General features: G+C 72.6%; 90 protein-coding genes, 1 pseudogene and 2 riboswitches (2 of these 93 running past the window's edge). Of the genes and pseudogenes, 47 read left to right on the top strand and 44 right to left on the bottom strand.

Annotated elements, in window-relative coordinates; genetic code table 11:
- Nucleotides 1-180 carry the beginning of a sensor histidine kinase gene (locus JXZ78_RS04110; RefSeq protein WP_030023401.1) on the bottom strand. Its footprint begins 1,218 nt before the window's first position, so the window shows 180 of its 1,398 coding nt (coding positions 1-180); its start codon is at nucleotides 178-180; its stop codon lies beyond the left edge, outside the window.
- Nucleotides 177-959, bottom strand: a complete 783-nt coding sequence (locus JXZ78_RS04105) for a response regulator transcription factor (RefSeq protein ID WP_078624582.1) — start codon at nucleotides 957-959, stop codon at nucleotides 177-179. The genes JXZ78_RS04110 and JXZ78_RS04105 overlap by 4 nt, the downstream gene beginning before the upstream one ends.
- A 63-nt stretch (nucleotides 960-1,022) precedes the next feature.
- Here JXZ78_RS04105 and JXZ78_RS04100 point away from each other — a divergent pair, with 63 nt between their 5' ends.
- Together JXZ78_RS04100 and JXZ78_RS04095 are read left to right on the top strand one after the other, a co-directional pair.
- Entirely contained in the window at nucleotides 1,023-2,189 is a 1,167-nt protein-coding gene (locus JXZ78_RS04100; protein WP_033039389.1) for a UDP-N-acetylglucosamine--N-acetylmuramyl-(pentapeptide) pyrophosphoryl-undecaprenol N-acetylglucosamine transferase, read from the top strand.
- The gene (locus JXZ78_RS04095) at nucleotides 2,186-3,220 is read left to right on the top strand and encodes a GDP-mannose 4,6-dehydratase (protein WP_030023398.1); all 1,035 of its coding nucleotides are present in this window, start codon (nucleotides 2,186-2,188) and stop codon (nucleotides 3,218-3,220) included. The genes JXZ78_RS04100 and JXZ78_RS04095 overlap by 4 nt, the downstream gene beginning before the upstream one ends.
- A gap of 74 nt (nucleotides 3,221-3,294) precedes the next feature.
- Here JXZ78_RS04095 and JXZ78_RS04090 read toward each other — a convergent pair whose 3' ends face one another.
- Nucleotides 3,295-3,981: a TetR/AcrR family transcriptional regulator gene (locus JXZ78_RS04090; protein WP_106968894.1), complete on the bottom strand. Its 687-nt coding sequence runs from the start codon at nucleotides 3,979-3,981 to the stop codon at nucleotides 3,295-3,297.
- A gap of 358 nt (nucleotides 3,982-4,339) precedes the next feature.
- Between JXZ78_RS04090 and JXZ78_RS04085 the strand changes: the two genes are divergently transcribed.
- From JXZ78_RS04085 to JXZ78_RS04070, 4 genes are all read left to right on the top strand, one after another.
- Nucleotides 4,340-5,302, top strand: coding sequence for a tetratricopeptide repeat protein (locus tag JXZ78_RS04085; RefSeq protein ID WP_030023396.1), 963 nt, complete (start codon nucleotides 4,340-4,342; stop codon nucleotides 5,300-5,302).
- 638 nt (nucleotides 5,303-5,940) lie between these two features.
- A complete protein-coding gene (locus tag JXZ78_RS04080) occupies nucleotides 5,941-6,570 on the top strand; it encodes a DUF6230 family protein (RefSeq protein WP_030023395.1) in 630 nt (209 codons plus the stop codon).
- Between the two features lie 143 nt (nucleotides 6,571-6,713).
- Nucleotides 6,714-7,220, top strand: coding sequence for a DUF6114 domain-containing protein (locus JXZ78_RS04075; protein ID WP_030023394.1), 507 nt, complete (start codon nucleotides 6,714-6,716; stop codon nucleotides 7,218-7,220).
- Nucleotides 7,210-8,580: a hypothetical protein gene (locus tag JXZ78_RS04070; RefSeq protein WP_030023393.1), complete on the top strand. Its 1,371-nt coding sequence runs from the start codon at nucleotides 7,210-7,212 to the stop codon at nucleotides 8,578-8,580. The genes JXZ78_RS04075 and JXZ78_RS04070 overlap by 11 nt, the downstream gene beginning before the upstream one ends.
- Nucleotides 8,581-8,666: 86 nt before the next feature.
- Here the strand turns inward: JXZ78_RS04070 and pyk are convergent.
- The 3 genes and pseudogenes from pyk to pta all read right to left on the bottom strand — a co-directional run.
- A pseudogene (gene pyk, locus JXZ78_RS04065) lies at nucleotides 8,667-10,088 on the bottom strand (pyruvate kinase); the annotation flags it as partial.
- A 115-nt stretch (nucleotides 10,089-10,203) separates the two neighbouring features.
- Nucleotides 10,204-11,445, bottom strand: coding sequence for an acetate kinase (locus JXZ78_RS04060; protein WP_030023390.1), 1,242 nt, complete (start codon nucleotides 11,443-11,445; stop codon nucleotides 10,204-10,206).
- Nucleotides 11,446-11,489: 44 nt separating this feature from the next.
- Nucleotides 11,490-13,589, bottom strand: coding sequence for a phosphate acetyltransferase (gene pta / locus JXZ78_RS04055; RefSeq protein ID WP_030025263.1), 2,100 nt, complete (start codon nucleotides 13,587-13,589; stop codon nucleotides 11,490-11,492).
- A gap of 229 nt (nucleotides 13,590-13,818) precedes the next feature.
- Here pta and JXZ78_RS04050 point away from each other — a divergent pair, with 229 nt between their 5' ends.
- The 4 genes from JXZ78_RS04050 to JXZ78_RS04035 all read left to right on the top strand — a co-directional run bounded on the left by JXZ78_RS04050 (nucleotide 13,819) and on the right by JXZ78_RS04035 (nucleotide 16,094).
- The gene (locus tag JXZ78_RS04050) at nucleotides 13,819-14,844 is read left to right on the top strand and encodes an ATP-dependent 6-phosphofructokinase (RefSeq protein WP_030025262.1); all 1,026 of its coding nucleotides are present in this window, start codon (nucleotides 13,819-13,821) and stop codon (nucleotides 14,842-14,844) included.
- 145 nt (nucleotides 14,845-14,989) lie between these two features.
- The gene (locus tag JXZ78_RS04045; protein WP_030025260.1) at nucleotides 14,990-15,421 is read left to right on the top strand and encodes a phage holin family protein; all 432 of its coding nucleotides are present in this window, start codon (nucleotides 14,990-14,992) and stop codon (nucleotides 15,419-15,421) included.
- Nucleotides 15,418-15,834 (top strand): DUF3618 domain-containing protein, encoded by a 417-nt coding sequence (locus JXZ78_RS04040; RefSeq protein WP_050503118.1) that lies wholly within the window; start codon nucleotides 15,418-15,420, stop codon nucleotides 15,832-15,834. The genes JXZ78_RS04045 and JXZ78_RS04040 overlap by 4 nt, the downstream gene beginning before the upstream one ends.
- A complete protein-coding gene (locus tag JXZ78_RS04035; RefSeq protein ID WP_030025256.1) occupies nucleotides 15,834-16,094 on the top strand; it encodes a DUF4235 domain-containing protein in 261 nt (86 codons plus the stop codon). Before JXZ78_RS04040 ends, JXZ78_RS04035 begins: the two co-directional genes overlap by 1 nt.
- Nucleotides 16,095-16,234: 140 nt before the next feature.
- Here the strand turns inward: JXZ78_RS04035 and JXZ78_RS04030 are convergent, their stop codons facing one another.
- From JXZ78_RS04030 to JXZ78_RS04000, 7 genes are all read right to left on the bottom strand, one after another.
- On the bottom strand, nucleotides 16,235-16,540 hold the full coding sequence (locus JXZ78_RS04030; protein ID WP_030025254.1) for a hypothetical protein: 306 nt from the start codon (nucleotides 16,538-16,540) through the stop codon (nucleotides 16,235-16,237).
- A gap of 137 nt (nucleotides 16,541-16,677) precedes the next feature.
- Nucleotides 16,678-18,336, bottom strand: coding sequence for a catalase (locus tag JXZ78_RS04025; RefSeq protein ID WP_238782653.1), 1,659 nt, complete (start codon nucleotides 18,334-18,336; stop codon nucleotides 16,678-16,680).
- Between the two features lie 136 nt (nucleotides 18,337-18,472).
- Nucleotides 18,473-19,468 carry a YihY/virulence factor BrkB family protein gene (locus JXZ78_RS04020; RefSeq protein ID WP_033040454.1) on the bottom strand — a complete coding sequence of 332 codons (996 nt, stop codon included), beginning with the start codon at nucleotides 19,466-19,468 and terminating at the stop codon, nucleotides 18,473-18,475.
- A 136-nt stretch (nucleotides 19,469-19,604) separates the two neighbouring features.
- Entirely contained in the window at nucleotides 19,605-22,175 is a 2,571-nt protein-coding gene (locus JXZ78_RS04015) for an ABC transporter permease (protein WP_030025249.1), read from the bottom strand.
- Between the two features lie 42 nt (nucleotides 22,176-22,217).
- Nucleotides 22,218-23,000 carry an ABC transporter ATP-binding protein gene (locus JXZ78_RS04010; RefSeq protein ID WP_238782652.1) on the bottom strand — a complete coding sequence of 261 codons (783 nt, stop codon included), beginning with the start codon at nucleotides 22,998-23,000 and terminating at the stop codon, nucleotides 22,218-22,220.
- A gap of 199 nt (nucleotides 23,001-23,199) precedes the next feature.
- Nucleotides 23,200-23,934: a mycothiol-dependent nitroreductase Rv2466c family protein gene (locus tag JXZ78_RS04005; RefSeq protein ID WP_050503117.1), complete on the bottom strand. Its 735-nt coding sequence runs from the start codon at nucleotides 23,932-23,934 to the stop codon at nucleotides 23,200-23,202.
- A 35-nt stretch (nucleotides 23,935-23,969) separates the two neighbouring features.
- Nucleotides 23,970-24,677: a helix-turn-helix domain-containing protein gene (locus JXZ78_RS04000; protein WP_030025243.1), complete on the bottom strand. Its 708-nt coding sequence runs from the start codon at nucleotides 24,675-24,677 to the stop codon at nucleotides 23,970-23,972.
- Between the two features lie 266 nt (nucleotides 24,678-24,943).
- On the opposite strand from JXZ78_RS04000, the gene JXZ78_RS40120 reads away from it, so the two are divergent.
- Nucleotides 24,944-29,077, top strand: a complete 4,134-nt coding sequence (locus JXZ78_RS40120; protein WP_308280972.1) for an nSTAND1 domain-containing NTPase — start codon at nucleotides 24,944-24,946, stop codon at nucleotides 29,075-29,077.
- A gap of 27 nt (nucleotides 29,078-29,104) precedes the next feature.
- Here JXZ78_RS40120 and JXZ78_RS03990 read toward each other — a convergent pair whose 3' ends face one another.
- The 6 genes from JXZ78_RS03990 to JXZ78_RS03965 form a co-directional block, all read right to left on the bottom strand.
- Entirely contained in the window at nucleotides 29,105-29,782 is a 678-nt protein-coding gene (locus tag JXZ78_RS03990) for a S1 family peptidase (RefSeq protein WP_030018218.1), read from the bottom strand.
- 24 nt (nucleotides 29,783-29,806) lie between these two features.
- Complete coding sequence (locus tag JXZ78_RS03985) at nucleotides 29,807-30,658, bottom strand: carbohydrate ABC transporter permease (RefSeq protein ID WP_030018219.1); 852 nt, start codon at nucleotides 30,656-30,658, stop codon at nucleotides 29,807-29,809.
- Nucleotides 30,659-30,662: 4 nt separating this feature from the next.
- On the bottom strand, nucleotides 30,663-31,580 hold the full coding sequence (locus JXZ78_RS03980) for a carbohydrate ABC transporter permease (protein WP_030018220.1): 918 nt from the start codon (nucleotides 31,578-31,580) through the stop codon (nucleotides 30,663-30,665).
- Nucleotides 31,577-32,941, bottom strand: a complete 1,365-nt coding sequence (locus JXZ78_RS03975) for an extracellular solute-binding protein (RefSeq protein WP_030018221.1) — start codon at nucleotides 32,939-32,941, stop codon at nucleotides 31,577-31,579. The genes JXZ78_RS03980 and JXZ78_RS03975 overlap by 4 nt, the downstream gene beginning before the upstream one ends.
- A 63-nt stretch (nucleotides 32,942-33,004) precedes the next feature.
- Nucleotides 33,005-33,703, bottom strand: a complete 699-nt coding sequence (locus JXZ78_RS03970; protein ID WP_030018222.1) for a response regulator — start codon at nucleotides 33,701-33,703, stop codon at nucleotides 33,005-33,007.
- Complete coding sequence (locus tag JXZ78_RS03965) at nucleotides 33,700-35,382, bottom strand: sensor histidine kinase (protein WP_078623995.1); 1,683 nt, start codon at nucleotides 35,380-35,382, stop codon at nucleotides 33,700-33,702. Before JXZ78_RS03965 ends, JXZ78_RS03970 begins: the two co-directional genes overlap by 4 nt.
- Nucleotides 35,383-35,564: 182 nt before the next feature.
- On the opposite strand from JXZ78_RS03965, the gene JXZ78_RS03960 reads away from it, so the two are divergent.
- On the top strand, nucleotides 35,565-36,977 hold the full coding sequence (locus JXZ78_RS03960; RefSeq protein WP_030018224.1) for a cation:dicarboxylate symporter family transporter: 1,413 nt from the start codon (nucleotides 35,565-35,567) through the stop codon (nucleotides 36,975-36,977).
- A gap of 100 nt (nucleotides 36,978-37,077) precedes the next feature.
- On the opposite strand, the gene JXZ78_RS03955 is transcribed toward JXZ78_RS03960, so the two are convergent.
- Nucleotides 37,078-37,728, bottom strand: a complete 651-nt coding sequence (locus JXZ78_RS03955) for a TetR/AcrR family transcriptional regulator (protein ID WP_030018225.1) — start codon at nucleotides 37,726-37,728, stop codon at nucleotides 37,078-37,080.
- A 179-nt stretch (nucleotides 37,729-37,907) separates the two neighbouring features.
- Between JXZ78_RS03955 and JXZ78_RS03950 the strand changes: the two genes are divergently transcribed.
- Both JXZ78_RS03950 and JXZ78_RS03945 read left to right on the top strand, forming a co-directional pair.
- Nucleotides 37,908-39,608, top strand: coding sequence for an MFS transporter (locus JXZ78_RS03950; protein WP_033037164.1), 1,701 nt, complete (start codon nucleotides 37,908-37,910; stop codon nucleotides 39,606-39,608).
- A 136-nt stretch (nucleotides 39,609-39,744) separates the two neighbouring features.
- Nucleotides 39,745-40,218 (top strand): DUF4259 domain-containing protein, encoded by a 474-nt coding sequence (locus tag JXZ78_RS03945; protein WP_050502103.1) that lies wholly within the window; start codon nucleotides 39,745-39,747, stop codon nucleotides 40,216-40,218.
- Between the two features lie 232 nt (nucleotides 40,219-40,450).
- Here the strand turns inward: JXZ78_RS03945 and glgB are convergent, their stop codons facing one another.
- The 4 genes from glgB to JXZ78_RS03925 all read right to left on the bottom strand — a co-directional run bounded on the left by glgB (nucleotide 40,451) and on the right by JXZ78_RS03925 (nucleotide 48,794).
- Nucleotides 40,451-43,090 carry a 1,4-alpha-glucan branching enzyme gene (glgB, locus tag JXZ78_RS03940; RefSeq protein WP_372498392.1) on the bottom strand — a complete coding sequence of 880 codons (2,640 nt, stop codon included), beginning with the start codon at nucleotides 43,088-43,090 and terminating at the stop codon, nucleotides 40,451-40,453.
- Nucleotides 43,091-43,242: 152 nt separating this feature from the next.
- Nucleotides 43,243-44,811 carry a maltokinase N-terminal cap-like domain-containing protein gene (locus JXZ78_RS03935; protein ID WP_030018229.1) on the bottom strand — a complete coding sequence of 523 codons (1,569 nt, stop codon included), beginning with the start codon at nucleotides 44,809-44,811 and terminating at the stop codon, nucleotides 43,243-43,245.
- 282 nt (nucleotides 44,812-45,093) lie between these two features.
- Nucleotides 45,094-46,794, bottom strand: a complete 1,701-nt coding sequence (gene treS / locus JXZ78_RS03930; protein ID WP_030018230.1) for a maltose alpha-D-glucosyltransferase — start codon at nucleotides 46,792-46,794, stop codon at nucleotides 45,094-45,096.
- Nucleotides 46,791-48,794, bottom strand: coding sequence for an alpha-1,4-glucan--maltose-1-phosphate maltosyltransferase (locus tag JXZ78_RS03925; protein WP_030018231.1), 2,004 nt, complete (start codon nucleotides 48,792-48,794; stop codon nucleotides 46,791-46,793). The genes treS and JXZ78_RS03925 overlap by 4 nt, the downstream gene beginning before the upstream one ends.
- Nucleotides 48,795-49,691: 897 nt before the next feature.
- Here JXZ78_RS03925 and glgP point away from each other — a divergent pair.
- Nucleotides 49,692-52,409 carry an alpha-glucan family phosphorylase gene (gene glgP, locus JXZ78_RS03920; RefSeq protein ID WP_030018232.1) on the top strand — a complete coding sequence of 906 codons (2,718 nt, stop codon included), beginning with the start codon at nucleotides 49,692-49,694 and terminating at the stop codon, nucleotides 52,407-52,409.
- Between the two features lie 79 nt (nucleotides 52,410-52,488).
- On the opposite strand, the gene JXZ78_RS03915 is transcribed toward glgP, so the two are convergent.
- Together JXZ78_RS03915 and JXZ78_RS03910 are read right to left on the bottom strand one after the other, a co-directional pair.
- The gene (locus tag JXZ78_RS03915; protein ID WP_030018233.1) at nucleotides 52,489-52,776 is read right to left on the bottom strand and encodes an antibiotic biosynthesis monooxygenase family protein; all 288 of its coding nucleotides are present in this window, start codon (nucleotides 52,774-52,776) and stop codon (nucleotides 52,489-52,491) included.
- A 96-nt stretch (nucleotides 52,777-52,872) separates the two neighbouring features.
- The gene (locus tag JXZ78_RS03910) at nucleotides 52,873-53,850 is read right to left on the bottom strand and encodes a GlxA family transcriptional regulator (protein WP_050502104.1); all 978 of its coding nucleotides are present in this window, start codon (nucleotides 53,848-53,850) and stop codon (nucleotides 52,873-52,875) included.
- A gap of 85 nt (nucleotides 53,851-53,935) precedes the next feature.
- Here JXZ78_RS03910 and JXZ78_RS03905 point away from each other — a divergent pair, with 85 nt between their 5' ends.
- The gene (locus JXZ78_RS03905; RefSeq protein ID WP_030018235.1) at nucleotides 53,936-54,868 is read left to right on the top strand and encodes an NADP-dependent oxidoreductase; all 933 of its coding nucleotides are present in this window, start codon (nucleotides 53,936-53,938) and stop codon (nucleotides 54,866-54,868) included.
- 13 nt (nucleotides 54,869-54,881) lie between these two features.
- Here the strand turns inward: JXZ78_RS03905 and JXZ78_RS03900 are convergent, their stop codons facing one another.
- The 4 genes from JXZ78_RS03900 to JXZ78_RS03885 all read right to left on the bottom strand — a co-directional run bounded on the left by JXZ78_RS03900 (nucleotide 54,882) and on the right by JXZ78_RS03885 (nucleotide 61,595).
- A complete protein-coding gene (locus JXZ78_RS03900; protein ID WP_030018236.1) occupies nucleotides 54,882-56,498 on the bottom strand; it encodes a sensor histidine kinase in 1,617 nt (538 codons plus the stop codon).
- Nucleotides 56,499-56,579: 81 nt separating this feature from the next.
- Nucleotides 56,580-57,254, bottom strand: coding sequence for a response regulator (locus tag JXZ78_RS03895; RefSeq protein ID WP_030018237.1), 675 nt, complete (start codon nucleotides 57,252-57,254; stop codon nucleotides 56,580-56,582).
- 146 nt (nucleotides 57,255-57,400) lie between these two features.
- The gene (locus tag JXZ78_RS03890; protein WP_030018238.1) at nucleotides 57,401-59,044 is read right to left on the bottom strand and encodes a M4 family metallopeptidase; all 1,644 of its coding nucleotides are present in this window, start codon (nucleotides 59,042-59,044) and stop codon (nucleotides 57,401-57,403) included.
- 283 nt (nucleotides 59,045-59,327) lie between these two features.
- Entirely contained in the window at nucleotides 59,328-61,595 is a 2,268-nt protein-coding gene (locus JXZ78_RS03885) for a M4 family metallopeptidase (RefSeq protein WP_030018239.1), read from the bottom strand.
- A 587-nt stretch (nucleotides 61,596-62,182) separates the two neighbouring features.
- Between JXZ78_RS03885 and JXZ78_RS03880 the strand changes: the two genes are divergently transcribed.
- From JXZ78_RS03880 to JXZ78_RS03870, 3 genes are all read left to right on the top strand, one after another.
- Entirely contained in the window at nucleotides 62,183-62,689 is a 507-nt protein-coding gene (locus tag JXZ78_RS03880) for a DinB family protein (protein ID WP_030018240.1), read from the top strand.
- Nucleotides 62,690-62,779: 90 nt separating this feature from the next.
- The gene (locus JXZ78_RS03875) at nucleotides 62,780-63,667 is read left to right on the top strand and encodes an RNA polymerase sigma-70 factor (protein WP_030018241.1); all 888 of its coding nucleotides are present in this window, start codon (nucleotides 62,780-62,782) and stop codon (nucleotides 63,665-63,667) included.
- A 54-nt stretch (nucleotides 63,668-63,721) separates the two neighbouring features.
- Complete coding sequence (locus JXZ78_RS03870; RefSeq protein ID WP_030018242.1) at nucleotides 63,722-64,828, top strand: NAD(P)/FAD-dependent oxidoreductase; 1,107 nt, start codon at nucleotides 63,722-63,724, stop codon at nucleotides 64,826-64,828.
- Nucleotides 64,829-64,965: 137 nt separating this feature from the next.
- On the opposite strand, the gene JXZ78_RS03865 is transcribed toward JXZ78_RS03870, so the two are convergent.
- From JXZ78_RS03865 to glgX, 3 genes are all read right to left on the bottom strand, one after another.
- Nucleotides 64,966-66,954, bottom strand: a complete 1,989-nt coding sequence (locus JXZ78_RS03865) for an ABC transporter ATP-binding protein (RefSeq protein WP_030018243.1) — start codon at nucleotides 66,952-66,954, stop codon at nucleotides 64,966-64,968.
- Nucleotides 66,951-68,900, bottom strand: a complete 1,950-nt coding sequence (locus tag JXZ78_RS03860) for an ABC transporter ATP-binding protein (RefSeq protein WP_275127400.1) — start codon at nucleotides 68,898-68,900, stop codon at nucleotides 66,951-66,953. The genes JXZ78_RS03865 and JXZ78_RS03860 overlap by 4 nt, the downstream gene beginning before the upstream one ends.
- Before the next feature lie 103 nt (nucleotides 68,901-69,003).
- Nucleotides 69,004-71,169, bottom strand: coding sequence for a glycogen debranching protein GlgX (gene glgX / locus JXZ78_RS03855; RefSeq protein ID WP_238782670.1), 2,166 nt, complete (start codon nucleotides 71,167-71,169; stop codon nucleotides 69,004-69,006).
- Between the two features lie 620 nt (nucleotides 71,170-71,789).
- Here glgX and JXZ78_RS03850 point away from each other — a divergent pair.
- The 7 genes from JXZ78_RS03850 to JXZ78_RS03820 all read left to right on the top strand — a co-directional run bounded on the left by JXZ78_RS03850 (nucleotide 71,790) and on the right by JXZ78_RS03820 (nucleotide 78,715).
- Nucleotides 71,790-72,971 carry a L,D-transpeptidase gene (locus JXZ78_RS03850; protein WP_030018246.1) on the top strand — a complete coding sequence of 394 codons (1,182 nt, stop codon included), beginning with the start codon at nucleotides 71,790-71,792 and terminating at the stop codon, nucleotides 72,969-72,971.
- A 224-nt stretch (nucleotides 72,972-73,195) separates the two neighbouring features.
- Entirely contained in the window at nucleotides 73,196-74,422 is a 1,227-nt protein-coding gene (locus JXZ78_RS03845) for a L,D-transpeptidase (RefSeq protein ID WP_238782669.1), read from the top strand.
- A 115-nt stretch (nucleotides 74,423-74,537) separates the two neighbouring features.
- Nucleotides 74,538-75,305: an enoyl-CoA hydratase/isomerase family protein gene (locus JXZ78_RS03840; RefSeq protein WP_030018248.1), complete on the top strand. Its 768-nt coding sequence runs from the start codon at nucleotides 74,538-74,540 to the stop codon at nucleotides 75,303-75,305.
- A gap of 264 nt (nucleotides 75,306-75,569) precedes the next feature.
- Nucleotides 75,570-76,121: an ATP-binding protein gene (locus tag JXZ78_RS03835; RefSeq protein WP_030018249.1), complete on the top strand. Its 552-nt coding sequence runs from the start codon at nucleotides 75,570-75,572 to the stop codon at nucleotides 76,119-76,121.
- Between the two features lie 472 nt (nucleotides 76,122-76,593).
- A complete protein-coding gene (locus tag JXZ78_RS03830; protein WP_238782651.1) occupies nucleotides 76,594-77,010 on the top strand; it encodes a hypothetical protein in 417 nt (138 codons plus the stop codon).
- 59 nt (nucleotides 77,011-77,069) lie between these two features.
- Nucleotides 77,070-77,888: a DsbA family protein gene (locus JXZ78_RS03825; RefSeq protein WP_030018251.1), complete on the top strand. Its 819-nt coding sequence runs from the start codon at nucleotides 77,070-77,072 to the stop codon at nucleotides 77,886-77,888.
- Nucleotides 77,885-78,715 (top strand): cytochrome c biogenesis CcdA family protein, encoded by an 831-nt coding sequence (locus JXZ78_RS03820; RefSeq protein ID WP_030018252.1) that lies wholly within the window; start codon nucleotides 77,885-77,887, stop codon nucleotides 78,713-78,715. Before JXZ78_RS03825 ends, JXZ78_RS03820 begins: the two co-directional genes overlap by 4 nt.
- A 67-nt stretch (nucleotides 78,716-78,782) precedes the next feature.
- Here JXZ78_RS03820 and JXZ78_RS03815 read toward each other — a convergent pair whose 3' ends face one another.
- The 3 genes from JXZ78_RS03815 to JXZ78_RS03805 form a co-directional block, all read right to left on the bottom strand.
- Complete coding sequence (locus JXZ78_RS03815) at nucleotides 78,783-79,130, bottom strand: hypothetical protein (protein ID WP_030018253.1); 348 nt, start codon at nucleotides 79,128-79,130, stop codon at nucleotides 78,783-78,785.
- A gap of 246 nt (nucleotides 79,131-79,376) precedes the next feature.
- The gene (gene nadE, locus JXZ78_RS03810; RefSeq protein WP_030018254.1) at nucleotides 79,377-80,207 is read right to left on the bottom strand and encodes an NAD(+) synthase; all 831 of its coding nucleotides are present in this window, start codon (nucleotides 80,205-80,207) and stop codon (nucleotides 79,377-79,379) included.
- Between the two features lie 73 nt (nucleotides 80,208-80,280).
- Nucleotides 80,281-80,835, bottom strand: a complete 555-nt coding sequence (locus tag JXZ78_RS03805; RefSeq protein WP_030018255.1) for a GH25 family lysozyme — start codon at nucleotides 80,833-80,835, stop codon at nucleotides 80,281-80,283.
- A gap of 535 nt (nucleotides 80,836-81,370) precedes the next feature.
- Here JXZ78_RS03805 and JXZ78_RS40630 point away from each other — a divergent pair.
- From JXZ78_RS40630 to JXZ78_RS03785, 4 genes are all read left to right on the top strand, one after another.
- On the top strand, nucleotides 81,371-82,132 hold the full coding sequence (locus JXZ78_RS40630; protein WP_078623998.1) for a phosphatase PAP2 family protein: 762 nt from the start codon (nucleotides 81,371-81,373) through the stop codon (nucleotides 82,130-82,132).
- 125 nt (nucleotides 82,133-82,257) lie between these two features.
- Nucleotides 82,258-82,521, top strand: a complete 264-nt coding sequence (locus JXZ78_RS03795; protein ID WP_030018257.1) for a hypothetical protein — start codon at nucleotides 82,258-82,260, stop codon at nucleotides 82,519-82,521.
- Nucleotides 82,522-82,577: 56 nt separating this feature from the next.
- A complete protein-coding gene (locus JXZ78_RS03790) occupies nucleotides 82,578-83,261 on the top strand; it encodes a class I SAM-dependent methyltransferase (protein ID WP_167745388.1) in 684 nt (227 codons plus the stop codon).
- A complete protein-coding gene (locus JXZ78_RS03785; RefSeq protein ID WP_030018259.1) occupies nucleotides 83,258-84,268 on the top strand; it encodes an HNH endonuclease in 1,011 nt (336 codons plus the stop codon). The genes JXZ78_RS03790 and JXZ78_RS03785 overlap by 4 nt, the downstream gene beginning before the upstream one ends.
- Before the next feature lie 154 nt (nucleotides 84,269-84,422).
- On the opposite strand, the gene JXZ78_RS03780 is transcribed toward JXZ78_RS03785, so the two are convergent.
- The 5 genes from JXZ78_RS03780 to gcvT form a co-directional block, all read right to left on the bottom strand.
- Nucleotides 84,423-85,805, bottom strand: coding sequence for an L-serine ammonia-lyase (locus tag JXZ78_RS03780; protein ID WP_030018260.1), 1,383 nt, complete (start codon nucleotides 85,803-85,805; stop codon nucleotides 84,423-84,425).
- A gap of 123 nt (nucleotides 85,806-85,928) precedes the next feature.
- The gene (locus tag JXZ78_RS03775) at nucleotides 85,929-87,593 is read right to left on the bottom strand and encodes an APC family permease (RefSeq protein ID WP_030018261.1); all 1,665 of its coding nucleotides are present in this window, start codon (nucleotides 87,591-87,593) and stop codon (nucleotides 85,929-85,931) included.
- 328 nt (nucleotides 87,594-87,921) lie between these two features.
- Entirely contained in the window at nucleotides 87,922-89,181 is a 1,260-nt protein-coding gene (glyA, locus tag JXZ78_RS03770; protein ID WP_030018262.1) for a serine hydroxymethyltransferase, read from the bottom strand.
- A gap of 55 nt (nucleotides 89,182-89,236) precedes the next feature.
- Nucleotides 89,237-89,611, bottom strand: a complete 375-nt coding sequence (gene gcvH / locus JXZ78_RS03765) for a glycine cleavage system protein GcvH (RefSeq protein ID WP_030018263.1) — start codon at nucleotides 89,609-89,611, stop codon at nucleotides 89,237-89,239.
- An 88-nt stretch (nucleotides 89,612-89,699) separates the two neighbouring features.
- Nucleotides 89,700-90,827 carry a glycine cleavage system aminomethyltransferase GcvT gene (gcvT, locus tag JXZ78_RS03760; RefSeq protein ID WP_030018264.1) on the bottom strand — a complete coding sequence of 376 codons (1,128 nt, stop codon included), beginning with the start codon at nucleotides 90,825-90,827 and terminating at the stop codon, nucleotides 89,700-89,702.
- Nucleotides 90,828-90,858: 31 nt separating this feature from the next.
- A riboswitch (glycine riboswitch) is annotated at nucleotides 90,859-90,967 on the bottom strand.
- A riboswitch (glycine riboswitch) is annotated at nucleotides 90,968-91,063 on the bottom strand.
- Nucleotides 91,064-91,356: 293 nt separating this feature from the next.
- On the opposite strand from gcvT, the gene JXZ78_RS03755 reads away from it, so the two are divergent.
- Entirely contained in the window at nucleotides 91,357-92,070 is a 714-nt protein-coding gene (locus JXZ78_RS03755; RefSeq protein ID WP_033037165.1) for an AAA family ATPase, read from the top strand.
- A 233-nt stretch (nucleotides 92,071-92,303) separates the two neighbouring features.
- Here JXZ78_RS03755 and JXZ78_RS03750 read toward each other — a convergent pair whose 3' ends face one another.
- Nucleotides 92,304-93,095 carry a hypothetical protein gene (locus tag JXZ78_RS03750; RefSeq protein WP_050502106.1) on the bottom strand — a complete coding sequence of 264 codons (792 nt, stop codon included), beginning with the start codon at nucleotides 93,093-93,095 and terminating at the stop codon, nucleotides 92,304-92,306.
- Between the two features lie 196 nt (nucleotides 93,096-93,291).
- Here JXZ78_RS03750 and JXZ78_RS03745 point away from each other — a divergent pair, with 196 nt between their 5' ends.
- From JXZ78_RS03745 to JXZ78_RS03700, 10 genes are all read left to right on the top strand, one after another.
- On the top strand, nucleotides 93,292-94,089 hold the full coding sequence (locus JXZ78_RS03745; protein ID WP_030018266.1) for an enhanced serine sensitivity protein SseB: 798 nt from the start codon (nucleotides 93,292-93,294) through the stop codon (nucleotides 94,087-94,089).
- A 160-nt stretch (nucleotides 94,090-94,249) separates the two neighbouring features.
- Complete coding sequence (locus JXZ78_RS03740; RefSeq protein WP_030018267.1) at nucleotides 94,250-95,056, top strand: enhanced serine sensitivity protein SseB C-terminal domain-containing protein; 807 nt, start codon at nucleotides 94,250-94,252, stop codon at nucleotides 95,054-95,056.
- A gap of 974 nt (nucleotides 95,057-96,030) precedes the next feature.
- A complete protein-coding gene (locus JXZ78_RS03735) occupies nucleotides 96,031-97,032 on the top strand; it encodes an ABC transporter permease (RefSeq protein ID WP_030018268.1) in 1,002 nt (333 codons plus the stop codon).
- Nucleotides 97,033-97,102: 70 nt separating this feature from the next.
- A complete protein-coding gene (locus JXZ78_RS03730; protein WP_030018269.1) occupies nucleotides 97,103-98,851 on the top strand; it encodes an ABC transporter substrate-binding protein in 1,749 nt (582 codons plus the stop codon).
- Between the two features lie 77 nt (nucleotides 98,852-98,928).
- Nucleotides 98,929-99,939, top strand: coding sequence for an ABC transporter permease (locus tag JXZ78_RS03725; RefSeq protein ID WP_030018270.1), 1,011 nt, complete (start codon nucleotides 98,929-98,931; stop codon nucleotides 99,937-99,939).
- Nucleotides 99,936-101,135: an ABC transporter ATP-binding protein gene (locus JXZ78_RS03720; protein WP_372498391.1), complete on the top strand. Its 1,200-nt coding sequence runs from the start codon at nucleotides 99,936-99,938 to the stop codon at nucleotides 101,133-101,135. The genes JXZ78_RS03725 and JXZ78_RS03720 overlap by 4 nt, the downstream gene beginning before the upstream one ends.
- A complete protein-coding gene (locus tag JXZ78_RS03715; RefSeq protein ID WP_030018272.1) occupies nucleotides 101,132-102,223 on the top strand; it encodes an ABC transporter ATP-binding protein in 1,092 nt (363 codons plus the stop codon). Before JXZ78_RS03720 ends, JXZ78_RS03715 begins: the two co-directional genes overlap by 4 nt.
- Nucleotides 102,224-102,388: 165 nt before the next feature.
- Nucleotides 102,389-103,219: a class I SAM-dependent methyltransferase gene (locus JXZ78_RS03710; RefSeq protein WP_030018273.1), complete on the top strand. Its 831-nt coding sequence runs from the start codon at nucleotides 102,389-102,391 to the stop codon at nucleotides 103,217-103,219.
- Between the two features lie 121 nt (nucleotides 103,220-103,340).
- Nucleotides 103,341-104,744 (top strand): M1 family metallopeptidase, encoded by a 1,404-nt coding sequence (locus JXZ78_RS03705; protein ID WP_030018274.1) that lies wholly within the window; start codon nucleotides 103,341-103,343, stop codon nucleotides 104,742-104,744.
- A 114-nt stretch (nucleotides 104,745-104,858) separates the two neighbouring features.
- A complete protein-coding gene (locus JXZ78_RS03700; RefSeq protein ID WP_030018275.1) occupies nucleotides 104,859-105,920 on the top strand; it encodes an alpha/beta hydrolase in 1,062 nt (353 codons plus the stop codon).
- A gap of 7 nt (nucleotides 105,921-105,927) precedes the next feature.
- Here JXZ78_RS03700 and JXZ78_RS03695 read toward each other — a convergent pair whose 3' ends face one another.
- Both JXZ78_RS03695 and JXZ78_RS41295 read right to left on the bottom strand, forming a co-directional pair.
- Entirely contained in the window at nucleotides 105,928-106,221 is a 294-nt protein-coding gene (locus tag JXZ78_RS03695; protein ID WP_050502108.1) for a hypothetical protein, read from the bottom strand.
- Nucleotides 106,222-106,337: 116 nt separating this feature from the next.
- Nucleotides 106,338-106,664 (bottom strand): hypothetical protein, encoded by a 327-nt coding sequence (locus JXZ78_RS41295; RefSeq protein ID WP_157851479.1) that lies wholly within the window; start codon nucleotides 106,662-106,664, stop codon nucleotides 106,338-106,340.
- Between JXZ78_RS41295 and JXZ78_RS41290 the strand changes: the two genes are divergently transcribed.
- From JXZ78_RS41290 to JXZ78_RS03660, 6 genes are all read left to right on the top strand, one after another.
- Nucleotides 106,549-107,454, top strand: coding sequence for a DUF6191 domain-containing protein (locus JXZ78_RS41290; RefSeq protein ID WP_505016622.1), 906 nt, complete (start codon nucleotides 106,549-106,551; stop codon nucleotides 107,452-107,454). The genes JXZ78_RS41295 and JXZ78_RS41290 overlap by 116 nt on opposite strands.
- Nucleotides 107,455-107,511: 57 nt before the next feature.
- Complete coding sequence (locus JXZ78_RS03680) at nucleotides 107,512-108,372, top strand: thioesterase family protein (RefSeq protein WP_030018279.1); 861 nt, start codon at nucleotides 107,512-107,514, stop codon at nucleotides 108,370-108,372.
- 54 nt (nucleotides 108,373-108,426) lie between these two features.
- The gene (locus tag JXZ78_RS03675; RefSeq protein WP_030018280.1) at nucleotides 108,427-108,876 is read left to right on the top strand and encodes a CU044_2847 family protein; all 450 of its coding nucleotides are present in this window, start codon (nucleotides 108,427-108,429) and stop codon (nucleotides 108,874-108,876) included.
- Between the two features lie 7 nt (nucleotides 108,877-108,883).
- Nucleotides 108,884-111,280: a VMAP-C domain-containing protein gene (locus tag JXZ78_RS03670; RefSeq protein ID WP_030018281.1), complete on the top strand. Its 2,397-nt coding sequence runs from the start codon at nucleotides 108,884-108,886 to the stop codon at nucleotides 111,278-111,280.
- A gap of 68 nt (nucleotides 111,281-111,348) precedes the next feature.
- On the top strand, nucleotides 111,349-112,368 hold the full coding sequence (locus JXZ78_RS03665) for an AAA family ATPase (RefSeq protein ID WP_030018282.1): 1,020 nt from the start codon (nucleotides 111,349-111,351) through the stop codon (nucleotides 112,366-112,368).
- Nucleotides 112,365-115,343: the 5' portion of an AfsR/SARP family transcriptional regulator gene (locus JXZ78_RS03660; protein ID WP_238782648.1), read on the top strand. It continues 2,481 nt past the right edge of the window; the window shows 2,979 of its 5,460 coding nt (coding positions 1-2,979); it begins with the start codon at nucleotides 112,365-112,367; its stop codon lies beyond the right edge, outside the window. Before JXZ78_RS03665 ends, JXZ78_RS03660 begins: the two co-directional genes overlap by 4 nt.

Raw genomic sequence — 115,343 nt, 5'->3', positions numbered from 1 at the left:
TGCCGTCTGGGCCAGGTTCAGTTCCAGTTGCCGGGTCATCTGGTAGCGGATGATGAAGAACGCCGCCGTGCAGATGCCGACCGCCACCAGAGCCACTGCGGCGGACGCGGCGATCGCCAGCCGGGTCCGCAGCGGCCGGCGCCGCCGCCAGCGCGCGCCCAGGCCGCGCCGCCCGCTCACGCCCGTCCCGCTCTGCCGCCCCGGCCCGGCTGGTCCGGCTCGTCCAGCCGGTAGCCGACGCCGTGCACGGTGTGCACCAGCCGGGACTCGCCGTCCGCCTCCAGCTTCCGGCGCAGGTAACCGACGTACACCGCGAGGGAATTGGAGTCCGGGCCGAAGTCGCGGCCCCAGACCCGCTCCAGGATCACCTCGCGCGGCATCACCTGCCCGGGGTGCAGCAGGAGCAGCTCCAACAGGGCCCACTCCGTACGGCTGAACTCCAGCGGCCGCCCGCCCCGGTGGCCGGTGCGGGTCACCGGGTCGACGACCAGGTCGGCGAAGGCCAGCGAGGTGTCGTCGGCGGCGCCGGCCGACGCGCGGCGCAGCAGCGCCCGCACCCGCGCGACCAGCTCGTCCAGCGCGAACGGTTTGACGAGGTAGTCGTCGGCGCCCGCGTCCAGCCCGTCCACCCGCTCGCTGACCGAGTCCAGCGCGGTCAGCACGAGGATCGGCGTACGGTCGTCCAGCGCGCGCAGCCGCCGGCAGACCGCCAGGCCGTCCAGCACCGGCATCATCACGTCCAGCACGATCGCGTCCGGCTGCCAGGAGGCGACCTCGGAGAGCGCGGCCAGCCCGTCGGCGGCGCCGCGCACCGCGTACCCCTCCACGGTGAGGCCGTCCTCGACGGCGGCCCGCACCTCCGGTTCGTCGTCCACGACGAGGATCTTCGGCGGGGACGCGGCGGCGGGCTGCTGGGCGGCGCTCCGGGGCGCGGGGTGCGGTGCAGGCGAGGACGGCATGCACACAGGCTGCCAAACCTCCGTCTTAGAACCTTCTTAGGGCGCTTGACGAGCGTGGCGGCCATGCGCACACCACTCTCAGTCGTCATCGGTGCGGGCGGTACCGGCGGTCACATCTACCCCGGGCTCGCCCTCGCGGACGCCCTGCGCCGGGCCGTGCCCGACGCGGTGGTCTCCTTCGTCGGTACGGAGCGCGGGCTGGAGACGCGGCTCATCCCGCAGGCCGGATACCGCCTGCACACCGTGGACATGATTCCCTTCGACCCGTCGCTCGGCGCCAAGCGCTATCTGCTGCCCGCCGCGCTGCTGAAATCGGGCGCCCAGTGCCGCTCGATCCTGCGTCAGCAGGACGCCCAGGTCGCGGTGGGCATGGGCGGCTACCCGAGCGCGCCGGTCATCGTCGGGGCGCGGCTGGCCGGGCTGCCCAGCCTGGTCCACGAGTCCAACGCGGTGCCCGGCCGGGCCAACAAGTTCGCCGCCCGGCTCACCCCGCACATCGCGCTCGCCTTCGACCGCAGCCGCGCGCACCTGGCGGGCGGCGAGCGCGCCGAGACGGTCGGGATGCCGCTGGTCGGGCCGCTGGCGAACCTGGACCGTACGGCGCTGCGGGAGCGGGCACGCCGTGAACTGGGCATACCGGAGGACGTCCGGCTGCTGCTCGTCAACGGCGGCAGCCTGGGCGCGGCGCGGCTCACCGAGGCCGCGGTCGGCCTCGCGGCCCGGTACCGGACCCGTACGGATCTGCGGCTGCTGGTCAAGACCGGGCCCGCGGCCCTGGAGGAGACCCGGGAGCGGCTGGTCGCGACGGGCGGTGCGGCGGTCGCCGAGGCCGTCCCGTACCTGGACCGGATGGATCTGGCCTACGCCGCCGCCGACCTCGTGGTGTGCCGGGCCGGTTCGGCGACCGTCGCCGAGCTGGCGACGATCGGGATGCCGTCCGTCCTGGTCCCGTACCCGCACGCGCCCGGCGACCACCAGACCCACAACGCGCGGGTGCTGTCCGACGCGGGCGCCGCCGTCCTGCTGCCGGACGCCGAGACCACCGCGGAACGCCTGGACACGCTCGTCACCCCGCTGCTCGACCACCCCGCCCGGCTGGCGGCCATGGGCCAGGCCGCCGACCCGGGCACCCACGCGCGCGCCGCCGACCTGCTGGCCGCCAAGGTTCTGAAGCTGGCCGGCCACCCCGCAGCCCACCCCACCACCACCTACCTGAGGGAGACCGCATGAGCACCACCGACCACCCCGCCACCGGCCACGCCACCATGGAAGCCCGCTGGAAGGGCCGCACCGTCCTGGTCACCGGCGCCGAGGGCTTCATCGGCTCGACGCTGGTGGACCAGCTCGTCGGGTACGGCGCGAAGGTGCGCGCCTTCGTGCACTACAAGCCGTACGCCGAGAAGGGCCACCTGGCCCGCTACCTGGGCCCGGACAGCCCGGTCGAGATGATCGCGGGCGACGTGCGGGACGCCGGCCGGGTGGCGGACGCCGTCGCCGGCTGCGACACGGTCTTCCACCTCGCCGCCCTCATCGGCATCCCGTACAGCTACGACTCGCCCGGCGCCTACGTGCAGACCAACGTCGTGGGCACCGAGAACATCGCCGAGGCGTGCCGCCGGCACGCCGTGCGCCGCCTGGTGCACACCTCGACCAGCGAGGTGTACGGCACCGCCCTGACCGCGCCGATCAGCGAGGACCACCCGCTCCAGCCGCAGTCCCCGTACTCCGCCTCGAAGATCGGCGCGGACATGATGGCGCTCTCCCACTGGCACGCCTTCGAACTGCCGGTCACGGTCGTCCGCCCGTTCAACACCTACGGCCCGCGCCAGTCCGCGCGCGCCGTGATCCCCACCATCCTGGCGCAGCTGCACTCCGGCGCCCGGGAGATCAGGCTGGGCTCGCTCACCCCGACCCGCGACTTCACCTACGTCACCGACACCGCGGCCGGTTTCCTGGCGATGGCCGACTGCGACCGGGCGCTGGGCGAGGTCGTCAACCTCGGTACGGGACGGGAGATCTCCATCGGGGACCTGGCACGGTCCCTGATCGCCGCGTCCGGCCGGGACGCCGAGGTCGTGGTGGAGGGCTCCCGTCTGCGGCCCGCCGGGAGCGAGGTCCAGCGACTGCTTTCGGACAATTCGCGGGCGCGCGAATGGGCCGGGTGGACGCCGGAGGTGTCCCTGGAGGACGGGCTGAAGCGGACGTCGGAGTGGGTGGCGGAGCATGTGCACCTGTTCGCGGCGGACCGGTACCAGGTCTGAGGGACGGTACGGGTACGGGCGCCCGGCGCGAGTGGCGGCCCGTACCCGTACCCGTACGTGGCCGTCCGGGAGCCTCACGCCCCGGCCGGGCCCGCTTCCGCGAGTCCGGCCAGCCCGGTCAGCAGCAGCGCGCTGAACTGCTGCGCCCACAGTTCGTCCACCGGCTCCGCGCTGACCAGCGCCCGGTGCACGACGGCGCCCGCGATCACGTCGAAGATCAGCCCGACCGCCCGCCCGGCGGCCGCCGCGCCCTCCTCGCCGGCCGGGTCCGGCGGCAGTTCCCCGCGCGCCTGGGCCCGCTCGCGCCCGAGGATCACCAGCCGTTTCTGCCGCTCGACCACGGCGGAGCGGATACGGACCCGCAGCGCCTCGTCGGTGGTGGACTCGGCGACCACGGCCATCAGCGCGGTCTTGGTCTCCGGGCGGGCCAGCAGCGAGGCGAACTGCAGGACGACGCCCTCGATGTCGGCCTGGAGACAGCCCCGGTCGGGGAGTTCGAGTTCGTCGAAGAGGACCGCCACGGCGTCCAGGACCAGCTCGTTCTTGTTCGCCCAGCGGCGGTAGAGGGTCGTCTTGGCGACCTTGGCGCGGGCGGCCACGTCGCCCATCGTCAGCTTGCCCCAGCCCAGCTCGACCAGCGCGGCGCGGGTGGCGTCGAGGATCGCGCGGTCCGCCTCGGCGCTGCGCGGCCGGCCCGTACGGCTCCGGGGGCCCGCACGGCCCGCGGGGGAGCTGGTGCCGGTGAGGGGGCAGCGGTGCATGGGGGCGACCATACCGGCCAGTAGGCGCGGGTCGGCCCGCCCTCGTGAGGCAGATCACTCGTACGGTTCGCGGGAGGGGTTGCCGGGCCGGGGCGCCGGACAGTTACGCTACGGGTCGTAGCGAAAGGGTGTGGCCGGTACGGCCCGCCCCGGACGCGACAACCACAGGCCGCGGGTGGGGACCCGGGGCCACCGCAGCACCACGCCGGCCCCGGGCCGGTGCACACGCGGCACCTCCGTCCTGCGCCGGCACACCGGCGGGCCGCAGGGGCGGACCGGCACCGCGAGCTTTTTCGCGCACCGTGAATTTTCGGCACCGCTTTTCGCAACGGTCCGCGGAAGGGGGGAGGATAGGCCCATGCAGCCACGCAACATGTCCATGAGTGGAGTCGTCGACCTCGCCGCGGTGAAGGCGGCCGGGGAAGCGAAGCAGAAGGCGGAGCAGGCGCGCGCCGAGGCGGCCCGCACGGGCCGGCCCACAGGCGGCGCCCGTCTGGTGTTCGACGTCGACGAGGCGGGGTTCCAGCAGGACATCCTCCAGCGCTCCACCGAGGTGCCGGTCGTCATCGACTTCTGGGCCGAGTGGTGCGAGCCGTGCAAGCAGCTCGGCCCGCTGCTGGAGCGGCTGGCGGGGGAGTACGCCGGCAAGTTCGTCCTGGCCAAGATCGACGTCGACGCCAACCAGGCGCTGTTCCAGCAGTTCGGCGTGCAGGGCATCCCGGCGGTCTTCGCGGTCGTCGCGGGCCAGCCGATCCCGCTGTTCCAGGGCGCGGCCCCGGAGGCGCAGATCCGCCAGGTGCTGGACCAGCTCGTCCAGGCCGCCGAGCAGCAGTTCGGGATCGTCGGCGCGCCCGTCGACCCGGCGGACGCCCCGCCGCAGGAGGACGTCCCCGAGCCGGTGGGCCCGTACGACGCGATGCTGGAGGCCGCGAACCAGGCGCTGGACGCCGGTGACCTCGGCGGCGCCGTCCAGGCGTACAAGAACGTGCTCTCCGACGACCCGGCGAACCCGGAGGCCAAGCTCGGCCTGGCGCAGGCCGAACTGCTGCGCCGGGTGCGGGATCTGGACCCGCAGGAGGTGCGCAAGGCGGCGGCCGACGGCCCCGCCGACGTGCAGGCGCAGATCAAGGCGGCCGACCTGGACCTGGTCGGCGGTCATGTGGAGGACGCCTTCGGGCGGCTGGTGGACACCGTCCGGCGCACGGCGGGCGACGACCGCGAGGCCGCGCGGGTACGGCTGCTGGAGCTGTTCGAGGTCATCGGGACCGACGACCCGCGGGTGATCTCGGCCCGTACGGCCCTGGCGCGGGTGCTGTTCTGATCCTCCTCTGACCCCGTTTCGACCCCTCGGCGTCCGGTCACCCGCGTCTCCTGAGGCGCGCGGACCCCACCACACGGCAGCGGCCACGTTTTACCAAATCTTGGTAATCGTGGCCGCTGTTACTTGGAGTAAGAGGGGAGAGGGGTTTCGTCGGTGTTCATCCCTGATTTCCCCAAGTCTGCTCACCGTCGGCGACGACCCTGGGTGGCTGCCTGATTTCGCGCCGTTGTGCCCTGGCCAGCTCTGCGTTACTGGCAAGTAACGAACCCCTTGTGCGACGGCCGCCGATGCACCACGATCGGCCACGCTCGGTCCATTCCCGCCGCCCGGCAACCGGTCGGTGCCGCGGGGTCCATGGGTCCCCACCGAGTGGCCGGCGGCACCGCCACCGGTCCCGGACAGGGGGGTTCCTGCCCACCCGGCAGGGCCTGTCCGCCAAGCGCCGCGCGCGAGCGTGGCCAGTGGTTGTCGCTCGGGGGTGATCGCCGGTGCATCGGAACGCCGTACGCCTGTACGCCTTTTCGGTACGGGCGCTCTCCTTCCCGAGGACGTAGCACTTCTCCCATCCCAGGTACGGCCGCCGTCTCCCCCAGACCCGGGCCGCAACCGGAGATGTACGTCCGAGAAGGAGGAAAGTCATGGAGTCCCTGGCTCGTGGCGGGACCAGATGGAAGCGGTTCGCCGTTGTCATGGTGCCGAGCGTCGCGGCGACGGCTGCCATCGGAGTCGCCATCGCGCAGGGTGCGCTGGCAGCGTCGTTCAGCGTCTCCGGTCAGCAGTTCAAGGTCACCGCGAAGGAACTCGACGGTACCGGGTTCGTGCAGTACGGAGCCCTCGACAAGGGCAACGACGGCCAGCGCCCGGTCGCCGTGGTGGGGCTGAACTCCGCGAAGATCACCGCATTGTGCCAGTCGGTCGTCGTGCCGGTGCCGGTCTTCGGTGATGTCACGATGCGGCTGGAGGCGGGCGCCGGCAAGGACCCCGTCCTGGCGAAGAAGCTCTACATCGACGCCGACGATCTGCGGACCAACGCGACGTTCACCAACGTGGACATCGGCGTCTCGGTGGACAACACCACCAAGGGGCCGGGCCCGGCCAAGCCCGGCGAGGGTGGCCGGGGGACCTACCTCCCCGGCTCCTTCGCCCAGCAGGCCGAGCATGTCCTGTTCAAGGACGTCGAGCAGCGCGCCTGGGCCACCACGGCCGGCACGTTCCAGCTCAGTGGCCTGAACATGAGCGTCAAGCGCGGCAAGAACGAGTGCTACTGACGCACTGAGCGCACGGGGGCGGGGGCGTGCGCGGCGGAGCGGTCTCGCCGTCCGCGCGCCCCGCACCCGTACGCCGGTGGCCGCCGTGCCACGCACTCCAGCTCACGTACCACCGATTAGCCAGTCCCGAGGAGCTGTACGACATGAGCGCCGACACGCGACCACGGCTGAACGAGAAGACCGGCCGCACGCGCACTTCGTTCCGGGAGTGGCGAGGTCAGCGCCCGTTCTGGGGCGGGGTGCTGACGCTGCTGGCCGGATTTCCGATCATGTACATCCCCTACGCGAACCTCACGATCGGCTCCCTGACCGTCCGGATGGCGACGACCGCGGGCGCCGGCTCGCTGATCATCGGCGTACTCCTGGTCGTGCTCGGCCTGACCATGTGGTTCCAGCCCGCCTCCCGCGTCTTCGCGGGTGTCGCGGCGATCCTGCTGTCCCTGGTCTCCCTGGTGGTCTCCAACTTCGGCGCCTTCGTGGTCGGCTTCGCGCTGGGCCTGGTCGGCGGCGCGCTGGCGGTCTCCTGGGCGCCGGGCAAGCCCGTCGCCCCCGAGGGGGGCGAACCGGCCCGGCCCGTGGGCGGCGCACCGGACGACCTGTCAGGAGCGAGCCCGGTCACCGGGACGAACGGGAGGCACAGTGCCGGGTGACGAGCACGAGACGCGAGCGGCCACCCCGGCGGCGAGAACCGGGCCGCGCCACGCGGCCCCGCGCAAACCGCTGCTGACCCGGCTGCACGTACCCGCGGGCAAGGCGATCGCCCTCGCCGCGATGCCCACCGCGGTCCTGATGGGCATGGGCCTGACACCGCAGCTGGCGATGGCCAAGCCGCAGCCGCCGGAGAGCCCCTTCCGGAACGGCCCGTGCGTCAGCGCGCCCGACACGGCGGAGCAGCAGGCGAAGGAGAAGGCGGAGAAGGAGAAGGCCGAGAAGGAGAAGGCCGAGAAGGACAAGGCCGAGAAGGACAAGGCCGAGAAGGACAAGTCGGCCAACGACGGGTCCGGCAAGGGCCACGGCTCCGGCACCGGGGACTCCGGTACGGACGCCACCCCCACCCCCGGCGCCTCCTCCCCGTCCCCGGACAAGAAGGGCCCTCCCCAGGAGCCCGCCCCGACCCCGTCCGCGGGCAGGTCCACCACTCCGTCCCCCTCCGCCTCCCCGTCCCCCTCGGAGCAGAACCCCTGGTACGACCCGCTGGGCGTGGGCAAGAAGCTGCACGACGTCTTCCATCCCGGCGACGGCAAGCCCGGCACCCCGGGCACGTCTCCGTCGCCGTCCCCGTCCTCCTCCGCACCCGCGGGCAAGGACTCCGGCCCCGGCTCCGGCGACACGTCCGGCAAGCCCGGCGGCAAGGCCACCGACCGGCTCAAGGACACCACCGACAAGCTGGGCGCAGCGGCCGACGACGCCAAGGACAAGACAGGGAAGGCGCTGGAGGACGCGAAGGACACGGCGGACGACGCCTCCCCCTCGGCTTCCCCGTCCCCCAGCAGCAGCGCCGGCCCGAACACCCCTGACGCGGACGGCAAGAAACCCTTCCCCTGCGTCGAGGAGAAGAAGGTCGCCGGCACGGCCGAGCAGCCCCCGGCCACCGTCCCGAACCAGCCCTGGTACCTGGAGTCCAGCGGTCTGACCCTGCGCGGTCTGGACTACGAGGGTGTCGTCAACCTCACGATGCCCGACGGCCGCACCAAGCAGGCCCTGAAGTTCACCGCCGACAGCATCGACATCGGCGACCTCCACCAGATCGTGGACGGCCAGGCCGGGAAGAAGTACCACGTCCGGGCGGCCGCGGGGTCGACCTCGACGATCCGCGACGGCAAGGTCACCATGTACACCGAGCGTCTCCAGGGCAACCTCTTCGGCCTGATCCCGATCGTCTTCGACCCGGAGCACCCGCCGCCCCTCAACGTCCCCTTTGCGTACTTCACCAAGGTGAAGATCACCCAGGCGGGCCAGTTCGGCGGCACCCTGACGATTCCGGGGCTGCACCACTCGGTCTCGGACTGAGCCCGGCACGTACGTACGGCGGTGGGCCGCACCCCCGAGGGGATGCGGCCCACCGCCGTTCTCAGGGCACACGCCGCGCGGCAGCCGCGGTCGCCGCCCAGGTGGTGGACGCGGACCATGTTGGTGGTGCCGGGGACGCCGGGGGGCGAACCGGCGGTGATGATCATGGTGTCGCCGTCGTTGTAGCGCTGGAGCTTCAGCAGCTCGGCGTCGACCAGGTCGACCATCTCGTCGGTGTGCTCCACGTGCGGGACGACGAAGGTCTCCACGCCCCAGCTCAGCGCGAGCTGGTTGCGGGTGGCGGCGTCCGTGGTGAAGGCCAGGATCGGCTGCGCCGAGCGGTAGCGGGACAGCCGGCGGGCGGTGTCACCGGACTTGGTGAAGGCGATCAGCGCCTTGCCGTCGAGGAAGTCGGCCATCTCGGCGGCCGCGCGGGCCACCGCGCCGCCCTGGGTACGGGGCTTCTTGCCCGGGACCAGCGGCTGCAGGCCCTTGGCCAGCAGCTCCTCCTCGGCCGCCTCGACGATCTTCGACATCGTCTTGACGGTCTCGATCGGGTACTGGCCGACCGAGGACTCGGCGGAGAGCATGACCGCGTCGGCGCCGTCCAGGATCGCGTTGGCGACGTCGGACGCCTCGGCGCGGGTCGGCCGCGAGTTGGTGATCATCGACTCCATCATCTGGGTCGCCACGATCACCGGCTTGGCGTTCCGCCGGCACATCTCCACCAGGCGCTTCTGCACCATCGGGACCTTCTCCAGCGGGTACTCCACGGCGAGGTCGCCACGGGCCACCATCACGCCGTCGAAGGCCGCGACGACCTGCTCCATGTTGGCGACCGCCTGCGGCTTCTCCACCTTGGCGATCACCGGGACGCGCCGGCCGACCTCGTCCATGACGCGGTGCACGTCCTGGACGTCCTTGGCGTCCCGCACGAAGGACAGGGCGACCAGGTCGCAGCCCATGTTCAGGGCGAACTTCAGGTCCTCGATGTCCTTTTCGGACAGCGCCGGGACGTTGACCGCCGCGCCGGGCAGGTTGATGCCCTTGTGGTCGGAGATGACACCGCCCTCGATGACGATGCAGCGCACCCGCGGACCGTCGACCTCGACGACCTGGAGCGCCACGTTGCCGTCGTTGATCAGGACCGGGTCGCCCTTGGAGACGTCACCGGGCAGGCCCTTGTAGGTCGTGCCGCAGATGGTCTTGTCGCCGGGCACGTCCTCGGTGGTGATGACGAACTCGTCGCCGCGCACCAGCTCGACGGGGCCGTCGGCGAAGGTCTCCAGGCGGATCTTGGGGCCCTGGAGGTCGGCCAGCACGCCGATGGCGCGGCCGGTCTCCTCGGCGGCCTTGCGGACGCGGTGGTAGCGCTCCTCGTGCTCCGCGTGGGTGCCGTGGCTCATGTTGAATCGGGCCACGTTCATGCCGGCCTCGATCAGCGTCTTCAGCTGGTCGTAGGAGTCGACGGCGGGGCCCAGGGTGCAGACGATTTTGGAACGGCGCATGGCTCAATCCTATCGTTTGTTTCGGAGCGGAATTATTTGGGCTCGGGTGCCCGGGTGCGAGGTGTCGGCCAGGCGCCGCGCGGGTGCCGGCGGCGCCTGGCGGGTGTGCCGGAGGTCAGTTGCTGACCAGGGCATATGTCTGGCCGGCGATCTCCAGCTCCTCGTCCGTGGGGACGACGGCGACCGCGACCCGGGCGTACTCCGGCGATATCAGCCGCGCCTCGTCGGACCGTACGGCGTTCAGGTCGGCGTCCACCGCCAGCCCCAGCTCCTCCAGACCCAGGACCGCGGCCTCGCGCACCGGGGCGGCGTTCTCGCCGACGCCCGCGGTGAACGCCACCGCGTCCACCCGGCCCAGTACCGCGCTGTAGGCGCCGATGTACTTCTTCAGCCGGTGGATGTAGATGTCGAAGGCGAGCGCGGCCCGCTGGTCGCCCTCGTCGATCCGGCGGCGGATCTCCCGCATGTCGTTGTCGCCGCAGAGCCCGACCAGACCGCTCTTCTTGTTGAGCAGCTCGTCGACCTCGTCCGCGTCCATCCCGGCCACCCGCTTGAGGTGGAAGACCACGGCCGGGTCGATGTCACCGGAGCGGGTGCCCATGACCAGGCCCTCCAGCGGCGTCAGCCCCATGGAGGTGTCCACGCAGCGGCCGCCGGCCACCGCCGAGGCGGAGGCGCCGTTGCCCAGGTGCAGCACGATGACGTTGACGTCCTCGGGCGCCTTGCCGAGCAGCTCGGCGGTCTTGCGCGAGACGTACGCGTGCGAGGTGCCGTGGAAGCCGTACCGGCGGATGCGGTGCGCGTCGGCGGTCTCCACGTCGATGGCGTAGCGCGCCGCGTGCTCCGGCATCGTGGTGTGGAAGGCCGTGTCGAAGACCGCGACCTGCGGCAGGTCGGGGCGGAGCGCCTGGGCGGTCCGGATGCCGGTGATGTTCGCCGGGTTGTGCAGCGGCGCGACCGGCACCAGCCGCTCGATCTCCTTGAGCACCGCGTCGTCGATCACGGTCGGCTCGGTGAACTTCAGGCCACCGTGCACCACCCGGTGCCCGATCGCCGCCAGCTCGGGCGAGTCCAGGCCGAGCCCGTCGGCGGACAGCTCGTCGGCGACCGCCTTCAGCGCCTCCTCGTGGTCGGCTATCCGGGCCTCGCGCTCACGCCCTCCTCGCCCGCCTTCGGCGAGGAGGGGCCCATCCCCGCCCGCGGCCAGCGGGGTGTGGGACAGGCGCGAGGTCTCCTCACCGATGCGCTCGATCAGGCCCACGGCGAGCCGGGAGTTGTCCTTCATGTCGAGCAGCTGGTACTTCACCGACGAGGAGCCGGAGTTGAGGACGAGGACGCGGGTGGCGTTGGCAGTCATGAAGCAGCTTTCGGTCGGTGGTGGGGGGCGGGCGGCGCGGGGCCTCAGACGTCGGCGGCGGGCGAGCCGCCCGGTGCCGCACCCTGCGCCTGGATGGCCGTGATGGCCACGGTGTTGACGATGTCCTGGACGAGCGCGCCGCGCGACAGGTCGTTGACCGGCTTGCGCAGGCCCTGGAGCACCGGGCCGACGGCGACCGCGTTGGCCGAGCGCTGCACGGCCTTGTAGGTGTTGTTGCCGGTGTTCAGGTCCGGGAAGACCAGCACGGTGGCCCGGCCGGCCACCTCGGAGTCCGGCAGCTTCGTCCGGGCCACCGCGGCGTCCACGGCCGCGTCGTACTGGATCGGGCCCTCGACCAGCAGGTCGGGACGGCGCTCGCGGACCAGCTCGGTGGCCTTGCGCACCTTGTCGACGTCCGCGCCGGAGCCGGAGGTGCCGGTGGAGTACGACAGCATCGCGATCCGCGGCTCGACGCCGAACTGGGCGGCGGTGGCCGCCGACTGGATGGCGATGTCCGCGAGCTGTTCGGCGTCCGGGTCCGGGTTGACCGCGCAGTCGCCGTAGACCAGGACACGGTCGGCGAGGCACATGAAGAACACCGAGGAGACGATCTGCGCGCCCGGCCTGGTCTTGATGATCTCGAAGGCGGGGCGGATGGTGGCCGCGGTGGAGTGCACCGCGCCGGAGACCATGCCGTCGGCCAGGCCCTCCTGCACCATCAGGGTGCCGAAGTACGACACGTCCGCGACGACGTCGTACGCCAGCTCGTAGGTGACGCCCTTGTGGGCGCGGAGCTTGCCGTACAGCTCGGCGAAGCGCTCGCGCAGCGGGGAGACCTGCGGGTCGATGATCTGCGCGCCCGCCAGGTCGATGGCGAGGTCGGCGGCGCGCTTGCGGATCGCCTCCTCCTCGCCGAGCAGCGTCAGGTCGCACACGTCGCGGCGTAGCAGCACGTCGGCGGCGCGCAGCACCCGCTCCTCGTTGCCCTCCGGCAGGACGACCCGGCGGCGGCCCGCGCGGGAGCGCTCGATCAGCTCGTGTTCGAACATCATCGGCGTGACGCGGCCGGAGCGGGCGACGGAGATCCGGTTCGTCAGCTCGGCGGTGTCCACATGCCGCTCGAACAGGCCGAGCGCGGTCTCCGCCTTGCGCGGCGCCGCGGCGTTCAGCTTGCCCTCGACGGCGAACAGCTCCGCCGCGGTCGGGAAGGAGCCGCCGGAGACGGAGACGACCGGGGTGCCGGGCGCGAGGCGGTTGGCCAGCGCCATGATGTCGGGCCCGGGCCGCTCGTCCAGGGTCAGCAGCACACCCGCTATGGACGGGGCGCCGGCGCTGTGCGCGGCGAGCGAGCCGATGACCAGGTCGGCGCGGTCGCCGGGGGTCACGACCAGGCAGCCGGGGGTCAGCGCCTTCAGGAAGGTCGGCAGCATGGCGCCGCCGAAGACGAAGTCGCGGGCGTCGCGGGCCAGCCCCGAGTCGTCGCCGAGCAGCACCTCGGCGCCGAGCGCGTGCACGATCTGGCCGACGGTGGGCGCGGAGAGGGCGCCGTCCTCGGGGAGCGCGTAGCAGGGGACGGGCAGGTGGGCGGAGAGCTGCCCGGCGACGGCCGCGTGCTGCCCGGGCGCCACCCGGTTCACGATGAGGGCGACGACGTCGCAGCCCAGCGAGTGGTAGGCACGGTAGGCGTTGTGGGCCTCGGCGCGCACCGACTCGGCCTCCTGGCCCTGGCCGCCGACGACCGGCAGCACCGCGGCGCCGAACTCGTTCGCCAGCCGGGCGTTGAGGTTCAGCTCGGCCGGCAGGCTGGTGGCCGCGTAGTCGGAGCCGAGCACCAGGACGTACTCGTGGTCCTTGGCCACCCGGTGGAAACGCTCGACGAGCTGGGAGACCAGCTCGTCGGTGCCCTGCTCGGCCTGGAGGCGGGCGGCCTCCTCGTAGCCGAGACCGAAGACGGTCTCGGCGGGCTGGGAGAGCCGGTAACGGGCCCGCAGCAGTTCGAACAGGCGGTCGGGCCCGTCATGCACCAGCGGGCGGAAGACGCCCACCCGGTCCACGTGGCGGGTCAGGAGTTCCATGACTCCCAGCTCCACCACCTGACGGCCGTCGCCGCGGTCGATACCGGTCACGTACACGCTGCGCGTCACGCGTGCTCTCCGATCCATCCGTCGCTTCGCAAGGTCAAATTTCCCGTTATGGTGAGCTTGCCCCTCTTGACAATACCTGCGGCTGTGGTTAAGCCGCCCCTCCAGTTTTACGCATGTGTCAGCGGGCAGCCGCAGTGGTGCCCGACGCTGTGAGAGCAACGCCGGCCGGCCCGTGAAACAATCGGACCGGCTCACAAGAACCAACAGCGAGCACAGGAGACACAGCACCATGCGTATCGGAGTCCTCACCGCGGGCGGCGACTGCCCCGGCCTCAACGCTGTGATCCGTTCGGTGGTGCACCGGGCCCTCACCGGCCACGACGACGAGGTCATCGGCTTCGAGGACGGATTCAAGGGCCTGCTGGACGGCCGGTACCGCAAGCTGGACCTGGACGCCGTCAGCGGCATCCTGGCCCGCGGCGGCACCATCCTCGGCTCCGCCCGCCTGGAGCGCGCCCGGCTGCGCGAGGCGTGCGAGAACGGCAAGGACCTGGCCCGTGAGTACGGCATCGACGTGCTCATTCCCATCGGTGGCGAGGGCACGCTCACCGCGTCGACGATGCTCGCCGACGCCGGTCTGCCGATCGTCGGTGTGCCCAAGACCATCGACAACGACATCTCCGCCACCGACCGCACCTTCGGCTTCGACACCGCCGTCGGCGTCGCCACCGAGGCCATCGACCGCCTCAAGACGACCGCCGAGTCGCACCAGCGGGTCATGGTCGTCGAGGTCATGGGCCGGCACGCGGGCTGGATCGCGCTGGAGTCCGGCATGGCCGGCGGCGCCCACGGCATCTGCCTGCCGGAGCGCCCCTTCGACGTGAACGACCTGGTCGCCATGGTCGAGGAGCGCTTCGACCGGGGCAAGAAGTTCGCCGTGGTCTGCGTCGCCGAGGGCGCCCACCCCGCCGAGGGCACGATGGACTACGGCCACGGCGAGATCGACCAGTACGGCCACGAGCGCTTCCAGGGCATCGGCACCGCCCTCGCCCGCGAGCTGGAGCACCGCCTCGGCAAGGAGGCCCGCCCGGTCATCCTCGGCCACGTCCAGCGCGGCGGCACGCCCACCGCGTACGACCGCGTGCTGGCCACCCGCTTCGGCTGGCACGCCGTCGAGGCCGCGCACCGCGGCGACTTCGGCCAGATGACCGCCCTGCGCGGCACGGACATCGTGATGAGCCCGCTGGCCGACGCGGTCACCGAGCTGAAGACCGTGCCGGTGAGCCGGATGGACGAGACCGAGTCGGTCTTCTGACCCACCGCTTCCGCAGCTGTCGGCGCGCGTCCCCCTGCCGGGGGCGCGCGCCTTTCGTGTGCCCGGCACCCGTACGGGCCACGGATCCGGTTAACCGGCCCGTGAGGAGGTACCCGGCGCGCACGAGGAAGGAGGCGTGACCGGGATGAGCGATTTCGTGGATCACCGGACGGCCCGGCCGGACGGCAGGCCGGACAGCAGGCCGGTCAACGAGCTGGTCTCCCAGGCGTCGGAACAGCTGTCCAGCCTGGTGCGTGACGAGATGCGGCTGGCGCAGACGGAACTGGCCCGCAAGGGCAAGCGCTTCGGCGTGGGCGGCGGGCTGCTCGGCGGCGCCGGCACGGTGGCGTTCCTGGCGGCCCAGGCCCTGGTGGCGACCGCGATCATCGCGCTAGGGCTGGTGCTGCCGCTGTGGGCGGCGGGCCTGGTGGTCGTGGGCGCGCTGCTGGTGCTGGCGGCGGTCCTGGGACTGCTGGGACGGCAGCGGATCCGCCGCGCCACCCCGCCGGTGCCCGAGGAGGCCGTACGCAGCGTCCGGAAGGACGTCGAGACGATCAAGGAGAGGGCCCGGCGATGACCAGTGACCCCGGCAAGGACGGCACCGCGAGCCCGGCCGAACTGCGCGCCCGCATCGAGCGGACCCGGCAGGAACTCGGCGACACCGTCGCCGCGCTCGCCGACAAGGCCGACGTGAAGAGCCGGGCCCAGGAGAAGGCGGTCCGCGTCAAGGACCGGACCCTGCGCCGGACCGCGGCGGTCACGGACCGGGTGGCCGGTTCCCCGGCCGTCCGCACGGCCGCCGTCGCGGGCGGCGCACTGCTGGCCGGCGTCCTGGTGCTGCGCCGCCGCCGTACCCGGTCGCGGGTGCGTCCGTACCCGGTGCGTACGACACTGCGTAAGGAGCTGCGGACGAGGAAGAAGATCCAGCGCCCGCTCGCCAAGGCGGGCACCAAGGCCCGGCGGGCCTGCCGGAGCAAAGGACACCACTGATGATCAAACTTCTCTACAAGCCCCTGGGGATGGTGTTCGGCCTCCTCGGCGGCATGCTGGCCGGTGCCCTGTTCAAGCGCCTGTGGAAGCTGGTCGGTGGCGAACAGGACGCGCCGGACGCCACGGACGAGGAACGCCGCTGGCGCGAGGTGCTGTCCGCCGCCGCGCTCCAGGGCGCGACGCTCGCGGTGGTCAAGGCGGCCGTGGACCGCAGCGGCGCGGTGGCCGTCCGCAAGGCCACCGGCACCTGGCCGGGCTGAGCACCGGTTCCGGCCCCGTACGCCGCCGCCGGTGCCGCGGTACGGCGGCATGCCCTACGTCCGCATGCCCTACGTCCGCATGCCGTACGGCTGCACGGCGCCGCGCTGTGCACCCGCACGGCGGCAGGCGAGCGGCCCGGTCACGGCCGGGGATTGGTGCGGTGCCACCGGGGGCGGGCGTCACCGCCCCGGCGCCCGGCGACGGACGCGCAGCGGGGGCACACCCGCTGGACGCGGTCCGCGGCCCCGCCGGACTCGGGGAGGATGTCGGGCCAGACGATGTGCGGGAACCGCGCCAGCTGCGAGCGGCGGAGCGAGAGGCCGCACACCGTCTGGTTCAGCCCCTGCTCCCAGGCGTGCACCTCGCCCGCCGGCAGCCGTCGCCCGTCCTCGTCGTCCACCCACTGGCCCGATCCCGCGACCGCGTACCGCTTCGCCGCTGCCATGCCTGATCGTTCCTCCTCCCGTGGCGCCCCGCGCGCGGGAGGCGCGGGAGACCACCTCGGTGCACACACGGCACGGCCCCGCCGGATCGCCGGCAGGGCCGTGCCGCAGGGCGTCGTCCGTGCGTTCACCGTGCCCGTCAGGAGGCGACGGTATGCCGCTCGTCGGGTACGCAGTGGGTCATGGTCAGCCCGGAGACGTCCCGCGGCGGATTGTCGCCGAGGCGCGTCAGCCGCTTCCGGTCCTCGTCCGTCAGGTCCTGGCTCGCCAGCGGTTCCAGGTGGGCGACGTCCTTCGGACCGATGCCCAGCCCCTCGCCGACCCGCAGCCCGAGGTCGTTGTCGACCAGCAGGAAGTGCCACACCATCCGCTCCTGGACCGGACGGTCGGCCTGCGAGATCAGGTCGGTGAGGTTCTTCACCAGGTCGTCGCGCTCCCAGTCCTCCAGCAGGCAGTACCGCTGGCCCGCCTGGAGGTAGTCGTTGGTGCGCGGGATGCGCTTGCGGGTGAGCCGGCCGTGGATCTCCGGTCCCTGTTCGTCGTGGGTCGGGTAGGTGCCCTCCCGCAGGCCGCCGGTGATCGACGGCTCGTAGTTGACCTCCGGGTTCTGCCCGTGCTGATCCTGCTCGTACGCCATCAGGCCGTCGCGCTGGTTGGTGTGCACGGGGGCGTGCTTGGCGCGGTTGACCGGCAGCTGGAGGTAGTTCGGGCCGACGCGGTAGCGCTGGGTGTCGCTGTAGGAGAAGGTCCGTCCGATGAGCATCTTGTCGTCGGAGAAGTCCAGGCCGTCGACGAGGACGCCGGTGCCGAAGGAGATCTGCTCGTTCTCGGCGAAGTAGTTGTCCGGCATCCGGTCGAGCACCATCCGGCCCACCGGGCGGGGCGGGAAGTCCTGCTCCGGCCAGGTCTTGGTGTCGTCCAGCGGGTCGAAGTCCAGCTCCGGGTGGTCGTCGTCGCTCATCATCTGGACGACCAGCTCCCACTCGGGGTGGTCACCGCGCCGGACCGCGTCGTACAGGTCCTTCGTCGCGTGGCCCAGCTCCCCGGCCTGGACGGCGGCGGCGTCCGCCTCGGTCATGCTGCGCACGCCCTGCTTGGGCAGCCAGTGGTACTTGACCAGGACGGTGTCGCCCGCGTCGTTCACCCATTTGTAGGTGTTGACGCCGAAGCCCTGCATGTGCCGGTAGTCGGCCGGGATGCCGCGCGGGCTGAAGAGGTTGACCAGCATGTGCATCGACTCCGGCGTCTGCGACATGAAGTCGAAGATGCGGGCCGGCTTCTGCTCGTGCGAGACCGGGTCGGGCTTGAGGGCGTGGATGACGTCGGGGAACTTGATGGCGTCCCGGATGAAGAAGACGCCCAGGTTGTTGCCGACCAGGTCCCAGTTGCCGTCCTCGGTGTAGAACTTCACCGCGAAGCCGCGCGGGTCGCGGGCCGCCTCGGAGGAGTCCCGGCCGCCGATCACGGTGGAGAACCGTACGGCCACCTCGGTGCGCTTGCCGGCCTCCTGGAACAGCCTGGCCCGGGTGTACCGGCCGACGGGCTCGTCGCCCCACTTCCCGTAGCTCTCGAAGAAGCCGTACGCGGTCACCCCGCGGGCGTGCACGACCCGCTCCGGGATGCGCTCCCGGTCGAAGTGGCTGATTTTCTCGATGAACTGGTAGTTCTCCAGCGTGGCCGGTCCGCGCGCGCCGACCGTCCGCTGGTTCTGGTTGTCGTAGACCGGGTGGCCTTGCCGGTTGGTGAGCACCGGGCGGTCGTCGCCGGGTGCCGGTCCCTGGCTTGCTACGTCTGTCACTGCTCTCGGTTTCCTTCAGCACTCGAAAGGCGCTCGGGCCCGGACCGTGGGCAGGGCCCCGGAAGGTCAGAGGTACCCACTGGGGCGGCGGTGGTGCGGACGCTCACCTTTTTGGGGCAGTCCCGCCGGGCGGCTCTCAGTGGTCCGGCGACGGCTCCCGCTCCGTACGGTGGCGCCGGTGCGGCCGGCGCAGGCGGTCCGGCCAGGTACGGGTGTCCCGCGGCTCCACGTACGGCTCCTCCCGCGGCGGGTGCCCCTCGGTGATCGCCCGCTGCCGGGCCAGCTCGGCGTCGAACTCCAGACCCAGCAGGACCGCCAGGTTCGACAGCCACAGCCAGACCAGGAAGATCACGACGCCCGCCAGGGTGCCGTACGTCTTGTTGTACGAGCCGAAGTTCGCGACGTACAGCGCGAAGCCCGCCGAGGCGGCCAGCCACAGCGCCACGGCCAGGAAGCTGCCGGGGGTCAGCCACCGCAGCCCCTGGTCGCGTACGTTCGGCGTGGCGCGGTACAGGATGGTGATCATCAGCACCACGAGCAGGACCAGGACGGGCCACTTGGCGACCGACCAGACCGCCAGGCCGGTGTCACCGATGCCCAGGCCGCGGCCCGCCTGCCGGGCCAGCGAGCCGGTGAAGACCACGATCACCGCACTGGCGGCCAGCAGCACCATCAGCACGACCGTCACACCGAGCCGCAGCGGCAGGGTCTTCCACGCCGGCCGCCCCTCCGGCAGGTCGTAGACGGCGTTGGCGGCCCGGATGAAGGCCGCGATGTAGCTGGAGGCCGACCACAGCGCGGCCAGCAGGCCCAGCACGGCCAGCACACTGCCCGTACCGGGACCGTGCTGGAGCTGGCGCACCGCGCCGCTCAGGATCTGCTGCGCGGCGTCCGGCGTGATCTCCTCCAGCGTGCCGAGAACGGCGTCGGTCGCCGACTTCCCGATCACCCCGAGCATCGAGACCAGCACCAGCAGCGCGGGGAAGAGGGAGAGCACCCCGTAGTACGTGAGGCCGGCGGCGCGGTCGTGGAGCTCGTCGTCCACGAACTCCTTGGCCGTACGCCGCAGTACGGACCACCACGAGTGGGCGATCAGCGTGGTGGGTTTCCCGGACGAGGATTCGGCTGCCATGCCGCTGCGGGTTGCCCGTTCGGGGCGGCCGAACCCTCGGCGTCCGGTTCTCCCGCCGGAACCGCGAAAGCGTCCGCCCCGTCCCTGGGGGAAGAGGGACGGGGCGGACGGGCGGGAAGGGCAGGCGCCTTCGGGGTCACTGGGCGCCGATGGACTCCAGCATGTTCAGGCGGGCGGCGCGGCGGGCCGGCCAGGCGGCGGCGAGGACGCCGACCACCAGGGCGATCGCCAGGAAGATGCCCAGCCGGTCCCACGGCAGGATCATCTCGTACGTCGGCATCGCGCCGGCCGCCATCTTGCCGCCGGCCCAGGCGAGGAAGACGCCCACGCCGATGCCGAGCACCGCGCCGAACAGGGAGATGACGACGGATTCCAGCCGGACCATCTGCTTGATGCCGCCGCGGGCCAGGCCGATGGCGCGCAGCATCCCGATCTCACGGGTGCGTTCGAAGACCGACATGGCCAGGGTGTTGACGACACCGACCACCGCGATGATCACGGCCATGCCGAGCAGTCCGTAGACCATGTTCAGGACGGTGTCGATGCTGCCGGCGTTCTCCTTGCGCAGCGCGTCCTTGTCCTGGACCTTGAGCAGCGGGCTGTCGCCGAGGGCCTTGCGGATCTCCTTCTCCAGCCCCGCGTCGGGCCCGTTGGCCGTCTTGACCAGGACCTTCTCGTCCTTGACGGGCTTGTTGTGCGGGTCGACCAGCGCGGTGGAGCCGAACAGGTCGCCGACGGTGGCGTTGTCCTCGTAGACGCCGGCGACCTTCAGCCGGGCCTTCTCCTTCTTCTCCGTGCCGGTGAAGAAGCCGACCTCGTGGGTCTCGCCCGTCTTCCAGTGCAGCTTCTCCGCCCGGCTGCGGGAGACCGCGACCCCGCCGTCGCGCACCGCGTCCAGCGATCCGCTGACGAACTTCAGGGCGGTCACCTTGTCGAGGTTGGCGAGGTCGGTGCCGGTGATCGAGCCGTAACCGCTGCCGCCGTCCGTCTCGAAGGCGGCCGAGCGCAGGGGCACCGCCGCCTGCACGCCCGGCAGCTGCCCGGCTTTCTTTGTCAGTTCGGGGTCCAGGCCCCGGAAGTTGGCCGTGCTGACCTGGTAGTCGGCGGTCAGGCCCTGGGCGGCCATCTCGTCCGAGGCGCGCTGGCCGGAGACGCCGGCGACCGTCATGCCGGTGATCAGGGTGAGGCCGATCATCAGGGCGGAGGCGGTGGCCGCGGTACGGCGCGGGTTGCGCAGCGCGTTCTCCTTGGCCAGCTTGCCGCTGATGCCGAAGACCCGGGTGGTGACCTTGCCGACCAGCGAGACCAGCGGCCGGGACAGCAGCGGCGCGAGGATGATGACGCCGACCAGGGTGAGCGCCGAGCCCGCCATGGCGGGCGTGATGTCCTCGGCGTCCTTCAGGGTGGAGACGTAGAGCATGATCGCGACGCCGGCGGCGGTGACGACCGCGCCGATGGTGTTGCGCACGACCAGGCCGCGCAGCTTGGGCGCCGCGTCCACGGTGTTCAGCGCCTCGACCGGGGCGATCTTCGCGGCCTTGCGGGAGGGCAGCCAGGCGGCCAGTACGGTCACCAGCACGCCGACGCCGAGCGCGGACAGTACGGCGTTGGGGCTGATGACGAGCGGGCCGTCGGGGAAGCCGGCGCCGTTGGCGTTGAGCACGGCGCGCATGGTGACCGCGATGCCGGTGCCGAGGGCGAAGCCGACGACGGAGGAGACCAGGCCGAGCAGGCCCGCCTCGGCGAGCACCGAGCGCACCACCTGGCGGCGGGAGGCGCCGATCGCCCGCATCAGCGCGATCTCGCGGCTGCGCTGGGAGATGAGCATGGTGAAGGTGTTGGCGATGATGAAGATGCCGACGAACAGCGCGATACCGGCGAAGACCAGCAGCGTCTTGCTCATCGCCTGGTTGCTCTGCTCGACCATCTTGGCCTGGTCGGCGGCGAGCGCGGCGCCGCTGGTCGCCGTCGCGCGGTCCTTCGGCAGCAGCTTCTCGACCGCGGCGGTCAGCGCCTTCTCATCGGTGCCGGGCTTGGCGGCCACCACGAGTTCGTCGTACTGGCCGGGGTGCACGAACAGCTTCTGGGCGGTGGCGGTGTCGAACAGCGCGAGGCTGCCGCCCGCGGTGACCTGCGGGTCCTCGGAGTGGACGATGCCGACGAGCTTCTTGTGCAGGGCCGGTCCGTCGGTGGCGAAGCGCACGGTGTCGCCGAGCTTGAGGCCGCTCTTCTCGGCGGTGGCCTCGTCGAGGGCGATCTCGCCGGCCGAGGCCGGACCGTGGCCCTGGACGACCGGGTAGCGGCTGTCCTTGCCGCCCGCGCCCGGCTGGTAGTTGGTGGCCACGTTCTGCCAGTCGTTGCCGATCGGCTGGTTGTCCTTGTCGGCGACGGTGGCGCGGCCTTGGACGTTGGCGTGCACGGTGGCCACGCCCGGCAGCGAGCGGACCTGGTCGGCCAGCCGGTCGGTGAGCAGGGTGGTGCGGTTCTGCCCGTCCTCGGGGATGGGCGGCGCGTCGCCCGAGGTGGCCTGTACGGAGACGGCCACGTCCTGGAAGCTCTTGGCCGAAGCCTTCTTGACGGCCTCGCCGACCGTGTCGCTGAAGACCAGGGTGCCGGAGACGAAGGCCACGCCGAGGAGGACCGCGAGAGCGGTCATCATCAGGCGGGCTTTGTGCGCGAGCACGTTGCGCAGGGCGGTTCGGAACATGGTGGTGGTGTCAGTCCTGGGGTGAGAGGGCGGCGGCGGGCGTCAGCTCGTACGGTTCTTGGCGTCGAACAGCCGCATCCGGTCCAGGACGGCGTCGGCGGTCGGCTCGTACAGCTCCTCGACGATGCGGCCGTCGGCGAGGAAGATCACCCGGTCCGCGTAGGCGGCGGCGACCGGGTCGTGGGTGACCATGACGACGGTCTGCTGCATCGCCCGGACGGATTCGCGCAGGAAGCCCAGGACTTCGGCGCCGGAGCGGGAGTCGAGGTTGCCGGTCGGCTCGTCGGCGAAGATGATCTCGGGCTGGGAGGCCAGCGCGCGGGCCACCGCGACGCGCTGCTGCTGGCCGCCGGAGAGCTGCGCGGGCCGGTGCTTGAGCCGTCCGGACAGACCGACCGTCGAGACGATGCGGTCCAGCCAGTCCCGGTCGGGCTTGCGGCCCGCGATGTCCATCGGCAGCGTGATGTTCTCCAGCGCGGTCAGCGTCGGCAGCAGGTTGAACGCCTGGAAGATGAAGCCGATCTTGTCGCGGCGCAGCTGGGTCAGCTTCTTGTCGTTCAGACCGGTCAGCTCGGTGTCCCCGATCAGGGCCGAGCCGGACGATATGGAGTCCAGGCCCGCCATGCAGTGCATCAGTGTGGACTTGCCGGAACCGGACGGCCCCATGATCGCGGTGAAGCGGGCCCGGCCGAACTCGACGGACACCTGGTCCAGCGCGACCACCTGGGTCTCACCCTGTCCGTAGACCTTGCTCAGGTCCGTGGCGCGGGCGGCGACGGCCGCGGTGGCTCGGGCGGGGGCGGGGAAAGCGGCCGCGTGGGACACGGGTGAACTCCTGGGAAGGGGACGGGCGGGGCCGCCGGGGCGGTCGGGCCCCGGCGGGACACCGGGCTCCACGGGGCCGGGAAGGCCCTGGGAGGCAGGTGTGTGGTGCAGTCCCATTCTTCGTGGTCAGGGGCCCCGATGCCTCAGTCCGAAGTGGTGAAAGCGGTACCGGCCGGAAGTCCGACCTGGGCAGGGGCCGTCATCCCGTAGGGGGACATCCGTCCGACTTGTGGCCGACACGAGGAAAGGCCCCGGCGGCCGGTTCGGGCCCGAAGTCCGGTGCGGCGGCGGCCGGGCGGCGCAGCTCGTGGAAGCCCGGTACGGAAGCCAGCTTCAGGACACCGTCCCACAGCCGGCCCGCCGCCTCTCCCCGCGGAGCGGGCGAGACCACCGGCCCGAAGAAGGCCGCCCCGCCCACCGCGACGACCGGCGTGCCGACATCCGTTCCGACCAGGGCGACAGCGCGCGCGTGCGAGGACCGGATCACCGCGTCGTACTCCGTGGTCCACGCCGCCGCGGCCACCTCGCGCGGCAGCCCCGCGTCCGACAGCGCGCGCTCGATGCCGTCCCACTCGCCCCGGTGGTGCAGCCGGATGCCGAGCGCCCGGTAGAAGCGGCCCAACGCCGCGTGCCCGTACCGCTGTTGCACCGCCGCACAGGCCCGTACCGGCGCCCACAGATACGCGCCCCACTCGCCGCCCGGGTCCTCGGGGTTGACCTCCCGGCCCTCGTTGAGCACCTGGAGACTCATCAGGCGCAGCCGTACCCCGACCGGGCGGACCCGGGTCACCTCCCGGAGCCACTGCGCGGCGATCCAGGTGTACGGGCAGACCGGGTCGAACCAGAAGTCCGCGGTGACCTCCGCCGTGACCTCCGCCGTGCCCCCGGAGCCGTCGGCTGACCCGCCCGCTGTCCCCTCTGCCGCCCTGTCCACCGCGCCGCCCTCCCCGCCGTAGGGACCGGACGCGGTCAGCCACCGCCGGTGCGCGCCCAGAACGTCTCCAGGATGCCATCGAGGAACGTCTGCCCGGCCTGCCCCGACGCGTCGGCGCTTCCGCCGCCGCCCCAGTTCAGCGAGGCGGTCATCAGCCCCTGGTAGTCGCCGTGCAGCCCGCGGAGCGCCGCCTGCACCCGCGGCTTCGGCAGCGGGACGAGCTTGGCGACCGGCCGCGCGTACGCCTGCCATCGGGTCGTCGCGGCACTGCGCAGCAGTTCGGTGAGCCTGCCGTCGCGGCCGGTCAGCCGCGTCAGCGCGCGGGGCGGCAGCCGCAGGGCCTCGGCCAGCCCGGCCGCCTGCCGGTCGTTGCCGGACCAGGTACCGGCCGCCTCCATCCGTGCGTACGCGGCGGCGTCCATCCCGATACGCAGCGCCAGGTCGTCCGCCGCCATGCCACGCGCGAGCCGGTGATCGCGCAAGGTCCGTGGCGCCGCGAGCAGTTCGCCCGGCGCGCACCACAGGGCCCCGGCCAGCGCGGTCAGCTCGGCCTGCGAAGGGGACGCCTCGCCCCGCTCCCAGGCAGCCACGGCCGCGGGCGGCACCCGCAGCCCGTACGCCGCCCAGAGCCCGTACGCGACATGCGCGTGCGTCATGCCGAGCGCCTCGCGCAGCCGCCGCGCCGCCGCTGCGTCGAACGGCGGCCCGGACGGGCCGCCGGTGGGGTGCGTGGTCACCGGCACACGGTAGGGGCGGCGGCACCGGCGCACCTATGGTGCGGAGGTACAGGAAGCGAAGTCGTAGGAAGCTACGGCTGTCCGGGGGGCCGGGATCGCTTGCGATGCGAGGACGCGGGGTACTCGCACCACCCCCGTTCGCCACCCCGGCGGCCCCGGAGACCACGACTGTGCAACGCCGTGGAGTTGTCCGAAAGTGCAGCTCGTCCGGGACAAACAAGTCGGACAATGGGAGATCGGGCCGCGGGGGGCGGCCCCGGCGCAGGAAGAAGGTGGCGGGGATCGCAGGGGGAGGGCAGCACAAGCCCCGGCTGGGACGGCCCGAACGGCCGGTGGACCCGCAGGCCGGGCCGGTGGAGCGGCTGGCCTGGGAGCTCCGGCAACTGCGGCAGCGGGCCGGGACGCCGAGCTATCGCACGCTCGCCAAGACGGCGCACTATTCGGCCAGCACCCTGGCGGAGGCGGCCAAGGGGGAGCGGCTGGCGACGCTGGACGTCGTACTGGCCTACGCCCAGGCGTGCGGCGGGGAGCGTGCCGAGTGGGAGGCACGGTGGCGGGCGGCCGCCGGGGCCGGCGGCGACGAACCCACCGCACGGTGCCCGTACCCGGGGCTGGCCGCCTTCGAGGCCGCCAACGCCGCCGAGTACTTCGGCCGGGCGACCCTCACCAAGGAGCTGGCCGGGCGCGTCGAACAGCACACGCTCACCGTGGTCTTCGGCGCCTCCGGAAGCGGCAAGTCCTCCCTGCTGCGGGCCGGGCTGCTGCCCCACCTCGGCGCGCACTGGCACCCCGTACTGCTGACCCCCGGAGCGCGGCCGCTCACCGCCCTGGCGGCGGCGGTGGCCCGCCTGGTGGCGGAACCCGGCCCGCCGGGGGGCGGAAGTCCGGCCGCCGACACGGACGCTGCGGTGGGGCAGGCGGTGGGGGCTGTGGGGGAGGGGGAGGGTGAAGGGTCCGAAGGGGCCGGGGGGACGGCTGAGGCCGCGAGCACGGGCGGCTCCGCGCGTGCGGACGACGTCACGGGTACGGGCGGCTCCGCGCGTACGGACGCATCCCCGGGCACGGGCGAGGGCCAGAGCCCCGCGGGCACGGGCGAGGGCCAGGGCCCCGCGGGCACGGGCGAGAGCGACGCGGGCACGGACGAGCAGGCGCGTACGGACGACGGCCCCACCCCCACTTCCGAAGCCCCCACTTCCGAAGCCCCCACTTCCGAAGCCCCCACTTCCGAAGCCCCCGCCCCCGAAGCCCTCGCCCCTGAGAACCCCGCCCCCGAAACCCCCGCCACCCCCCTCCGCCGCAGCATGGACGACGACCCCGCCGCCCTCGACCTGGCCCTGCGCACCTGGCTCGCCGCGCGGCCCGACACCACCCGCGCGCTGCTGGTCGTCGACCAGTTCGAGGAGGCCTTCACGCTCTGCGCCGACGAGGCCGAGCGCACCGCCTTCCTCGGCGCGGTGGCCGGCCTGGCCTGCTCCGACGACCGGCGGATCCGGCTGGCCGTCGGCATCCGGGCCGACTTCTACGCGCGCTGCTTCGTCCACCCGGGGCTGGTCGCCGTGCTGCGTACGGCCGCCCAGCTGCCCGTCGGGCCGCCCAGCCGCGCCGAGTTGCGGGACATCATCGCCGAGCCCGCCGTCCGGTCCGGCGTCCAGGTGGACGCCGACCTGGTGGAGGCGGTACTGGCCGAGGCGGCCGGTCAGCCGGGCGCGCTGCCGCTGGTCGGGCACGCGATGCGCGAGGCGTGGCAGCGGCGGAGCGGCGACACCCTGCGGCTGGCCGACTACCGTGCCACCGGCGGGATGCGCGGCGCCGTCGCGCAGACCGCCGAGCGGATGTACGAGGAGGCCGCGCCCCGGCAGCGGGACGTGATGCGGGCGGTGTTCCTGCGGCTGACCGCGCTCGGCGAGGGGACCGAGGACACCCGGCGCCGGCTGGCCCGCCGCGAACTGGACGGCCTGGCCGAACCGCAGGAGCTCGACGGGTTGCTGCGCAAGCTGGCCGCCGCCCGGCTGGTGGTGCTGTCCGACGGGACGGTCGAGGTGGCCCACGAGGCCGTGATCCGGGCCTGGCCCCGGCTGCGGCACTGGCTCGACGAGGACCGGGAGGCGCTGCGGACCCACCGCAGACTCACCACCGCCGCCGAGGCGTGGCACGAACTGGGCCGGGACGCCGGCGCGCTGTACCGGGGCGCGCAGCTGGCCGGCGCGCAGACCTGGGCGCGGGTGCACGGTGCCGCGCTCAACGCCCTGGAACGGGACTTCCTGCGCAGCGCCACCGGCGCCGACCGGCGGCGGGGCCGCCGCGCCCGCTGGCTCACCGCCTCGCTCGGCGCCCTGCTCGTCCTCGCGCTGATCGCGGCGGGCATCGCGTTCGAACAGCGGGCGGACGCCGAGGCGCAGCGCCGGATCGCGGTGTCCCGCCAGTACGCGGCGGAGGCCGCCGAACTGCGCCGGGAGCAGCCCCAGGCGGCGGCGCTGACCGCGCTGTACGGCTACCGGCAGGCGCCGACGGTCGAGGCGCGGGGCAGCCTGCTGAGCGCCTACGGCGCGTTCCGCGCCAACCAGTTCACCGGCCACACCGGCGTGGTGAACGCGGTGGCCTTCAGCCCGGACGGCCGCACCCTGGCCACCGGCTCGGTGGACCGTACGGTCAAGCTGTGGGACACCGCCACCGACCGGCTGCGTGGCACCTTCATCGGCCACATCGGCCCGGTCTACGCGCTCGCCTTCAGCCCGGACGGCCGGTTCCTCGCGTCCGCCGGGGACGACAGCACCGTACGGCTGTGGGACGTCGCCGAGCGCCGCCTGCTCGGTGTGCTGGAGGGCCCTTCGGGCCGGGTGATGTCGCTGTCCTTCTCCCGGGACAGCCGCACCCTCGCGTCCGGCAGCACGGGCGACGAGGTCCGGCTGTGGGACGTCGCCTCGCGGCGCCCGGTCGCCGATCTCGCCGGGCACCGGGGCAATGTGACGGCGGTGTCCTTCTCGCCGGACGGCAAGGTCCTGGCGTCGGCCGGTGACGACCGTACGGTCCGGCTGTGGGACGCGCGCACCCACCGGCCGCTGGCCACCCTCACCGGGCACGTGCAGCCGGTGTTCGCGCTGGCCTTCAGCCCGGACGGGCACAGCCTCGCCAGCGGGGGCGGGGACCGTACGGTGCGGCTGTGGGACGTCGCCGGGCGTCGCCGGGCGGGCGAACTCACCGGTGCGGCCGACCGGGTCACGGCCCTGGCCTGGTCGCCGGACCGCCGTACCCTCGCCGTGGGCAGTTACGACGGCATCGTCCGGCTGTGGGACGTGCGTTCCCGGCACGCGCGGGAGAAGTTCACGGCGCGCGTGGAGTCGGCGAGCGCGCTGTCGTACGCGCGAAACGGCACCGCCCTGGCCGCGCCCGCGGACGACGACACGGGCACGGTCCGGCTGTGGCGCGCCGCCGGCCACGGGCGGGAGCAGCTCGGCGGCCGGCAGGGCGGGATCACCTCGGTCGCGGTCTCCCCGGACGGCCGGACCATCGCCGCCGCGGGCAGCGAGCTGACGCTGTGGTCCGCCGACCGGCCGCGCCCCTTGCGGTCGCTCGACGCACCGCCCGGGATGATCACCAGCCTGGTGTTCTCGCCGCAGGGCGACGTCTTCGCGTCCGTGCACGCCGACCGTACGGTCCGGCTGTGGGACGTGCGCTCCGGACGGCTGCTCGCCACCCTGCGCGGGCACACCGGCACCGTGCGGGAAACGGCCTTCTCGAAGGACGGCAAACGGCTGGCCAGCGTCGGTGACGACCGCCGCCTGATCCTGTGGGACGTGGCGAGCCACCGGCCCACGGCCACGCGCCGGCTCGCGGGCAACGGGTCCACCGTCACCTTCTCCCCGGACGGCAGGAATCTGGCGGTCACCGAGAACGCCGGCAACCGGGGCGTCGTAGGGCTGTGGGACGCGGCCACCCTCGAAGAGACCGCCCGGTTCACCGGCCGCTCCTATCCGGTCTTCGCCGCCGCCTTCGCCGACGACGGCAAGACCCTGGCCACGTCCGGCACGGACCACGACATCCTGCTGTGGGACGTCCCGGGGCGCCGCCTGGCCGCCACGCTGCGCGGCCACTCCAGCAGCGTCGCCGCACTGGCGTTCAGCCCGGACAGCCGCTTCCTGGCCTCGGGCGGGGACGACGACACCGTGCGCCTGTGGGACGTGGCCGCCCGCAGCACGACAGCCGTGCTGTCGGGGCACACCGGCAGCGTGCTGTCCCTGTCGTACTGGCCCGGCGGCCGGTCGATGGTCAGCGGCAGCGCGGACGGCACGGTGCGGGAGTGGTCCGTCGACGCCGGGGACACGGCCGAGAACATCTGCCGGCTGAGCCGGCAGGGCCACTGGGCGCAGACGGCGCGGGGCGTGCCGGAGGACTGGTACTGCCGGTGAGCGCCGGTCCGCCGGCGCGGGGTTCCGTCAGTGCAGGGTGAGGCCGAATGCCGCAAGCGCCGGAAGGACCGGCTGGAGGTAGGTGGTGCCGCCGGAGGCGCAGTTGCCGCCGCCGCCCAGGGCGAGGCCGACGGCGGTGCTGCCGGAGACGGCGGGGCGGCCCGCCGCCGTACCCGGCTCGGTGCAGGCCGACGTCCGCACGAGCCCGGACACGGTGCCCTCCGGGTGGTTCACGCTGACGTTCACGGCCTCCACCCGCCCGCAGTGCCGGCCGGTCGTGGCGCCGGGCAGGCACACCGACTGGCCGACGACGGGCCGCGCGGCGCCGGTGACGTCGAGGTACCGGCCGCCGCCGAGGTCGATCTCGCCGGGGTAGGAGACAGCCGTGTTGGTGTAGCGGATCACGGCGTAGTCGTCGCCGGGGTAGCGCACCGCCTCGGTCACGCCGACGTGCACGGTACGGGCCGCGTCGGCGTACCAGTCCCGGGCGCCGCCCACGCACCGGCCCTCCATGATCGCGTAATAGGTGCCGCCCTTGGTGGCGTTGAAGCCGACGGTGCAGCGGCCCGACGCGCTGAACAGGACGTTGCCGCCGCGGACCGCGGTCGGGGCGGCAGCCGCGGCCGGGGCGGTGGACAGGGCAGCCACCGCGGCAGCAGCCAGCACGGTCAGGGAACGGAGCACGGCGACGGATCTCGGTCTCACGGTTCCTCCTCGGGAGGGAGCGGGTCAGCCCTTCACCGCGCCGCCCAGCGCGAACCCGCCGCCCAGCCGGCGCGAGATCAGCACGTACAGCAGGACGACCGGCGTCGAGTACAGGATCGAGAACGCCGCCAGCTGTCCGAAGGCGATGGCGCCGTAGTTGCCGAAGAAGGTGAAGATGCTGACGGAGGCGGGCAGTTGCTCGGGGGACAGGAGCAGCAGGAACGGGACGAAGAAGTTGCCCCACATGATGGCGAAGGTGTAGATCGTCACGACCGTGACGCCCGGCCCCGTCAGCGGCAGGATCACCCGCCACAGCGTCTGGAACCAGGACGCGCCGTCGGTCCAGGCGGCCTCTTCCAGGACCCGGGGGATGCCGTCCATGAAGTTCTTCATCAGCCAGATCGCGAACGGGAGCTGGGAGGCGGCGAGGAACAGCGCGGTGCCGTACACGGTGTCGATCAGGTTGACCTGGACGAACAGCGCGTACACCGGGACCATGACCGCGGTGATGGGCAGACAGGTGGAGAACAGGACGGTCAGCAGGTACGGGCGGCTGAACCGGGAGCGGTAGCGGGACAGCGGGTAGGCCGCCAGCGCCGCGCAGGCGACCGTCAGGGCGGTGGCGCTGCCGCACAGCACCAGGCTGTTGAGCATCGGCGTGAAGGTGATCTCGTCCGTCAGGACCGCCGAGAAGTTGTCCAGCGAGGGCGACCCCGGCACCCGGACCCGCAGCGTCGCCTCGGTGTCCAGCGAGGAGAGCACCAGCCAGGCCAGCGGTACGGCGAAGGCGGCGGCCACGGCGAGCAGCGCCGCGTCGGCGGCGAGGCGGCGCCGGGTGCGGCGGGTCAGCAGGGGCCTGGCACGGGAGGTGCGCACCGCGTCACACCTCCTCGCGCAGCAGACGCAGATAGACGACGGAGAAGAGGGCGCCCACCACGAGCAGCAGCAGGGCGACGGCGGTGCCGTACCCGATCAGCGACTTCAGGAACGCCTGGTCGTACATGAACACCGGCAGGGTCTGGCTGCGGCTGCCGGGCCCGCCGCGGGTCATGGCCCAGATCAGCCCGAACACGGAGAGCGTCTGGAGGGTGTTGAGCATCAGGTTGGTGCCGATGGAGCGGCGGATCATCGGCAGCGTCACGTGCCACAGCCGCTGCCGGCCGCTCGCCCCGTCCACCTCCGCCGACTCGGCGACCTCCTGGGGGATCTCGGAGAGCGCGGCCGAGTAGATCAGCATCGAGAAGGCCGTGCCGCGCCAGACGTTGGCGAACGACACGGCCAGGATCGGCAGCGTGAACAGCCAGTTCTGCGACGGCAGATGCAGCCAGTCGAGGATCGCGTTGAGCGTGCCGCGCCGCTCGAAGAACGTGTACAGCAGGAAGCCCGCGACGATCTCCGGCAGCACCCAGGCGGTGAGGACGACCGCGCCGGTGACCGTACGGACGGGCCTGGACGCGCGCCGCATCAGCGCGGCGAGCGCCAGACCCAGCGTGTTCTGGCCCAGGATCGACGAGATCAGGGTGAAGACCAGGGTCAGCACGACGGCGTTCAGGAAGGCGGGGTCGCCGAAGGCGTGCCGGAAGTTGTCCAGGCCCACGAAGGAGGCGGACTCCTGGCCGGTCAGCTGCATGTCGGTGAAGGCGATGTAGACGCAGTAGCCGATGGGCCCGGCGAGGAAGAGCAGCAGCAGGACGGTCGCGGGGGCCAGCGGTGACCAGCGCAGCAGGGCCGTACGGCGGGGCCGGGCGCCGCGGCCCGCCGTGCCGTACGCGGTGGTCGTCGGGGCGGCGCGGCTCATGGCTTGGCGACGACCTGTCCGTCCACGACGGACTTCAGCTGCTCGTCGTAGTCCGCGGCCGCCTTCTGCGGCGTCGCGTCACCGGAGGTGACCGCCTCCATCGCTTCGCCGATCGCCGCCGAGACCTTGGGGTAGACGGGCAGCGCCGGACGGTACCGGCTGACCTGCACCAGATCGGTGAAGAAGTCGATGCCCGGGATGGACTTCAGGTACGCGGGGTCCGCCGCCACGTCCTTGCGTACGGCGATCTGGGCGCCGCGCACACACCACTCCAGCGCGTTGTGCCGCGTCTGGAACGTCTCGATCAGTTTCCAGGCCAGGTCGGGCTGCTGCGCCTGCCGCGGTACGGACCAGGTCCAGCCGCCCGCCAGGCTGACCCGGCCGGGCGCCGCGCCGGTCTGGGTGGGGAACGCCGTCCGGCCCAGTACCGTCGGCCACTCGGGCCACGGCTTGCCGCCGCCCTTCGGCTGCCACTGCTGGCCCAGCCACGAGCCGTCCAGGTTGATCGCCAGCTTCTCCTCGGGCATCAGCTCGGTGGCGACGTTGGTCTGGATGTTGGGGCTGAGCGCGTCCGACACGTCGGGGCCCAGTTTCTCGGCGTACACGGTGCGGATGAACTCCAGACTGTCCCGGAAGCCCTTGCTCCCGGTGACCCATTTCTTCGTCGCGGGGTCGTAGAGCTGGTCCTTGCCGGTGCCGTACAGCAGCATCTCGAAGCCCTGCATCACGGCGGCCTCGCCCGCGCCCTTGCCGGTGTAGACGTTCAGCGGGATGACGCCCGGGACCTTGCGCTTGACGGCGCGGGCCGCGTCCAGCACCTCGTCCCAGGTCCTCGGCCGCCAGTCCTGCGGCAGCCCGGCCTTCTTGAAGATGTTCTTGTTGAACCACAGGCCGCGGGTGTCCGTGCCGTCCGGCACGCCGTACGTCTTGCCGTCCTGCGCCCGCGCGGCGGCCTTCGCGGCCGGCTCGAACTGTTTCCAGTCCGCCCACCCGGCGAGGTGGTCGTCCAGCGGGCGCAGCAGCCCGGCGGTGATGTCCGAGTTGATCAGGAAGGTGTCCTCGTAGACCAGGTCGGGGGCGGTCTTCGGGGAGCGCATCATCTGCTGGATCTTGGCGTAGTAGTCGTTCTCGGACGCCTGGATCGGGATCAGCTTGACCTTCTTGCCCGGGTTGGCCTTCTCGAACGCGCGGGCCACCGTCTCGATGTAGTCGTCCCGGACCGTCACCTTGGTGTTGGTGTCCTTGATGAACGCGACCTCGACGGTGTCCTTGTCGCCTCCCGAGCCACCGCCGCAGGCGGTGAGCGCGCCCGCGGCCAGCACGGCGGCGGTGAGCCACGTCATCGGAGCGGTGCGGCGCACGGCATGACCTCCAACTAGCCACGGCTGGCTGCCCGGTGACCGTAAGTCAGGGATAAGGGGAGGTCAATGCCCCATCCAGCGGTACCGCAATTCCGGACGGCCCACCTGGCCGTACTGCGGGGCGCGGGCGGCCCGGCCCGTGTCGACGAGATGTTCGAGGTAACGGCGGGCCGTGATACGGGAGATGCCGATCTGTTCGGCGGCCGCGGTGGCGCCGAGACCGCCGGGGGCGGCGCGCAGCGCGTCGGTCACCAGGCGCAGGGTCGCCGCGGTCAGCCCCTTGGGGAGCGCGGCGGGCTGCGGCGCGCGCAGGGCCGCGAGGGCCCGGTCCACCTCGTCCTGCCCGCTGGCCTCCCCGGCGGCCGCGCGGAAGGCCGCGTACCGCAGCAGCCGGTCGCGCAGCGTGGCGAACGTGAACGGCTTCAGCACGTACTGCACGACGCCGAGCGAGACACCCTCCCGGACGACGGCCAGATCACGCGCCGAGGTGACGGCGATGACGTCGGCGCCGTACCCGGCCGCCCGCAGCGACCGGACGAACGCCAGACCGTGCCCGTCCGGCAGGAACAGGTCCAGCAGGATCAGGTCGACGCGGTGCCGGTCCAGGTGCCGCCGGGCCCCGGCGACGGAACGCACCGTCCCCGACACGGCGAACCCCGGCACCCGGCCCACGTACAGGGCATGGGCGTCCGCCGCCACCGGGTCGTCCTCGACGACGAGCACCCGCAGCGGCGGCGCGCCGTCCGTGTCCGGCCCGGTCATCCGGCGATGTCCGCCCCGGCCGGGGCCCGCAGCGGCAGACGTACCGTGAACTCGGCGCCGCCGCCGGGCGCCTCATCCACCCGTACGGTCCCGCCGTGCCGCCGCACGGCCTGCCGTACCAGCGCCAGCCCCAGCCCGCGGCCCGCGCCGCCCTTCGTGCTCCATCCCCACCGGAACACGTCCTCGGCGTCCGCCGCTCCCCGTACGCCGCCGCCGTTGTCCGCCACCCGCAGCAGCAGTTCCCCGCCGTCGGCCAGCGCGGTGACCCGCACCCGGGCGCCCTCCGGCGCCGCCTCGATCGCGTTGTCCAGGAGATTGCCGAGGACGGTCACCAGGTCGCGCGCCGGCAGGGACGCGGGGAGCACGCCGTCGTCGATCCGGCTGTCGGCGGTCAGCTCCAGTTCGACGCCGTGCTCGTTGGCCTGCGCGGCCTTGCCGAGGAGGAGGGCGGCCAGGACCGGCTCGGCGACCGCGCCGACGACCTGGTCGGTCAGGGCCTGGGCCAGCTCCAGTTCGGCGGTGGCGAACTCCACGGCCTCGTCCGTACGGCCCAGCTCGACCAGGGAGACGACGGTGTGCAGCCGGTTGGCGGCCTCGTGCGCCTGCGAGCGCAGCGCCCGGGTGACCCCGCGTACGGAGTCCAGTTCGCCGGTCAGGGCCTGGAGTTCGGTGTGGTCGCGGAGGGTGACGACGGTGCCGCGCCGTTCGCCGCCGGAGACCGGCGAGGTGTTGACGACCAGCACCCGGTCGTCGGTGAGGTGGAGTTCGTCGGTGTGCGGGGCGGGGGAGAGGAGGGTCTCGGTGAGGTGCGCGGGCAGGCCGAGCCCGGTGACGGGCCGCCCGACGGGGTCGCCGCGCAGGCCGAGGAGTTCGCGCGCCCCGTCGTTCAGGAGTGCCACCCGCCGCTGCCCGTCCAGCATCAGCAGCCCCTCGCGCACCGCGTGCAGCGCCGCCTCGTGGTAGTCGTGCAGGCGGCCCAGCTCGGCGGCGTTCATGCCGTGGGTGTGTCGGCGCAGCCGCGCGTTGACGAGGTACGTACCGAGTCCGCCCAGTACGAGCGCGCCGGCCGCGACGGCGGCCAGTGTCATGACCTCCTGCCGCAGTCCGTCGCTGATCGTCTCGACGGTGATGCCGGAGCTGACCAGGGCGACGACGCGGCCGCCGTCCTCCCGGTCCCGTACCGGCGCGATCACCCGTACGGACGGGCCGAGCCGGCCCCGGTACGTCTCGGTGTGGGTCCGGCCGGCCCGGGCCTCCGCGGTGCGGCCGAGGTAGGTACGGCCGATGGCGGACGGCTCGGGGTGCGTCCACCGCTTTCCTGCCGTGTCCATGACCACAATGAAGTCGACCCCGGCGTCCCGCCGCAGCCGCTCGGTGTACGGCTGGAGCTCCGCGGTGGGGTCGGCCGAGCGCACCGCCCGCGCCACCGCCGGCGCGTCGGCGACCGCGGCGGTCACCGCCGTCGTCTGCCGCCGCGCGGTCTCCTCGGCCTGCCGCCCGGCGCTGACGTACGCGAAGACGGCGTACCCCGCGACCACCACGCCGACCAGCACCACCTGCACCGCGAACAACTGCCCGGCCAGACTGCGCGGCCACCGGACGCGCGGCCGGCGCGCGCCCGTCGCACCAGGTGCTGGGCGCGCGCTGCGCGGCGGATCCCCCCGTCGGGAACGTGGCATGGCCGACAGTCTGCCCGTTCCTTGACGCGTGAACGAAATGCACACAAGGGTGACGGGCGCCACAACGGCGTGCATAGTCACCGGGACTGTTCTGCGTACGGGCCGCGTACCGGCACGACACGGGCCGGATACGGGTTGCAGAGCCGCAGACCGGCGCAGGACCGAAGACCGAGGAGTCAGCCGTGGCCGCACAGACCCCACCGCCCGGGGGCACGACCGAGGAGACCGCGCCGCACCGCAAGCGGGACCGGACGCATTACCTCTACATCGCCGTGATCGTCGCCGTGCTCGCCGGCATCGCCGTGGGCTTCGCCGCCCCCGGCTTCGCCGTCGGGCTGAAGCCGCTGGGCACCGGCTTCGTCAACCTGATCAAGATGATGATCTCGCCGGTCATCTTCTGCACGATCGTGCTGGGCGTCGGCTCGGTCCGCAAGGCCGCCAAGGTCGGCGCGGTCGGCGGCCTGGCGCTGGGCTACTTCATGGTGATGTCCACGGTCGCGCTGGCCATCGGCCTGGTGGTCGGCAACATCCTGGAGCCGGGCTCCGGCCTGCACCTGACCGAGTCGCTGCGGCACGCGGGCCAGGCCCAGACCAAGGGCGGCGCCGAGTCGACCACGGATTTCCTGCTCGGCATCATCCCGGACACCCTGGTCTCCGCGCTGACCCACGGCGAGGTGCTCCAGACCCTCCTGGTGGCGCTGCTCGTCGGCTTCGGCCTCCAGGCGATGGGCGCCTCCGGCGAGCCCGTGCTGCGCGGCATCGGGCACCTCCAGCGGCTGGTCTTCCGCGTGCTGTCCATGATCATGTGGGCCGCGCCGGTGGGCGCGTTCGGCGCGATGGCCGCGGTGGTCGGCGCGACCGGCGTGGACGCGCTGAAGTCGCTCGCCGTCATCATGGTCGGCTTCTACGTGACCTGCCTGCTGTTCGTGATCGTCGTACTCGGTACGCTGCTGCGCCTGATCGCCGGGGTGAACATCTTCGCCCTCCTGAAGTACCTGGGCCGGGAGTTCCTGCTGATCCTGTCCACCTCCTCCTCCGAGTCCGCGCTGCCGCGGCTGATCGCGAAGATGGAGCACCTGGGCGTCAGCAAGCCGGTCGTCGGCATCACCGTGCCGACCGGTTACAGCTTCAACCTGGACGGCACGGCCATCTACCTGACGATGTCCTCGCTGTTCATCGCCGAGGCGATGGGCAGCCCGCTCTCCATCGGCCAGCAGGTCTCGCTGCTCGTCTTCATGATCATCGCGTCCAAGGGCGCGGCGGGCGTCACGGGCGCCGGACTGGCGACCCTGGCCGGCGGCCTCCAGTCGCACCGCCCGGAACTGGTCGACGGCGTCGGCCTGATCGTCGGCATCGACCGCTTCATGAGCGAGGCGCGGGCGCTGACCAACTTCGCGGGCAACGCGGTGGCCACCGTCCTCGTCGGCACCTGGACCAAGGAGATCGACAAGTCCCGGGTGGACGAGGTGCTCGGCGGCAGGCTGCCCTTCGACGAGCGGACGCTGAGCCCGGACGGGCACGGCGCGGACGACGGGACGGCGGCGGCCGCACCGGAGCAGCGCTCCGGCGGGTCGAAGGAGCCGGTGAAGGTCTGAGGACCGGGAACCGAGGCCTCGGCGGGTACGCCCGCCGGGGCCCTTCCGCGTTTCCGGCCGCCCGGCTGCGCTGCCGCCCTGCCGCCCGGGTGCCCTGGGGTCAGCCCGCCGCTGCCGCCCCGGCGGGCGCCTGGGCCCTCCGCGACTCCTCCGCCGTCCGCACCGCCTCCGCCGCCCGCTCCGCCGGTACGCCCGACGCGGCCAGCACCGTCTCCGCCGCCGCGGGGCCGGCCACGGCCGCGTCCAGATCGCCGTCGTTGACCGCCTGCATCAGCCCGAACAGCGCGTGCTCGTGGACGTGCGCGAGCGCGCGCGGGGTGAGCGGTGACCGGAACAGGCCCGCCTCCAGGCCGCGGTTCAGGATGGTCGTCGCCCGGCTGCGTACGGGTTCCAGGCGGGCCCGGATGCCCGCGTCCGTGACGCTGGACTGGGCGAGCGAGACCAGCAGCCGGTAGCGGTCGGCGCACGCCCAGGTGGCGAGGGTGGCCCGGGCCAGGGCCACGTCGGCGGGCTCGGACGGGTCGGCCGCGCCGTCGGCGAAGGCGGTCGTCACGTCCTCGACGGCGGCGTCCGTCAGGGCGGTGATCAGCGCCTCCCGGGACGGGAAGTGCCCGTAGACGGTGCGCCGCACCACCCCGGCGGCGCGGGCGATCTGGTCCATGGTCGCGTCCGGGTGCCGCAGCAGTTCGGCCAGCGCGATGTCCATGATCCGGCGGCGGTTGGCGTGGGCCCGGCTGGTGAGTGCGGTCATGGGGCTGCGGCTCCTCGGTCGGCGGACGCGTGCGGTCACGGTCCCGCTCTCCTCTCATTTTGCACATCGCTGTGCAGCGACGTAAATTGCACACGGCTGTGTAATTGCACAGCCATGTGCAAGATCGTGCGCGCGGACGCGCGCCACCACGAGCATGGGGAGAGACAGGGGTGAATCGGGTGGCTCCTACGGAGACCCGGCCGGTCCAGGACACGGACCGGCCCTATACGAAGCGCTGGTGGGCACTGGGCGTGCTGTGCCTGAGCCTGCTGATCATCGTGATGGCGAACACCTCGCTGACCGTCGCGGCTCCCGACATGACCGCCGACCTGGGCCTGAGCAGCTCCGACCTGCAGTGGGTCATCGACGCCTACACCGTCCCGTACGCCGCGCTGATGCTGATGCTCGGCGCCGTCGGCGACAAGTACAGCCGCCGCGGGGCCCTCGTCCTCGGCCTGCTGGTCTTCGCGGGCGGCTCGGTCGCGGGCGCCCTGGTGGACAGCTCCGGCGGCGTCATCGCGGCCCGAGCCGTGATGGGCGTGGGCGCGGCCATGATCATGCCGGCCACGCTGTCCCTGCTGGCCGCCACCTTCCCGCGCCGCGAACGCGCGCTCGCCATCACCATCTGGACCGCGACCGCCGGACTCGCCATCGCCGTCGGCCCGCTCGTCGCCGGCGCGCTGCTGGAGGACCACGGCTGGTCCTCGTCCTTCCTGATCAACGTGCCGGTCGCCGCGCTCGGCATCATCGGCGCGCTGCTGGTCGTCCCCGCGTCCAAGGCGGGCCACAGCGACCGCCTCGACTACGTCGGCGGCCTGCTGTCCGTGGTCTGGGTCGGCTCGCTGATCTACATGCTCATCCAGGGCCCGCACTTCGGCTGGGACGCCCGCGCCGTCGGCGCCGCGGTCGCCGCCGGTGCCGGCCTGGTCCTGTTCGTCGTCTGGGAACTGCGCCACCCGCGCCCGGTCCTGGACGTGCGCCGCTTCGCCCACCGCGGCTTCGCCGGCGCCAACCTCGCCGTCGCCCTCTTCTTCCTCGCGGTCTTCGGCGCGTTCTACTACCTCACCCAGCACCTCCAGTTCGTCCTGGGCTACTCCCCGCTGGACACCGGCATCCGGATGCTGCCGCTGGCCGGCGCGGTCTTCGTGGGCGCCGCGCTGACCGGCTTCCTGACGCCGCGGCTGGGCATGAAGGTCACGGTGACCGCCGGCATGGTGGGCGGCACGGTCGCCCTCGCTCTGCTCACCCGGGTGGACGCCGGTTCCTCGTACGGTGACTTCCTCGCCCCGCTCATCGTGCTGGGCCTGGCCATCGGCCTGTCCCTGTCGCCGTGCACGGACGCCATCATGGGCGCCTTCCCCGAGGACCAGCTCGGCGTCGGCGGCGCGGTCAACGACACCTCCATCGAACTGGGCGGCTCGCTCGGCATCGCCGTCCTGGGCTCCGTCCTGGCGAGTGCCTACTCCTCCAAGCTGTCCGACGCGGCGGCGTCCGCGGCGGCGCACGGCGGCCCGAAGCTGCCCGGCGGCGTCCTGTCCACCGCGCAGGACTCGGTGGGCGCCGGACTGGCGGTCGCCAAGGAGGTCGGCAAGCAGGTCGCCCAGGGCGCCGCGCCCAAGACGGGCCCGGAGAAGGCCCAGGCACTCGGCCTCCAGCAGGCCCAGGCGGTCGCGGACGCGGTGCGCGGGGCGTTCTCCGACGCGGTGGCGCACACCAGCCTGGTCGGCGCGGTCGTGCTCGGCGTGGGCACGGTGCTGGTCGCCGTACTGCTGCCGCGGCGCCGCCGTACGCAGCAGCCGGGCGCCGGTCCGGAGGCCGCTCCGGAGACCGCCCGCGAGCCGGTCGCGACGGGCAGCGGCGCCGCCTCCACGCGCGACTGAGCCGCGCCCGCGCGGCTCCGCACCGCACCACCGGGCCGATTGTCAGTGGCAGATGCCACGATGCGATCGGCCCGGTGGTGGTTCGGGCGTGCGGGTGGTGACGAGCGAGGGGCGAAGGCTGATGGGGACGTGGGGCATGGGGCTGTTCGAAAATGACGGGGCGGCGGACCTGCTGGACGATCTGGCCGCCATGCCGGAGGAGCGGCGGCTCGGCGCCCTGCGCGGCGTGCTGTCCACCGCCGCCGCCGAACGGGACTATCTCGAAGCCCCGGAAGGCCAGATGGCCGTGGCCGCCGCGGCCCTGACAGCCGCCGCCCGCTCCCGGAGCGCGTGCCCGGCCGCTGCCGCGTACGCCCCGGACCTGACGGTCCCCGTACCTCCGCCCCAGCTCGCCGTGCTCGCGCTGCACGCCCTGGACCGGGTGCTCGCGCCGGACTCCGAGCTGGCCGAGCTGTGGGACGAGTCGGACGGCGGCCAGGAGTGGCTGGCGCACCTGGCCCGCCTGCGCGCCGAGCTGACCGGGGACGCGGACCGGGGAGGTGAGCAGGGAGGTGACCAGGCAGATGGCAGAGGAGCTGACCGGGGATGCGGACCGGTCCCGCGTCCGTGAGCGGCGCATGATCTCTTCGCGGCGCGTCAGGGCCTCCTCGGAGAACACTCCGCGCCGGCACCTCGGGACGAAGCCCGCCCGCGCGCCTGCGACGAGGCGGCGAACCGGCTGCCGGACCAGGCGTACGAGCGGGCGGGATGTCCCGTAAGGCGTTGCGGGGCCCACCGTCGGGCCATGGGCGGCCGTGAGCCGGGGCGCGGGCCGGGGCACCGCCCCGGCCCGCGAAGAGCCCTCACACCGGCCGCAGCCAGAGCGTCGCCAGCGGCGGCAGCACCGGGGTGATCGACGCCGGCCGCCCGTGCCACGGCACGGACGCGTCGGGCTTCAGCGGGTCGGGGTTGCCCACCCCGCTGCCGCCGTACCGCACCTCGTCCGTGTTCAGGACCTCCTGCCACGCCGCCACGTCGGCCGGCACCCCGAGCGGATACGCGTGCCGCACGACCGGCGAGAAGTTGGAGACCGCCAGCAGCGGGGTGCCGTCCGTGCCGTAGCGCAGGAAGGCGAAGACATTGTCCTCGCCGGCGTCGCCGACGATCCAGGAGAAGCCCTCCGGCACGGTGTCCTGCTCCCACAGCGCGGGCGTGTCCGTGTAGTGGCGGTTCAGGTCGCGGACCAGGTCGCGTACGCCCCGGTGGTCGGGCTCGGCGGAGTACGACGGGTCCAGCAGCCACCAGTCGGGGCCGTGGCCCTCCGCCCACTCGGCCCCCTGCGCGAACTCCTGCCCCATGAACAGCAGCTGCTTGCCCGGGTGGCCCCACATGTACCCGAGGTACGCCCGCTGGGTGGCCCGCTGCTGCCACCAGTCGCCGGGCATCTTGGAGACCAGCGAGCGCTTGCCGTGCACCACCTCGTCGTGCGAGATCGGCAGGACGTAGTTCTCCGAGTACGCGTACACCATCGAGAACGTCATCTCGTTGTGGTGGTACTTGCGGTGCACCGGCTCCTTGCCGACGTAGCCCAGCGAGTCGTGCATCCAGCCCATGTTCCACTTCAGCCCGAAGCCCAGCCCGCCGAAGCCGCCGGGCCCCACGTGATGGGTGGCACGGGTGACGCCGTCCCAGGCGGTGGACTCCTCGGCGACGGTGACGACGCCGGGGCAGCGCCGGTAGACGGTGGCGTTCATCTCCTGGAGGAAGGCCACCGCGTCCAGGTTCTCCCGCCCGCCGTGCACGTTGGGCGTCCACTCGCCGCTCTCCCGGGAGTAGTCGAGGTAGAGCATCGAGGCGACGGCGTCCACCCGCAGCCCGTCGATGTGGAACTCCTCGCACCAGTACACCGCGTTGGCGACCAGGAAGTTGCGCACCTCGGCGCGGCCGTAGTCGAACTCCAGCGTGCCCCAGTCGGGGTGCGCGGCCCGCGCCGGGTCCTCGTGCTCGTACAGCGGCCGCCCGTCGAACTCCGCCAGCGCCCACGCGTCGCGCGGGAAGTGGGCCGGCACCCAGTCCATCAGCACCCCGATCCCGGCCCGGTGCAGCGCGTCGACGAGGTACTTGAAGTCGTCGGGGGTGCCCATCCGGGCGGTCGGCGCGTAGAAGCCGGTGACCTGGTAGCCCCAGGACCCGCCGAAGGGGTGCTCGGCGACCGGCATCAGCTCGACGTGCGTGAAGCCCAGGTCCTTGACGTAGGCGGGCAGCTGCTGGGCGAGCTGCCGGTACGTGAGCCCGGGGCGCCAGGACGCCAGGTGCACCTCGTAGACGGAGAACGGCGCCGCGTGCACCGGGCGCTCGGCCCGCCGCTCCAGCCACGCCGCGTCCTGCCACCGGTGGTGCGAGGTGTGCACGACGGAGGCGTTGGCGGGCGGGCACTCCGTACGGCGGGCCATCGGGTCGGCGCGCAGCGTCTTCGAGCCGTCCGGCCGGGTGATCTCGAACTTGTACAGCTCGCCCTCGCCCAGCCCCGGCAGGAACAGCTCCCAGACACCGGACGAGCCGAGCGAGCGCATCGGGAAGCCGGTGCCGTCCCAGTAGTTGAAGTTGCCGACGACGCGCACGCCCCGGGCGTTCGGCGCCCAGACGGTGAAGCGGGTACCGGTCACCTCCTGGTGCACCATGGGCATCGCGCCCATCGCCTGCCACAGCTCCTCGTGGCGGCCCTCGCCGAACAGGTGCAGGTCCAGTTCGCCGACGGCGGGCAGGAAGCGGTACGGGTCGTGCACGGTCACGTCGTTGTCCTCGTACGAGACCAGCAGCTCGTACTCGGGGACCGCGGACAGCGGCAGCACCCCGCCGAACAGCCCGTCGCCCTCGTCGTGCAGATCGGCCCGCAGGCCCTTGGCGAGGACGGTGACGGCCTTCGCGTACGGGCGCAGCACGCGGAAGAGCACCCCGCCGCGCGCCGGGTGGGCGCCGAGCAGCCCGTGCGGGTCGTGGTGCGCGCCGGCCAGCAGCCGGTCGCGGTCGTCGTCGCCGAGCGGCGGCGCGGGCCGCACACCGTGGCTGCCGCCGCTGGGCTCCGGCGCGAGGCCGGGCGGCGCGCCGTCGGCCGGCGTACCGGCGGGCCGCGTACTGCTGGGCCGCGTACTGCTGGGCTGCGTACCGGCAGGACGGGTGCGGTCGGACCGCGCACGGTCCGGGCGGGAACCGTCGGGCCGCTCCGGCAGGGGCTCGCCGTGGTCCCGCTGATGCGGCGGCCGCTCGGCGGACGCCGGGGCTTCGGTGCCGGTGCCGGTGTCGGCGGCGGTGGCGTCGGGCGCGGAGGGAGCGGAGGGCGAGGCGGCCCCGCCGGGCCCGGCAGGCTCATCACGCCCCGGCAGGAAGGTCGCCGGGACACCGGACCGGCCGGCGGACGCCTCCGGGGAGGTGCCCCGGACGGCCGTGCCACGGGCGGGCGCGGGTTCTTGCGATGGGCGGCGGGACGACGAACGGGCGGTCACGAGAGGAGCCTCCTCGGCCAGATGTCAGCGATCAGGGTTGTCTGGATTGCGGGGGTCTGGTGCGCACCGGGCGCGCGCCCGCCGGACGGGCCGGGGCCGTGCACGCCGGTGCCGGTGCTCCGTACCGCTCCGGGTGGCCCGCTCCCGCGGTTTCATGCGCGCCCATCGGAGCCGTCCAGGTCCGGGCCGGCGCCGGGGTCCGCGCCGGCCGCGTCCCGGGACGCGTGCGTCCTGGCCAGCCGCCGTACCGCGGCCATCGGTACGGGCAGCCAGTTCGGCCGGTGCCGGGCCTCGTAGAGCACTTCGTAGACGGCCTTGTCCGTCTCGTACGCCCGCATCAGCTCGGGCGCCGAGCGCGGGTCGAGCCCGCCGGCCTCCGCGTACCCGAGGCAGTAGGCGGCCCGGGTGCGCCGGGCCCACTCCAGCGACCACGGATCGCCGCCCGAAGGGCCGCTGCGGGCCGCGTAGTCGAACGAGCGCAGCATGGCCGCCACGTCGCGCACCGCGGGCTGCGGCCGCCGTCGCTCGGCCAGCGGCCGGGACGGCTCGCCCTCGAAGTCGATCAGCGACCAGCGGCCCTCGTCGGCGGTCCGCAGCGTCTGGCCCAGGTGCAGGTCGCCGTGGATGCGCTGGGCGGACCAGGCGCGGCCGTCGTGTCCGAGTGCCGCGAGGTCGTCGAAGGCGGTGCGCAGCCGCGCGCAGTACGGCCGCAGCGCGGGCACCACGCGCGCGGTGGCCACCAGCCGCTCGTTCATCTGGGCGGCGACCGCGTCGAGTTGCGGCCGGCGCAGCTCGGTGGTGGGCAGCGTCTCGGCCAGCGCGGTGTGCACCTCGGCGGTGGCGTGCCCGAGGGCCCGCGCGGAGCTGGTGAAGTCGGCCTGCACGGCGAGCGCGTTCAGGGCCAGCTGCCAGCCGTCGGCGGAGCCGCTCAGATAGGGCTGGAGCACGCCCAGCGTCACCGGCTCGCCCTCGCCCGCCTCCGGGTCGGTCTCGAACCACGCCGCGGGCGCCGGGACCCGCCCGCACTTGGCGCGGGCCAGCGCCAGTGGCAGTTCCAGGTCCGGGTTGAGGCCGGGGGCGGTGCGCCGGAACACCTTGAGGATGTACGAATCCCCGTAGACGACGGAGGAGTTGGTCTGCTCCGCGGTGACCGGCCGGGCGGGCATCCCGGAGGAGATGGTGCTGTCGGCCACCCGGCAGAACCGCAGTCCGCCGAGCCGCCCCGGCACCCGCAGCCGCTCCAGCAGGAGGGCGCACAGCCGGTTGTCCAGCAGGGCGTCGTAGACCGTGCGCCCGTGCAGCGGGCCGCCCGCGGGGCGGCCGATCACGGCGGGGGCGAGCTGCGGCGGCAGGGCGCTGTGCACGCCGAGCAGCAGCTGGTAGCAGTCCCCGCCCGCCGGGCCCCCGGCCGGCGCGGCGGCCTGGTCGGCCGGGCTCCCCGGTGGAGCCGGGTGCGGGGCCCCGGGGGGAGTCGCCGACTGCTGCGCCCGTACGAGCAGATGCAGCAGCCCCGGCGTGGCGCCACCCGCCGCGCACGGCAGCAACTCGGTCGCCGACACCAGCTGGAAGCCCGTGATCGGCCGCCCTTTGCCGGCGAACCACCGCTGCCGCGGCAGCCATTCGCTCAGCAGGGGGACGAGTGAGGACAACAGCGCGGGCGCGGTGGTCGAGAGGCGGTCATGCGAACTGCGGATGGCACGGGTCGAGGCGGTCTCCGACATGGCGTCGCGTCCTTTCCCCGGGCACACGACAGATAGGGCAGAGTGTCCCGGAATGCGGCCTTGACTGTGCGGCGGTGCGGGACGTGTCGGGTGAGGATCGTCCGTACGGCAGCGGCGTCCGTGGGGATTACCCCTGACACCGGGGTTTCGGCGCTGGCTCACCCGGCCCGTGCGGTAGTAGGGAGACTGCCCGTGGGGGCGGTCGGAAAACGCCCGTACCCGTACCGCGGGCGGATACGGGCGGCGGTTTTCCGCCGCCCTGCACGTGCGCCGGTACGGTCCCTAGGCCGCCCCCCTCCGGAGCCGGAACCAATAGAACCCGTGACCCGCCAGGGTCAGCAGATAGGGCCATTCGCCGATGGCCGGGAAACGGACGCCGCCGATCAGCTCGACCGGATGCCGCCCGTTGAATGTGCGCAGATCCAGCTCGGTGGGCTGCGCGAAACGCGAGAAATTGTGCACGCACAGCACCAGGTCGTCCTGGTATTCGCGCAGGAAGGCCAGCACCGCGGGGTTGGACGAGGGGAGTTCGGTGTAGGTGCCGAGGCCGAAGGCCGGGTTCTGCTTCCGGATCTCGATCATGCGCCGGGTCCAGTGGAGCAGCGACGACGGCGAGGACATCGACGCCTCGACGTTGGTGACCTGGTAGCCGTAGACCGGGTCCATGATGGTCGGCAGGGAGAGCCGGCCGGGGTCGCAGGAGGAGAAACCGGCGTTCCGGTCGGGCGTCCACTGCATCGGTGTGCGGACCGCGTCCCGGTCGCCGAGCCAGATGTTGTCGCCCATGCCGATCTCGTCGCCGTAATACAGGATCGGCGAGCCCGGCAGGGACAGCAGCAGGGCGGTGAACAGCTCGATCTGGTTGCGGTCGTTGTCGAGCAGCGGGGCCAGTCGGCGGCGGATGCCGATATTGGCCCGCATGCGCGGGTCCTTGGCATATTCCGCGTACATATAGTCACGCTCTTCGTCCGTGACCATTTCGAGCGTCAGCTCGTCGTGGTTGCGCAGGAAGATGCCCCACTGGCAGTTGGCCGGAATCTCCGGGGTCTTGGCCAGGATTTCCGAGACCGGGTAGCGCGATTCCCGGCGGACCGCCATGAAGATGCGCGGCATGACCGGGAAATGGAACGCCATGTGGCATTCGTCCCCGCCCTTGGAGTAGTCGCCGAAATAGTCGACCACGTCCTCCGGCCACTGGTTGGCCTCGGCCAGCAGCACGGTGTCGGGGTAATGCGCGTCGATCTCCGTCCGTACGTGCTTGAGGAAGGTGTGCGAGGCGGGCAGGTTCTCGCAGTTGGTGCCCTCCTCGGCGTACAGGTACGGGACCGCGTCCAGCCGGAACCCGTCGATGCCCAGGTCGAGCCAGAAGCGCAGGGCGGACAGCATCTCCTCCTGCACGGCCGGGTTCTCGTAGTTCAGGTCCGGCTGGTGGGAGAAGAAGCGGTGCCAGAAGTACTGCTTGCGCACCGGGTCGAAGGTCCAGTTGGACGCCTCGGTGTCGACGAAGATGATGCGCGCGTCCTGGTACTGCTTGTCGTCGTCGGCCCAGACGTAGTAATCGCCGTACGGGCCGTCCGGGTCGCTGCGGGACTCCTGGAACCACGGGTGCTGGTCGCTGGTGTGGTTCATGACGAAGTCGATGATCACCCGCATCCCGCGCTGGTGCGCGGCGTCCACGAACTCCACGAAGTCGGCCAGGTCGCCGAATTCCGGGAGCACGGCCGTGTAGTCCGAGACGTCGTAACCGCCGTCCCGCAGCGGGGACTTGAAGAACGGCGGGAGCCACAGGCAGTCCACGCCCAGCCACTGGAGATAGTCCAGCTTGGCCGTGATGCCCTTGAGGTCGCCGACACCGTCACCGTTGCTGTCCTGGAAGGAACGCACCAGGACCTCGTAGAAGACGGCCCGTTTGAACCAGTCGGGATCGCGGTCCTTGGCCGGCGTGTCCTCGAACGTGTCGGGGACGGGCTCGTTGACGATCAATTGGGTGACCCTCCGATCGGTGAGGACGGTCGCAGCGAGAACACGTGCGCGGGCGCCGGTGAGCGGCCCGGGTCGAGGCGCACATAGTTGTCCCTGCCCCAGTGGTAGGTCTCGCCGGTGAGCTCGTCGCGCACCGGGACGGAATCGTGCCAATCGAGGCCGAGTTCCGGCATGTCCAACGACACCGTCGCCTCGTGGGTGTGGTGCGGGTCGAGGTTGACGACGGTGAGCACGGTGTCGGCCCCGGCGCCGTTCCCGGCCCGTTTGGAATAGGCGAGCACGGCGTCGTCGTCGACGTGATGGAAATGGAGGTCACGCAGCTGTTGGAAGGCCGGGTGGCGGCGTCGCAGGCGGTTCAGAGTGGTGATGAGAGGTGCGATCGTACGTCCCTCGCGCGCCGCTGTCTCCCAGTCCCGGGGCCTGAGTTGGTACTTCTCCGAATCCAGGTACTCCTCGCTGCCACTTCGTACCGGTGTCGACTCGCACAGCTCGAATCCGGCGTAGACACCCCACGTCGGGGAGAGGGTGGCGGCCAGTACCGCACGCACCTCGAACGCGGGCCGGCCGCCGTGTTGCAGATAGGCGTGGAGGATGTCCGGCGTATTGACGAAGAAATTCGGCCGCATGTACGAGGACGATTCCCGCGACAGTTCGGTGAGGTACTCGGTGAGCTCGCGCTTGTCGTTGCGCCAGGTGAAATAGGTGTACGACTGCTGGAACCCGATCTGCGCCAGGGTGCGCATCATGGCCGGCCGGGTGAACGCCTCGGCCAGGAAGACGACGTCCGGATCCGTACGGTTGACGTCCGCGATGACCTTCTCCCAGAAGAGCACCGGCTTGGTGTGCGGATTGTCGACCCGGAAGATGCGCACCCCGCGCTCCATCCAGAAGCGCAGCAGCCGCTCCGTCTCCCGCACCAGGCCGTTCAGGTCCGCGTCGAACGCCAGCGGGTAGATGTCCTGGTACTTCTTCGGCGGGTTCTCGGCGTAGGCGACGGAGCCGTCCGCCCGGTGGTGGAACCACTCGGGGTGCTCGGTGACCCAGGGGTGGTCCGGCGAGCACTGGAGGGCGAAGTCCAGCGCCACCTCCATGCGCAGATCGCGCGCCGTGCGGACGAAGTGCGCGAAGTCCTCGAAGGTGCCGAGGTCCGGGTGCAGGGCGTCGTGCCCGCCCTCGGGCGAGCCGATGGCCCACGGTGAACCCACGTCGTGCGGGGCGGCGGAGAGCGCGTTGTTGGGGCCCTTGCGGTAGGAGGTGCCGATGGGGTGCACGGGCGGCAGGTAGACCACGTCGAACCCCATGGCCGCGACCGCCGGCAGCCGTTCGGCGGCCGTCCGGAACGTGCCGCTCACCGGTGCCGCGCCCTTGCGTACCACCGCGCCCTCCGAGCGCGGGAACAGCTCGTACCACGAACCGAACAGGGCCCGGCGGCGCTCGACCAGCAGCGGCACCGTCCGCGAGGCGGTGACCAGTTCGCGCAGCGGGTGGCGGGCGAGCGCGGCGGTGACCTCGGGGACGAGCGCGGCGGCGAGCCGGGTGGCGGCGGGCAACTGCGGGTCGCGCAGGGCGTCCGCCGCGGCCAGCACCGCTTCCCGGCCGTCTCTCTTGGGCACCCCCTCGGCGGCGCGTTCGTGCAGCGCGGCGCCCTCGGCGAGCACCAGTTCGGTGTCGATACCGGCCGGGATCTTGATGCCGGCGTGGTGGCGCCAGGTGGCGACCGGGTCGGACCAGCCCTCGACGCCGTACGTCCACCGGCCCTCCACGTCCGGGGTGACCTCGGCGCCCCAGCGGTCCGTGCCGGGCGCCAGTTCGCGCATCGGCGTCCAGGGGCCGGGGCGGCCCAGGGGATCGCGCAGCACGACGTTGGCGGCGACCGCGTCATGGCCCTCGCGGAAGACGGTGGCCGAGATCGTGAAGGTCTCGCCGACCACCGCTTTCGCCGGGCGACGGCCGCAGTCGATCAGCGGGTGGAGGTCCAGCACGGGGATGCGGCCGATCATGGGGTCACCTGGAGTTTGGGAGGTACTACCGGATTCTGTCCTTTCTATCGTTTTTGTGACGGATGGACGGGCTGCGGGCATGGGCTCTCCTGTCCGCTTTCACTCGGTTGGCGGATGGGGGGCGGTGCGGGAAGCCGTGCGGCGCGCCGGGGCGCAAGAGCGGTACCGCACAAGCCTTCCCGTGGCGCGCGGGCGGGCAATCCGGCCGTCCGCGCACTACCGGCACGTAACCGCGGAACGGAATATGACCGGGGCTCCGGACGCGTGCGCGTGGTGGCGCGCACGCCCCCGGGCGCACGGCTGCCGCCCCACCCGTAGGTGCTACAGCGCCTTACGGGGTCCTACAGCGCCTTACGGGGTCCTACGGGGTCTTACGGGGCTGTGCCGTGCTGTACTCACCAGCCGGGCCCGCTCCGCAGTGTCTCCCGGGTTCCACGCCGTCATGATGTCCACACCCGGTGCGAACAGGCCGAGTTGCGTGCCCCGGCTGGAGAAGGCCGCCCACCGGTCGAGGGTGCCACCCGCCCCGGCCGTGACCGCCGTACACACCCGGCCCGGCGGCGCCCTACGGCAGCCTTCCGCGCGGCGCGGCCTCGAACAAGAGTGCACGAGGATGCGGAACCGGCCATATCGGCAGCGGGAGACGGCAAGGGGCGGCAAGGGGCGTCAAGAGACGGCCAGGGGCGCCCGGGAAGCGGGGAAGAGGCGGGCCGGATCCCGCCGCCCGGGTGCGGCGCGCCGCACCCGGGCGTGGCCGGAAGACGCCCTTCAGGTGACCGCTCGGCCGAACGGGTGACGGCCCAAGAGGCGTGCCGATCATGGCAGTTGGCGTCCGGATCCGACCGGATTCCGGGCTACCGGGCGAATCGGGCGGCAGTGCGCCGCTACCGTCGTACCGTGAAGGCCATTCGTCGGTTCACCGTGCGCCCCGTCCTCCCGGAGCCCCTGCGACCCCTCAGCGACCTGGCGCGCAATCTGCGCTGGTCCTGGCACCCCGAGACCCGCGAACTGTTCCACGCCATAGCCCCCGCCGGCCGGCGCCGGGCGGGACTGGACCCCGTACGGCTGCTGAGCACCGTCTCCGCCGAGCGGCTCGCGGAGCTGGCCGGGGACCGCAGATTCCTGCGCCGGCTCGGCGCGGCCGCCGACGACCTGCAGGACTACCTCTCCGGACAGCGCTGGTACCAGAGCGCCCAGCTGGGCGGCCGGGACGGCCGGCTGCCCGAGGCCGTCGCCTACTTCTCGCCGGAGTTCGGCATCACCGCCGCGCTGCCGCAGTACTCGGGCGGCCTCGGCATCCTCGCCGGCGACCACCTCAAGGCGGCCAGCGACCTCGGCGTGCCGCTCATCGGGGTGGGCCTGCTCTACCGGCACGGCTACTTCCGCCAGTCGCTCTCCCGCGAGGGCTGGCAGCAGGAGCACTATCCGGTGCTCGACCCCAACGAACTGCCGCTGGACCTGCTGCGGGAGGCCGACGGGACGCCCGCCCAGGTCGCCCTCGCGCTGCCCGGCGGGCGGCAGCTGCGGTCGGTCGTCTGGGTGGCGCGGGTCGGGCGGGTGCCGCTGCTGCTCCTGGACTCCGACGTGGAGGAGAACGGGCCGGGCGAGCGGGACGTGACCGACCGGCTGTACGGCGGGGGCAGCGAGCACCGCCTGTTGCAGGAGATGCTGCTGGGAATCGGCGGGGTGCGGGCCGTACGGACGTACTGCCGGCTCACCGGCCACGCCGCGCCCGAGGTGTTCCACACGAACGAGGGACACGCGGGCTTCCTCGGCCTGGAACGCATCCGCGAGCTGGCGGACGCCGGCCGTGAGGGCGGCCCCGGTGAGGCGGGCGGGCCGGTCGGGCTGGATTTCGACGGTGCCCTGGAGACCGTACGCGCCGGTACGGTCTTCACCACCCACACGCCCGTCCCCGCGGGCATCGACCGCTTCGACCGCGAACTGGTCGCCCGGCACTTCGGCGAGGCGGCGGAACTGCCCGGCATCGACGTCGAACGCATCCTCGCGCTCGGCCTGGAGACCTACCCCGGCGGCGAGCCGAACTGCTTCAACATGGCGGTGATGGGCCTGCGGCTCGCCCAGCGCGCCAACGGCGTCTCCACCCTGCACGGCCGCGTCAGCCGGGAGATGTTCGCCGGGCTGTGGCCGGGCTTCGACCCGGAGGACGTACCGATCACGTCGGTCACCAACGGGGTGCACGCGCCCACCTGGGTGGCGCCCGAGGTCTTCCGGCTGGGCGCCCGCCAGATCGGCGCCGGCCGGACCGAGGACGCGCTGTCCGTCGGCGACTCCCGGCGCTGGTCGGCGGTGGCCGACATCCCGGACGCGGACGTCTGGGACCTGCGGCGGGTGCTGCGCGAACAGCTCGTCGAGGAGGTGCGGCGGCGGCTGCACGTCTCCTGGCGGCAGCGCGGCGCCGGAGCCGCCGAACTGGGCTGGATCGACGGCGTGCTGGACCCGGACGTACTCACCATCGGGTTCGCCCGCCGGGTGCCCTCCTACAAGCGGCTCACCCTGATGCTGCGCGACCGCGACCGCCTGATGGACCTGCTGCTGCACCACGAGCGGCCGATCCAGATCGTGGTGGCGGGCAAGGCCCACCCGGCCGACGACGGCGGCAAGCGCCTCGTACAGGAACTGGTCCGCTTCGCCGACGACCCGCGCGTACGGCAGCGGCTGGTCTTCCTGCCCGACTACGGCATGGCCATGGCGCAGAAGCTCTACCCCGGCTGCGACGTCTGGCTCAACAACCCGCTGCGCCCGCTGGAGGCGTGCGGCACCTCCGGCATGAAGGCGGCGCTCAACGGCTGTCTGAACCTCTCCGTCCTGGACGGCTGGTGGGACGAGTGGTACGAGCCGGACTTCGGCTGGTCCATCCCGACGGCCGACGGCCATGCCACCGACGAGAACCGGCGCGACGAGCTGGAGGCCAACGCCCTGTACGAGCTGCTGGAGCAGCGGGTCGCGCCGCGCTTCTACGACCGCGACGAGGCCGGCGTCCCGCAGCGCTGGGTCGAGATGGTCCGGCAGACCCTGGTCAACCTGGGGCCGAAGGTGCTGGCGGGCCGCATGGTGCGCGAGTACGTGGAGCGGCTGTACGCGCCCGCCGCCCGCTCCCAGCGCTCCCTGACCCCGCAGGCCGCGACCGAACTGGCCGCCTGGAAGACCCGGGTACGGGCCGCGTGGCCGCAGGTCGCGGTGGACCACGTGGAGACCGGGGCCCTGGTGATGGACCGCGCGGAGCCCGCCGGAGTACCGGGCGCCCCGCCCAACGGCAGCGCCGAACTGGGCGCCACCCTGGCGCTGCGGGTCCGCGTCGCCCTCGGCGACCTCGCCCCGGACGACGTGGAGGTCCAGGTCGTCTCGGGCCGGGTGGACGAGTCCGACCGGATCACGGACGCCACGACCGTGCCGCTCAAACCGACCGGCGGCCCCGACCTGGAGGGCCGCTGGCTCTACGAAGGCCCGCTCGCCCTCGACCGCACCGGCTCCTTCGGCTACACGGTCCGCGTCCTGCCCGCCCACCGGCTGCTGGTCACCGCCGCCGAGATGGGGCTGCTGGCGGTGCCGTCGGAGGCGACGGGGGAGGAGGCAGGGGTGCTGATGCGCTGAGGGGCGGCGTCGCCCGTACGCGGCCGGGGCTTCGCACGGACGCCGTGCGATGCCCCGGCCGCTCCGGTCGGCGGCCCCGTCAGCGGGACAGCAGGTAGTGCACCTGGCGGGGCCGGACCTCCAGGTCGCTCAGCCCCTCGGGCGTCGCGCCCAGCTCGCGGGCGACCTCGGCCGCCGCGCGGAAGGTCTCCTCGGACGCGAAGGTGCCGGTGGTGACGACGGCTTCGCCGTCCGGCGTGACCCAGACCCCGACGGACAGGAAGCCCGGCTGCGACCGCGCCGCTTCGGCGACCTGGTGGCACTGGCCGACGAACTCCTCGACGTGCTCGGGGGCCGGGTAGTGGAAGGCGACGAAACCGAATGCCATGGCGGTGTCCCTTCTCGGGTGTACGTCTTCGTACGGGCCGAAGCTAGACCGGCCGCACGCCCCCGTACAGCCGGCCGCCGTGCGCGACGCGCGGATTCAGCCCGCGCGGACCGCCGGCTGGTCCGCCGCCGCGCGCGGTGCCCGGAACGTACGCCGGTACGCCTGCGGCGAGACGCCGATCGCGGCGTGCAGGTGCTGGCGCAGGGACGCGCCGCCGGCGAAGCCGACCTGGCCGGCGACCAGGTCCACCGGCAGGTCGCTGGTCTCCAGCAGCTGGCGGGCGCGCAGCAGGCGCTGCTGGATGAGCCACCGGCCGGGGCTCAGGCCGGTCTCGTCGCGGAAGCGGCGGTTGAAGGTGCGCAGGCTCATCCCGGCGTGCCGGGCCAGCCGGGTCAGCGTCAGCGGTTCGTCCAGGTGCTCCAGGGCCCACTGCTGGGTGGCCGCGGTCCCGGTCGCGGTCGGCGCGGGCACCGGCTGCTCGACGTACTGGGCCTGGCCGCCGTCGCGGAACGGCGGCATGACGCAGGCGCGGGCCGCGTGGTTGGCGACCGCGCCGCCGTGGTCGGCGCGCACGATGTGCAGGCAGACGTCGATGCCGGACGCGGCGCCGGACGAGGTGAGGACGTCTCCGTCGTCGACGAAGAGCACATCGGGAGTGAGCCTGACCTGCGGATACAGGCGGCGGAAGTGATCACTGAGCTGCCAGTGGGTGGTGGCCGGGCGGCCGTCCAGCAGCCCGGCGGCGGCCAGCACGTACGCGCCGGTGCAGATGGACACCAGGCGCGTGCCGGGCCGGATCGCCGCCAGCGCGGCCCGTACCGGCTCGGACAGCCCGGTGGGGACGTGGTCCGGGGCGATGGACGGGATCACCACGGTGTCGGCGGTGCGCAGGATCTCGGGGCCGTGCTCCACCGTGATCGAGAAGTCGGCGCCGCTGCGCACCGGGCCGCCGTCGGCCGAACAGGTCAGGACCTCGTACCGGCCGTCGGCGGCGTGGAACACCCGGGCCGGGATGCCGAGTTCGAAGGGGTAGACGCCGTCCAGGGCCAGGACCACCACACGATGAGGCTGCATGGCACGATCCTATCGAATGATGGCCATCGTGCCATTGTCGCGTCTGCCGGGCCCGGTGATGCTGGACGGCATGAGCGAACACACCATGCGTGCCATCAGCCAGGACGTCACCGGCGGCCCCGAGGTCCTGAAGGAGGTCGAACGTCCGCGCCCGGAGCCGGGCGTCGGCCAGATCCTGATCGCGGTCCGGGCCGCCGGGGTCAACCCCACCGACTGGAAGCACCGCGCGGACGGCCTCTTCGTCAGGACGCTGCCCCGCGTCCTGGGCTGGGACGTGTCCGGCGTCGTCGTGGCGGTCGGTATGGGGGTCACCCTGCACCAGCCGGGCGACGAGGTCTTCGGCATGGTCCCGTACCCGTACGGCGTCGGCACCCACGCCGAGTACGTCACCGGCCCCGCGCGGGCCTTCGTGCCCAAGCCCGCCGCCCTCGACCACGGCCAGGCGGGCGCCCTGCCGCTGGCCGCCCTCACCGCGTACCAGGCGCTGGTGGACACCGCGGACGTACGGCCCGGGCAGCGGGTCCTGATCCACGCGGCGGCGGGTGGCGTCGGCCACCTCGCCGTACAGATCGCCAAGGCCAAGGGCGCCCACGTGATCGGTACGGCCAGCGCCCCCAAGCACGACTTCCTGCGCTCCCTCGGCGCCGACGAGGTGATCGACTACCGGGACACCGACTTCGCCGAGGCCGCCGGCCCGGTCGACGTCGTCCTGGACACCATCGGCGGCGACACTCTCACCCGCTCCCTGGACGTGGTGCGCGAGGGCGGCACCGTCGTCTCGATCCTCGCCCGCAGCGCCCCGGAGGACGCCGCGAAGGCCGCGGCGCGCGGCGTCCGCCTCGCGCTGCTGATCGTCGAGGCCGACCAGGCGGGCATGCGCGAGATCGCCGCCCTCGCCGAGTCCGGCGCGCTGCGGGCGCACATCGCCGCGACGTTCCCGCTGGAGCAGGCCGCGAAGGCACACGAGATGGGCGAGAGCGGCCGCACCCAGGGGAAGATCGTCCTTGAGGTGAAGTGACGGAGCGGCCCGCTCACCCGGGCGACGGACGGTCCCGGCGGTGGACGACGCCCTTGGACGCCAGCCGGCCGTCCGCGAAGCACAGCTGGTAGGCCACGTCATCCGCGTACGGACGGATGTAGTAGTACCGGCACGTGTGCCCCGGTGGCGGCTCGGGGGTGCCGTCCGGCGGTACGTCCATGGAGAAGAACGGCAGGCGTGACTCCACCGCCTCCCGGGCGTCGCCGGTCCGTATCCGGTCGTACGTCCCGCGGTCCAGCACCGACCAGGACGGGCTGACCAGCGCGAAGATCCCCATGAGCAGCAGCAGCCCGGTGAACAGCGCCGCGGGCACGGTCACCGTCTGCACCAGCCGCCGCCGCACCTGCTCACGGGCGGACGCCAGTTCCCGCTGCGACCGGCTCCACCGGGCGTGGTCGCCGGGGCCGCGTACCGGCGCCCGGCCGGCCGTCGGCAGCCGGGCCGCGACCTCGAACCCGCCCTCGGGAGTGGGCCCGGCCCGCAGCTCACCGCCCGCGAGCCGGACCCGTTCGTCCAGCCCCACCAGGCCGCTGCCGCCTGGTCCCGGGCCCGGCACCGGTGTCTGGCCGGGCGGGGGCGCGGCGTTGGTCACCGCCACGTCCAGCCGCCGCCCGTCGCCGGACAGCCGTACGTCCACCGGGGCGCCCGGCGCGTGCTTGGCGGCGTTGGTCAGCCCCTCCTGCACCACCCGGTACACCGCGCGCCCGCCCATCACCGGCATGGCCCCCTCGGCCGTCTCCACCGTGCCGTCCCGGCGGAGCGAGACGGCGAGGCCGGCCGACCGGGCGCGTTCGACCAGGGCCTCGACGCTGTCGGCGGCGGGCAGCCGGGAGGGCTCGGCGCGGTCGTCGGTGCGGAGTACGCCGATGACGTCCCGCAAATGTTCGGCGGCCGTGCCGGCTGCCGCCCGCAGCTCGCCGACGGCCGCCCGCTGGTCGGGCGCCAGCCGCGGATCGACCTCCAGCGCCCCGGCCCGCAGGGTGAGCAGCGCCAGTTCATGGCCGAGCGAGTCGTGCATGTCCCCGGCGATGCGGGCCCGTTCGCGCAGCCGGGTGCGGTCGGCGACCGCCTGCTGTTCGTGTTCCAGCCGCTCGGCGAGCTGCCAGCCCGTACGCACCAGGGCCGCGTACTGGCGGCGGTAGCGGCCGAGCAGCCACGGCAGGACGATGTTGAAGAGCAGGGTGAGCACAGCGGTGAACCAGGGCCACATGTTGCGGACGAGGACGACGCTCAGCGGCAGGCTGACGGCCGCGACGCCCGCGAAGAACCAGAGAGCGGCGCGGGCCCGTTCGAGCCGTACCCCGGCGAGGTACGCCAGGACGGCCAGCGCGGCGGTGTACTCGAACGTGAACAGGTCCCGGGACGTCGCGAGCCCCAGTGCCACGGGCACGGCGAGCGCCATGAGCGGCCACTTCCGGCGCACCGCCACCGCCGCCGCGAGCAGCGGGACGCCGAGCGCCGCCGTCCACGTCCGTACCGGGGACACCCCGTCGAGGGCGGCGGTGAGCGGTGCGGCCAGCGCCAGCCAGAGACAGACGTCCAGCAACCGGGCCGCCCAGCGGGGGCGTTCGGCGGCGGGCGGCGCTTGCCGCGTCAGGCGAGTGAGCATGACGTCAGCTTCGCCGATCAGGGGCGGTGGGCGCGTCCGACGAAAGTAAGGGAAGTGCCGTCGGGCTCCGGGGCCGCGGGCTCACGCGTCCCGCACCAGCCCCGCCTCGTACGCGAGGATCGCCGCCTGCACCCGGTTCTTCAGCCCCAGCCGCGCCAGGATCGCGCTGACGTACGCCTTGACCGTGCCCTCGACGACGAACAGCCGCCCGGCGATCTCCGCGTTCGACAGCCCCGCACCCACCAGGGCCAGCACCTCGCGCTCACGGGCGGACAGCTCCTCGGTACGGGACCGCGCCGCGGCCGCCTTGCCCAGCGCCACCCCGCCGAACTGGCTGATGACACGCCGCGCCACGGACGGTGAGAGGTACGCGCCGCCCTCGGCGGCCGCCCGTACCCCGGTGATCAGCTCGCGCGGGTCGCCGGTCTTCAGCAGGAAGCCGCTGGCGCCGGAGCCCAGGGCGCCGGCCACGTACGCGTCCTCGGAGAAGGTCGTCAGCATCACCACCGCCGTCTCCGGCAGCACCCGGTTCAGTTCGGCCGCGGCGCCGAGGCCGTCCAGCCGCGGCATCCGGATGTCCAGCAGGCACACGTCGGGGCGGTGCCGCAGCGCCAGTTCCACCGCTGCGCGCCCGTCGGCCGCCTCCGCGACCACCTCGACGCCGGGCGAGGCCGTGAGGATGGCGCGCACCCCGGCCCGGATCATCGCCTCGTCGTCCGCCAGCAGTACCCGAACGGTCGCCCCCGCATCGCTCATACGGATCACCCTAGCCATGCGCCCGGCCGCAGCCGCCGTCGGGCACATGGATGGGCGGTGTCCGAAGGGAGGTTGGGAGCCTCCGGACACCGCCCGGTCATGGGGTCACCGCTCCGCCCCCGGAAGGGGGCCGGCGGTACCCGTCCCTACTTCACCGCGACGCCCGTCCACGCCGCCTCGACGCCCTTGACCTCGGCGCCGTCCGCGCCGTACAGGTCGGTGGCCGCCTTGACGGTCGCCTCGCGGGCGCCCTTGTAGTCGGTGTTCGAGGTCATGTACGTGGTCAGGGCCTTGAACCAGATCTTCTCGGCCTTGTCCCGGCCGATGCCCTCGACCTTCTTGCCGTCCGCGGTCGGGCTGTCGTACTTGACGCCGTCGATCTCCTTGGCGCCGCTGCCCTCGGACAGCAGGTAGAAGAAGTGGTTGGCGATGCCGGAGGAGTAGTGCACGTCGACGTTGCCGGCGTCCGGGCTCCAGCTGTCCAGGGACTGGCCGTCCTTGGAGGGCTTGTCCATGTAGCGCAGCGGCTTGCCGTCACCGGCGATGTCGAGCTTCTCGCCGATGAGGTAGTCGCCGGCGTCCTCCTTGTTCTTGGCGGAGAACTCCACGGCGGTGCCGAAGATGTCCGAGGTGGCCTCGTTCAGACCGCCGGACTCGCCGCTGTAGGTGAGGTTGGCGGTGGCCGAGGTGACGCCGTGGGTCATCTCGTGCGCCGCGACGTCGATCGAGGTGAGCGGCTTCTTGTTGCCCTCACCGTCGCCGTACGTCATGCAGAAGCAGCTGTCGTCCCAGAACGCGTTGGAGTAGTTCTGGCCGTAGTGGACGCGGGAGGTCGCGCCCTTGCCGTCGCCCTTGATGCCCGAGCGGCCGTGCACGTTCTTGTAGTAGTCCCAGGTCAGCTGGGCACCGTAGGCGGCGTCGACGGCGGCGGTCGCCGGGTCGTCGGCCTTGCCGTTGCCCCACTTGTCGGTCTTGCTGGTGAAGAGCTTGCCCTCGCCGCTCTCGCTGCCGCCCAGGTTGAACGTCGAGTGGCCGCCGCGCCCGTCGTCGGTCAGCTCGTAGCCGTCGCCGCCCTTCTTCGAGCCGATCTCGACGGAACCGCTGTAGGTGCTGGTGCCGGCGCCGTTCTCGATGCCCTGGTACTGGAAGATCTTCTTGCCGGTGTCGGCGTCGGTGATGACGTGCAGCTGGTTGGGCGTGCCGTCCTTCTGGAAGCCGCCGACCACCGTGTCGTACGCGAGGACCGGCTTGCCGGAGGCGGCCCAGACGACCTTCTTGGGCGTCACGGCGGCGGCCTGCTTCGCGCCGAAGGACTTCGCGGTGCCCTGCGCCGCCTGCGCCGCGGCCTTCGGGGCGATCTTCGGGGTGGTCGAGGCGACGGCTATCTTCGCGGTGTTGGCCTTGGTGGTGCTCTTGACCGCACCGCCCTTGGCCCGGTGCACGATCAGGTCGCCGCCGAGGACGGGCAGTCCGGCGAAGGTGCGGTCGTAGCGGGTGTGGGTGGTGCCGTCGGCGTCCTTGACGACGTCCTTGACGACGAGCTTCTCCTGGGCGCTCAGGCCCAGTTCCTGCGCCGCCCGGGCCTTGGTGGCGCTCGCGTCGCGCAGCAGTTCGGCGCGGTGCGAGGCGGTCAGCTGGATCGGCGAGGCCGCCGCGGCCTTGGCGGTGGTGTCGGGGCCTGTGGGGGAGGCGCCCGCGGTACCGGCCGTGACGGCCGCTGCTATCAGTGCGCCGGCCGCTGCCAGCGAGATTCCGGTGGTACGGGCCTTACGGGACATGTGGGGGGACACGCGTGTGCTCCTTCGACTTTGCCAAGGGTGGGGGTGCAAAGCGATGCGGGTGGTGCTTGCGGGGGAGACTGCCATTCGAACGCGTGCATGTCAGGAGGGGGCCCGGAAGTTGGCGTGAAATCGTCCGTAGAGCGAACATCACTGTTCGTATGCCGGTGCCGCACGCAAAGAAACGGGCGTCGCCCCTGGTGGGAGCGACGCCCGGTCGTGCGGGTGCCGGAACGGTCAGGTGGGCCGCGGGGGTTGGCCCGCGCGCGGCCCGCCGTCACCTCGGAAGGTCAGCTCAGAAGGTCAGCTTCCAGCTGTTGATGTAGCCGGTGTCCTGCTGGTAGACGTCCCGGACCCGCAGGTTCCAGGTGCCCTCGGCGGCCTCCGAGGAGGCGTTGACGGTGTAGGACGCCTTGACGTTCGCCGTCGAGTCGGCCGCGTTGGAGTTCTTCAGCCGGTACGCGGTGCCGTCCGGGGCCACCAGGTCGATCACCAGGTCGCCGCGGTAGGTGTGCACGATGTCCACGTCCACCTTCAGGGCGCTCGGCGCGTTGCCCGTCCGGGTCACCTTGACGGGCGAGTTGACCGCGCTGCCCGCGTCCGGGATCTGCACGTCGTCGAGGTTCTCGAAGACGTCACCGCCGCTGCCCGGCTTCACGGTCCAGGTGAAACTGGTGGTGCCGGTCTTGTTGGCGGAGTCGGTGACGGTGACCGTCACGTTGCTGGTGCCCTCGGTGGTCGGGGTGCCCGAGATCAGCCCGGAGGTCTGGTTGATGCTCAGCCCGGCCGGCAGCCCGGTGGCCGCGTACTTCAGCGCGCCCGCGTTGCTGCTGGTGGCCTTGATCTGCAGGCTGGCGGGCTGGCCGACGGTGCTGGTCTGGTTGCCCGGGTTGGTCACGCTGACGCCGGTGTCCGGCACGCGCTGGCCGACGTTGACCGCCGCCCAGGTGTTGGCGACCGTGTTGTACGTCGCGCTGCCCTGGCCGAACAGCTCGGCCGCGGCGGACAGCGTCGCGGTACGGGCCGCCGCGTAGTTGGTGTTCGCGCTCATGTACTTGGTCAGCGCGGAGAACCAGATCTTCTCGGCGTTGGACCGGCCGATGCCGGGCACCGGCAGGTTGTCGTAGGTCGGGCTGTCGTAGTGGACGCCGTTGATGTCCTTGGGACCGCTGCCCTCGGCCAGCAGGTAGAAGAAGTGGTTGGCCACACCGGACGAGTAGTGGACGTCCACGCCGCCGATGCCGGAGTACCAGTAGTCCTTGGACCGGCCGTCCTTGCTCGGCTTGTCCATGTAGCGCAGCGGCGTGCCGTTGCCGTTGATGTCGATTTCCTCGCCGATGAGGTAGTCACCGACGTCGTTGGGGTTGTTGGCGTTGAACTCGACGGCGGTGGCGAAGATGTCCGAGGTGCCCTCGTTCAGGCCGCCCGGCTCGCCGCTGTAGGTGAGGTTGGCGGTGGCCGAGGTGACGCCGTGGGTCATCTCGTGCGCCGCCACGTCGATGGAGGTCAGCGGCTTGACGTTGCCGCTGCCGTCGCCGTACGTCATGCAGAAGCAGCTGTCCTGCCAGAACGCGTTGACGTAGTTGTTGCCGTAGTGCACCCGGCTGTACGCGCCGACACCGTCGCCCCTGATGCCGCTGCGGCCGTGCACGTTCTTGTAGTAGTCCCAGGTCAGCGCCGCGCCGTAGTGCGCGTCCACACCGGCGGTCTGGGCGTTCTGCGGGGTGCCGTCACCCCACACGTCGTCCGGGTCGGAGAACAGCGTCCCGGTGCCCGAGGTGCCGCGGTTGAGGTTGTAGGTCTTGTGGTTGCCGCGGGTGGTGTCGGTCAGCGTGTACGAGGGGGCGGTGCCCAGGGTGACCTGGCCGCTGTACATGCTGTTGCCGGTGCCCTCCTGGACACCCTGGTACTCGTGGAGCTTCTCGCCGGTCGTGGCGTTCGTGATCACGTGCAGCTCGTTGGGCGTGGTGCCGTCCTCCTGGACGCCGCCGACGACCGTCTCGTACGCCAGTACCGGCTTGCCGTCGGCGACCCAGATGACCTTGCGCGGCTCCCGGGCGTCCGCCTTCTTCGCGCCCTGCGCCTTCGACGCCTTCAGCGCCTTCTCCTCCGCGGCGGCCGGCGCGAGCTTCGCGGTGGTGGTCGGCACGTCGAGCAGCGACCGCACCGCCTTGGTGACGCTGCGCAGCGTTCCGTTGGGCGCCTCGTGGACGACCAGGCCGCCGCCGAGCACCGGCAGCCCCGCGTAGGTGCGGTCGTAGCGGGTGTGCACACTGCCGTTGACATCCTTGAGGACGTCCTTGACGACGAGCTTCTCCTTGGGACCGAGCTTGAGCTGCTTGGCCGTCCCGGCGGCGCCGGCCTTGGCCTCCCGCAGCAGCTCCGCCCGCTGGGCGGGCGACAGTTTGGCGGGCAGCGCGCCCGGGTCGGGCTGCGCGGTGACCTGGCCGGGCCGTGGGGCGGCGGCCGTCCCGGCGCCTGCCTGCACGGTCACGGTCAGCATCGCGGCCATGGCGACCACGGCGCCGGTCGCGACGGCGCGCCTATGGGGGGTGCGTCTCACACTGACTCCTTCTGCGGTGGCCGCGACCGGTGGGTGGGCGGCCGAGGGGGACCGGGCGGCGGAGTGACCGTCCGGGCAGAGCGAGGCAGAACACGTGGAACGTGTGGGGGGAGGCACCAGGTGCGGGTGGTCCGGGCCTTCGAGCGTCGGGCGTCGAGCGTCGGGCGTCGAGCGTCGGGCATCGAGCGTCGAACGGGCCGTGGGCGCGGAGTGGTGCACTGTGGGGCTCCGCGTAACGGATGCGGGGAAGAGTGCCACCCGGGGACCACGGTTGTCAGTGGCCGGTCAATAGTTGGCCGGAAAACGTCCGTAGAGCGGGGGATCGGGTCCGTATACAGGACGTGACGGTACGTCCACCCCCACCGGCCCCTCCCCGCACGGCCGCCCCGGCACACCGCGGTCCGCCAGGCAGTCCGGGCCGCACGCCCGGGGCGCATACACGTTCGACACACCGTCCGTCCGCCACCGCGGCGGCGAAGCGTCGTCTTCGGCCACCCGAAACGGATCGCCATGGAGGGGGACGGAGCGGAACGCGAGTGCGGCGGCACGGCGCGCCCGGCATGATCGGGCGGTCGAAAGGACAGCAGATGACCACCCACCGAACCACCCCGCCGATGCGCGGGAGCGAACGCGAAACCCTCCGCGCCTACCTCGACTTCCACCGCGCGACGCTCGCCATGAAGTGCGACGGCCTGTCCGACGAGGACCTGCGCAGCCGGTCCATGCCGCCGTCCACGCTGAGCCTGCTCGGTCTCGTACGGCACCTGGCGGAGGTGGAACGCACCTGGTTCCGCCGGGTGATCGCCCAGGAGGACGTCCCCCTGGTCTGGTCGCCGGACGGCGACTTCCAGGCGGCGTACGACCCCGGCACGGCCACCCGCGAGGACGCGTTCACCGCCTGGCAGGCCGAAGTCGACCACGCCCGCCGCATCGAGAGCGCCGTGCCCTCCCTGGACATGACCGCCCACGCGCCCCGCTGGGGCACCGACATCTCCCTGCGCGTCGTGCTGCTCCACGTCATCCTCGAATACGCCCGCCACAACGGCCACGCCGACTTCCTGCGCGAGGGCATCGACGGGGTGGTGGGTCCCTGAGGAGTCCGTGCGGCCCCCCGGACCCACCGCCCGTGCCGGTGACGGACTCCCGGCCTCCGGGGCCCCGGCCCGTCCTGACATGCTGCGGTCATGACCACGGAAGCCGCCGCAGAGTTCGAGTCGCACCGGCCCCGGCTCTTCGCGCTCGCGTACCGGATGCTCGGTTCGGCGAGCGAGGCCGAGGACGTCGTGCAGGACACGTACCTGCGCTGGAGCGGGGCCGACCGGACCGCCGTCCGCACCCCGGCCGCCTGGCTGACCAAGGTCATGACGAACCTCTGCGTCAACCGGCTCACCTCCGCCCGCGCCCGGCGCGAGCTGTACGTCGGGCCCTGGCTCCCCGAGCCGGTCCTGACCCGCACCGCCGACGGTCCGCTCGGCCCGCTGGAGACCGCCGAGCAGCGCGAGTCCGTCTCGCTCGCCCTGCTCACCCTGATGGAACGGCTCACCCCTGCCGAACGCGCCGTCTTCGTCCTGCGGGAGGCGTTCGGCCACAGTCACCGCGAGGCCGCCGAGGTCATCGGCGTCGAGGAGGCGCACGCCCGGCAGTTGCACCGCCGGGCCCGCGAACGGCTCGGCCGCCCGGGGCGGTTCGCCGTGGACGACACCCGGCGCAGGGAGACCGTCGAGCGCTTCTTCGCCGCCGCGCTCGACGGCGACCTGGCCGGACTGGAACGGCTGCTGGCCGACGAGGTGACCGCCTGGGCCGACGGCGGCGGCCGGGTCACCGCCGCGCGCCGGCCGATCACCGGGCGCGCGAAGGTGCTCCGCTACCTGCTCGGTCTGGGGTCCGGCCCGGAGGCCGCGGTGGCCACCTTCCGGCCGGCCGAGGTCAACGGCGAACCGGCGCTGCTCGTCCTGCTGGACGGCACGCTGTTCGCCGTCGCCGTACCGGAGGTCCACGAGGGGCGGGTCAGTGCGGTCCGGACGATCCTCAACCCGGACAAGCTCGCCTTCGCCGCCGCCCAGCTCGTGTGATCCACCCCACGGCGCGAGCTGTCACGGATCGGCCCGCCCGCCGGTTCAGGAGGCATGACACATCACCTCGTGGTTCTGGGAGCCGGGTACGCCGGACTGATCGCGGCGAAGGGCGCCGCCCGCAGACTGCGGCGCTCCGGCGGCGTACGCATCACCCTGGTCAACGCGTCGGACCGGTTCGTCGAGCGGGTCCGGCTGCACCAGCTCGCCGCGGGCCGGCCGCTGCGGGACCTCCCCCTGAGCACCCTCCTCGCCGGTACGGGCATCCGGCTGGCCGTCGCCCGGGTGACCGCCGTCGACGCCGCCGCCCGTACGGTCCGGATGGACGCCGCACCGTACGCCCTCACCTACGACACCCTCGTGTACGCGCTGGGCAGCACGGCCGACACCACCGCCGTCCCCGGAGCCGCCACGTACGCCTCGACGGTGGCCACCCATCAGGACGCGGTCCTCCTGCGCGCCCGCGCCCAGGAGGCCCGCGGCGCGCTGGCCGTCGTCGGAGGCGGCCTGACCGGCATCGAGGCGGCCGCCGAGCTGGCCGAGGCCCGCCCGGGACGCACCGTGCACCTGGTCACCCAGGGCGAGATCGGCCCCGGACTCTCGGAGCGCGGCCGGCGCTACGTCCGCGGCGCCCTGCGGCGGCACGGCGTCACGCTCCACGAGCACACCCGCGTCGGCGAGGTCACCGCACACGGCCTGGCCCTCGCCGACGGCGGCGGGGTCGCGGCCGACGCGGTCGTCTGGGCGGCCGGCTTCCGGGTGCCCGCTCTGGCGCGCGAGGCCGGGCTCGCCGTCGACGACCGCGGCCTGATCACCGTCGGCCCGGACCTGCGCTCGCTCTCCCACCCGGAGGTCTTCGCGGCGGGCGACGCGGTGGCGGCGTACGGGCCCGACGGCTCCGCGTCCCGGATGTCCTGCCAGACGGGCCTGCCGATGGGCGCCCGCGCCGCGCGCAACGTCGCGGCCGTCCTCACCGGCCGCACCCCCCAGCCGCTCCGACTCCGCTACGTCGGCCAGAACATCAGCCTCGGCCGCCACGACGGCCTCACCCAGTTCACCCGCTCCGACGACAGCCCGGTATCCGCCGTCCTCACCGGCCGCGCCTCGGCCCGCTTCAAGGAGGCCGTCACGCGAGGGACGGTACTGGCCCTGCGCCGGTGAAGCGGGGCGGAGGGGGCGCCGGGGCCGGCGCCCCCGGCTCCGGCCACCTTCCGCGGGGGCGGCAAGCGTCCGTTCGACGCGGTTCCGTGATCACGCGCACGTGCTCACGGAACCGCGGGAGCCGGAACGTCCGCGGCTCACACCACGCTCTCCCGCCACGCCTGGTGCAGCTCCGCGAAGCGGCCGCGGCCCGCGATCAGTTCGGCGGGGGTGCCGTCCTCGACGACGCGGCCGGCGGACATCACCAGGACCCGGTCGGCCGTCTCGACCGTGGACAGGCGGTGGGCGATGACCACCGCCGTCCGGCCGCGCAGGACCGTGTCCATGGCGTGCTGGACCGCGCGTTCGCCGGGGATGTCGAGGGAGCTGGTCGCCTCGTCGAGGATCAGTACGGACGGGTCGGCGAGCAGGGCCCGGGCGAAGGCGACGAGCTGGCGCTGACCTGCGGAGATCCGGCCGCCGCGCCTGCGTACGTCGGTGTCGTACCCGTCGGGCAGGGCGGCGATGAAGTCGTGGGCGCCGATGGCCCGCGCGGCCTGTTCGACCTCCTCGCGGGTGGCGTCGGGGCGGCCGATGGCGATGTTCTCGGCGACCGTGCCGGAGAACAGGAACGCTTCCTGGGTGACCATGACCACCGCGCGGCGCAGGTCGGCGGTGGACAGGTCGCGCAGGTCGACGCCGTCGACGCGGACGCTGCCGGTACGGAGGTCTTCCGGGCCCGGATGCGGTGGAGCGCTGGGAGACGGGTCGTAGAACCGGGCCAGCAGCTTGGCCAGAGTGGACTTGCCGGCACCGGTGGAGCCGACGACGGCGACCGTTCGGCCCGCGGCGAGGGTGAGGTCGAAGCGCGGCAGCACCTCGCCGCCGGTGCGGTAGGAGAACCGTACGCCGTCGAAGGTGACCTCGCGGCCCGGCAGCGCGCCGGACCGCTCCGGCAGCGGCAGCGGATCGGTGGGCTCCGGGACGCTCGGGCGCTGGGCGAGCAGCCCGGCGATCTTCCCCAGGGAAGCGGCGGCGGACTGGTAGGAGTTGAGGAACATCCCGAGACGGTCGATCGGGTCGTACAGGCGGCGGAGATAGAGCACCGCGGCCGCCAGGACACCCAACGCGAGGCTGCCCGAGGCCACCCGGTACGCGCCCCACAGGACCAGCGCGGCCACCGCCACGTTGGCCACCAGGCGCGAGGAGATGACGTACCGGGCCATCTCCAGCACGGCGTCGCCGTTGGTGCGTTCGTGGCGGCCGTTCAGACGGGCGAACGCCGCGTCGTTGGCCTGCTCGCGCCGGAACGCCTGCACCGGGCGGATACCGTTGATCGTCTCCGCGAACTTCACGATGACGGCGGCCATCGCCGACGACTTCACGCTGTAGACGCGCTGGGAACGCCGCTGGAAGGAGCGGACGAGCAGGTACAGCGGCCCGGCGGTGGCGACGGCGGCGGCCCCCAGGCCCCAGTCGAGGTAGAGCAGCGTCGCCGTGATGTAGACCGTGGCCAGGGTGATGGATATCAGCTCCTGGAGCCCCTCGCTCAGCAGCTCGCGCAGCGCTTCCACGTCGGTGGTGGCGCGGGATATCAGCCGGCCCGAGGTGTAGCGCTCGTGGAAGTCCAGGCTCAGCGCCTGGCCGTGCCGGAAGATGCGGCCCCGCAGGTCGAGCAGGACGTCCTGGCTGATCCGCGCGGCGAGCCGGACGAAGACGTACTGGAGTCCACCGGCCGCCGACGCGCAGAGCAGGTAGGCCGCCGCCACCGCGATCAGCGGGCCGTGGTCGTCCGCCCGCAGGGCCGGGACGGCGTGGTCGATGGCGAAGGCGACCAGCAGCGGTCCGGCCTGGACGGCGGCCTGCTGGAGCAGGAGGAGGACGGCCGCCGCCCACGCGGCTCGCGTGTGCGGGCGCAGCAGCGAGCCCAGCAGACCGCGCGAGGCGCCCTTGGCGGTGGGCAGGAGGTCCTGGGCGAAGGCGTCGGGGGAGGTGTCGGGCGGTGTGCCGGGGGAGGTGGCGGGGGACGCGCCGGGGGATGTCTCCGGGGCGGCGGGGTCGGCCGGGAGAGGAGGCGACGGGTGGGGCGCGTGGTCCCCGTCCGGCCCGTCGCCCGTGGCCTTTCCGGTACCGGTGCTCGTGGTCATCGCACGCTCCCCTCCTCGTGCCGGGCGGCGCTCCCGTCTTCGTGCCGGGCGGCGCCCCCGCCGTCCGCCGCGCCGGACATCAGCGCCGCGTACTCGGCGTTCTCGCGCAGCAGCTGGTGATGGCTGCCGACGGCCGCGATCCGGCCGCCGGACAGCAGCGCCACCCGGTCGGCGAGCAGGACCGTGGACGGACGGTGCGCGACGACCAGGGCGGTGGTGGTCGCCAGCACCTGCCGCAGCGCCGCTTCGACCAGCGCCTCCGTATGGACGTCCAGCGCGGACAGCGGATCGTCCAGGACCAGGAAGCGGGGCCGGCCGACCACCGCGCGGGCCAGCGCGAGCCGCTGCCGCTGCCCGCCGGACAGGCTCAGGCCCTGTTCGCCGACCTCGGTGTCGGGCCCGTCGGGGAGCGCGTCCACGAACCCGTCGGCCTGGGCGACGCGCAGGGCCCGCCGGAGGTCGTCGGGGCCGGCGCCCTCGCCGCCCATCAGGACGTTCTCCGCGGCGGTCGCGGAGAACAGGGTCGGCTCCTCGAAGGCCACCGCGACCCGGGCACGCAGCTCGTCGCGGGGCAGCGCCGTGATGTCCGTGCCGTCCAGGGTGATGCGGCCGCCGGTCACTTCGTGCAGCCGGGGGACGAGCGCGGTGAGCGTGGTCTTGCCGCTGCCGGTCGCGCCGACCAGGGCCATCGTCTCGCCGGGGCGGATGTGCAGGTCGACGCCCCGGAGGGTGGGCGGGGCGTCGGCGGGGGCGTCCGGGTAGCGGAAGGTGACGCCGTGGAAGGCGAGGCCGGTGGCTCCAGGGCCGGTGACGGGTGCCTGCTCCGCCGCCTCGCGGGCGTCGTCCCGGTCCGCCACCGGCTCGTCCAGGACGTCGAAGTACCGGTCGGTGGCCGCCGCCGCGTCGTTGCTCATGGCGAGCAGGAAGCCGATCGACTCCACCGGCCACATCAGGGCCAGGGCCGTGGACAGGAACGCGACGAGGGTGCCGGCCGACAGGTCCCCGTCGGCCACCTGGACCGTACCGAGCACCAGTGCCGCCCCGAGGGCCAGCTCCGGCAGCGCCATGATGCAGGCCCACAGGGCGGCCAGCAGCCGGGCCTTGCGCAGCTCGGTGGTGCGCAGCCGGGCCGTCAGCTCCCGGAACGCGCGGGCCTGGCTGCGGTGCCGGCCGAACCCCTTGATGATCCGGATGCCGAGGACCGACTCCTCCACGACCGTGGTCACGTCGCCGACCTGGTCCTGGGCCCGCCGCGCCGCCACCGCGTACTTCGCCTCGAAGACCGAGCACAGCACGATCAGCGGCACGATGGGGGTCAGCAGCACCAGGCCCAGCGACCACTGCTGCGCCAGAAGAATCACGCAGCCCACCAGGATCGTGGTGGCGTTGACGATCAGGAACGTCAGCGGGAAGGCCAGGAACAGCCGCAGCAGTTGCAGGTCCGTGGTGCCCCGGGACAGCAGCTGGCCGGAGGCCCAGCGGTCGTGGAAGGCGACCGGCAGCCGCTGCACGTGCCGGTACAGGCTGTCCCGCATCGTGGCCTCGACACGCGCCAGCGGCCGCGCCACCAGCCAGCGCCGCAGCCCGAACAGGCCCGCCTCCGCGAGGCCGAGCAGGAGCAGGTACCCGCCGCCCAGCCAGGCACCGCCCGGGTCCCGGTCGGCGATCGGCCCGTCCACGAGCCACTTGAGGACCAGGGGGACGACCAGCCCGATGCAGGACGCGAGCACCGCCACGAACGCCGCCGTGAACAGCCGCGCCCGCACCGGCCGGACGAACGGCCAGAGCCGCAGCAGGGAGCGCACGGCGGAGCGCCGGGCCGGCGGGGGTGGCCCGGCGGCGGAGCCGGTGCCGGGAGGGGCGTCGAGGTCGGGGTGGGCGTCAGGGTCGGGAGCGGGTCTGCCGGACTGCTGCTGTCGTCGTGTCGCCTTCGCTGTATCGGCCATCGGGACCGAGAGTACGTCCCGCCACTGACAACACTCACGGGGTTTTCGCCGCGCTCCGGGCGGCAGTTGGGGAAGCGGAGGCGTCAGCACGCCGACGGTGCCGTCAGCCCGCCACCACGCGCAACAGCAGCACCGACCGCTCGGGGACGGTGAGCCGGACGCCCGCGCGCCAGATGGTCCCCGGCGGCCCGTCCTGGTCCTCCAGCGAGGTGTCGACGACCAGTTCGTACGCGTCGGCCCAGGGCGGTCCCGGCAGGGTGCAGGCGACCGGGCGGTGGCCGGTGTGCAGGACGGCGAGGAAGCTGTCGTCGGTGACCGGTCGGCCCTCGGGGTCGCGTTGCGGAATGTCCGTTCCGGAGAGGTACATGCCGAGGGTGGGGGTGGGCTCGTACCAGTCCCGCTCGGTCATCTCCGTGCCGCGCGGGGTGAACCAGGCCAGGTCCCGCAGGCCGTCCGGGCGCTGCGGGCGGCCGGAGAAGAACGCGCGGCGGCGCAGTACGGGATGGTCGCGGCGGAGCGCCACCAGCCGGGACGCGAGGGTGGCCAGGGCCTGCCAGCCCGGGTCGCCGAGGAGCGACCAGTCGACCCAACTGGTCGCGTTGTCCTGGCAGTAGGCGTTGTTGTTGCCGCCCTGCGTACGGCCCATCTCGTCGCCGGCGACCAGCATCGGTACCCCGGTGGACAGCAGCAGGGTGGTGATCATGTTGCGCAGCTGGCGGCGGCGCAGCGCCTGTACGGCGGTGTCGTCGGTCCCGCCCTCCGCGCCGCAGTTCCAGGAGCGGTTGCCGTCGGTGCCGTCCCGGTTGCCCTCGCCGTTGGCGGCGTTGTGCTTGTGCTCGTACGAAACCAGGTCGCGGAGGGTGAAGCCGTCGTGCGAGGTGATGAAGTTGACCGAGGCGTACGGGCGGCGGCCACCCCACGCGTACAGGTCGCTCGACCCGGAGAGCCGGTAGCCGAGGTCCCGTACGTCGGGGTGCGCGCCGCGCCAGAAGTCGCGCACGGTGTCGCGGTAGCGGTCGTTCCACTCCGTCCACAACGGGGGGAACGCGCCGACCTGGTAGCCGCCGGATCCCACGTCCCAGGGTTCGGCGATCAGTTTGACGCGGCGCAGCACCGGGTCCTGGGCGATCACCGCCAGGAACGGCGAGAGCATGTCCACGTCGTGCATGGAGCGGGCGAGCGCCGCCGCGAGGTCGAAGCGGAAGCCGTCCACGCCCATCTCGGTGACCCAGTAGCGCAGCGAGTCGGTGATCAGTCGCAGCACGTTGGGCTGCACGACGTGCAGGGTGTTGCCGCAGCCCGTGTAGTCGGCGTAGCGGCGGCTGCCGTCCGCCAGCCGGTAGTAGCCGCGGTTGTCGATGCCCCGGAAGGACAGCGTCGGGCCCAGCTCGCTCGCCTCGGCGGTGTGGTTGTAGACCACGTCCAGGACGACCTCGATACCGGCGTCGTGCAGGGCCCGCACCATCCGCTTGAACTCGCCGACCTGCTGTCCGCGGGTCCCGGAGGCGGCGTAGGCGGCGTGCGGCGCGAAGTAACCGATGGAGTTGTAGCCCCAGTAGTTGCGCAGGCCGCGGCGGAGCAGGTGGTCCTCGTGGGCGAACTGGTGCACCGGCATCAGCTCGACGGCGGTCACGCCGAGGCGGGTGAGGTGGGCTGTCGCGGCCGGGTGGGCGAGGCCCGCGTACGTGCCGCGCAGCTCTTCGGGGATGTCCGGGTGCAGCATGGTGAAGCCGCGGACGTGCGTCTCGTACAGGACCGTGTCGGACCAGGGCGTCTTGGGCCGCCGGTCGTCCATCCACTCGTCGGCGCCGTCCTCCGGGTCCTCGTCGGCGACGACGACGCCCTTGGGGACGTACGGGGCCGAGTCACGGTCGTCGCGCACGGTGTCGGCGACGTGCTGCTGCGGCCAGTCGCGTACGTGCCCGTACACCTGGGCGGGCAGCGTGAACTCGCCGTCCACGGCCCGTGCGTACGGGTCCAGGAGCAGTTTCGCCGGGTTCCAGCGGGCGCCGGTCCACGGGTCCCAGCGGCCGTGCACCCGGTAGCCGTAGCGCTGCCCGGGCCGGACGCCGGGCAGGAAGCCGTGCCAGATCTCGTGCGTCAGCTCGGTGAGCGGGTGGCGGGTCTCGTGGTCCTCGTCGTCGAAGAGGCACACCTCGACGGACTCCGCGCCGCCCGCCCAGAGGGCGAAGTTGGTGCCCGCCACGCCGTCGGGGCCCGTACGGTAGCGGGCCCCGAGCGGCTGCGGGCTGCCGGGCCGTACCGGCACGGGGGGCGGGACGGCCCGGTCCGTCGCGTCCGTCGCTTCCTGCCTGGGGGCCGGGTGGGGCGGCCGGGCGGGGGATACGGGGACGCGGTGGCCGTTGACGGGCGCGGCACCGGCCGCGGGTGCCGCGCCGGTGCCGGACTCCGTGCCGTTCGCGGTGCCCGGGAACGGCACGTGCGCGGCCCCGGGCTCCGTACCCGCGGGCGGCGCCGTGCATCCGGGGCCGGAGCCGTCCCGCTGACCGTCCCGCCGCCCGTCCCGCAGGCCGTCCTCGCCCCGCACGTCCCGTACCGACTCCTGCTCGGGTGCGCTCGACACAGGCCAGCCTCCCGCGGCTCATGGCTCGGTCGGACGGGGACCGCGCGGCGTCCCGGCCGCGTCCCGGCCCGTCCTCCCCTGTGTTCTTCCCGCAACGGGCCGTCGCCTCACGTTTCCTCGGCGCCGGGGGCTTCGTTGGTCTGTCCGTGACCTATCGCGGCGTGACATATCGGGACATGGAGTGGCGGATCCCCGTAGGGAGGACTCCCGGACGGACCGCCTCCGTACCGGCACCTGCCGTGCGGCGGCCGCCGGAGGGTAACCGTCCGGTACGGCCGCTCCTTCGGGGCAGGGGGCCGTCCTCCATGACGGCCGCCACCGTCGCCGTCCTCACGGCCGCCGTGGCGCTGGCCGGCTGCGGGCTTCCCGAGGCGGTGACCGGGGGCAAGCCGCGGTCCCCGAAGGAGGCGATCAGGGTGACTCCGGGGGACGGCGCGAAGGACGTACGGGACACCGACCGCATCACCGTACGGGTGCCCGACGGGCGGCTGGAGCGGGTCGCCGTCAGCCGGATCGAGGACGACGGCAGCACACCGGTGCCGGGCCGGATCACCCCGGACGGGCTGAGCTGGCGCCCGTCCGGGACGGCCCGCCTCGCGCCGGCCGCCCGCTACACGGTCGACGCGGTGGCCATGGACGGGCACGGGCGCCGCACGGCCCGCCACACCACCTTCACCACGGTCGTGCCGCCGCACCGCCTCGTCGGCTTCTTCACGCCCGAGCACGGCGCCACCGTCGGCACCGGCATGATCGTCTCGCTGGAGTTCAACCGGCCGGTCGCCGACCGGGCGGCCGTCGAGCGCGCCGTCTCGGTCACCGCCCGGCCCGCCACCGAGGTCGCCGCCCACTGGTTCGGCGCCCGCCGCCTGGACTTCCGGCCGCGCACCCGCTGGCGTCCCGGTACGCGGGTCTCGATGGACCTGCGGCTGCGCGGCGTCCGGGCCGCCCCCGGCGTGCTCGGTACGCAGCGCAAGCGGGTCCGGTTCAGGATCGGCCGGGATCAGACCAGCCGGGTTGACGCGGCGGCGCACACGATGACGGTGTGGCGCGGCGGCCGGCGGCTGGCCACGCTCCCGGTGACCGCCGGGAGCCTCACCAGCCCCACGTACAACGGCAGGATGGTGATCCTGGAGCGGCACCCGGTGACCCGCATGGACGGGGACACGGTGGGCTTCGGCGGCGAGTACGACATCCCCGACGTGCCGCACGCCCTGCGCCTGACCACGTCGGGAACGTTCCTGCACGGCAACTACTGGGCGCCGCCGCGTACCTTCGGCGGCGCCAACACGAGCCATGGCTGCATCGGGCTGCGGGACACCCAGGGCGGCGGCCCGGACACCCCGGCCGGCTGGTTCTACGAGCGGTCGCTGGTCGGTGACGTCGTGGAGGTCGTGAACTCCCGGGACCGGGTGGTCGCGCCGGACAACGGCCTCGGTGGCTGGAACATGCCGTGGCGGATGTGGCGGGCGGGCTCCGCACTGCGCTGAGAGGCACCGCGGGACGACGACGTTTCCGGCCGACTTCGGGGCGAACCGGACCCCCTTTCGTACGATCCCGCCCCACGCATATCACTTGAAGCCGAACGGTGACATCGCCGGGTGAAGCCACTGTCAGTGGGGTGTGGTTATCTATCGGCTGAGCGTGCGTGGGTAGATATGCGCGTACGGGGGAGTGCGGGCCGGGCGAGGGAACAAAGGGGCCAGTCGTGAACGTGCAGCAGGGGCAGCCGGTGCCGGGGGCGCGGCGGGCAGGGCCGTCGAGGAGCGGCGGAGTGCTCGCGCTGCTGCTCTCGGCGCTGCTGATACTGGTCACCGCCTGCGGTGGCGGGGGCGAGGGCAAGAAGGGCGGCGGGACCGACGCGGACAAGCAGCCCTCGCAGGCGAGTGTGACGATCACGCCGAAGGACGGCGCCAAGGACGTGGCCACCGACGGCGCGCTGAAGGTCAGCTCCTCGCGGGGCCGGCTGACGTCGGTCAAGGTACAGGACGACAAGGGCAATCCGGTCGAGGGCAAGGTGACCGGCGGCTCGGTCTGGCAGCCCACCGGCAAGCTGCGCGCCGCGACGACGTACAAGGTCGACGCCGTCGCGGTCGACGACCAGCTGCGCGAGTCCGCCCGCCACGCGACGTTCACCACCCTGGTGCCGGAGAACACCTTCGTCGGCAGGTACACCCCGGAGGACGGCCAGACCGTCGGCGTCGGCATGCCGGTCTCCATCAACTTCACCCGCGGGATAACCGACCCCGAGCGCGTCCAGAAGGGCATCAAGGTCACGGCCGAGCCCTCGGTGCCGATCGCGGGCCACTGGTTCGGCAACGACCGCCTCGACTTCCGCCCCGAGACGTACTGGAAGCCCGGCACCAAGGTCACGCTCGACATCGACCTCAAGGGCGTCGAGGGACGGCCGGGCGTCTACGGCACGCAGTCCAAGCACATATCCTTCACGATCGGCCGCAGCCAGGTGAGCACGGTCGACGTGCAGGCGAAGGAGATGTCCGTCGTCCGCGACGGCAAGAAGATCAAGACGATCCCGATCACCGCGGGCGGGCCGGGCACCGAGACGTACAACGGCCAGATGGTGATCAGCGAGAAGCACGAGGTCACCCGGATGAACGGGGAGACCGTCGGCTTCGGGGGCGAGTACGACATCGCGGACGTGCCGCACGCGATGCGGCTGAGCACGTCCGGCACGTTCATCCACGGCAACTACTGGTCCGGCCGGTCGACGTTCGGCTCCCGCAACGCCAGCCACGGCTGCATCGGCCTCTTCGACCAGCGCGGCGGCGGGGACGGCTCCACCCCGGCCGCCTGGTTCTACGCCAACTCGCTGATCGGCGACGTGGTCACGGTCAAGAACTCCCACGACGAGACGATCGCGCCCGAGAACGGCCTCAATGTGTGGAACATGTCCTGGGAGAAGTGGCGGTCCGGCCGGTAGGCGCGGCCCCGGCGGTGATGTGGCCCGGCGGTGGGCGCGGCCCCGCCGCCGGCTTCCGTGCCGTTGGCCGAAGGGCGCCGGTCCGTGCCGCGTTAACGCGGACTAACCTGCCCTCATGACTGTGAACTTCGAGGTCGCCGAGGGCGTCGGCACCATCCGTCTGGACCGCCCGCCGATGAACGCACTGGACGTCGCCACCCAGGACCGGCTGCGCGAGCTGGCCGAGGAGGCCACTCGCCGCGACGACGTGCGCGCCGTCGTCATCTGGGGCGGCGAGAAGGTGTTCGCGGCCGGCGCGGACATCAAGGAAATGCAGAACATGGACCACGCGGCCATGATCGAGCGCTCCAAGGCCTTGCAGGACTCCTTCACCGCCGTGGCCCGCATCCCCAAGCCCGTGGTCGCCGCCGTCACCGGATACGCGCTCGGCGGCGGCTGCGAGCTGGCCCTGTGCGCCGACTTCCGGATCGCCGCCGACAACGCCAAGCTCGGCCAGCCGGAGATCCTGCTCGGCCTGATCCCCGGTGCCGGCGGCACCCAGCGGCTGGCCCGGCTCGTCGGCCCGTCCAAGGCCAAGGACCTGATCTTCACGGGCCGCCAGGTGCGGGCCGACGAAGCGCTCTCACTCGGTCTGGTCGACCGGGTCGTGCCCGCCGCCGAGGTGTACGAGCAGGCGCACGCCTGGGCCGCCCGGCTCGCGGCCGGTCCCGCCATCGCGCTGCGGGCCGCCAAGGAGGCCGTCGACGCGGGGCTGGAGACCGACATCGACACCGGCCTGACGATCGAGCGCACCTGGTTCGCGGGCCTCTTCGCCACCGAGGACCGGGAGACCGGTATGCGCAGCTTTGTCGAAGAAGGCCCGGGTAAGGCCAAGTTCCGCTAGATTCCGCGAGGTTGGCGGGGCCGCTGAGGTGTGGCTGACGCTCGATGCCTCGTGTGGGGGAATTGCAGTAAACGCCGGAACGACCCGGAGGGGGCGCGTCCGCCGTGCACGTTCATCGGGTAGGCACATGAAGTCACCGCAGGTCAGCATGGATTCAGCCGGGTTCTCCCTGCCTTCGGCATATGCCAAGGCGGGGGTCCGGAACCGGGCGTTCCGGGCAGGGCATTCCCTCGGTTCCGCCCCCGTGACCCCCCGGTAACAGCCATGATGGGGGGCATGGCGGGCCTCGAAGGAATGGAGCAGCCGCGGCCGCGGAGCGGCTCGGCCGCCGCACGCTGGGGACTTCCCGAGGGTCTCCCCGGTGCGGGCGCACGGAGCGGCCCGCCCGCCGACGCCCCCGCCGCCCGGGCGCTGGAGCTGGTGGGTGACCCCACGCTGGACGAGGTACGCCTGCCCTCCCGCCCCGAATCGGCCTTCACCGCCCGCCGGTTGACCCAGGCCGTGCTCCAGAAGCGGTGGAACGTCTCCCAGCAACTGACCGAGCACGCCGTACTCCTGGTGTCGGAACTGGTCGGCAACGCCGTCCGGCACACCGGCGCCCGCACCTTCGGACTGCGGATGCTCCGCCGCCGTGGCTGGATACGGATAGAGGTCCGCGATCCGTCCCGCGGCCTGCCCTGTCTGATGCCGGTCCACGAGATGGACATCAGCGGCCGCGGCCTCTTCCTCGTCGACAAGCTCTCCGACCGCTGGGGCGTGGATCTGCTGCCGCGCGGCAAGACGACCTGGTTCGAGATGCGGGTCATCGACCGCTGAGCAGCCGCGCCGCGTGCGGTGGCCGGTGCGTCCGTACGGCCCCGGAACGCGACTGGGGCCCTCCCGCGCGGTACGCGGGTGAGGCCCCAGTGTCGACCGCCGACGGGCGAAAGGGGTGTACCCGCGGGGTCAGGACGACCGTGGCCCGGGTCAATGGGGGGTCGCTGCAACCGACTATCGCAGGCCGGTCGCGACCTTGCCAAAGCGGCAATTGCGGACAAAGTGCATCGAAAGTCGATCAAACGGTGCGCGATCAAAGGTGAGCTACGACACCAGCCTTGCATTCAGTGGTTAGGTAATCGATTCCCTCTATGGTTATGCGAACAAGAGTATGGACTATGCACCTAACTCGGCGGCGGGGAACGGTGGTCGGCAGCGGGACACCGGGGCGGCGGTCCGTAGGATGGGGCGGCCGCACACCGGCGCACCCCGGTGCGTGCCCGGCAGAGGGAGACGGAAGGAGGCCAGGGACATGGAACGCGTACGCCGCTCGGCCGCCGCGACCCTGCTGCTCCTGCTTGCCGTCACCTTCGCGCCTCTGCTGTGCCGGGTGGGCGGCGTCCCGCCGGAGCCGGTCAGGCCGACCGCCATGGCGCAGGCTGCCGTGGCGCAGGCCGCCGCACAGGCGGGTGACGAGGCTGCGGCCGGCCCGGTCGCGCATCACGCCGTAGCCCAGGCGCCGAAGAAGTGCTCCGGACAGCACGCCCCCAGCCAGAACGAGTCGGTCCCGGTCCCCACCCCGAACCGCGGCGAGCCGCCGGCGCCCGCCGCTACCGCGCCCGCCCCGCTCGCCGCCGCGGCACCCGCCTGCTTCGCGCTCGCCCGCCCGCCCACCGGGACGGCCCCCGCCACCGATCACACCGCGCTCCTGCCCGTACTGCGGATTTAGGCCGCTGCCCGTCAGCACGGCCCGACCTCCTTCCCGACCAGTACGTCTGGAGCATCCCCATGCCCACTTCCGCGTCACCCGCTTCACCCACCCGCAAGATCGCCGCCATCGGTGCCGTCGTCGCCCTGGTGGTGGCACTCGTCGCCATCGGCATCGCCGTCGGCAAGGCCGTCGAAGGCGACTCCGACAGCGGCACGAACACCCCCCGCGCCGCCGCCTCCGTCTCTCCCCGGGAGGACGACGGCCAGCAGCAGCTGTACGACCAGCTCGCGCAGCAGACCAGCCGGCGCACGGACGGCGACCCGCTCGCCGTCGGCAAGAAGGACGCCCCGGTCGTCCTCGTCGAGTACGCCGACTACCAGTGCTCGTTCTGCGGGCGCTTCACCCGGGAGACCCAGCCCGAACTGATCAAGAAGTTCGTGGACGACGGCACCCTGCGCATCGAGTTCCGCAACTTCACGATCTACGGCGCCGACTCCGAGCGGGCCGCCCGTGCCTCGTGGGCCGCGGGACAGCAGGGCAAGTTCTGGCAGATGCACGACGAGCTGTACGCCAAGACCAACAAGGGCAGCGCCCTGGCCGAGGACAAGCTCGTCGAGATGGCCCGCAAGAGCGGCGTGGCCGACCTCGACCGGTTCCGCAGCGACCTGAACGGCGCCGCCGCCGCGGCCGCCCTGAAGAAGGACCAGAACGAGGGCTACGGGATCGGCGTCCAGTCCACGCCGTCCTTCCTCGTCAACGGCCGGCCCATCGCGGGGGCCCAGCCCACCGACGTCTTCGAGCAGACGGTCCGCAAGGCCGCCGAGCAGGCCAAGAAGGCCGGTACGTCCGGCGGCGCGGCCAAGGGTTCCGGCAAGGCGGAGGAGCCGGCGAAGTGACGGACATCGGCTACCTCGCCGCCTTTCTCGGCGGCGCCCTCGCCCTGCTCAGCCCGTGCAGCGCGCTGCTGCTGCCGGCCTTCTTCGCCTACTCGCTGTCCCACCCCGGGCGGCTGCTGGCCCGTACCGGCGTGTTCTACCTGGGCCTCGCCACCACCCTGGTCCCGCTCGGCGCGGCCAGCACGGCCACCAGCCGGCTGTTCAACGGCCACCGGGACCTGCTCGTCGCCATCGGCGGCTGGGTGGTGATCGCGATGGGCGTCGCCCAGGTCTTCGGCCTCGGCTTCGCCTTCAAGCGGGCCCAGCAGGCGGCGGCCCGGATCACCCCGCGCTCGGCGGTGTCCACGTTCCTGCTGGGCTGCGTCTACGGCCTGGCGGGATTTTGCGCCGGGCCGATCCTCGGCGCGGTGCTGATGGTCACGGCGGTCAGCGGCTCGCCGGTCTACGGCGCGTCCATGCTCGCCGTCTACGCGCTCGGCATGGCCCTCCCGCTGTTCGTGCTCGCCCTGCTCTGGGACCGGTTCTCGCTGGGCAGCCGGGGCTGGCTGCGCGGCCGGGAATTCAGCGTCGGGAAGCTGCGGCTGCACACCACCTCCCTGGTGTCCGGCCTGTTCTTCATCGGCATCGGCGTCCTGTTCCTCACCTTCAACGGCACCAGCGCACTGCCCGGAATCCTGGACGCGGACGCGGAGGTCCACGTCGAGGAGTGGGTCACCCGGGCCGGGAACGCCGTACCGAACTACGTCCTCGTCGCCCTGGTGGCACTCGTCATCGCCGCCGTACTGGGACGTATCGCCCTGCGCCCGGAGAAGAAGCGACAGGACTGAACGGCCCGGCCCTGCCCACGGCACGTCCGCACGCCTGCCGGGCGCCCCCCGGCAGGCGTGGACGCGTCTAGGCGCTACGGCGCAGCGAGTGGTCCTGCCGGTCCCAGTGGTACGGCTGGTGCGGGCCGGCGTCCGCACGGCGGCGGCGGTCGTTGCACAGCAGGCACCGGCCGTACCCCGGGGGCAGCGGGTCGTCGGGGTCGCCGTACAGCGGGTCGACCGCGCCGTGCGGATGTATGGCGCAGCCGGTCGGGCCGGTGAGCGTGCTCAGCGAGCTGGCGGCGGTCAGCGCCTGCCGCAGGACGTCGACGAGCTGGTCGGCGTCCCGCCGGGTGGGCGCCGCCTGGAGGGAGGAGGCGATGTCGGATGCGGTCGTCAGCGCGGTCTGGAGTTCGCGCAGGTCTGCGTAACCCATGCTTCGGAGCGTAGAGGCCCCCACTGACAGTCGATCTTCCGAGCGCGTTTCACGGCTTCGCATGCCCCGTCCCTGCCCGCCGCGGGCCACGTTCGAGCACCGCACAGGTGATCTTCCCCTGGCTGGAGCATGTCAGGCAGGCGACGTGCGACGTGCGCGACGTACGCCGGGCGACGGGGCGGGGCAGGACGGCGCGGGCGCGGGGACCAGGACCGGCCCCCGCGCCCGCACACCGTCCGCGCCCGCTCAGGGAGCCGTCGGCAGCTCCCGCTTGTGGGCCGTGGCGTGGTAGCGGCGGACGATCGCCTCGTACGCCTGCTCGCCGACCGGCTTGCCCTCCAGGAAGTCGTCGATGTCGTTGTACGTGACACCGAGGGCGTCCTCGTCCGGCTTGCCCGGGTCCAGCGTCTCCAGGTCGGCGGTCGGCACCTTGCGGACCAGCTCGGCCGGGGCGCCCAGCGCCTCGGCGAGCGCCCGGACCCGGCGCTTGGTCAGACCGGTGAGCGGCACCACGTCCGCCGCGCCGTCGCCGTACTTGGTGAAGAAGCCGGAGACCGCCTCGGCCGCGTGGTCGGTGCCCACGACCAGGCCGTCCTGGGCGCCCGCGACCGCGTACTGCGCGATCATCCGCTGCCGGGCCTTGATGTTGCCCTGGACGAAGTCCTGGTGCCGCTCGTCCCGGAAGGCGACCTCGCCGGCCAGCGTGGCCTCCAGCATGGCGTCGCTCGCCGGACGGATGTCGACGGTCAGCACCTGGTCGGGCTTGATGAAGTCCAGCGCGAGCTGCGCGTCGTGCTCGTCGGCCTGGACCCCGTACGGCAGCCGCATCGCGTAGAACGTCGCGTCGTGCCCCGCGTCACGGGCCCGCTCCACCGCCAGCTGGCACAGCCGGCCGGCCGCGGTGGAGTCCACGCCGCCGCTGATGCCCAGGACGAGCGCGCGCAGGCCCGTGGTCGTCAGCCGTTCCGTGAGGAAGGCGACGCGGCGTTCGATCTCCGCCTGGACGTCGAACGACGCGGACACCTGGAGATCCCGGGCGATCTCCTGCTGCTGGGACGTGGACGCCGGGTCGGTCACGGCTGCTCCTTCTGACGAGGCCAGCGCGGTACGCGGGGTGCGTGGTGCTGGTACGGACAGGACTCCTCAGACTCTATGACGGAGATGCCCATTCCTTCAGGGCGGCCCTGTCCGGGAAGTCGGCCACGTCCTTGTCCAGCGGCCGGTCCGTGTACTGGTGGAAGCGCCACGGCGCCTTGATGCGCGGGTGCCCTGCCGAGACGTAGTCGGCGATCCACAGGCCGTCGCCGGCGTACGAGGTCGTGTCGTGGTTGAGCCAGAAGTCGCGGTTGCAGTACAGGAGCACCCGGTGTGTGGGCCGCAGCCGCTTGACCTCCTTCAGGAACTGGTCCTTCTGCGCGTTGTTCGCGTACGTGCCGCCGCCGGTGCGCTCCCAGTCCGCCGCCAGCAGGTCGCCTTCCACGGACGCGCACTTCTCGACGAAGTACTTCGCCTGCGCCGCGATGTTGCCCGGCCACAGGAAGTGGTAGAAGCCCACCACGCAGCCCGCCTGGCGGGCCTTGGCGGCCTGCGCGTTCTGATGCGGGTTGATGTACGAGCGGCCCTCCGTCGCCTTGATGACGACGAAGTCCAGTCCGGTCGCCGAGTACGAGGGGTTGTGGGAGCTGACGTCGACGCCATGCAGCATGTGCGGCCTCCTGCCGACCGAAAACGATCGATTACGATGCGTCACGTGGTGTTATCAGCAGTTCAACATGTCCACGGCGCCTCGCGCCAGTGTCTGACGGCGAACTTCCGCTGATCAACGCGTTGTTGCCGGGCGTGCGGCCGTGGTTGACGTTCTTCGACCGAGGATGATCGACTACCGTTTCGGTAGCGATACGTAGAGGTTCGGGCCCCGATTTCGAGCAGGGGGCGCGCGGTCCGGCCACAAAGGGGGCGCGTGTCGGTCAGAGAACCGCCGGTGTTCGGCCAGACCGGGCGCCCGCGCGTTTCGGCCGCCCGCCGGCGTGCGCGGCGCACCGAGCCGCGACATCGCGCGCGAGGCCCGTATCCCCGCCCCCGAAGTTGCCCCTGGCACATCCGTCCGGCACGAACCATCTCTGACCTTGGCAGACTTACCGGATGACGCACGCCGCACGACACCCCGACGGCGACCGCCCCGCCGGCCCCATCCCGTCCCGGCCCACCACCGCGCTCTCCCTGCCCCCGGCGGAGGCCCCGTGACGCCGTCCGAAACCCGCCCACGACGGCCGCGCGCCCCCGACCCGCTCCGCGCCCCCGGCCGGCTCCGCACCCTCGGCCCGCTCCTCGCCGCCGCGCTGTGCGCCCTGCTCCTCGCCGCCACCGCCGCGCTGCTCGCCGCGCACGGCTGGGACCCGCTCGGCCCCGAACGTGCGGCGCACACCTGGGCCGTGACCCACCGGCCGGTCGCGGTGGCCACCGCCGCCCTCGTGATCACGGCCACCGGCTCCGGCCCCGTCCCGTACGCGCTGGCCCTCCTGGCGGGCGCACTCGCCGGACGGAACACGCGCGAGCGCCTGCGCGCGGCCGCCACCGCCCTCACCGTCCTCCTCCTCGGCCAGGCGGTCCGCTACGGCCTGATGGAACCGATCAGCCGCCCACGCCCCTCCGAGGCCGACTGGGCAGCCCGCGCCACCGGCCACTCCTTCCCCTCCGGCCACTCCACGACGTCCCTCCTGGTGGCCGGCATCCTCGCGTGGGCGGTGCTGACCCGCGCCCGCCGAACACCCACCCGCCGCCTGGCCTGCGCCCTGCTCGGCATCTGGGCGGCGGCGGTCGGCGCCACACGCGTCTACCTGGGCGTCCACTGGCCCGGCGACGTACTCGCGGGCTGGCTGCTCGCCGCCGCCTGGCTCGCCCTCACCCTCCACCTCGTACGAACAGGCCGCCTGCCGATCCCACCCGCCCCTGCCACCCCACGCACCCCCACCGCCGCAACACAGCCCCCGAACAGTTCATGACCAGCCCAGATGTTCCCCAAGGAAGGCATGGACCACCGCGCAGGCGAGCAACACCCCCGTGAACGCCGGCACTCCGCCGCCGGCCACCAGCACCGCACGCACCGTCCGCCCAGGGGGAGCCCTCCATGGAATACCGACACCGCTGCGCACAGCCACGCTGCCCCGCCGCACCGGCACCGGACCCGACCCCGTGCGAAGGCCCCCACGACGCGGCCACGCTCATCTACCCCCACGGCCGCGAGGTGGCGGGCTGCGTCCACCACTGCGCCCGACTCCTGGCCGGCCTCGAAGGCGCCCGGGTCCACCCGTTCGTCCCCGCCGGCAGCGCCATGGAGGTCTACCTACGGGCACGCGAACTGCCTCCGTTCGCCTGGGAGATAGGCAAGTGAGGGGCCGGACACGCAGGTCGGCGGGGATTGTCAGTGCCGGGCCGTAGTCTGCGGGCATGACGACGAACGGGGAAGCGACGACGAACGGGGAAGCGGACGGGGGTGACGGCGCCGCACGACAGCGGACGGCCGGAGAACCCCCGGGCGTCCAGCCGTACTACGCCCAGGCCGCGGAAGCACTGGCCGAGCGGTACGAGAGCGTCCGCTTCGAGACCGTGCACCGGGACTTCCTGCCCCTGCTGCCCACGGCCCCTGCCCGCGTGGCCGACATCGGCGCGGGCACCGGCAGGGACGCCGCCGCCCTGGCCGCCCTCGGACACGAGGTCCTCGCCGTCGAGCCCGTACCAGAACTGCGCCGCGTCGCCCGCCGCCTGCATCCTTCCCCGGCGATCCACTGGCTGGCGGACTCCCTGCCCGACCTGGCCCGACTCGACGGAGCGGCCGGCACCTTCGACGCGATCCTCCTCTCCGCCGTATGGATGCATCTGGAGGAGCCGGACCGCCCGGCCGCGATGCACCGCCTGCACACCCTCCTCGCCCCGGGCGGCCGTCTGCTCATCTCGCTACGGCACGGCCCCCCGCCCGAGAACCGCCGGATGCACGACATCCCCGCCCCCGAAACCGTCGCCCTGGCCACCCATCACGGCCTGCGCCCACTCCAGAAGACCTCCGGCACGGACCACCTCGGCCGCGACACCGTCCACTGGTCGTCCCTCGCCTTCGAAAAGGAGCGGACATGACCCAGGACGACTTCTACGCCGCCGACCCGTCCGCCCGCGCATCGTGGCGGATGGTCATCCTGCTGGGACGCAACGCCCGTACCTACAAATTCGCCCTCGGCGACGCCCTGCTCCGCCACGCGGCCCAGGGCCACACCGAAATCCCGCTGCGCGACCTGGCCGCCTCGTACGCGATGGCGTTCCTCGAACGCCGGGCTCCGCAGGCGCCGGGGAGCGAAGAGGCGCTCGGCGCGACGGACTTCCTGACCGTCACGGCGCAGGAGAGCGCGGAGTCCCGTCGGCTCGGCCGCCCCACCGACCGACTGCTGGACGCCGCGGAGCAGTCGATTCCGGGAATGGTCATGCGCAAGTTCCACAACTACGGCGGCGGTGCGACACCGCACCGCTTCTACGACCTCGCCGGTCGCGGACGCCACCGCACGGTGCGGCTGAGCGAAGCCCTCGGGCAGGTGGCGCGCTCGTACGAGCGGGGAGGGCTCCACGCGGAGCTGGACGCCCGCTGGAGCATCGTGGAGAGCAGCTTCGCGACCGGCATAGGCCGCAGCCTGATCAAGGAGGGCATCTACGTCGACCTGGACACCCTGCACGTCACGGACCGGCACCGGCGCCGCTCGGTCACCGGCGTGGCCCAGGCCGTGGCCGGGTTCCAGCACGGGCGCTGCCACATTTGCGACAAGCCGTTGGACTCCGGCACGACGACCGCCGTGGACCACGTCTTCCCGCACGCCCTGATGCGCCGCTTCGCCAGTGTCGGCGGCTGGCGCGGCCCCGACCTGGACAGCCTGTGGAACCTCGCCGTGGCCCACACGCAGTGCAACCGCGAGAAGAGCGACCGCATGCCGAAGCCCGTCGAGCTGACCCGCCTGGCCCGCCGCAACGAAGCGATCATGCGCTCACCCTGGCCCCTCCACACCACCCTCCGCCGCACCCTGCAGAACGCGGTCCCCGGCCGCCGAATACCGCATTGGACCGCGTTCCTGCGAGAGGTCGGGAAGGCCTGCGCTTGAGCAGTCAGCCGGAGGAAGGAAGAGCCGCCCACCGGCCGGGCTGCGGGGACACGCAGGTGGCTCCCCGCAGCGCGCCCTCAGCCCTCGCCCGCCGGGCCTGTGGGCGCGCGGGACGTGCGCCCCCGCCAGCCGGCGATCCGGGCCCGGAGGGCCCTCAGCACTCGATGATGTTGACCGCCAGCCCCCCGCGCGCCGTCTCCTTGTACTTGACGCTCATGTCGGCGCCGGTGTCCTTCATGGTCTTGATGACCTTGTCGAGGGAGACGTGGTGGCGGCCGTCGCCACGCAGGGCCATGCGGGCGGCGGTGACGGCCTTGACGGCGGCCATGCCGTTGCGTTCGATGCACGGGATCTGGACGAGGCCGCCGACCGGGTCGCAGGTCAGGCCGAGGTTGTGCTCCATGCCGATCTCGGCGGCGTTCTCGACCTGCTCGGGGGTGCCGCCGAGGACCTCGGCGAGGCCGCCGGCCGCCATCGAGCAGGCCGAGCCGACCTCGCCCTGGCAGCCGACCTCGGCGCCGGAGATGGAGGCGTTCTCCTTGAAGAGCATGCCGATGGCGGAGGCGGCGAGCAGGAAGCGGACGACGCCTTCCTCGTCGGCGCCGGGCACGAAGTTGACGTAGTAGTGCAGGACGGCGGGGATGATGCCGGCCGCGCCGTTGGTGGGGGCGGTGACGACCCGGCCGCCGGCCGCGTTCTCCTCGTTGACGGCCATCGCGTAGAGGGTGGTCCACTCCATCGCGTTGGCCTCGGCGTTGCCCTCGGCGCGCAGCGCGCGGGCGCCGTTGGCGGCGCGGCGGCGTACCTTCAGGCCGCCGGGCAGGATGCCCTCGCGGGACGTGCCGCGGGACACGCAGTCGCGCATGACCTGCCAGATCTCCAGCAGCCCGGCGCGGATCTCGTCCTCCGTGCGCCATGCCTTCTCGTTCTCCAGCATGAGGGAGGAGATGGACAGGCCGGTCTCGCGGGAGAGGCGCAGCAGCTCGTCGCCGGTACGGAAGGGGTACTTCAGGACCGTGTCGTCGAGCTTGATGCGGTCCTCGCCGACCGCGTCCTCGTCGACGACGAAGCCGCCGCCGACGGAGTAGTAGGTCTTCTCCAGCAGGGGCGCGCCGCCCGCGTCGTAGGCGAAGAGGGTCATGCCGTTGGCGTGGTACGGCAGCGAGCGGCGGCGGTGCAGGATCAGCTCGGTCGACTCGTCGAAGTCGATCTCGTGGTCGCTGCCTATCTCGGCGCCGAGCAGCCGCAGCCGGCCGCTCTTGCGGATGCGCTCGACCTCGTCGTCGGCGGTCTCGACGTCCACGGTGCGCGGGGAGTGGCCCTCCAGGCCGAGCAGGACGGCCTTGGGCGTGCCGTGGCCGTGGCCGGTGGCGCCGAGGGAGCCGAAGAGTTCGGCCCGTACCGCCGTCGTCTGCGCGAGCAGGCCGTCCTTCTTGAGGCGCCCGACGAACATCCGGGCGGCGCGCATCGGGCCGACCGTGTGGGAGCTGGACGGACCGATGCCGATGGAGAAGAGGTCGAAGACGGAGATGGCCACGGTGGCGGACTCCCTTGTCTGCTCGTGGTGGACGGTGGAGCAAATGGGGCTAAAGGTGCGGACGAAACGGGAGGTACGTTTCTGCGCCGACTGTCGAGCCTAACCCGGACGGCGGACAGACTCTCAGACGGAGGCCATCGGACGGTTGTCCTCCGGCGCAACGGCAGACGTCGCAGGGGAGTCGGCCGCGGTGTCGAGGGCGGGGTCGGTGCCGGTCAGACCGGTTTCGTGGGCGCGGACCCCGGCGCGTACGGCCCAGAAGTAGAAGGCGACGGCGGAGAGCGCGACCAGGGCGATGTCCAGGCCGCCGGGGATGACGCCGTGGCCGCCGAAGTCCGGGCTGCCGAGCGCGGACACCGCGGACATCCACGCGAGGAAGCCGACCAGCCACCAGGCGGGCGCGAACTGCCTGCGCAGATTCGTCTCGCCGCGCCGCCACAGCACCACCGCGGCGACCGGCGCCGCCACCAGCGTCAGCAGTGCGACCTTGCCGGTGTCCGGCCACTTCGACCAGTACAGCGCGCACGCGGCGAAGGCGAAGGTGACCGGGCACAGCACCTTCGCGGCGGGCAGCCGGAACGGGCGCGGCAGGTCCGGCCTGGTCTGCCGGAAGACGCCGACCGCGATCGGGCCGATGAGGTACGAGATCACCATGGCCGCCGAGACCACGCTGGCCAGCGCGTTCCAGCTGTGGCCGACGGTGACCAGCAACAGGACCGAGAAGCCGAGGTTGAGCCACATCGCGGGCCGGGCGGTGCCGTACCGCGGGTGGACGGCGGCCAGCTTCTTGGGGAAGAAGCCCGTCTCGGCGAGGTTCTGGACCATGTACGCGGCGGACGCGACGTTGGCGATGTTGGAGCCGGCCGGCGAGATGAAGGCGCCGAACTGGAGCATCGTGACGACCCAGTGCAGCATCAGGATCTTGGCCAGGTCGGCGAAGGGCGAGTTGAAGTTCACGCCGTGCCAGCCGCCCGCCTGCGCCAGCTGCTCCGGCGGTACGGCGCCGATGAACGCCGTCTGCAGGGCCAGGTAGATCACCAGACCCAGCGAGAGCGCGCCGACCAGCGCGACCGGGATGGCCCGGCCGGGGTTCTTGGCGGCGCCGCCGAGGTTGACCACGGCCTGGAAGCCGTTGAAGGCGAAGACCACGCCGCAGGTGGTCACGGCGGTCAGCACGGCCGGCCAGCCGTACGGGGCGAAGCCGCCGTGCGCGGTGAAGTTCGAGGTGTGGAACCCGGAGGCGATCAGCGCGGCCACGGCCAGGACCGGGATCGCGAACTTGACCAGCGTCAGGACCGTGTTGGCGCGGGCCAGCAGCTGGACCGACCAGTAGCAGGTCAGCCACAGCACGAAGGTCAGCAGCAGCGCGACGCCGCTTCCGGACAGGGTGAGGTGGTTGGTGGCCGGGTCGACCAGGCCCTGGGCCCAGCCGAAGCCCCAGGAGGACATGTACTGGGTGGCGGCGATGGACTCGATCGGGATCAGCGAGGCGACCGCGATCCACACCGCCCAGCCGGTCAGGAAGCCGAGCACGGGGCCGTGCGAGAGGTGGCCGTAACGGGCCATGCCGCCGGGGATCGGGTACGCGGCCCCGACCTCCGCGTAGGACATCGCGATCATGCCGATGAAGACGGCGCCGATGACCCAGGCGGCCAGCGCCGCGGGCCCCGCGACCTGCGCGGCGGAACCGGCGCCGAAGAGCCAGCCGGAGCCGAAGATCGAACCGATGCCGATCATGGTCAGGGCGAAGAGGCCGATCCCCTTGCGGTTGCCCGCGCTCATGTCCATTGCCGTACGTGTTCCGTCCTGCTGCGGTGCGAAGGACTCCGCGTCGTTGAGGAGTCGGTTCTCAGCCTATGGGGCGGAAAATCACCGTAAGGCGGACGGAAAAGCCGGGTGCCCGAGGTCAACGACCCCGGGCACACGGCCTGTTCACCCCGCGGGCACCGCCGTGGCGGCACCTTTCGGGGCGTACTTCATGAAACGCGTCACACGGCCGCGGCGAGTGCCCCACGGGGGCGCTCACACGCGCGCCGAGTGGCGCGGCTCACAGCGGCGGCGTCGAGCTGGTCACAGTGACAGCCGTGAGCCGATCACGGCGACGGCCGCGCGCCGGTCACAGCGACGGGTACAGCGGGTGCTTCCCGGCCAGGGTGGTCACCCGGGCCTTCAGCGCCTCGGCGTCGTACGACGGCTTGAGCGCCTCGGCGATGATGTCGGCGACCTCGCGGAAGTCCTCCGCCGTGAAGCCTCGGGTGGCCAGCGCCGGGGTGCCGATCCGCAGGCCCGAGGTGACCATCGGGGGGCGCGGGTCGTTCGGTACGGCGTTGCGGTTGACCGTGATGCCGACCTCGTGGAGGCGGTCCTCGGCCTGCTGGCCGTCCAGCTCGCTGTTGCGCAGGTCCACCAGGACCAGGTGCACGTCGGTGCCGCCGGACAGCACGGAGACGCCGTGCTCGGTGATGTCGGACTGCGTCAGACGCTCGGCGAGGATGCGCGCGCCGTCCAGGGTGCGCTGCTGGCGCTCCTTGAACTCCTCGCTCGCCGCGACCTTGAAGGACACCGCCTTCGCCGCGATGACGTGCTCCAGCGGGCCGCCCTGCTGGCCCGGGAAGACCGCCGAGTTGATCTTCTTGGCGAGCTCCTGGGTGGACAGGATCACACCGCCGCGCGGACCGCCGAGGGTCTTGTGCGTGGTGGTGGTCACGACGTGGGCGTGCGGCACCGGGTTCGGGTGCAGTCCGGCCGCCACCAGGCCGGCGAAGTGCGCCATGTCGACCATCAGGTACGCGCCGACCTCGTCGGCGATCCGGCGGAACGCCGCGAAGTCCAGCTGGCGCGGGTATGCCGACCAGCCGGCCACGATCAGCTGCGGACGGGTCTCCTTGGCCAGGCGCTCGACCTCGCCCATGTCGACCTGGCCGGACTCCTCGTCGACGTGGTAGGGCACCACGTTGTAGAGCTTGCCGGAGAAGTTGATCTTCATGCCGTGGGTCAGGTGCCCGCCGTGCGCGAGGTTCAGACCCATGATCGTGTCGCCCGGCTTGAGCAGCGCGAACATCGCGGCCGCGTTGGCCTGCGCGCCGGAGTGCGGCTGCACGTTCGCGGCCTCGGCGCCGAACAGCGCCTTGATCCGGTCGATGGCGATCCGCTCGACCACGTCGACGTGCTCGCAGCCGCCGTAGTAGCGGCGGCCCGGGTAGCCCTCGGCGTACTTGTTGGTGAGGACCGAGCCCTGGGCCTCCATGACGGCGGCCGGGGCGAAGTTCTCCGACGCGATCATTTCGAGGGTGGACTGCTGACGGTGGAGCTCGGCGTCGACGGCGGCGGCGACGTCGGGGTCGAGCTCGTGGAGGGAGCTGTTCAGAAGCGACATGACTCTTCCTGGGGTTCGCGGGACGCACGGCCCCGCCGGGCGGCGGGTGGGCTTATCAGCCGGTGAAGGCGGTGTACTCGTCGGCCGTGAGCAGGTCGTCCGGCTCGCCGCTGACCTTCACCTTGAACAGCCAGCCGCCCTCGAACGGGGCGGTGTTCACCAGCGAGGGGTCGCTCACCACGTCCTCGTTGATCTCCGTGACCTCGCCGTCGACGGGGGAGTAGAGATCGCTGACGGACTTGGTCGACTCCAGCTCACCGCAGGTCTCGCCCGCCGTGACCGTGTCGCCGACCGCAGGGAGCTGCACGAAGACGACGTCGCCGAGCGCGTTGGCGGCGTGCTCGGTGATGCCGATCGCCGAGACGCCCTCCTCGGCGGCCGACAGCCACTCGTGCTCCTTGCTGTAGCGCAGCTGCTGGGGGTTGTTCATGTCTTGATTCTCCTGGATACGGTGGCGTGCTCGGTGCAGGGGTCTTGACAGGTGAGACGGGAGTACGTCCGGGACGGGGCCGCGGGCGTCACTTCTGGCGCTTGTAGAAGGGGAGCGCCACGACCTCGTACGGCTCATGGGTGCCGCGGATGTCCACCGCCACACCGGCGGTGCCGGGCGCGGCGTGCGCGGCGTCCACGTACGCCATGGCGACGGGCTTGCCGAGAGTGGGCGAGGGGGCACCGGAGGTGACCTCGCCGATGACGGCGCCGTCCGGGCCCACGACCGGGTATCCGGCGCGCGGCACCCGGCGGCCCTCGGCGATCAGGCCGACCAGCTTGCGGGGCGGCTGCGTCTCGGCGCGGTCCCGGGCCGCCTCCAGGGCGGCGCGGCCCACGAAGTCGCCGTCGTTCGTCGTCTTCTCGAACTTCACGACCCGGCCCAGGCCCGCGTCGAACGGGGTGGTGCCGGTGGTCAGCTCGTGCCCGTACAGCGGCATGCCCGCCTCCAGGCGCAGCGTGTCCCGGCAGGACAGACCGCAGGGCACCAGGCCCGCGTCCTTGCCCGCCGCGGTCAGCGCCTCCCAGAGAGCGACCGCGTCCGAGGGGCGGACGAACAGCTCGAAGCCGTCCTCACCGGTGTAACCGGTACGGGCGATCAGCGCGGGTACGCCGGCGACGGTACCGGGCAGCCCGGCGTAGTACTTCAGACCGTCCAGATCAGCGTCCGTGAGGCCCTTGAGGATGCCGGGCGACTCGGGGCCCTGCACGGCGAGCAGCGCGTACGCGTCCCGGTCGTCGCGCACCTCGGCCGCGAAGCCGTCCGCCCGCTCGGTGAGCGCGTCCAGCACGACCTGGGCGTTGGAGGCGTTGGCGACGACCATGTACTCCGTCTCGCCGAGGCGGTAGACGATCAGGTCGTCCAGGATGCCGCCCTCGGCATCACAGATCATGGTGTAGCGGGCGCGGCCGACGGCGACGCCGCCGATGTTGCCGACCAGCGCGAAGTCCAGCAGGTCGGCGGCGCCGGAGCCGGTGACGGTGATCTCGCCCATGTGCGAGAGGTCGAACAGGCCGGCGCGGGTACGGACGGCGACGTGCTCGTCCCGCTCGCTGCCGTAGCGCAGCGGCATGTCCCAGCCGGCGAAGTCGGTCATGGTCGCGCCGAGGGCGCGATGCGTCGCGTCCAGCGCGGTGCGGCGGGGGGCTTCGGTCATGGTGTGGCTCCCGGGCATGGGTGACAAGACGGTCTCCCCATCTGTCATCGGAACCTGAGAGGTTCACCGGAAGGCCGTGACCGGTTCCGGCTTGCACCTTGGGTGGAGCCACACCACGGCGGCCCGCTTTTCAGATCTGCCTCGCCCGCGCGGTATCGGGGCCTGAGAGATTCAAGGGAGGACTTGCTCCTTCGGCGCCCCGCCGTGACGGCCGGGGACTCTCCCGCGCGGATTCAAGCGGCCGGTATGGAGTTGGCTGAGCGTGGCACCCGCACCAGGACGCACACGGTGGTGTGCGCCCGGCACTTGGCGCGCACATCATCGCACGGGATCGCCGGATACAGGAGCCCTGGTCGTACCGGTGTTCGCGGGGGTGTCACGACAGTGTCCTGGGACTGTACGGATCGTGGGAATTCCTTGAAGCGCATTACCTTTTCTTGACACTCTGCGGGTAGGGGACGGAACCACCGGTCCGGGAGGGGCGATCACGGTGCACAGGCAGGCCGCACTCGCGACAAGTCCGGGAGGCGTGCCTCCGGGCTGTGTCCCGGAGCCGGTTCCGGCCGCCGTGCCGGGGCCCCGGCGGGTGCCGCTCGGGGTGGTGAGGCCAGGCCGGGCACGCACCGCGGCGCCGGACGCGCCGGCGGTGGACGTCGTCGACCTCAGGGACCGCGAGACCCCGCACGAGGCTGCCGAGCTGCACTTCGCGGCGGGCGACGTGGTGGTCGTCTCCGGCCTGCCGGGCAGCGGCAAGAGCACGCTCATGATCCGGGTGGTGCCCGCCCTCGACGCGCGGGGCGCCGCCGTGCACCGCATCGACTCGCAGGACGTACGGGAGCGCTGGGAGCGCGGCAGGCTGCGCCGGGTTCCGTACGCGCTCTACCGGCCGCTGGTCAGGGCCTCCCATTACCTGGGGCTGCGGCGGGCGCTGCGCTCCGGCGGCAGTGTGGTGGTGCACGACTGCGGCACGCTCACGTGGGTACGCCGCTGGCTCGCGCGCGAGGCCCGGCGAGGCGGACGCGGACTGCACCTGTTGTTGTTGGACGTACCGCCCGAGGTCGCGCTGTCCGGGCAGCGCTCGCGCGGACGCGGAGTCTCCGGTTACGCCTTCGCCCGCCACCGGCGCGCGGTACGGCAGCTGGCCGCCCGCGCCCGGGCGGCCCGGCTTCCCGCGGGCTTCACCTCGGCCGTCCTGCTGGACCGGCCGGCGGCGGGGGCGCTGCGGCAGATCGGCTTCGAGTGAGGGCGGCCGACGGTACGGGTGGGGGCGGCCGACGGATACGCGTGAGGGCCGCCATCGGGAACGAGTGAAGCCCGCCTCCCAGGGGCGGGCGTCCGTACCCGTCAGTTCCGGTCCGGAGTGCCGGACACCTGACGGGTCATACGGAACATCCCGTACGACCCGTCATGACCGGTCCTAGTCCAGACGTATCTCCCGCATCTGCGCCTCCTCCGGACGCTCGGCTCCGGGCCGATCTAGAGGCCCAGGGCCTTGAGCAGCACAGTCGGCAGCGAGAGCACCGAGTTGACCAGCGAGGGCACGCCCTGCTGCTGCGGCGCCTCGGCGGGCTGCTGGCGCGGCGCGTCCGCGGGCTGCTCCGCGTCGGCGGCCGGCTGCGGGTCGGCGGCCGGCTGGGCGGCGTCGCCCGGCCGCGGGTCGCTGACGGGGGCCTTCGGCTGGGCGGCCGACTGGTCGTCCGCCGCGTCCGCGCCGTCCGCCGGCTCCGCGGCGGGCCGGGCCGGACGGTCGGCGGCCGCGGGCTGGGCGGCCGGCTGCTGCTGGAGGCCGCCGAGAAGCTTGTCCAGGCCCAGGATCTTGAAGATGTCGGTGACGGAACGGGTGACCGAGCCGGTCAGGGTCGCGGATTCGGCGTCCTCTCCCGGTACCGGGGCCCGGCGCCCGGACAGCTCGTCCAGCTGTGTGCGCAGGTCCTGCGCGGCCCTGTGCAGCCGCGCGCTGTCGGCCGTCACCGTGCGGTCGGAGTCCTCGTTCAGCTGGTCCGCCAGCCGCTGCGCGTCCTGGAGGACCGTGTCCAGACGGGTGCGGGCGGCCCGTACCTCCACGGAGTGGCCGCGGCTGTCGGCCGACTTCTCGGCCAGTTCGGTCGAGGCGTCCGCCAGCCGGCTGATGTCGTCGACGACGATGCTGTGGTTGCGAACCGGGGGCTCGGGGCCTTCCGCCGCGGTCGCGGAGCCCATGGCGCCGAGGGCGAGGGCGCCGGCGGTGGTGGCGCAGACGAGGGCGGAGGCGGTCCGGTGCGTTGCCATCAGGAGACGTGCCTTTCTGTAGGAACGGCAGGGCAAGATCACCCTGGAGCCACCTTGAGAGGGGTGTGTACGGTCCGCAACCGCTCGCGCGCGTTCGGTGGTCGTCCGGACGTACCAGGCCCCCCGCCGTCTGCTGGCGTTAGGGTCGTCGACCAGGTAAAGCGCGGTACGAGCGGTACGGAGCGGGTGGGTGGACATGGACTTTCCGGAGCAGGGCATTCCGCGGCTGGAGTGGCCCGCCAACGAGCTGGAGGAGGTGCTCGCCGCCTCGGTGGGGCACCCCGGGGCGGGCGCCCGCATTGTCGAGGTGCTCGGCCGCAGCCGGATATGGGTGCCGCTGCCCAAGGGCGGCGGCCCGGAGAGCGCCGGGATGGGCCGGGCGGGCCTGGACCTGCCCACCGTCGAGATCGGCTCGGCCGCGTACGTCCCCGTCTTCAGCTCCGAGCAGGAGTTCCAGCGGGTGGCCGGGCCGCACATGTCCTGCACCGTCGCGCCGGCCGCCGAGTTCGCGCGCGGCCTGCCCCCGCTGCTCGGTATCGCCGTCAACCCGGAGGGCACGGTCGGTGTGCCGCTGCCGCCGGAGGCGGTGGCCGAGCTGTGCCGGACCGGCCGTCCGGACCAGCCGGGTGCGCCGAGCGGCGCGCGGGTCCGGCTGTTCGAGCCGGACTGGCAGGAGGAGCCGGTGGACTTCCTGGCCGCGGCCGGGCTGGAGTTCTCGTCGGCGGGCTTCGTGGTCACCGCGCGCCGCGCGCTGGCCAGTGTGGAGGGGGACCCGCCCGCGCTGTTCGTCGGCGTCCAGGTGGACGCCGCGGCCGTCGCACCGCACGATCCGGCCGTACGGGACGCGGTGACCGCCGCCCTCGGGCGGGCGCTCGGCGGGGCGCCGCTGGCCTGGCCCGTCCAACTGGTCATGCTGGACCTCGCGCAGGGCGACCCGGTCGCCGACTGGATGCTGGAGCGGGTCCGGCCCTTCTACTCCCGCGACACCGTCTAGGCGTACGCGCCCCCGCGCGCCCCGGAACGCCCAGGGCGCCCCTTCCGGTGACCGCAAGCCGCGTGCGCTGATCCGGCCGGGGTCCGGACGCAGGCTCTAAGCTGTTGTTGCAACCGGCAGGCGTACCCCACGTGCCTGCCGACAGGAAGGGACGGACCACGTGAGCGCGGGTGCGCATCAGGGAGCGGCTGCCGGGCAGGTCGAGCAGATGCTGCAGCAGGTCTCGCCCGGCCGGTACGACGCCTACGAGGCGTTGCTGCAAGCGCTCGCCGCCGGTCAGGTCTGGATGCTGCTCTGGCACGGCCAGGCCGGTTCGCCCGATGCGCAGTACGGCAACATGGAGGTCGACGGGCTCGGCTACGCGCCGTGCGTGACCTCCGCACCCGAACTCGCCGCCAGCGGCTGGAACCGTGCCCACGAGGTCGTCTACGGACGGGACATCGCGGCCACCCTCTTCCCCGACCGCTGGGGCCTGTGGCTCAACCCGCACGCCCCCGGCGGCGGCGTCGGCATCCCGTGGCTGGACCTGCGGCGCATCGCGGGCGGCCTGGACCGGCTGCCGGCCGGTCCGCTGCGGATCACCGAACCGGCCATCGAGATTCCCCAGTTCTACGCCCTGCTGGGGCAGAACGCGCACCGCACGCCCGCCGTGCGTTCCCTGCGCCGGGCCTGGGTGCAGCCCGCCCTCGGCGCTCCGTACCTGGCCATCGGCCTGGACCTGTACGACACGGGACAACCGGCCGTGGACTCGGTGCGGTTGATGATCCAGCAGTCCATCGGCGCGGTGCCGGAGGGGCTGCCCGTCTCGACGGTCGCGATGAACGACGAGTACGACCCGGTCGGTATGTGGATGCGGGCCAACGCGCGGCCGTTCTTCGACCGGGACGCCTACGCGGCGGGGCCGGTACCCGCGCCCGCCCCGGCCCCCGCCCCGTCGTACGGGTACGGCTACCCGCGGCCGTACTGAGCCTGCTGTCCGGCTCCGGCCTGCCGGCCCAGGCCCATGCTGTCTTCCGCGGGCTTCGGCTCTTCCGCGGCGCTCGGTCCGGGGCGGTGGGCCGGTGGCGTCCTGATCGCGCGCCTATGAGGGCGAATCGAACGGCCACGTCCCCCCAACAGGGGGTTACCCAAGGGGCGTGAGCGGGAACCGTGCCGCGCGCGCCTCACGCTGCCCCGCCCCTCACGCTGCCCCGCCCCTCACGCCGTGCCGCACCTGGTGCCCCGCCCGGCCTCGCGCCATGTCCGGTCCGGCCACGCGCCATGCCCCCGGCCTCGCGCCATGCCCCCGGCCTCGCGCCACGCCCCGGCCTCGCGGGTGCCCCGCCCGGCCTCGCGCCGAGTCTCGCTCGCCCCCGCGCCCTACCCGTCGGAGCGTGGCGCCTCGCCCTTCCCCGCCCCCAAGGCCCCACGAATCGAATGGGGCACCCCTGCCCGGAAGTTGAGCCCTGTACGGCTCCGTGCGAACCGCTCAGTCGGGGCGTGTGTCCGCATAACGGAAGCTCGTGGGCTACATCACAGTTGCGCATCCATTCCCGGCCAGGGCTGGTGAGTGATCGCAACTCGGATGAAGACTCCCGCAGCAGAGGGTTTCGGCCCTGTGTACGAGATGCACCACTCGTCGTCGCGTGACGTTCCGCGACTTCTGCTTCGCCTGCAACATCCGCAAGACCTGCAACACCTGTACTCGCAACACCTGTACCCGCATCGCCAGCAGTACAAGCATCAGTTGCTCCAGCTGTTCCAGAGCTCTCCCCGTTGCACCAGCAGCACCACTCGCACCAGGGCATGTCCCGCACCAGGGCACGACCCGCACCAGACGAATCACTGGCACGAGACGCACCACCCGCATCAGACGCACCACTCGCACCAGTGATGTGAACCAGGCCGCTGACCGCGGCGCGCATGGGCCGGCGGCGCCGGCCGAGAGGGGTCAAAGGCACCGTGACCGCACCGATCGAGACCACCGGGGCGGCTGCCGAAGCGCAGCCGGAAGCGGTGCTGCAAGGCGTCGAGAGCAAGAAGATCGAGGGACGCTCGCTCGGCCAGATCGCCTGGTTGCGCTTCCGGCGCGACAAGGTCGCGGTAGCGGGTGCCATCGTTGTCATCCTGCTCATCCTGATCGCGGCGCTCTCCCGGCCGGTCCAGTCCTGGCTGGGCCTGGACCCCAACAGTCCGAACCAGGACCTCATCGACCCCAACACCACGCTGCCCAAGGGCGACCTGGGCGGCATGAGCCTGGACCACCCGCTCGGCGTGGACCCGAAGTTCGGCCGCGACCTGCTCGCGCGGGTGCTGGAGGGCTCCTGGGTCTCGCTGATCGTGGCGTTCGGCGCGACGCTGCTGTCGGTGGCCATCGGCACCGTGCTCGGCGTGGTGGCCGGCTTCTACCGGGGCCGGGTGGACGCGCTGATCAGCCGGCTGATGGACGTCTTCCTGGCGTTCCCGCTGCTGCTGTTCGCCATCGCCATCTCGGCCTCGCTCCAGGGCGGCGCCTTCGGGCTCGAAGGGCTGCCGCTGCACATCTCGGTCCTGATCTTCGTGATCGGTTTCTTCAACTGGCCGTACATGGGCCGGATCGTGCGGGCCCAGACGCTCTCGCTGCGCGAGCGGGAGTTCGTGGACGCCGCGCGCGGCATGGGCGCCCGTGGCCCGTTCATCCTCTTCAGGGAGCTGCTGCCCAACCTGGTGGGCCCGATCATCGTCTACTCGACGCTGCTGATCCCCTCCAACATCCTCTTCGAGGCGGCCCTGAGCTTCCTGGGCGTCGGCATCCAGCCGCCCCAGGCGTCCTGGGGCGGGATGCTCAACCAGGCGGTCAAGTTCTACGAGGTGGACCCGCAGTACATGCTCGTCCCCGGCCTCGCGATCTTCGTCACCGTGCTGGCGTTCAACCTCCTCGGCGACGGCCTCAGGGACGCGCTGGACCCGCGCAGCAGCCGCTGACACCGCCCGGGCCCGTACGCCCGGCGGCCCCCACCCAAGTTTCCGACCAACGAAGGGGAAACCGACCATTATGCGAAGGTCAGTCCCGGTCGCAACGATCGCGGCCCTCACCAGTGCGGGCCTGTTGCTGTCCGGCTGCAGCGGCAAGAGTTCGAGCAGCGGCTCGGCCGAGGCGAACGCCGCCACCAAGGGCATCGTCAACGCCTCGGACGAGAAGGGCGGCACGCTCACGTACGCGATGAGCGACGCGCCCGAGTCCTACGACCCGGGCAACACGTACTACGCCTACGTCTGGAACTTCAGCCGTCTGTACGCGCGCCCGCTCACCACCTTCAAGCCGGGTCCGGGCCCCAAGGGCAACGAACTGGTGCCGGACCTCGCCGAGTCGATGGGCAAGTCCAGCGACGGCAACAAGACCTGGACGTACAAGATCCGCAAGGGTCTGAAGTACGACGACGGCAAGCCGATCACCTCGAAGGACGTCAAGTACGCGGTGGAGCGCAGCAACTTCGCGCGGGACGTGCTCTCGCTCGGCCCGAACTACTTCCAGACGTACCTCAAGGACAACGAGGGCGGTTACAAGGGCCCGTACAAGGACAAGAGCCCGGAGGGGCTGAAGTCCATCGAGACGCCGGACGACCAGACCGTCGTCTTCCGCCTCAAGCAGCCCTTCGCGGAGTTCGACTACCTGGTCAGCGCCCCGCAGACGGCTCCGGTGCCGCGGGCCAGGGACAAGGGCGCGGACTACACCAAGAACATCGCCTCCTCGGGCAGCTACAAGTTCGACACCTACGAGGAGGGCAAGAAGGTCGTCCTCGTCCGCAACCCGAACTGGGACGCCAAGACCGACCCGCTGCGCAAGCAGCTGCCGGACAAGATCGTGCTGAACATGAAGGTCGCCCAGTCGACGATCGACAAGGACCTGAAGGCCGGCAACACGCACATCGACATGGCCGGCCGCGGGGTGGACGCCCAGACCCAGGCCCAGCTCCTGACGAGCACCAAGGAGAAGGCCAACACCGACAACGCGCTGGGCCAGCGCCTGTCGTACGTGGCGATCAACCCCAACGTCGCGCCGTTCGACAAGGTCGAGTGCCGCCGGGCCGTGCAGTACGCGGTCGACAAGAAGGCCGTGCAGACCGCGCAGGGCGGACCGATCCGCGGTGACGTCGCCACCACCGTGCTGCCCACCGACCTCGCCGGGTACCAGAAGTTCGACCAGTACCCGCAGAAGTACAACGGTGAGAACCTCGACCTGACCGAGGCCAAGAAGCAGTGGGAGGCGTGCGGCGCCGGCAACGTGAGCACCACGATCAGCGCCCGCAGCGACCGGCAGGACGAGGTGGACGCGGCGACCTCGATCGTCGGCTCGCTGAAGAAGATCGGCATCGACGCCAAGATCCAGACGTACCCGAGCGGCAAGTACTTCTCGGACTACGCGGGCGTGCCGGAGTTCACCAAGAAGAACAACATCGGTCTGATGATGATGCAGTGGGGCTCGGACTACCCGACCGGCTTCGGCTACCTGAACCAGATCGTCAACGGCAAGGCGATCCAGAAGTCCGGCAACTCCAACCTGTCCGAGCTGGACGACCCGGCCATCAACAAGCTGCTCGACGAGGCCATCGCCACCAGCGACAAGGGCCAGCGCGAGAAGGACTACGCGGAGATCGACAAGAAGACGATGGAGCAGGCGGTCATCGTGCCGCTGACCTACTTCAAGATCCTGCTGTACCGCTCGCCGAAGGCCACCAACCTGGTGTCCACCTCCGCCTACAGCGGTGAGTACGACTACCTCAACGTCGGCGTCAAGAAGTAGCAGCCCCGGAAGGCAGGTGAAGGCATTGGTGTCCGCGGGCCGGCCGGTCCGGCCCGCGGCGCCGACGCCGCAGTCCCGTGTTCGCGTACATCATCCGCAGGTTGATCAGCGCTGTGATTCTGCTGCTGATCGTCAGCGCGGTCACCTTCGGCATCTTCTTCGTGCTGCCGAAACTGGCCGGACAGACCGCTGACCAGTTGGCCGCGCAGTACATCGGAAAGGCCCCATCGGCCGCGGACCTCGCCGCGGTGAAGGCGAATCTCGGCTTCGACAAGCCGGTCTTCGTACAGTACTGGGACTTCCTCAAGGGCATCTTCGTCGGGGTCGACTACAAGTTCGGCCCGGACGCCGCCACATGCAACGTGCCGTGCTTCGGCTACTCCTTCAAGACCCACCTGGAGGTCTGGCCGGAGATCCAGACCCGGCTCCCGGTGACCGTCTCGCTGGCCGCCGGCGCGGCCGTCGTGTGGCTGGTCTCCGGTGTTGCCACCGGCGTGCTCTCCGCGCTGCGCCCCGGCTCGGTCTTCGACCGGGTGGCGATGAGCGTCGCGCTGGCCGGCGTGTCGCTGCCCATGTTCTTCACCGGCGCGCTGGCGCTGGCCCTGTTCACCTACCAGTGGCCGATCATCGAGCGCAGCGACTACGTGCCGCTGTTCGAGGACCCCTTCATGTGGGCCCAGACGCTGGTGCTTCCCTGGATCACCCTGGCCTTCCTCTATTCCGCCCTCTATGCACGCCTGACCAGAGCGGGCATGTTGGAGACGCTGAGCGAGGACTACATCCGTACCGCGCGCGCCAAGGGGCTGGGCGAGCGCAAGGTCGTGGTGCGCCACGGCCTGCGTGCCGCGCTCACTCCCATCATCACGGTGTTCGGCATGGACGTGGGCCTGCTGCTCGGCGGTGCGCTCATCACCGAACAGGTCTTCTCCCTCAAGGGGGTCGGCGCGTTCGCCGTCGAGGCGATCAACGCCAACGACCTGCCGAACATCCTCGGCGTCACCTTGCTCGCCGCGTTCTTCATCGTCATATGCAACCTGGTGGTGGACGTTCTGTACGCCGCCGTCGACCCGCGGGTGAGGCTCTCGTGACCGACTCCCCAGACTCCACCACCGGCCCCGCCACCGGCCCCACCGCCGGTTCCGGCACCGGAGCCACCGCCCCGGCCGGGCCGCCCGCCACCGCGCCCGACCTCACGAAGACGGGCGCCGCGGTCGGCGAACCGGCTCCGGCCGGCTCGGGGGCGCCCACCGCCTTCCTCGAAGTGCGCGATCTGAAGGTGCACTTCCCGACCGACGACGGCATCGTGAAGTCCGTGGACGGCCTCTCCTTCACCCTGGAGAAGGGCCGCACCCTCGGCATCGTCGGCGAGTCAGGATCCGGCAAGTCCGTCACCTCGCTCGCCGTCATGGGCCTGCACCGGGCCTCCCGGCAGCAGCGCGCCAAGGTGGACATGTCGGGCGAGATCTGGCTGGACGGCAAGGAGCTGGTCGGCGCCGACCCGGACGAGGTGCGCAGGCTGCGCGGCCGCGAGATGGCGATGATCTTCCAGGACCCGCTGTCCGCGCTGCACCCGTACTACACGGTCGGCAACCAGATCGTGGAGGCCTACCGGGTCCACCACGACGTCGACAAGAAGACCGCGCGCAAGCGAGCCGTCGAGATGCTGGACCGGGTGGGCATCCCGCAGCCCGACAAGCGGGTGGACGACCACCCGCACCAGTTCTCCGGCGGGATGCGCCAGCGCGCGATGATCGCCATGGCGCTGGTCAACAACCCCGAACTGCTGATCGCGGACGAGCCGACCACCGCCCTGGACGTGACGGTCCAGGCGCAGATCCTCGACCTGATCCGCGACCTCCAGAAGGAGTTCGGCTCGGCGGTCATCATCATCACCCACGACCTGGGGGTGGTCGCCGAACTGGCGGACCAGCTGCTGGTGATGTACGGCGGCCGCTGCATCGAGCGCGGCCCGGCGGACAAGGTCTTCTACGAGCCGCAGCACCCGTACACGTGGGGCCTGCTGGGCTCGATGCCGCGCATCGACCGCGAGCAGACCGAGCGCCTGATCCCGGTCAAGGGATCGCCGCCCAGCCTGATCAACGTCCCCGGCGGCTGTGCCTTCAACCCCCGCTGCCCGTACGCGGACCTCCCCAAGGACAACGTCACCCGCACGGTCCGCCCCGAACTGCGCGAGGCCGGCGGCGGAGGACACGTCGCCGCGTGCCACCTGGCGCAGGAGGAGCGGGAGCGTATCTGGACCGAAGAGATTGCGCCGAAGCTGTGACCGAGACTGAAGAGACCGGCGTCGCCGCCGGCACGACGGACGGGACCGACGCGAGCGCCGACGCCGCGCCGCTGCTCAAGGTGCGCGGCCTGGTACGGCACTTCCCGATCACCAAGGGCCTGCTCAAGCGGCAGGTGGGCGCGGTGCAGGCGGTCGACGGCATCGACTTCGACGTACGGCCGGGGGAGACCCTGGGCGTGGTCGGCGAGTCCGGCTGCGGCAAGTCGACGATGGGCCGGCTGATCACCCGGCTGGACGAGCCGACCGGCGGCTCCATCGAGTTCGAGGGCCGGGACATCACCCATCTGTCGCCGGGGCGGCTGCGCCCGATGCGCCGCGACGTACAGATGATCTTCCAGGACCCGTACGGCTCGCTGAACCCGCGGCACACCATCGGCGGCATCGTCGGCACCCCCTTCCGCCTCCAGGGCGTCGAGCCCGAGGGCGGGGTGAAGAAGGAGGTGCAGCGGCTGCTGGAGCTGGTGGGCCTGAGCCCGGAGCACTACAACCGCTATCCGCACGAGTTCTCCGGCGGCCAGCGGCAGCGCATCGGCATCGCGCGGGCGCTGGCCCTCAAGCCCAAGCTGGTCGTGGCCGACGAGCCGGTCTCCGCGCTGGACGTCTCCATCCAGGCGCAGGTCGTCAACCTGATGGACGACCTCCAGGACGAACTGGGCCTGACCTACGTCATCATCGCGCACGACCTGTCCGTCATCCGGCACGTCTCGGACCGGATCGCGGTGATGTACCTCGGCAAGATCGTGGAGCTGGCCGACCGGAAGTCGCTGTACGAGGCGCCGATGCACCCGTACACCAAGGCGCTGCTGTCGGCCGTCCCGGTGCCCGACCCCAAACGGCGCACCCAGCGCGACCGCATCCTGCTCACCGGCGACGTGCCCTCGCCGATCGACCCGCCCTCGGGCTGCCGGTTCCGTACCCGCTGCTGGAAGGCGACCGAGGTGTGCTCGACCACCGAGCCGCCGCTGGTGGCGCTGCGCGGCGGCCACAAGGTGGCCTGCCACCATCCGGAGAACGCGCCGGAGAGCGTCGGCGCGGGGACCCCGGGCACCGCGGGGAGCGGCGGCTGAACCGGCGGGCACGAGGTGTGCGGGGCCGGTACGGAGCGGGCGGGAACGCCGTATCCGTACCGGCCCCGGCGCGTCCGCGACCGCCCTTGACCGGCCGGTTTTGCCGACCATAGATTCAGCGGCGCCCCGGCGGCGCCCGTCGGCCGGTCCCATGGAGGTAGTGCCTTGTCCGCGCAGCAGGAAGCCCACGACGCCGACGCCACGGCCCCCGACCCCGCGCTGACCGCCTACGCGGCGGTCGCGGCGGACTACGACACCATCGTCGAGGATCCTTACCTGCTGCGCTGGGTCACCTTCTACGGCAAGCTCGTCGAGCGGTACGGGCCGGACGGCAAGCGGCTGCTGGACGCGGGGTGCGGCACCGGACGCGGCACCCTCGCCCTGCGGGACCGCCTCGGGTACACGGTGACCGGCTGCGACCTGTCGCCGGAGATGATCGAGGCCGCCCGTGCCAAACCGGAGGCGGCCGGGACCCCGTTCGTCGTCGCCGACCTGCGGGACATGCCGGACCTCGGCTCCTTCGACGTGGTCACCTGCATGGGCGAGCCGCTGGCCTACCTGGCCGGCGGGCAGCTCGCCGCCGCCTTCGCTGGCCTGGGGCGGCAGCTCGCGGACGGGGGCGTCGTCGTCTTCGACATGACGACGCTGGGCAGTTTCCGGCGCGACTACGCGGTGACCAAGGTCATGGACCGGGACGGCCGGTTCGACGTGTGGCGGGGCGGGCCCGTACCGGTCGAGCCCGACGGGGCCGTGGACGTCACCCACGACTACTTCGCGCGGGCGGACACGGGCGACGACACCTGGCGCCGGGTGTCCTCCCGGCACCTGTACCACCATCACTCCGACGCCACGGTGCGCCGGGAGCTGGCCGCGGCCGGTCTGCGGCTGATCGCCGCGCACGGGGTCGACGGCCGCAAGCTGACCGACGACCCGGACGAGGACGGCTGCCGTAAGATCCTCTATGTGGCCGGAAAGCAGGGAAAGCAGTCCGATTGAGGCGTCAACCGGCCTGAGCGGCATGACGAGTTGGCAAAGTCCCGGGTGAGAAGCGACAACGGAGTGCAGAGTCGGCGCGGTTGTTCACCAGACGACATCCGTGTGTTCGAAGGGACGGCTCATGGCACTCTCCCGTTCAGCACGTCGCCGCGCTCGTCTGCTCCCTCTCGCCACCGCGGTGGCCGCCGCCTGCACCATCGCGGCGGCCCCCGCCGCCTCGCCCGGCGCCCCGGGCGTCGGCGACCCTTACTTCCCGAACCTCGGCAACGGCGGCTTCGACGCCCTGCACTACGACCTCGGCGTCAGCTACGACCCCGCCACCGGACGCCTCGACGGCCGTACGGAACTGACCGCGCGCGCCACCCAGGACCTCAGCTCCTTCCACCTCGACCTCCAGAAGCTGGCGGTCACCTCGATCGAGGTGGACGGCAGACGCGCGAAGTTCACCCGCTCCGGCGACGAGATCACCGTCACGCCCAAGCGGCCGCTGGAAGAGGATGAACGATTCACCGTCGAGGTCGTCTACGGAGGCGTGCCGCTGCCGCTCAGCGGGCCCATCGTCTTCGGCTCGGACTACGGCTGGATGAAGACCGACGACGGCGTCTTCGTCGCCTGCGAGCCGAACGCCGCCTCCACCTGGTTCCCCTCCAGCGACCACCCGGGCGACAAGGCCACCTACGACATCCGCATCGACGCGCCCGAGGGCCTGACCGGCGTCTCCAACGGGCGGCTGGTGGACCGCTACGACGAGGGCGGGCGCTCGTACTTCCACTGGCGCGAGCGCAAGCCGATGGCGACGTACCTGGCCACCGCCACGATCGGGAAGTTCGACGTCCGTACGGGTGTCACCCCCGGCGGCACACCGATCTACGTCGCCACCGACCCGAAGCTGCCGACCGGGACCGTGGACGTCTACGGCATCACCGCCGCCACCACCGACTACTTCGCCCAGGTCTTCGGCCCGTACCCCTTCGGGGAGACCGGCGCGATCGTCGACGACATGCCGCAGGCGGGCTTCTCCCTGGAGACCCAGACCAAGCCGGTCTACTCGGCCGTCCGCAGCGAGTCGACCATCGCCCACGAGGTCGCCCACCAGTGGTTCGGCGACTCCGTCACGCCGCGGAACTGGCAGTACATCTGGCTCAACGAAGGCTTCGCCTCGTACGCGCAGTGGCTGTGGGACGAGCACAAGGGCACCCGGAGCGCGTACGACGCCTTCCGCGCGGCGTACGCGGCCCGCCCCGCCGACTCCGACTTCTGGAAGGTGAGGATCGGCGACCCGCAGCGCGACACCATGTTCGACCGGTCGGTCTACACGCGCGGCGCGATGACGCTCCAGGTGCTGCGCGAGCGGATCGGTGACCGGGCGTTCTTCAGGCTGCTGCCCGCGTGGACGAAACAGCACCGCCACGGCAACGCCGACACCCGGCAGTTCATCGCCCTCGCGGAGAAGATCTCCGGACAGCGGCTCGGTGATCTCTTCCACACCTGGCTCCACACCACCGGCAGGCCGGCGCTGCCCTGACGCACCGGCGGGCCCGCGCGGCGGAAACCTTCCGGCACGCGGGCCCGGCCCCGGGGTGCGGCCCGATCCGTCACGTACCGTCGATGGTGGTACGTGTGGTGAAAGGGGAGGCGGATGAGTCTGACCGGAACCCCGTTCTTCGTGGTGCTGGTGATCGCGACGGTCCTGGCCGTCCTGGCCACGCTGCTGCTGTGGGGAAGAGCCCGGGGGCCGCGGCCCCTGCGCTGGCTGGCCAGAATCCTCCTGATCGGCCTGTGCCAGCTCACCGCCATCTGCGTCGTCGCGGTCGCCATCAACAACAGCTACGGCCTCTACGCCTCCTGGGACGACCTGCTCGGCACCGAGCAGGACGCGGTCGCCATGCCGGGGCCGCCGGTCGCGCGCGCCAAGTTCAACGACGGCCCGAACGGCATCAAGGACACGTACTTCCGCGGGGCGAAGTCCCAGCTCTCCGGCCAGGTGATGGTCTGGACACCGCCGCAGTACGACGACCCGGCGTACCGCAAGACCAGGTTCCCGGTCGTGATGCTGCTGCACGGCGTGCCCGGCTCACCGCAGTCCTGGCTCGAACAGGGCGGTATGCCCGGCGACCTCCAGCAGCTCGTCGACGCGAACGCGGCACACCCCTTCATCCTCGCCATGCCCGTCGTCAACCCGGGCAGCGTGGACACCGACTGCTCCGACACTCCGCACCGCAAGACCGCGACCTGGATGGCGACCGACGTCACGGACCTGATCAGCCACCACTTCCGTACCGCGCCGGGGCCGAAGAACTGGGGGCTGCTGGGCTTCTCCACGGGCGGGTACTGCGCGGCCAAGCTGCCGCTCCAGTACCCGAAGACGTTCGGCGCGGGCGTGGCCTTCGACCCCGACCCGCTGACCGGTGACCCGGACGTGCTCACCGACCCGGCGCTGCGGCAGCGCAACAGCCCGCAGTGGCTGGTCCGGAACGCCAAGGCCGACGTGGGGCTGTTCCTGGCGACCTCGGCGCAGGACCCGATCAGCCCGCCCGCCAACATCGAGCGCTTCAAGAAGGCGGCCGAAGGCACCAGGACCCGGGTCAGGACGTTGGTGCTGCCGACCGGCGGCCACAACTACGGCACCTGGACGCGGATGTACCCGGCGGCCTTCGGGTGGCTGAGCCAGGAGCTGGAGACGCCGCGGCCGGCGGCGTAGTACGGGGTCAGCTGCGCTGCCCGGCGCGGCGAATGTGCACCGTGCCGCTGTCCAGGTCCACCCGCACGGGCGGGTCCTGCGCCGGCCTGACGTTCTTGCGCACGCGTTCCTGCTCCATGGCGCGCTTGACGGCCTGCGCCCCGGGGGAGCCCTCCTGGACCAGGTCGACACCGATGGACGACAGGCGCTTGGTCTTGCGCCAGTAGATCCAGCCCCGGGCCTCCATCGCCAGCAGAACACGGTCCGCCAGGAACACCACGGGGATCGCGAGCAAGACCAAGAACGGTAAGAACGCATCCATGGGCCGGAGCCTACTTCGCCGTTCCCGTGCGGCGCCTCCGCCGCATGGGGGAGGCGGCTCGTCCTCGGGGCCGATCCCCGTGCGCCGCGCACCCGGAACAGTGGTCTCCATGGCGATCAACGGGACACGTGCGACAGCGGTACGGGCGACGGGGGGCCGCCCGTGACGGTCTGGCTCATGTCCTTCCCGGCCTTCGCGTGTCTGCTGGCCTTGTTCGCCGTGGTGGAGAGCGTATGGCGGTGGTTCACGGGACTGGGCCTGATCCCGTGGCTGCGCAGGCACTCGGGGCCTTCGCTGTCGAGCATCGCCTTCGACGAATTCACGGCGGTGGTGAACGGGAACAAGGCGGCGGAGCTGGAGCAGCGGCGGGTGGAGCTGCTGCGGCGGGACGACGAGAGCGACGGCGCGCCGCCCTGCTCCCGTGTCGACCTGACCGGAGGCACGGCGTTCATCGTGGTGCCCGAGGCGGCGGCCGGCCCGCGCGCCGGCCGGGGCGATGCCCGCGGAGGCCGGCGGGCCAACGCCGGCCCCGCCCTAGCTCCGCGGCTTGAGCTGCTGGGGACGCGGCAGGTGGAAGCCGAAGTAGACCGCCGCCATCCGGAGGGCGAAGACCAGGCCGGCGCAGACCACGGCGGCGATGTCGGCGCGTACGTGGAGGTGGTGCAGGCCCAGGTAGGAGGCGGCGCCGGCGAGCGCCGCGATGGCGTAGACGTCCTCGCGCAGCAGCAGCGGCGGGAACTCGCCGCACAGCACGTCGCGGATCACCTCGCCCGCCACCCCGCTCATCACCGCGAGGATGATCACCGCCAGCGGGGTCGCGCCCGCCGCGATGGCGGCGCGGGCGGCGATGACGGTGACGACGGAGAGCCCGACCGCGTCGACGACCAGCAGCGACTTGCGGGGCAGCTGCCAGTACCGCAGGTAGATGATGGTGCCGACGCTGACGCAGACGATCAGCGTGAGCAGCACCCAGTCATGGGTCCAGTACAGCGGATGGTCGTCCAGGATCAGGCTGCGCAGGGTGCCGCCCGAGGTGGCGGCGGCGAAGGCGAGCACCAGGCCGCCGAACGGGTCCATGTTGGCGCGGTACGCGGCCAGCACCCCGCTCGCGGCGAAGGCCGAGATGCCGACCAGGTAGAGCACGTGAAGCATGGGCCCATGATCTCAGGCCGCCGGGGTGCGGCGCGCGGGCCGCGGGCGCGCACCGGCCGCCACCTGGCGGGCGACCCGTGAGCGGTTGAAGAGAAAAGGGTCTACCAGTCAGTAACAAATCCGTGTAGCGTGCCGCGCATGGCACAGGTGACCATAGGTAACAGCGAATTCGACCGCGACACGGCGGTCGTCCGCCGCGCCCCCGGCCACTACGAGGCGGACCTCTCCGCGGGCTGGACGATCATCCACGCGGTCAACGGCGGCTACCTGCTCGCCCTGATGGGCCGCGCCCTCGGCGACGCCCTGCCGCACCCGGACCCCTTCTCGGTCACCGCGCACTACCTGACCGCCTCGGTGCCCGGCCCCGCCGTCATCCGTACGGAGATCGTCCGCACCGGCCGCACCCTGTCCACCGGCACCGCCACCCTCGTCCAGTTCGAGGAGGACGGCAGCGAGGTCGAGCGGCTGCGGGTGCTCGCCGCGTACGGCGACCTCGACACGCTCACCGACGACGTACGGACCACCGCCAAGCCGCCCGCCATCCCGCCGTACGAACACTGCCTGGGCACCGACAGCGCGCCCGAAGGGCAGACCACCATCCCCGGCAGCACCGCCATCGCCGACCGTCTCACCATCCGGCTGGATCCGGCCACCTGCGGCTGGGCCGTCGGCGCGCCCTCCGGAAACGGCGAGATGCGGGGCTGGTTCGGACTCGCCGACGGCCGCGACCCCGACCCGCTGTCGCTGCTGCTGACGGTCGACGCGCTGCCGCCCACCGCCTTCGAGATCGGCCTGACCGGCTGGGTCCCCACCGTCGAGCTGACCACCCACATCCGCCGCCGCCCGGCCCCCGGACCGCTGCGCGTCGCCATCACCACCCGCAACCTGGCGGGCGGCTTCCTGGAGGAGGACGCGGAGGTCTGGGACAGCGCGGACCACCTCGTCGCCCAGTCCCGTCAACTGGCCCGCGCGCCCAGGTCCGCCTCCACCGTGGCGTGAATCGCTCTCGCAAAGGGGGCGCGGCGCCACCCGGTGACGTGTCAGACTGATCACATGGGGGACATGGCACTGAGCATCGACGAAGGAACCGGTGAAAACACGGTCGTCTGGCTGCACTTGGCGCCGGCCGGCGCCCACAGTGCGCCGGGCGCGAACGGCGCGGCGCGGCCCGCGGAGCCCGAGAAGCCCGAGGACGGGGACGGCGCCGGACTGGAGCTGCCGGACGGCTTCGGCCACTCCCGCCCGGTCAGCGTGGACGGACGGGTCGCACGGGCGCTGACCCGGGGCGGCGAGACGCTGGAGGGCGCCCTGCGGCCGCTGGGCGCCGTGCTGGGCAGCATCCACCGTTCGCTCGCCGCCGGTGACCACCGGCCGGACGAGGTCACGGTGGAGTTCGGAGTCACCCTCGGCTCGGACCTGAGCCTGGGTGTCTTCTCCGGCCAGGGCGAGGCCAGCTTCAAGGTCTCCGCCACCTGGAACCTCGGCAGCGGCAGCACGACCTGAGGACGGCATGGTGGTGTCCGGCGTGGATCAGCCGCTGTTCCGCTCCTTCGTCTCGGTACGCGACACCGGAAAGGCCGTGGGCGCCGGCGTCCTGCTCGGTGACGACCTCGTGCTCACCTGCGCGCACGTCGTCAACAGCGCGCTCGGCCGGGACCGTTACGACCAGACGCTGCCGGGCCCGGGCCGCACCGTCCGTGTCCGCCTGCCGCACGTCGCGCCCGACCGGGACCTGACCGCCCGGGTGGAGCCCGCCCTGTGGAGCCCGCCGCGCGCGACGGCGGCGGCCGGCAGCGGGCCCGTACCGCCCGGCGCACAGCTCCACCACGGCGACCTGGCCGTGCTCCGCCTGCCGGGCCCCGCACCCGCCGGGGCCGAGCCCGCCCCCTTCCTCCCGCACGCCTACGGCAACGAGGTCATCGCCCTGTGGGCCAGCGGCCACCCGCTGCCCACCGTGCGCGCGGTGCCCCGGGTCTCCGCGCCGCCCTGGGTGGCGCTGGACGTGGTCGGCGGCACCGAGGTCAGGGAGGGCTTCAGCGGCGGGCCGCTGTGGGACCGCGACCGGCAGGCCGTCGTCGGACTCGTGGTGGCCGACCTCCAGACCCCGGCCGCCGCCCGGCAGCCCCAGGTTTCGGCCACCCTCTACGCGATCAGCGTCCCGGCGATCGAGGCCGAGCTGCCCGACCTGCCGCCGCCCGTGGTGCCCACCGCCCGGCGCGGCGTCCAGCAGCTGCTGGCCGTCCTGGAGACGATCCTGAGCACCCCGGACGCGGTCCGCGCCTGCGAGGAGCTGCTCGCCTCCCGGCTGCTGCGGCCGTCCCTGGGGCCCGGCGCCGACCTCGACCGGCTGGTCGGCCTGGCCGTGGGCGTCCGGCGCGGCGTGCCCGAACTCCTCCAGGCCGTACGGGAGACGATGCCGGCCGGCAGCGGTCCGCAGTGGGAGCGGCTGCGCAGGGTGGCCCGCGCCGTCAGCCCCGGCGAGTCCCTGACCCGCAAGCAGCAGCGCGACCTGAACGGCCTGCTGGCGCACTGCGGCCGTACGGACCCGCGCGAACTGCTCGCCGACGTACTGCCGCACGCCATCGAACTGCCCGCGGTCACCGGGCTGGCCGACACCGTCGGCGTCCTGGAGGGCTTCGAGGCCCAGGGCGCCCAGCCCATGCCGCCACTGTTGCAGGGCGTGGTGCGGATCGGTGTCGACGAGAGCGAGGCGGGCGCGTACCCGGCCGGGGACCTGGAGGCCTGGACGGAGCGGACCGCCCTGCGGCTGGGCGTCGACGTGGCAGCCGTACGCCAGTACGCGGCGGATGTACGGGGCTACCGCGCGGAGCGGATACGGGCCGCGGCGGAACACCACGCCGTGCGCCAGGCGGCCCGCCCCACGGGCCGTCCCCCGGATCACCGCACGGCTCATCACGCGGCGCACCGCGACGCGTGGCCGCCTGCCGGCCGGGCGGGCGTCGGGAGCGCGGCGGTGGGCATGGCGCCGATGGGCACGGCACCGGTGGAAGCGGTGCCGGAGAGTCCGCCGCCGGTGGGCCGTCCGCCGGTGGGCTCGCCGCCGGTGGGGTCCGCCCCCTCGCCGAACGGCAGCGGCCCGTACCGGCACGGGACCGAGGGCGGCGCGCGGCTGTCGAAGGTGCCGCGCGTCCAGGTGGAACTGCTGCCCACCGCCACCGGACGGCACTACACGTACCAGGTCTGGGCGTGGAGCGGCGGCGACGCCCCGCACCACCTCGTCCTCGCCCGGGACACCGAGGTGACCAGCGAACAGGTCGTGGACGACATCCACCGGGTGCTCGTCGAGGAGATCCGCGAGGACCCCGAGCCCGCCCTCGTCGAGTTCTTCCTGCCCGCCGCCTGGCTCGGGCTGCCGGTGGACCGCTGGGAGTCCTTCGACAGCGACGAGGACGGCCCCTTCGGACTGGGCTTCACCCGCCGGGTGGTGATCCGCACGGCCCAGCGTTCGCGGGCCAGCTACGCCGGGTGGAAGCGGCGCACCGCGGCGCTGGACACCGCCCGCAGCCTCGTCCTGGACCACGGCAGCACCGACCGCAAGGTGGCCCGCGCCCGCCTGGAGATGCAGCCCGAGGTGGGCACGGTGATCGTCTGCTGCGAGCCCCGGCACCACGGGGCGCTGCTGCGCCAGTGCGTCCAGGCGGGCGTCCACACGGTCCTGTGGCACCGCGAGGAGCACGGCGAGAGCGTCGCGGCGGACCTGCTCGAACTGGTCGAGGGCGGGCACCACACCCAACTCCCCGAGACGGTACGGCTGGAGCGGGCCAAGGCGGTCGCCGAGGTCACGTCCACCGGCCACCGGGGACGCCAGCTCTCCCTGATGTACGACGCGCCCGACCACCGGCCACCGCAACTGGCCCCGGACGCCTGGGTGCTGACCCAGCCGTGACCCAGTCAGGACACCGGCCCGGCCCAGGCATGACGCAGCATGTGAGCAAGGACGAAGGAGAACGACCCGTGGCCCCACAGAGCACACCCGACCACGGTCCGGAAGCCGGGCCGGAGCCCGAGGGCTGGTGGGTGTTCCGCGGTCCCGCGCCGCTGCCGGCGGCGCCACCGTGGCGCTACTTCGCCGCCGCCCGCAGGCGGGCCGAGGCGCCCGCGCCGTACCTGATGGACCGCAACGAGGTGTCCGTCGTCAACGCCGCCCTGCACCTGCACCGGCCCCTGCTGGTCACCGGCCGCCCCGGCACCGGCAAGAGCTCGCTGGCCCGCGCCGTCGCCGCCGAGCTGGGGCTCGGCGACGTCCTGCGCTGGTCCGTCAACTCCCGCTCCACCCTGGCCGACGCGCTCTACCGCTACGACGCGGTGGGCCGGCTGCGCGAGGCGTCGCTGCGCCGCGAGCGGGAGGCGGTCCGTGCGGCGCCGCGGCGGCTCAAGGAGCACCGCGGCTCCTACACCACCGACATCGGCCACTACCTGCGCCTGGGCCCGCTCGGTACGGCGCTGGCCGCCACCGACCGGCCCCGGGTGCTGCTCGTCGACGAGCTGGACAAGTCCGACATCGACCTGCCGAACGACCTGCTGGTGGTCCTGGAGGAGGGCGAGTTCGAGATCCCGGAGCTGGCGCGGCTGTCCGAGCAGCACCAGGACGTGCAGGTGCTGACCGACGGCAGCCGGGAGCGGGTACGGGTGCACCGCGGCGTCGTCTCCTGCGCCCACTTCCCGGTCGTGGTGATGACGAGCAACGGCGAACGGGAGTTCCCGCCCGCCTTCCTGCGCCGCTGCGTCCGCCTGGACCTGCCCGACCCGACCCCCGAACGGCTGCGTGAGATCGTCGCCCACAACCTCGGGCCGCAGGCGCTCGCCGAGGCCGAGGACCTCATCGACGGCTTCCTCCAGCGCTCCAAGACCGAGACGCTCGCCACCGACCAGCTGCTGGCCGCCGTCCACCTGCGGATCACCGGTGCCGACCTGACCAAGGACGAGCTGCTCTCCGCGGTCATGCACCGCCTGGACGAACCCATGTCGCCATGATCGACCGGCTGCGGCAGATCCTCGCGGGCCAGGGCTACGACCTCGGCGCGGGCGAACTGCTGGACGTCCTGTGGCTGGCCCGCGCGGTGCGCGAGGGCGAGCTGCGCTCCACGCTGCCCGGACCGGAGGCCGCGCGGGACACCGGGCCGGGCGAGCCCGAGGACGCGCCCGCCGACTCCGCCGCCGCGGACGCGCCCGAGGACGGGTCCGGCGGCGGACCGGAGGAGACGGACGGCCCGGACCGTACGGACGGGCCGTGCGAGGACGGTGCGGCCGGGGGCCTCCGAGGCGGCGTCCCCGCGACCGTACTGCCGTCGCAGCGTTCCCTGTACGCGATGGGCAGCGAGGGCGGCAGCGCGCTCAGCCGCCGGGCCCGGCCCGCCCGCGCGCCCGGGCGCCGCGCGCTCGCCAGGCCGCAGCACCTGTCCCGGGCCCTGCGCCCGCTGCGCAGGTTCGAGCCGCACCCCCACCGCTGCGTCACCGACGTGGAAGCCACGGTCCGGCTCGCCGCCGAGACCGCGCTGTTCGACGTCGTCTCGCGGCCCGACCAGGAGCACCGCTGGTCCGCCGTGCTGCTGGTGGACGACGCGCCCTCGATGCAGGTGTGGACCCAGCTGGCCGGTGAGCTGCGGTCGGTGCTCGACCGGGGCGGCATCTTCCGCAGCGTGCGGGTGTGTGCCTTCGATCCCCGGGACATGGCCGTACTGGGCCGGCTGCCGTGGACGACGGGCTCCACCCTGACCTTCGTCCTCACCGACGGCACGAGCCCGGGATGGCGCACCCCGGACGCGGCGCGCGCCGTGCGCCGCTGGGGCCGGTACGGGCCGGTGGCGGTGCTGCACCCGCTGCCGCGGCGGCTGTGGCGGGGCACCGCGCTGGACGCCCAGCCCCGGCTGCTGACCTCCCCGGTGGAGTTCGCCGGGCCCGACCGGACCCGGGTGCTCGACCCGCTGACGGGTGAGCCGGACCCCGAGGCCGAGGAGCCGGGCACGGTGGCCCTGCCCGTCGTCCCGCTGACCCCCGGCGGGCTCGGGCAGTGGGCCGCGCTGCTGACCCGTCCCGGCGTCCCGCACCTGATCGACACGGTGCTGCTGGGCGAGGAGCCGGAGCAGGACCCGCCGCGGCCCGCGGGCTCCGCGGCGGAACTGGTCGCGCACTTCCGCGGCGCGTTCTCGCCCGAGTCGTACCGCCTGGCCGTACGGCTCTCCGCCATCAATCCGCTCACCGTCCCCCTCATGCAGCTGGTGCGCGCCGCCACGATGAGCGACGCCGGGCCGACCCAGGTCGCCGAGATCCTCCTCGGCGGCCTGCTGGAACGCGTCGCCGCCCCGCGCGGGGCCCGGTCCCTCGGCGGCTTCGACGGGCCGCTGGGCACCGGCTCCGGGCAGCCCGTCTACGACTTCCGGCCCGGCGTGCGCGAACTCCTCTTCAGCGGCCTCGGCACCCAGCAGTCCCTGGCCGTCGTGGAGGCGGTCGGGCGCGCCCTGGAGCCGTACATGGGCCGGCTGCCCGACTTCCCCGCCCTGGTCGCCGACGACACCGGGGAGATGCGGCTCCAGGAGTCGGCCCAGGCGTTCGCGGTGCTGGCCAGTCCGGTGCTGGAGCGGCTGGGCGGGAGGGTGCCGGGGGCGGTGGATGTTTCTGGTGGGGGTGTGGGGGCGGACGGGGTCGGTGGGATCGGCGATCCCGGCGTGGCTGATGGGACCGGCGGGTCCGGCGGGCCCAGTGGGTCCGACGGGGCTGTCGGGACCGAGGAGCCGGCGGGTGCGGACGACGGGGTTCCGGGCGCCTCCGCCGCACCGTCCGCCGTGGACGCGGCTGCCGAGGCGGCCGGGACGGCGGCCCCTGCGGAAGCTCCGACCGAGAGCGCCGGCGTCGGGACCGTCGGAGAACTCGTCGAAGAGCCCGTCGAAGAGTCCTCCGTGGAGCCCGTCGGACGGCCCGTCGGACGGCCCGTCGTCACGGAGCCGTACGCGCCGGACGGCCCCGCCGCCGAGCCCGCCCCGTACCCGCCGGACGCCCGGCCCGCCCCCGTCCTGCCCGCCGAGGAACTGCGCGAGCCGCTGCGCTTCACCGTGCTCGGGCCGGTCGGGCTGTGGCGGGGCGACCAGCGGATCGACGTGCCGTCCCGCCTGGACCGGGCCCTGCTCGCGGCCCTCCTGCTGCGCCACGAAGGCGTCGCCTCCGAGGCCGAACTGCTCAACGCGCTCTGGGGCGGCAACCCGCCGCGCAACGCCCGTGCGGTGCTGGACCACAGCATCGCGCGGCTGCGCAAGGCTCTCGGCGAGGACGAGCACGTCCTGGTCCGCGAGCGTGTCGGCTACGCCCTGCGCGCCGACGCCGGGACCGACATAGACATGGACCTGGAACGCGCCGAGGGGTACGAACGCGCCGCCCGCGCCGCCCGCGACGCGGGGGAGTGGGACCGCGCCCGCACGCTGCTGACCGCGGCCCTCGCCCTGTGGCGCGGCGAGCCGCTGGCCGGACTCCCCGGCCCGTACGCGCAGACCGAGCGGCTGCGGCTGACCGAGTGGCGGCACACCCTGGCCGAGGACCGCATCGAGTGCGACCTGTGGCTCGGCCGGTACGACGAGGCCGTGAGCGAGCTGTCCGAACTGTTCGCCCGCAGCCCGTCCCGTCCCCGCCTGGGCGAACTGCTGGCGCTCGCACGGGACCAGGTCCGGACGGGACGGGGCGATCCCGCCCTGCGGCCCCCGCGCGAACCGCTGCGCATCACCGTGCTCGGCCCGGTGCGGATGCTGCGCGGCGGCGTGGACCTGGCCACCGGCTCACCGCAGCAGCGCGCGCTGCTCGCCGTACTCGTGCTGCGCGCAGGCCGCGTCATCTCCGAGGACGACCTGATCGATGCCCTGTGGGCGGACGACCCGCCGAACGCCGCGCACGCCACCTTGCGCACCTACGCCACCCGGCTGCGCAAGGCCCTTGGGCCGGACGCGGAAGTCCTCGTCGGAGAA

The sequence above is a fragment of the Streptomyces monomycini genome (assembly GCF_022271435.1).
In the GTDB taxonomy this organism is placed as follows: Bacteria; Actinomycetota; Actinomycetes; order Streptomycetales; family Streptomycetaceae; genus Streptomyces; species Streptomyces monomycini.
The sequence above is the reverse complement of the archived record's forward strand: the minus strand, read 5'-3'. Positions and strand labels throughout refer to the sequence as shown.

Coding starts and splice junctions, on each gene's coding strand:
- JXZ78_RS04090 (WP_106968894.1), bottom strand. CDS start 3,981: ATGCACCGCTGCCCCCTCACCGGCACCAGCTCCCCCGCGGGCCGTGCG.
- JXZ78_RS03860 (WP_275127400.1), bottom strand. CDS start 68,900: ATGGCCGATACAGCGAAGGCGACACGACGACAGCAGCAGTCCGGCAGA.
- JXZ78_RS04035 (WP_030025256.1), top strand. CDS start 15,834: ATGATCAAACTTCTCTACAAGCCCCTGGGGATGGTGTTCGGCCTCCTC.
- JXZ78_RS03695 (WP_050502108.1), bottom strand. CDS start 106,221: ATGGATGCGTTCTTACCGTTCTTGGTCTTGCTCGCGATCCCCGTGGTG.
- JXZ78_RS04015 (WP_030025249.1), bottom strand. CDS start 22,175: ATGTTCCGAACCGCCCTGCGCAACGTGCTCGCGCACAAAGCCCGCCTG.
- JXZ78_RS03965 (WP_078623995.1), bottom strand. CDS start 35,382: ATGCCACGTTCCCGACGGGGGGATCCGCCGCGCAGCGCGCGCCCAGCA.
- JXZ78_RS03880 (WP_030018240.1), top strand. CDS start 62,183: ATGACCACCCACCGAACCACCCCGCCGATGCGCGGGAGCGAACGCGAA.
- JXZ78_RS03865 (WP_030018243.1), bottom strand. CDS start 66,954: ATGACCACGAGCACCGGTACCGGAAAGGCCACGGGCGACGGGCCGGAC.
- JXZ78_RS03970 (WP_030018222.1), bottom strand. CDS start 33,703: ATGACCGGGCCGGACACGGACGGCGCGCCGCCGCTGCGGGTGCTCGTC.
- glyA (WP_030018262.1), bottom strand. CDS start 89,181: ATGTCGCTTCTGAACAGCTCCCTCCACGAGCTCGACCCCGACGTCGCC.
- JXZ78_RS03775 (WP_030018261.1), bottom strand. CDS start 87,593: ATGGACATGAGCGCGGGCAACCGCAAGGGGATCGGCCTCTTCGCCCTG.
- JXZ78_RS04050 (WP_030025262.1), top strand. CDS start 13,819: ATGCGTATCGGAGTCCTCACCGCGGGCGGCGACTGCCCCGGCCTCAAC.
- JXZ78_RS03730 (WP_030018269.1), top strand. CDS start 97,103: ATGCGAAGGTCAGTCCCGGTCGCAACGATCGCGGCCCTCACCAGTGCG.
- JXZ78_RS03905 (WP_030018235.1), top strand. CDS start 53,936: ATGCGTGCCATCAGCCAGGACGTCACCGGCGGCCCCGAGGTCCTGAAG.
- JXZ78_RS03955 (WP_030018225.1), bottom strand. CDS start 37,728: ATGACCGCACTCACCAGCCGGGCCCACGCCAACCGCCGCCGGATCATG.
- JXZ78_RS03895 (WP_030018237.1), bottom strand. CDS start 57,254: ATGAGCGATGCGGGGGCGACCGTTCGGGTACTGCTGGCGGACGACGAG.
- JXZ78_RS03745 (WP_030018266.1), top strand. CDS start 93,292: ATGGACTTTCCGGAGCAGGGCATTCCGCGGCTGGAGTGGCCCGCCAAC.
- JXZ78_RS03805 (WP_030018255.1), bottom strand. CDS start 80,835: ATGCTGCATGGCGTCGACGTCAGCTCCCACAACCCCTCGTACTCGGCG.
- JXZ78_RS04060 (WP_030023390.1), bottom strand. CDS start 11,445: ATGACTGCCAACGCCACCCGCGTCCTCGTCCTCAACTCCGGCTCCTCG.
- JXZ78_RS03915 (WP_030018233.1), bottom strand. CDS start 52,776: ATGGCATTCGGTTTCGTCGCCTTCCACTACCCGGCCCCCGAGCACGTC.
- JXZ78_RS04045 (WP_030025260.1), top strand. CDS start 14,990: ATGAGCGATTTCGTGGATCACCGGACGGCCCGGCCGGACGGCAGGCCG.
- JXZ78_RS03815 (WP_030018253.1), bottom strand. CDS start 79,130: ATGGGTTACGCAGACCTGCGCGAACTCCAGACCGCGCTGACGACCGCA.
- JXZ78_RS03705 (WP_030018274.1), top strand. CDS start 103,341: ATGGCACTCTCCCGTTCAGCACGTCGCCGCGCTCGTCTGCTCCCTCTC.
- JXZ78_RS04030 (WP_030025254.1), bottom strand. CDS start 16,540: ATGGCAGCGGCGAAGCGGTACGCGGTCGCGGGATCGGGCCAGTGGGTG.
- gcvH (WP_030018263.1), bottom strand. CDS start 89,611: ATGAACAACCCCCAGCAGCTGCGCTACAGCAAGGAGCACGAGTGGCTG.
- JXZ78_RS03875 (WP_030018241.1), top strand. CDS start 62,780: ATGACCACGGAAGCCGCCGCAGAGTTCGAGTCGCACCGGCCCCGGCTC.
- JXZ78_RS03790 (WP_167745388.1), top strand. CDS start 82,578: ATGACGACGAACGGGGAAGCGACGACGAACGGGGAAGCGGACGGGGGT.
- JXZ78_RS04100 (WP_033039389.1), top strand. CDS start 1,023: ATGCGCACACCACTCTCAGTCGTCATCGGTGCGGGCGGTACCGGCGGT.
- JXZ78_RS03850 (WP_030018246.1), top strand. CDS start 71,790: ATGACGGCCGCCACCGTCGCCGTCCTCACGGCCGCCGTGGCGCTGGCC.
- JXZ78_RS04080 (WP_030023395.1), top strand. CDS start 5,941: ATGGAGTCCCTGGCTCGTGGCGGGACCAGATGGAAGCGGTTCGCCGTT.
- JXZ78_RS04075 (WP_030023394.1), top strand. CDS start 6,714: ATGAGCGCCGACACGCGACCACGGCTGAACGAGAAGACCGGCCGCACG.
- JXZ78_RS03675 (WP_030018280.1), top strand. CDS start 108,427: ATGGGGGACATGGCACTGAGCATCGACGAAGGAACCGGTGAAAACACG.
- gcvT (WP_030018264.1), bottom strand. CDS start 90,827: ATGACCGAAGCCCCCCGCCGCACCGCGCTGGACGCGACGCATCGCGCC.
- JXZ78_RS04095 (WP_030023398.1), top strand. CDS start 2,186: ATGAGCACCACCGACCACCCCGCCACCGGCCACGCCACCATGGAAGCC.
- JXZ78_RS03840 (WP_030018248.1), top strand. CDS start 74,538: ATGACTGTGAACTTCGAGGTCGCCGAGGGCGTCGGCACCATCCGTCTG.
- JXZ78_RS03870 (WP_030018242.1), top strand. CDS start 63,722: ATGACACATCACCTCGTGGTTCTGGGAGCCGGGTACGCCGGACTGATC.
- JXZ78_RS03980 (WP_030018220.1), bottom strand. CDS start 31,580: ATGAGCCGCGCCGCCCCGACGACCACCGCGTACGGCACGGCGGGCCGC.
- JXZ78_RS03670 (WP_030018281.1), top strand. CDS start 108,884: ATGGTGGTGTCCGGCGTGGATCAGCCGCTGTTCCGCTCCTTCGTCTCG.
- JXZ78_RS03925 (WP_030018231.1), bottom strand. CDS start 48,794: ATGATCGGCCGCATCCCCGTGCTGGACCTCCACCCGCTGATCGACTGC.
- JXZ78_RS04040 (WP_050503118.1), top strand. CDS start 15,418: ATGACCAGTGACCCCGGCAAGGACGGCACCGCGAGCCCGGCCGAACTG.
- JXZ78_RS03900 (WP_030018236.1), bottom strand. CDS start 56,498: ATGCTCACTCGCCTGACGCGGCAAGCGCCGCCCGCCGCCGAACGCCCC.
- JXZ78_RS03750 (WP_050502106.1), bottom strand. CDS start 93,095: ATGGCAACGCACCGGACCGCCTCCGCCCTCGTCTGCGCCACCACCGCC.
- JXZ78_RS03795 (WP_030018257.1), top strand. CDS start 82,258: ATGGAATACCGACACCGCTGCGCACAGCCACGCTGCCCCGCCGCACCG.
- JXZ78_RS04105 (WP_078624582.1), bottom strand. CDS start 959: ATGCCGTCCTCGCCTGCACCGCACCCCGCGCCCCGGAGCGCCGCCCAG.
- JXZ78_RS03680 (WP_030018279.1), top strand. CDS start 107,512: ATGGCACAGGTGACCATAGGTAACAGCGAATTCGACCGCGACACGGCG.
- JXZ78_RS03945 (WP_050502103.1), top strand. CDS start 39,745: ATGGGGCTGTTCGAAAATGACGGGGCGGCGGACCTGCTGGACGATCTG.
- JXZ78_RS03700 (WP_030018275.1), top strand. CDS start 104,859: ATGAGTCTGACCGGAACCCCGTTCTTCGTGGTGCTGGTGATCGCGACG.
- JXZ78_RS04085 (WP_030023396.1), top strand. CDS start 4,340: ATGCAGCCACGCAACATGTCCATGAGTGGAGTCGTCGACCTCGCCGCG.
- JXZ78_RS03910 (WP_050502104.1), bottom strand. CDS start 53,850: ATGCAGCCTCATCGTGTGGTGGTCCTGGCCCTGGACGGCGTCTACCCC.
- JXZ78_RS03935 (WP_030018229.1), bottom strand. CDS start 44,811: ATGTCGGAGACCGCCTCGACCCGTGCCATCCGCAGTTCGCATGACCGC.
- JXZ78_RS03785 (WP_030018259.1), top strand. CDS start 83,258: ATGACCCAGGACGACTTCTACGCCGCCGACCCGTCCGCCCGCGCATCG.
- JXZ78_RS04020 (WP_033040454.1), bottom strand. CDS start 19,468: ATGGCAGCCGAATCCTCGTCCGGGAAACCCACCACGCTGATCGCCCAC.
- JXZ78_RS03830 (WP_238782651.1), top strand. CDS start 76,594: ATGGAACGCGTACGCCGCTCGGCCGCCGCGACCCTGCTGCTCCTGCTT.
- JXZ78_RS03835 (WP_030018249.1), top strand. CDS start 75,570: ATGATGGGGGGCATGGCGGGCCTCGAAGGAATGGAGCAGCCGCGGCCG.
- JXZ78_RS03825 (WP_030018251.1), top strand. CDS start 77,070: ATGCCCACTTCCGCGTCACCCGCTTCACCCACCCGCAAGATCGCCGCC.